This window comes from Paenibacillus aurantiacus (assembly GCF_042431225.1).
Lineage (GTDB): Bacteria > Bacillota > Bacilli > Paenibacillales > Paenibacillaceae > Paenibacillus_Z > Paenibacillus_Z aurantiacus.
Genome location: NZ_JBHMDO010000003.1, coordinates 113758 through 229100, shown reverse-complemented (window position 1 = coordinate 229100; position 115343 = coordinate 113758). Strand labels below are relative to the sequence as shown.

111 protein-coding genes and 2 pseudogenes (2 of these 113 only partly in view) are annotated in these 115343 nt (G+C 52.9%); 81 read left to right on the top strand and 32 right to left on the bottom strand.

Annotated elements, in window-relative coordinates; genetic code table 11:
- From ACFFSY_RS01935 to ACFFSY_RS01880, 12 genes are all read left to right on the top strand, one after another.
- Positions 1-38 carry the 3' end of a hypothetical protein gene (locus ACFFSY_RS01935; protein WP_377489071.1) on the top strand. The gene continues 157 nt to the left of window position 1, outside the view, so 38 of the gene's 195 nt are visible here — the last part of the coding sequence; the start codon falls outside the window, past its left edge; its stop codon occupies positions 36-38.
- Positions 39-169: 131 nt separating this feature from the next.
- Positions 170-523, top strand: coding sequence for a cyclic-phosphate processing receiver domain-containing protein (locus ACFFSY_RS01930; protein WP_377489068.1), 354 nt, complete (start codon positions 170-172; stop codon positions 521-523).
- 55 nt (positions 524-578) lie between these two features.
- Positions 579-992, top strand: a complete 414-nt coding sequence (locus ACFFSY_RS01925) for a contact-dependent growth inhibition system immunity protein (protein WP_377489065.1) — start codon at positions 579-581, stop codon at positions 990-992.
- 423 nt (positions 993-1415) lie between these two features.
- On the top strand, positions 1416-1919 hold the full coding sequence (locus ACFFSY_RS01920; protein WP_377489062.1) for a hypothetical protein: 504 nt from the start codon (positions 1416-1418) through the stop codon (positions 1917-1919).
- Between the two features lie 129 nt (positions 1920-2048).
- Positions 2049-2441 (top strand): DUF1259 domain-containing protein, encoded by a 393-nt coding sequence (locus ACFFSY_RS01915; protein ID WP_377489060.1) that lies wholly within the window; start codon positions 2049-2051, stop codon positions 2439-2441.
- A gap of 233 nt (positions 2442-2674) precedes the next feature.
- Positions 2675-3745 (top strand): serine hydrolase domain-containing protein, encoded by a 1071-nt coding sequence (locus tag ACFFSY_RS01910; protein ID WP_377489057.1) that lies wholly within the window; start codon positions 2675-2677, stop codon positions 3743-3745.
- An 81-nt stretch (positions 3746-3826) separates the two neighbouring features.
- Positions 3827-4402, top strand: a complete 576-nt coding sequence (locus tag ACFFSY_RS01905) for a dihydrofolate reductase family protein (RefSeq protein ID WP_377489054.1) — start codon at positions 3827-3829, stop codon at positions 4400-4402.
- A gap of 322 nt (positions 4403-4724) precedes the next feature.
- Positions 4725-5756 carry a hypothetical protein gene (locus ACFFSY_RS01900; RefSeq protein ID WP_377489051.1) on the top strand — a complete coding sequence of 344 codons (1032 nt, stop codon included), beginning with the start codon at positions 4725-4727 and terminating at the stop codon, positions 5754-5756.
- A gap of 264 nt (positions 5757-6020) precedes the next feature.
- Positions 6021-7574, top strand: coding sequence for a stalk domain-containing protein (locus ACFFSY_RS01895; protein ID WP_377489048.1), 1554 nt, complete (start codon positions 6021-6023; stop codon positions 7572-7574).
- Positions 7575-7902: 328 nt separating this feature from the next.
- Entirely contained in the window at positions 7903-8349 is a 447-nt protein-coding gene (locus tag ACFFSY_RS01890; protein ID WP_377489045.1) for an SDR family NAD(P)-dependent oxidoreductase, read from the top strand.
- The gene (locus tag ACFFSY_RS01885; protein WP_377489042.1) at positions 8346-8813 is read left to right on the top strand and encodes an SDR family NAD(P)-dependent oxidoreductase; all 468 of its coding nucleotides are present in this window, start codon (positions 8346-8348) and stop codon (positions 8811-8813) included. Before ACFFSY_RS01890 ends, ACFFSY_RS01885 begins: the two co-directional genes overlap by 4 nt.
- A gap of 156 nt (positions 8814-8969) precedes the next feature.
- Positions 8970-9653, top strand: a complete 684-nt coding sequence (locus tag ACFFSY_RS01880; protein ID WP_377489039.1) for a helix-turn-helix domain-containing protein — start codon at positions 8970-8972, stop codon at positions 9651-9653.
- A gap of 120 nt (positions 9654-9773) precedes the next feature.
- Here the strand turns inward: ACFFSY_RS01880 and ACFFSY_RS01875 are convergent, their stop codons facing one another.
- The gene (locus ACFFSY_RS01875) at positions 9774-10133 is read right to left on the bottom strand and encodes a MerR family DNA-binding transcriptional regulator (protein WP_377489036.1); all 360 of its coding nucleotides are present in this window, start codon (positions 10131-10133) and stop codon (positions 9774-9776) included.
- A gap of 120 nt (positions 10134-10253) precedes the next feature.
- Here ACFFSY_RS01875 and ACFFSY_RS01870 point away from each other — a divergent pair, with 120 nt between their 5' ends.
- From ACFFSY_RS01870 to ACFFSY_RS01855, 4 genes are all read left to right on the top strand, one after another.
- Complete coding sequence (locus ACFFSY_RS01870; RefSeq protein WP_377489033.1) at positions 10254-10892, top strand: nitroreductase family protein; 639 nt, start codon at positions 10254-10256, stop codon at positions 10890-10892.
- A gap of 203 nt (positions 10893-11095) precedes the next feature.
- Positions 11096-12028, top strand: a complete 933-nt coding sequence (locus ACFFSY_RS01865; protein ID WP_377489030.1) for a VanZ family protein — start codon at positions 11096-11098, stop codon at positions 12026-12028.
- Positions 12029-12105: 77 nt separating this feature from the next.
- Complete coding sequence (locus ACFFSY_RS01860) at positions 12106-12561, top strand: hypothetical protein (RefSeq protein ID WP_377489027.1); 456 nt, start codon at positions 12106-12108, stop codon at positions 12559-12561.
- Between the two features lie 78 nt (positions 12562-12639).
- Positions 12640-13155: a cysteine hydrolase family protein gene (locus ACFFSY_RS01855; protein WP_377489024.1), complete on the top strand. Its 516-nt coding sequence runs from the start codon at positions 12640-12642 to the stop codon at positions 13153-13155.
- Between the two features lie 58 nt (positions 13156-13213).
- On the opposite strand, the gene ACFFSY_RS01850 is transcribed toward ACFFSY_RS01855, so the two are convergent.
- The 3 genes from ACFFSY_RS01850 to ACFFSY_RS01840 all read right to left on the bottom strand — a co-directional run bounded on the left by ACFFSY_RS01850 (position 13214) and on the right by ACFFSY_RS01840 (position 15573).
- Positions 13214-13534 (bottom strand): luciferase domain-containing protein, encoded by a 321-nt coding sequence (locus tag ACFFSY_RS01850; protein ID WP_377489021.1) that lies wholly within the window; start codon positions 13532-13534, stop codon positions 13214-13216.
- A 5-nt stretch (positions 13535-13539) separates the two neighbouring features.
- Positions 13540-14928, bottom strand: coding sequence for an MFS transporter (locus ACFFSY_RS01845; protein ID WP_377489018.1), 1389 nt, complete (start codon positions 14926-14928; stop codon positions 13540-13542).
- A gap of 63 nt (positions 14929-14991) precedes the next feature.
- Complete coding sequence (locus tag ACFFSY_RS01840; RefSeq protein ID WP_377489015.1) at positions 14992-15573, bottom strand: TetR/AcrR family transcriptional regulator; 582 nt, start codon at positions 15571-15573, stop codon at positions 14992-14994.
- 516 nt (positions 15574-16089) lie between these two features.
- Here ACFFSY_RS01840 and ACFFSY_RS01835 point away from each other — a divergent pair.
- From ACFFSY_RS01835 to ACFFSY_RS01820, 4 genes are all read left to right on the top strand, one after another.
- Entirely contained in the window at positions 16090-16584 is a 495-nt protein-coding gene (locus ACFFSY_RS01835) for an SMI1/KNR4 family protein (protein WP_377489675.1), read from the top strand.
- 303 nt (positions 16585-16887) lie between these two features.
- Positions 16888-17583, top strand: a complete 696-nt coding sequence (locus ACFFSY_RS01830; RefSeq protein WP_377489012.1) for a hypothetical protein — start codon at positions 16888-16890, stop codon at positions 17581-17583.
- A gap of 543 nt (positions 17584-18126) precedes the next feature.
- Positions 18127-19812: a methyl-accepting chemotaxis protein gene (locus ACFFSY_RS01825; protein WP_377489009.1), complete on the top strand. Its 1686-nt coding sequence runs from the start codon at positions 18127-18129 to the stop codon at positions 19810-19812.
- A gap of 197 nt (positions 19813-20009) precedes the next feature.
- A complete protein-coding gene (locus tag ACFFSY_RS01820) occupies positions 20010-20324 on the top strand; it encodes an MFS transporter (protein WP_377489006.1) in 315 nt (104 codons plus the stop codon).
- Positions 20325-20700: 376 nt separating this feature from the next.
- Here ACFFSY_RS01820 and ACFFSY_RS01815 read toward each other — a convergent pair whose 3' ends face one another.
- The gene (locus tag ACFFSY_RS01815) at positions 20701-21594 is read right to left on the bottom strand and encodes an AraC family transcriptional regulator (RefSeq protein WP_377489672.1); all 894 of its coding nucleotides are present in this window, start codon (positions 21592-21594) and stop codon (positions 20701-20703) included.
- 264 nt (positions 21595-21858) lie between these two features.
- On the opposite strand from ACFFSY_RS01815, the gene ACFFSY_RS01810 reads away from it, so the two are divergent.
- The 3 genes from ACFFSY_RS01810 to ACFFSY_RS01800 all read left to right on the top strand — a co-directional run bounded on the left by ACFFSY_RS01810 (position 21859) and on the right by ACFFSY_RS01800 (position 24698).
- The gene (locus ACFFSY_RS01810; RefSeq protein WP_377489003.1) at positions 21859-22845 is read left to right on the top strand and encodes an aldo/keto reductase; all 987 of its coding nucleotides are present in this window, start codon (positions 21859-21861) and stop codon (positions 22843-22845) included.
- 315 nt (positions 22846-23160) lie between these two features.
- Positions 23161-23721, top strand: coding sequence for an HAD family hydrolase (locus tag ACFFSY_RS01805; protein WP_377489000.1), 561 nt, complete (start codon positions 23161-23163; stop codon positions 23719-23721).
- 95 nt (positions 23722-23816) lie between these two features.
- Complete coding sequence (locus ACFFSY_RS01800) at positions 23817-24698, top strand: AraC family transcriptional regulator (RefSeq protein ID WP_377488997.1); 882 nt, start codon at positions 23817-23819, stop codon at positions 24696-24698.
- Positions 24699-24873: 175 nt separating this feature from the next.
- Here ACFFSY_RS01800 and ACFFSY_RS01795 read toward each other — a convergent pair whose 3' ends face one another.
- From ACFFSY_RS01795 to ACFFSY_RS01785, 3 genes are all read right to left on the bottom strand, one after another.
- Positions 24874-25611: a stalk domain-containing protein gene (locus ACFFSY_RS01795; protein WP_377488994.1), complete on the bottom strand. Its 738-nt coding sequence runs from the start codon at positions 25609-25611 to the stop codon at positions 24874-24876.
- A gap of 177 nt (positions 25612-25788) precedes the next feature.
- Positions 25789-26709 (bottom strand): helix-turn-helix transcriptional regulator, encoded by a 921-nt coding sequence (locus ACFFSY_RS01790; RefSeq protein ID WP_377488991.1) that lies wholly within the window; start codon positions 26707-26709, stop codon positions 25789-25791.
- Positions 26710-26908: 199 nt separating this feature from the next.
- Positions 26909-28219 (bottom strand): amidohydrolase family protein, encoded by a 1311-nt coding sequence (locus tag ACFFSY_RS01785; protein ID WP_377488988.1) that lies wholly within the window; start codon positions 28217-28219, stop codon positions 26909-26911.
- Between the two features lie 157 nt (positions 28220-28376).
- On the opposite strand from ACFFSY_RS01785, the gene ACFFSY_RS01780 reads away from it, so the two are divergent.
- Positions 28377-28805 carry a MarR family winged helix-turn-helix transcriptional regulator gene (locus ACFFSY_RS01780; protein ID WP_377488985.1) on the top strand — a complete coding sequence of 143 codons (429 nt, stop codon included), beginning with the start codon at positions 28377-28379 and terminating at the stop codon, positions 28803-28805.
- Between the two features lie 92 nt (positions 28806-28897).
- On the opposite strand, the gene ACFFSY_RS01775 is transcribed toward ACFFSY_RS01780, so the two are convergent.
- Complete coding sequence (locus tag ACFFSY_RS01775; RefSeq protein WP_377488982.1) at positions 28898-29785, bottom strand: helix-turn-helix domain-containing protein; 888 nt, start codon at positions 29783-29785, stop codon at positions 28898-28900.
- Positions 29786-29925: 140 nt separating this feature from the next.
- Here ACFFSY_RS01775 and ACFFSY_RS01770 point away from each other — a divergent pair, with 140 nt between their 5' ends.
- The 11 genes from ACFFSY_RS01770 to ACFFSY_RS01720 all read left to right on the top strand — a co-directional run bounded on the left by ACFFSY_RS01770 (position 29926) and on the right by ACFFSY_RS01720 (position 49386).
- Positions 29926-30990 carry a Gfo/Idh/MocA family protein gene (locus tag ACFFSY_RS01770; protein WP_377488979.1) on the top strand — a complete coding sequence of 355 codons (1065 nt, stop codon included), beginning with the start codon at positions 29926-29928 and terminating at the stop codon, positions 30988-30990.
- A complete protein-coding gene (locus ACFFSY_RS01765) occupies positions 30987-31721 on the top strand; it encodes a ThuA domain-containing protein (RefSeq protein ID WP_377488976.1) in 735 nt (244 codons plus the stop codon). The genes ACFFSY_RS01770 and ACFFSY_RS01765 overlap by 4 nt, the downstream gene beginning before the upstream one ends.
- 87 nt (positions 31722-31808) lie before the next feature.
- A complete protein-coding gene (locus tag ACFFSY_RS01760; RefSeq protein WP_377488973.1) occupies positions 31809-32834 on the top strand; it encodes a LacI family DNA-binding transcriptional regulator in 1026 nt (341 codons plus the stop codon).
- A 17-nt stretch (positions 32835-32851) separates the two neighbouring features.
- Complete coding sequence (locus ACFFSY_RS01755; RefSeq protein ID WP_377488970.1) at positions 32852-34528, top strand: glycoside hydrolase family 13 protein; 1677 nt, start codon at positions 32852-32854, stop codon at positions 34526-34528.
- A 79-nt stretch (positions 34529-34607) separates the two neighbouring features.
- Complete coding sequence (locus ACFFSY_RS01750; RefSeq protein WP_377488967.1) at positions 34608-36377, top strand: sensor histidine kinase; 1770 nt, start codon at positions 34608-34610, stop codon at positions 36375-36377.
- The gene (locus ACFFSY_RS01745; protein WP_377488964.1) at positions 36374-37993 is read left to right on the top strand and encodes a response regulator transcription factor; all 1620 of its coding nucleotides are present in this window, start codon (positions 36374-36376) and stop codon (positions 37991-37993) included. Before ACFFSY_RS01750 ends, ACFFSY_RS01745 begins: the two co-directional genes overlap by 4 nt.
- A gap of 83 nt (positions 37994-38076) precedes the next feature.
- Entirely contained in the window at positions 38077-39045 is a 969-nt protein-coding gene (locus ACFFSY_RS01740; RefSeq protein ID WP_377488961.1) for an ABC transporter permease, read from the top strand.
- 14 nt (positions 39046-39059) lie between these two features.
- Positions 39060-39941, top strand: a complete 882-nt coding sequence (locus tag ACFFSY_RS01735) for a carbohydrate ABC transporter permease (protein ID WP_377488958.1) — start codon at positions 39060-39062, stop codon at positions 39939-39941.
- Positions 39942-40013: 72 nt separating this feature from the next.
- Positions 40014-41636 carry an ABC transporter substrate-binding protein gene (locus tag ACFFSY_RS01730; RefSeq protein WP_377488955.1) on the top strand — a complete coding sequence of 541 codons (1623 nt, stop codon included), beginning with the start codon at positions 40014-40016 and terminating at the stop codon, positions 41634-41636.
- Between the two features lie 117 nt (positions 41637-41753).
- Positions 41754-46850 (top strand): glycoside hydrolase family 66 protein, encoded by a 5097-nt coding sequence (locus ACFFSY_RS01725; RefSeq protein ID WP_377488952.1) that lies wholly within the window; start codon positions 41754-41756, stop codon positions 46848-46850.
- 244 nt (positions 46851-47094) lie between these two features.
- Positions 47095-49386: a glycoside hydrolase family 66 protein gene (locus ACFFSY_RS01720; RefSeq protein WP_377488949.1), complete on the top strand. Its 2292-nt coding sequence runs from the start codon at positions 47095-47097 to the stop codon at positions 49384-49386.
- Between the two features lie 1115 nt (positions 49387-50501).
- Here ACFFSY_RS01720 and ACFFSY_RS01715 read toward each other — a convergent pair.
- The gene (locus tag ACFFSY_RS01715; RefSeq protein WP_377488946.1) at positions 50502-51377 is read right to left on the bottom strand and encodes a helix-turn-helix domain-containing protein; all 876 of its coding nucleotides are present in this window, start codon (positions 51375-51377) and stop codon (positions 50502-50504) included.
- Positions 51378-51571: 194 nt separating this feature from the next.
- On the opposite strand from ACFFSY_RS01715, the gene ACFFSY_RS01710 reads away from it, so the two are divergent.
- Together ACFFSY_RS01710 and ACFFSY_RS01705 are read left to right on the top strand one after the other, a co-directional pair.
- A complete protein-coding gene (locus ACFFSY_RS01710; protein ID WP_377488943.1) occupies positions 51572-52732 on the top strand; it encodes a Gfo/Idh/MocA family protein in 1161 nt (386 codons plus the stop codon).
- Between the two features lie 20 nt (positions 52733-52752).
- Positions 52753-53829 carry a Gfo/Idh/MocA family protein gene (locus ACFFSY_RS01705; protein ID WP_377488940.1) on the top strand — a complete coding sequence of 359 codons (1077 nt, stop codon included), beginning with the start codon at positions 52753-52755 and terminating at the stop codon, positions 53827-53829.
- 173 nt (positions 53830-54002) lie between these two features.
- Here ACFFSY_RS01705 and ACFFSY_RS01700 read toward each other — a convergent pair whose 3' ends face one another.
- A complete protein-coding gene (locus ACFFSY_RS01700; RefSeq protein ID WP_377488937.1) occupies positions 54003-54668 on the bottom strand; it encodes a GntR family transcriptional regulator in 666 nt (221 codons plus the stop codon).
- A 182-nt stretch (positions 54669-54850) separates the two neighbouring features.
- On the opposite strand from ACFFSY_RS01700, the gene ACFFSY_RS01695 reads away from it, so the two are divergent.
- Positions 54851-55384 carry a YbhB/YbcL family Raf kinase inhibitor-like protein gene (locus tag ACFFSY_RS01695; RefSeq protein WP_377488934.1) on the top strand — a complete coding sequence of 178 codons (534 nt, stop codon included), beginning with the start codon at positions 54851-54853 and terminating at the stop codon, positions 55382-55384.
- 76 nt (positions 55385-55460) lie between these two features.
- A complete protein-coding gene (locus ACFFSY_RS01690; RefSeq protein ID WP_377488931.1) occupies positions 55461-55925 on the top strand; it encodes a Fur family transcriptional regulator in 465 nt (154 codons plus the stop codon).
- Between the two features lie 157 nt (positions 55926-56082).
- On the opposite strand, the gene ACFFSY_RS01685 is transcribed toward ACFFSY_RS01690, so the two are convergent.
- Positions 56083-57630, bottom strand: a complete 1548-nt coding sequence (locus tag ACFFSY_RS01685) for an MFS transporter (protein ID WP_377488928.1) — start codon at positions 57628-57630, stop codon at positions 56083-56085.
- Positions 57627-58532 (bottom strand): SDR family oxidoreductase, encoded by a 906-nt coding sequence (locus ACFFSY_RS01680; protein ID WP_377488925.1) that lies wholly within the window; start codon positions 58530-58532, stop codon positions 57627-57629. Before ACFFSY_RS01680 ends, ACFFSY_RS01685 begins: the two co-directional genes overlap by 4 nt.
- Before the next feature lie 263 nt (positions 58533-58795).
- Between ACFFSY_RS01680 and ACFFSY_RS01675 the strand changes: the two genes are divergently transcribed.
- The 9 genes from ACFFSY_RS01675 to ACFFSY_RS01635 all read left to right on the top strand — a co-directional run bounded on the left by ACFFSY_RS01675 (position 58796) and on the right by ACFFSY_RS01635 (position 68591).
- A complete protein-coding gene (locus ACFFSY_RS01675) occupies positions 58796-59377 on the top strand; it encodes a TetR/AcrR family transcriptional regulator (protein WP_377488922.1) in 582 nt (193 codons plus the stop codon).
- A 562-nt stretch (positions 59378-59939) separates the two neighbouring features.
- Positions 59940-60614 carry a Crp/Fnr family transcriptional regulator gene (locus ACFFSY_RS01670; protein ID WP_377488919.1) on the top strand — a complete coding sequence of 225 codons (675 nt, stop codon included), beginning with the start codon at positions 59940-59942 and terminating at the stop codon, positions 60612-60614.
- 79 nt (positions 60615-60693) lie between these two features.
- A complete protein-coding gene (locus tag ACFFSY_RS01665; RefSeq protein WP_377488916.1) occupies positions 60694-61095 on the top strand; it encodes a carboxymuconolactone decarboxylase family protein in 402 nt (133 codons plus the stop codon).
- Positions 61096-61448: 353 nt separating this feature from the next.
- Positions 61449-63866, top strand: coding sequence for an RNA polymerase recycling motor HelD (gene helD, locus ACFFSY_RS01660; RefSeq protein WP_377488913.1), 2418 nt, complete (start codon positions 61449-61451; stop codon positions 63864-63866).
- A 53-nt stretch (positions 63867-63919) separates the two neighbouring features.
- Complete coding sequence (locus ACFFSY_RS01655) at positions 63920-65416, top strand: MDR family MFS transporter (RefSeq protein WP_377488910.1); 1497 nt, start codon at positions 63920-63922, stop codon at positions 65414-65416.
- Positions 65417-65429: 13 nt separating this feature from the next.
- Positions 65430-65888 carry an NUDIX domain-containing protein gene (locus ACFFSY_RS01650; protein WP_377488907.1) on the top strand — a complete coding sequence of 153 codons (459 nt, stop codon included), beginning with the start codon at positions 65430-65432 and terminating at the stop codon, positions 65886-65888.
- Between the two features lie 293 nt (positions 65889-66181).
- A complete protein-coding gene (locus ACFFSY_RS01645) occupies positions 66182-66397 on the top strand; it encodes a hypothetical protein (RefSeq protein ID WP_377488905.1) in 216 nt (71 codons plus the stop codon).
- A 294-nt stretch (positions 66398-66691) separates the two neighbouring features.
- Positions 66692-67246, top strand: coding sequence for a hypothetical protein (locus ACFFSY_RS01640; RefSeq protein ID WP_377488902.1), 555 nt, complete (start codon positions 66692-66694; stop codon positions 67244-67246).
- Between the two features lie 331 nt (positions 67247-67577).
- The gene (locus tag ACFFSY_RS01635) at positions 67578-68591 is read left to right on the top strand and encodes a phosphotransferase enzyme family protein (RefSeq protein WP_377488899.1); all 1014 of its coding nucleotides are present in this window, start codon (positions 67578-67580) and stop codon (positions 68589-68591) included.
- Between the two features lie 199 nt (positions 68592-68790).
- Here the strand turns inward: ACFFSY_RS01635 and ACFFSY_RS01630 are convergent, their stop codons facing one another.
- Positions 68791-69216 (bottom strand): VOC family protein, encoded by a 426-nt coding sequence (locus tag ACFFSY_RS01630; RefSeq protein ID WP_377488897.1) that lies wholly within the window; start codon positions 69214-69216, stop codon positions 68791-68793.
- A gap of 188 nt (positions 69217-69404) precedes the next feature.
- On the opposite strand from ACFFSY_RS01630, the gene ACFFSY_RS01625 reads away from it, so the two are divergent.
- Together ACFFSY_RS01625 and ACFFSY_RS01620 are read left to right on the top strand one after the other, a co-directional pair.
- Complete coding sequence (locus tag ACFFSY_RS01625; protein WP_377488894.1) at positions 69405-70295, top strand: sigma-70 family RNA polymerase sigma factor; 891 nt, start codon at positions 69405-69407, stop codon at positions 70293-70295.
- A 209-nt stretch (positions 70296-70504) separates the two neighbouring features.
- Positions 70505-70931, top strand: a pseudogene (locus ACFFSY_RS01620) (IS66 family transposase); the annotation flags it as partial.
- Between the two features lie 134 nt (positions 70932-71065).
- Here ACFFSY_RS01620 and ACFFSY_RS01615 read toward each other — a convergent pair.
- Positions 71066-71461 (bottom strand): hypothetical protein, encoded by a 396-nt coding sequence (locus ACFFSY_RS01615; RefSeq protein ID WP_377488891.1) that lies wholly within the window; start codon positions 71459-71461, stop codon positions 71066-71068.
- Between the two features lie 458 nt (positions 71462-71919).
- Between ACFFSY_RS01615 and ACFFSY_RS01610 the strand changes: the two genes are divergently transcribed.
- The 4 genes from ACFFSY_RS01610 (at position 71920) to ACFFSY_RS01595 (ending at position 75116) form a co-directional block, all read left to right on the top strand.
- Positions 71920-73068, top strand: coding sequence for a copper amine oxidase N-terminal domain-containing protein (locus ACFFSY_RS01610; RefSeq protein ID WP_377488888.1), 1149 nt, complete (start codon positions 71920-71922; stop codon positions 73066-73068).
- Positions 73069-73119: 51 nt separating this feature from the next.
- Positions 73120-73914: a class I SAM-dependent methyltransferase gene (locus ACFFSY_RS01605; protein ID WP_377488885.1), complete on the top strand. Its 795-nt coding sequence runs from the start codon at positions 73120-73122 to the stop codon at positions 73912-73914.
- A gap of 213 nt (positions 73915-74127) precedes the next feature.
- Entirely contained in the window at positions 74128-74565 is a 438-nt protein-coding gene (locus tag ACFFSY_RS01600) for a hypothetical protein (RefSeq protein ID WP_377488882.1), read from the top strand.
- A gap of 227 nt (positions 74566-74792) precedes the next feature.
- Positions 74793-75116 carry a hypothetical protein gene (locus ACFFSY_RS01595; protein WP_377488879.1) on the top strand — a complete coding sequence of 108 codons (324 nt, stop codon included), beginning with the start codon at positions 74793-74795 and terminating at the stop codon, positions 75114-75116.
- Positions 75117-75277: 161 nt separating this feature from the next.
- Here the strand turns inward: ACFFSY_RS01595 and ACFFSY_RS01590 are convergent, their stop codons facing one another.
- Positions 75278-75568, bottom strand: coding sequence for a CPBP family intramembrane glutamic endopeptidase (locus ACFFSY_RS01590; protein WP_377489669.1), 291 nt, complete (start codon positions 75566-75568; stop codon positions 75278-75280).
- Between the two features lie 410 nt (positions 75569-75978).
- Positions 75979-76356, bottom strand: coding sequence for a hypothetical protein (locus ACFFSY_RS01585; RefSeq protein ID WP_377488876.1), 378 nt, complete (start codon positions 76354-76356; stop codon positions 75979-75981).
- 143 nt (positions 76357-76499) lie between these two features.
- Between ACFFSY_RS01585 and ACFFSY_RS01580 the strand changes: the two genes are divergently transcribed.
- A complete protein-coding gene (locus ACFFSY_RS01580; RefSeq protein ID WP_377488873.1) occupies positions 76500-77207 on the top strand; it encodes a MerR family DNA-binding transcriptional regulator in 708 nt (235 codons plus the stop codon).
- A gap of 81 nt (positions 77208-77288) precedes the next feature.
- Here the strand turns inward: ACFFSY_RS01580 and ACFFSY_RS01575 are convergent, their stop codons facing one another.
- The 5 genes from ACFFSY_RS01575 to ACFFSY_RS01555 form a co-directional block, all read right to left on the bottom strand.
- Positions 77289-78437 carry an ABC transporter permease gene (locus ACFFSY_RS01575; RefSeq protein WP_377488870.1) on the bottom strand — a complete coding sequence of 383 codons (1149 nt, stop codon included), beginning with the start codon at positions 78435-78437 and terminating at the stop codon, positions 77289-77291.
- Between the two features lies 1 nt (position 78438).
- Positions 78439-79563, bottom strand: coding sequence for an ABC transporter permease (locus ACFFSY_RS01570; protein WP_377488867.1), 1125 nt, complete (start codon positions 79561-79563; stop codon positions 78439-78441).
- Positions 79564-79577: 14 nt separating this feature from the next.
- A complete protein-coding gene (locus ACFFSY_RS01565; RefSeq protein WP_377488864.1) occupies positions 79578-80513 on the bottom strand; it encodes an ABC transporter ATP-binding protein in 936 nt (311 codons plus the stop codon).
- Positions 80514-80635: 122 nt separating this feature from the next.
- Positions 80636-81751, bottom strand: coding sequence for a sensor histidine kinase (locus tag ACFFSY_RS01560; protein ID WP_377488861.1), 1116 nt, complete (start codon positions 81749-81751; stop codon positions 80636-80638).
- Positions 81752-81762: 11 nt separating this feature from the next.
- Positions 81763-82497: a response regulator gene (locus ACFFSY_RS01555; RefSeq protein ID WP_377488858.1), complete on the bottom strand. Its 735-nt coding sequence runs from the start codon at positions 82495-82497 to the stop codon at positions 81763-81765.
- A gap of 374 nt (positions 82498-82871) precedes the next feature.
- Here ACFFSY_RS01555 and ACFFSY_RS01550 point away from each other — a divergent pair, with 374 nt between their 5' ends.
- On the top strand, positions 82872-83051 hold the full coding sequence (locus ACFFSY_RS01550) for a hypothetical protein (RefSeq protein WP_377488855.1): 180 nt from the start codon (positions 82872-82874) through the stop codon (positions 83049-83051).
- Positions 83052-83377: 326 nt separating this feature from the next.
- On the opposite strand, the gene ACFFSY_RS01545 is transcribed toward ACFFSY_RS01550, so the two are convergent.
- Positions 83378-84004 (bottom strand): YczE/YyaS/YitT family protein, encoded by a 627-nt coding sequence (locus ACFFSY_RS01545; RefSeq protein WP_377488852.1) that lies wholly within the window; start codon positions 84002-84004, stop codon positions 83378-83380.
- Between the two features lie 11 nt (positions 84005-84015).
- Positions 84016-84462, bottom strand: coding sequence for a GNAT family N-acetyltransferase (locus ACFFSY_RS01540; RefSeq protein ID WP_377488850.1), 447 nt, complete (start codon positions 84460-84462; stop codon positions 84016-84018).
- Between the two features lie 158 nt (positions 84463-84620).
- Between ACFFSY_RS01540 and ACFFSY_RS01535 the strand changes: the two genes are divergently transcribed.
- The 3 genes from ACFFSY_RS01535 (at position 84621) to ACFFSY_RS01525 (ending at position 87012) form a co-directional block, all read left to right on the top strand.
- Positions 84621-85073, top strand: a complete 453-nt coding sequence (locus tag ACFFSY_RS01535) for a MarR family winged helix-turn-helix transcriptional regulator (protein WP_377488847.1) — start codon at positions 84621-84623, stop codon at positions 85071-85073.
- A 192-nt stretch (positions 85074-85265) separates the two neighbouring features.
- Entirely contained in the window at positions 85266-85784 is a 519-nt protein-coding gene (paiA, locus tag ACFFSY_RS01530) for a spermidine/spermine N(1)-acetyltransferase (RefSeq protein WP_377488844.1), read from the top strand.
- A gap of 925 nt (positions 85785-86709) precedes the next feature.
- Entirely contained in the window at positions 86710-87012 is a 303-nt protein-coding gene (locus ACFFSY_RS01525) for a hypothetical protein (RefSeq protein WP_377488841.1), read from the top strand.
- A gap of 706 nt (positions 87013-87718) precedes the next feature.
- On the opposite strand, the gene ACFFSY_RS01520 is transcribed toward ACFFSY_RS01525, so the two are convergent.
- Complete coding sequence (locus tag ACFFSY_RS01520) at positions 87719-88930, bottom strand: helix-turn-helix domain-containing protein (protein ID WP_377488838.1); 1212 nt, start codon at positions 88928-88930, stop codon at positions 87719-87721.
- Positions 88931-89217: 287 nt separating this feature from the next.
- Between ACFFSY_RS01520 and ACFFSY_RS01515 the strand changes: the two genes are divergently transcribed.
- From ACFFSY_RS01515 to ACFFSY_RS01455, 13 genes are all read left to right on the top strand, one after another.
- The gene (locus tag ACFFSY_RS01515; protein WP_377488835.1) at positions 89218-90924 is read left to right on the top strand and encodes a fumarate reductase/succinate dehydrogenase flavoprotein subunit; all 1707 of its coding nucleotides are present in this window, start codon (positions 89218-89220) and stop codon (positions 90922-90924) included.
- Positions 90917-91153 carry a 4Fe-4S dicluster domain-containing protein gene (locus ACFFSY_RS01510; protein WP_512699679.1) on the top strand — a complete coding sequence of 79 codons (237 nt, stop codon included), beginning with the start codon at positions 90917-90919 and terminating at the stop codon, positions 91151-91153. Before ACFFSY_RS01515 ends, ACFFSY_RS01510 begins: the two co-directional genes overlap by 8 nt.
- 38 nt (positions 91154-91191) lie before the next feature.
- The gene (locus tag ACFFSY_RS01505) at positions 91192-92322 is read left to right on the top strand and encodes an ABC transporter substrate-binding protein (protein ID WP_377488829.1); all 1131 of its coding nucleotides are present in this window, start codon (positions 91192-91194) and stop codon (positions 92320-92322) included.
- On the top strand, positions 92298-93155 hold the full coding sequence (locus ACFFSY_RS01500) for an ABC transporter permease (protein ID WP_377488827.1): 858 nt from the start codon (positions 92298-92300) through the stop codon (positions 93153-93155). Before ACFFSY_RS01505 ends, ACFFSY_RS01500 begins: the two co-directional genes overlap by 25 nt.
- A gap of 30 nt (positions 93156-93185) precedes the next feature.
- Positions 93186-93953, top strand: coding sequence for an ABC transporter ATP-binding protein (locus ACFFSY_RS01495; protein ID WP_377488824.1), 768 nt, complete (start codon positions 93186-93188; stop codon positions 93951-93953).
- 420 nt (positions 93954-94373) lie between these two features.
- Positions 94374-95234, top strand: a complete 861-nt coding sequence (gene lepB / locus ACFFSY_RS01490) for a signal peptidase I (RefSeq protein ID WP_377488821.1) — start codon at positions 94374-94376, stop codon at positions 95232-95234.
- A gap of 318 nt (positions 95235-95552) precedes the next feature.
- Complete coding sequence (locus tag ACFFSY_RS01485; protein ID WP_377488819.1) at positions 95553-96086, top strand: P-loop nucleotide/nucleoside kinase family protein; 534 nt, start codon at positions 95553-95555, stop codon at positions 96084-96086.
- A gap of 34 nt (positions 96087-96120) precedes the next feature.
- Positions 96121-97386 (top strand): hypothetical protein, encoded by a 1266-nt coding sequence (locus ACFFSY_RS01480; protein ID WP_377488817.1) that lies wholly within the window; start codon positions 96121-96123, stop codon positions 97384-97386.
- A 34-nt stretch (positions 97387-97420) separates the two neighbouring features.
- Positions 97421-97951 carry an SMI1/KNR4 family protein gene (locus tag ACFFSY_RS01475; protein WP_377489666.1) on the top strand — a complete coding sequence of 177 codons (531 nt, stop codon included), beginning with the start codon at positions 97421-97423 and terminating at the stop codon, positions 97949-97951.
- Between the two features lie 4 nt (positions 97952-97955).
- The gene (locus ACFFSY_RS01470; RefSeq protein WP_377488815.1) at positions 97956-98942 is read left to right on the top strand and encodes a sigma-70 family RNA polymerase sigma factor; all 987 of its coding nucleotides are present in this window, start codon (positions 97956-97958) and stop codon (positions 98940-98942) included.
- A 73-nt stretch (positions 98943-99015) separates the two neighbouring features.
- Complete coding sequence (locus ACFFSY_RS01465; RefSeq protein WP_377488813.1) at positions 99016-99444, top strand: VOC family protein; 429 nt, start codon at positions 99016-99018, stop codon at positions 99442-99444.
- A gap of 198 nt (positions 99445-99642) precedes the next feature.
- Positions 99643-101319: a GMC family oxidoreductase gene (locus tag ACFFSY_RS01460; protein WP_377488810.1), complete on the top strand. Its 1677-nt coding sequence runs from the start codon at positions 99643-99645 to the stop codon at positions 101317-101319.
- Positions 101316-102026: a YheC/YheD family protein gene (locus ACFFSY_RS01455; protein ID WP_377488807.1), complete on the top strand. Its 711-nt coding sequence runs from the start codon at positions 101316-101318 to the stop codon at positions 102024-102026. Before ACFFSY_RS01460 ends, ACFFSY_RS01455 begins: the two co-directional genes overlap by 4 nt.
- A 95-nt stretch (positions 102027-102121) precedes the next feature.
- Here the strand turns inward: ACFFSY_RS01455 and ACFFSY_RS01450 are convergent, their stop codons facing one another.
- Complete coding sequence (locus ACFFSY_RS01450) at positions 102122-102439, bottom strand: antibiotic biosynthesis monooxygenase family protein (RefSeq protein ID WP_377488804.1); 318 nt, start codon at positions 102437-102439, stop codon at positions 102122-102124.
- A 164-nt stretch (positions 102440-102603) separates the two neighbouring features.
- Between ACFFSY_RS01450 and ACFFSY_RS01445 the strand changes: the two genes are divergently transcribed.
- A complete protein-coding gene (locus tag ACFFSY_RS01445; protein ID WP_377488801.1) occupies positions 102604-103110 on the top strand; it encodes a hypothetical protein in 507 nt (168 codons plus the stop codon).
- On the opposite strand, the gene ACFFSY_RS01440 is transcribed toward ACFFSY_RS01445, so the two are convergent.
- Both ACFFSY_RS01440 and ACFFSY_RS01435 read right to left on the bottom strand, forming a co-directional pair.
- On the bottom strand, positions 103085-103672 hold the full coding sequence (locus tag ACFFSY_RS01440) for a TetR/AcrR family transcriptional regulator (RefSeq protein ID WP_377488798.1): 588 nt from the start codon (positions 103670-103672) through the stop codon (positions 103085-103087). The genes ACFFSY_RS01445 and ACFFSY_RS01440 overlap by 26 nt on opposite strands.
- On the bottom strand, positions 103647-104432 hold the full coding sequence (locus ACFFSY_RS01435) for an alpha/beta fold hydrolase (protein ID WP_377488795.1): 786 nt from the start codon (positions 104430-104432) through the stop codon (positions 103647-103649). The genes ACFFSY_RS01440 and ACFFSY_RS01435 overlap by 26 nt, the downstream gene beginning before the upstream one ends.
- A 269-nt stretch (positions 104433-104701) precedes the next feature.
- Here ACFFSY_RS01435 and ACFFSY_RS01430 point away from each other — a divergent pair, with 269 nt between their 5' ends.
- The 4 genes from ACFFSY_RS01430 (at position 104702) to ACFFSY_RS01415 (ending at position 107427) form a co-directional block, all read left to right on the top strand.
- Positions 104702-105259, top strand: coding sequence for a YdcF family protein (locus ACFFSY_RS01430; RefSeq protein ID WP_377488792.1), 558 nt, complete (start codon positions 104702-104704; stop codon positions 105257-105259).
- Between the two features lie 213 nt (positions 105260-105472).
- Positions 105473-106036: a sigma-70 family RNA polymerase sigma factor gene (locus ACFFSY_RS01425; protein WP_377488789.1), complete on the top strand. Its 564-nt coding sequence runs from the start codon at positions 105473-105475 to the stop codon at positions 106034-106036.
- The gene (locus ACFFSY_RS01420) at positions 106026-106517 is read left to right on the top strand and encodes a DUF3600 domain-containing protein (protein WP_377488786.1); all 492 of its coding nucleotides are present in this window, start codon (positions 106026-106028) and stop codon (positions 106515-106517) included. The genes ACFFSY_RS01425 and ACFFSY_RS01420 overlap by 11 nt, the downstream gene beginning before the upstream one ends.
- A 229-nt stretch (positions 106518-106746) precedes the next feature.
- Positions 106747-107427: a formylglycine-generating enzyme family protein gene (locus ACFFSY_RS01415; protein WP_512699678.1), complete on the top strand. Its 681-nt coding sequence runs from the start codon at positions 106747-106749 to the stop codon at positions 107425-107427.
- 95 nt (positions 107428-107522) lie between these two features.
- Here ACFFSY_RS01415 and ACFFSY_RS01410 read toward each other — a convergent pair whose 3' ends face one another.
- Positions 107523-108221, bottom strand: coding sequence for an aspartate/glutamate racemase family protein (locus ACFFSY_RS01410; RefSeq protein ID WP_377488783.1), 699 nt, complete (start codon positions 108219-108221; stop codon positions 107523-107525).
- Between the two features lie 321 nt (positions 108222-108542).
- On the opposite strand from ACFFSY_RS01410, the pseudogene ACFFSY_RS01405 reads away from it, so the two are divergent.
- Positions 108543-109040, top strand: a pseudogene (locus ACFFSY_RS01405) (DinB family protein).
- A 112-nt stretch (positions 109041-109152) separates the two neighbouring features.
- Here ACFFSY_RS01405 and ACFFSY_RS01400 read toward each other — a convergent pair.
- The 3 genes from ACFFSY_RS01400 to ACFFSY_RS01390 all read right to left on the bottom strand — a co-directional run bounded on the left by ACFFSY_RS01400 (position 109153) and on the right by ACFFSY_RS01390 (position 112353).
- A complete protein-coding gene (locus tag ACFFSY_RS01400; protein WP_377488780.1) occupies positions 109153-109521 on the bottom strand; it encodes a hypothetical protein in 369 nt (122 codons plus the stop codon).
- 319 nt (positions 109522-109840) lie between these two features.
- The gene (locus ACFFSY_RS01395) at positions 109841-110596 is read right to left on the bottom strand and encodes a response regulator (protein WP_377488777.1); all 756 of its coding nucleotides are present in this window, start codon (positions 110594-110596) and stop codon (positions 109841-109843) included.
- 5 nt (positions 110597-110601) lie between these two features.
- Positions 110602-112353, bottom strand: coding sequence for a sensor histidine kinase (locus ACFFSY_RS01390; RefSeq protein ID WP_377488774.1), 1752 nt, complete (start codon positions 112351-112353; stop codon positions 110602-110604).
- Between the two features lie 379 nt (positions 112354-112732).
- Between ACFFSY_RS01390 and ACFFSY_RS01385 the strand changes: the two genes are divergently transcribed.
- The 3 genes in view from ACFFSY_RS01385 to ACFFSY_RS01375 are tightly spaced (at most 29 nt apart) and all read left to right on the top strand, a layout consistent with a single transcriptional unit that may run on beyond the window.
- A complete protein-coding gene (locus ACFFSY_RS01385; protein ID WP_377488771.1) occupies positions 112733-113860 on the top strand; it encodes a BMP family lipoprotein in 1128 nt (375 codons plus the stop codon).
- Between the two features lie 19 nt (positions 113861-113879).
- On the top strand, positions 113880-114812 hold the full coding sequence (gene rbsK / locus ACFFSY_RS01380) for a ribokinase (protein WP_377488768.1): 933 nt from the start codon (positions 113880-113882) through the stop codon (positions 114810-114812).
- A gap of 29 nt (positions 114813-114841) precedes the next feature.
- On the top strand, positions 114842-115343 hold the start of the coding sequence (locus ACFFSY_RS01375; RefSeq protein WP_377488765.1) for a BMP family lipoprotein. 563 nt of this gene lie beyond the right edge of the window; 502 of the gene's 1065 nt are visible here — the first part of the coding sequence; the start codon lies at positions 114842-114844; the stop codon falls past the right edge of the window.

Here is a 115343-nt window from a genome sequence, read left to right as displayed (position 1 = left end):
AAGTAACAAACGCTAAAAACCCATTCCAGACAGATTAGCCTTTGTCTTAGAAATTATCCCAGACAGCAGCAGTCGGCCACGAAGGTCGGCTGCTTTTTTCGTTACGCTAACGGGCAGATTACTTCCAATGTATGGTAATATGGAGATACTCATAGCAAGAGGTGATCTTATGATTAATCTTTATCTCGATGACTTAAGAGACTGCCCAGAAGGTTTTATTGTGGCTAGAACTTTTGAAGAAGCAGTGCGAGTTTTTCAAGAACATACGATAAATTTACTGTCTCTTGATCATGACTTAGACGAGGACGAGCAAGGAAACGAATTGCCTAATGGATACGATTTCGTTAAGTATTTTTGTGAAAATGGTTTGAGGGCTAGTAAAATATACCTACACACTGACAATCCTGTGGGCCGAAAGAATATGTATGAAACATTACTAGCCGCGCAACGCAGAAATTTTATTGATGGCGATATTGAAATATTCCATAACTCGATTACACCAAACAAGTATTCAGGAGACTGATAAATGTGTTGCGTTAACGGGAGACGTTAAAGCAATACTCCGAGGGAGGCTTTTCATGAATTCATTGATAAGCTTTGATTTGAACAAGAATTTGCAGGAATTAGACGGTAATGATTGGGGAGAACCAAATTATAACTCGGGTTTAGTAGTCACGTGCCATGCTTTACGTACCAAGCCATTGAAAGACTTCACTGCAGCAGATCTAAGAATAATGATTGGACAACAAATAAATTCAGAGTACTTAATTCCCATGGCATTAGAACTCTTGGCAAAAGATCCATTTGTGAAGGGGGATTGCTATAAGGGCGATCTTTTGGCATCTGTTTTACAAACTGCATCAGATTTCTGGGATTTACATCCTGACCTGAATTACGAACTAGACAATATTATGATTGAAGTAGATTGCTTTATAGAGGTACTCTCTCCCTTAGCGGAAAACTATAACAAAGTAAGAGGGAATTGGGCTTAAAATGAAACAAATTCAAGTGATCTAATTTAACCACTGTTCAACTAACTGAGAACAATAGCTCAACTATCAACAACGGCAGCCTATCGGCTGTCGTTTTCGTTGCCATAAGCAGCGGCAGTCTTGGACGATGTAGTCTAAGGTTGCCGCTGTTTCTAATGGCGGGTATCGTTAAGAACTCGTGAAACATCTGCGGCTTCATCTGCGTTTATATTGGCAAAAAAAGGGTTGTTGTGGTACTGGGAGGAGTGCATATCATAGGGAAAAGAATGGCCGCTTGGGTCGTTGTTACATTTGCCGTAGCAACGATCGGCTGTGGACAGCACGAACCGTCACGTGGACAGCCAGTTGTTCGGACCGCTAAGTGTTTGGGAGATTCAAGGGAAAGTGATGGGGTATGCGAGTGGGGAGTAAGGGGGCGATGACATGGCGGGCAACATTCTCTATTTTTTCTATAGTGGTTTTGTGTTAGTTGCTTGGATGGCCATCCTGGTGATATTCGCCATGAAAAAAGACGTTGGTTCGATGAAGAAAGTTGTGCTTGTCACAACACCGCTGGTTGTTCTATGTGGGTTTTACTTCTGGAATGGGGAATTCAACAATGTTGTCAAAAGTTATATGTTCTCCAGCAAGGCTTTTGAATGCGACTACACAGCAGAACTGACGCACCTCTCAATCCCGCTTCCGAATAGAACAGTCTTTATGGGAAAAGAAAATGCCTGCTCGCCTTTTTACTTAACCTACGCGGACGAGAAAACCTTCACGGATTTCTATGAAGAAGAATTGGGGAAAATGAGAATCAACGAGGATATTCAAACCTTTCATCCCGTGGAACAAGGATTCATGATTGAGCTTAGTTCTGGATCTACGATCGATATTTTGCTGGACGAAGACGATCGGCTACTGTCGATTGACTACAAGCAGAAGTAATGAACAGTATTTGACTGCGCTAACGGGAGTGCACTTATCGTAGTTTGAATTTTTCAATAAAAGTAGATATCTGTCGTTTCAAACCTGTTCATAAGCTCATAAATTAACCATGAACAGGAGGTCATATTTATGACGAACAATAATTCGTTACTTTGTCAAAAGTTTGCAAGAGTTATCGGCGGTCAATCTGGTTTTGCCGGCGGGAAATGTGTGGCTACAATTTCACGAAACGAAATAAGAGCAACAATTTTAGGGAAAAAGTTCGGGGTCACATCTTCGTTCTCGTTCGAATCAAGAAACAATAATACAGGCAAAGCGCTGTGCTTAGGAAGAATCGCACTCCTGCAGATAGAAGTCGGGAGGTTCGTCTCCGCCATTCGTAATCAGGGAATAGAAGTTTCGTCTATACACAACGAATGGTTATTTGAAAATCCACGTTTGATTTATGTAAATATTGAAGCTGTTGAAAAACCTTTAATTTTCGCAAGAAAAGTAAGGAGGGCTCTAAATAGAGTCAAATAGCTTGTTTGTGTTAACAGAAACCCAAGCGTGGCGATGGAACAAACCCATCGCTTTTTTTATGCAGATTGCCGCGGCAGCTGCTTCTCTTGTCGGTTATTACACTAAACGAGCAGGAACAGGAAAATCGATAGTTGGTAACGAATACATAATTAATTTCCAGAAATAGGTTGATTGAAAGGATTCCAACATCGAGGATTGAATAAATCAAAAAAATAAAAGGAGCAGCTTCTACAATGGAGGATTTACAAAATTTTGTTTCAGATTATACGAAAGATAAGAAACGTTTAGAACTTGTTATCGGGATTATTAGAGAGGGAAAGATTGAATACTATTCATTTTGCAATGCTAAAAAGAAAAGCATGATCCCTCCTGAAAACAGGTTATTTGAAATCGGCTCCATCACCAAAGTTTTCACCTCCATACTATTACTAGCAATGGAACAGGAAAAACTGGTTTCCTCGGATGACATGGTTGGTCAGTACGTGCAAAACGTTGAAAACGTATATTTGAACAAGATTACCTTGAGAAGTCTTGCTACGCATACCTCAGGATTGCCTATACTGGCATCCAATCACGATTTGTCTAAAAATAGATCAAATCCTTATTCATTTTATACCGAGGAAGATTTAACTGCTTTTTTATCTCGTGCTGACTACACGGATCGCATGGGTTCGTTTGACTATTCCAATATCGGGCTGGGCATACTGGGAAACATTCTATGTAAGGTGTCCGGAAGTACGTATGACGAACTGTTAAAAAAATATATAACGAGTCCGTTAAAGTTGAATGAAACAGCCGTTAGGCTTGATTCCGAACAGAATGGCAGGTTTTTGAATGGACATGCTTCAACCGGGAAAAGAGTCCCTCATTGGGATCTTTCTGTTTATGAAGGAGCGGGGGGAATTAAGTCATCTGTTCGCGATTTGAGTTTATTTGTCCAAGCCAATCTACAGGATGATAATCCGATAGCCTCTACACTACAAAAAAGCCATCTTCCTTTATGGATCGGAAATTCGAACCGTTATTTTGGCTGGCATGAGGATAAACTTCTAGATAAATGCATCCTTTGGCATAACGGGGGCTCAGCTGGTTTTAATAGTTATCTGGCTTTGAATAAGGAACTTCGTGTAGGAATTGTATTACTATCCAATTATTCTTTTTTCTCGAATTCTCTTATGGATTATTATAAGGCTCAATTAATAAAATGGATGACTAAAAAAGAGCCTTCTCAAGGAACGATGATAGACGCTACAGGCATAAAAATATTTGAAGCAATCCTGCGGAGAGAAACGTCGTTGGATTAGCAATTCATAAGAAACGTCTCGAACCTTAACATGGTAATATGTAGTCATTACATTACCTCACATGGACGAAGGAGAACTCAAATGAGAAAGCTTGTGTTATTTTTGCATGCGTCGCTTGACGGTTTTGTAGAAGGGCCTAATGGCGCAATGGACATTGGCTGGGTTGCTTACGATGAGGCTCTAGCGAAACACGCGGCGCAAATTTTGAGTACGGTTGACACTGTGCTCTGGGGTAGGGACACTTATCAAATGATGTTCAACTATTGGCCCACCGTGCCGTCGGACCCCTCCAGTTCGCAGCATGAACTGGAGCATGCCGCATGGATTGAGCAAACCTCCAAAGTCGTTTTTTCCACGACGCTTGATAGCGTGGAATGGAACAATTCCAGACTGGTGAAAGAGAACGTCAAGGAAGAAATCCTGAATTTGAAGGAGCAGCCAGGAAAGGATATTGTCATCCTCGGAAGTCCCCGATTTGCGCACCACGTGATGAGTCTTGGTCTAATCGATGAGTACAAAATCACGGTGTCTCCTGTCCTGATCGGCAGCGGACTGCCGTTGTTTCAAGGGCTTCAAGAGAAGACCAATCTTAAGCTTATCGAAAATAAAACGTTCGATTCCGGCGCCATTGGTCTCCATTACCAGACGGTTAGATGACCTTGCCTCGTAAAGGAGTACCCCTTACCCAACGGGGCTGTACGAACGGGGATCGTTAGTTCAATAAGGTATCGCGGCGGCAGCCCATTCGATCGGCTGCTTCGTATTATTAGGTCAACCAGAGATTTCTGGTTGGCCTATTTTTATCGGCATCCTACGTTGGGTCCCCCCGCATCGCAAGCAAAGCGATGTGTTTGGAAGCCACGTTGGGATTGCGGTGACGACAAGGATATTTCGGTCGTTGCTGGAACTTTATACCATTGGGGTGCGTCTAGACCATAGAACCGTTTGAAGGTTAACCATTACGTTGGAGGTAATCCCTATGAATAATAAGCTTATCCTTGCGATCGTGACGGCATTAACGCTCATTGCACCAGCATCATCCTCCGTGCAAGCCTCTTCGCCCGCAGCGGTAGAAAGCGATTCAAGCCGTACAGAAGCCAGTGCTAACTCCGGAATGGACGCCGATGTAGAAAAACAGGTGATGGCTGCCGTTGAAGCAAATTCCGACCGAGAATCTCAGTCCGACTTCAATGTGGTCATGGACAATGAGAAAGAAATCATCGTGGAAGGGAAATTAAAGGGGCTGTCGGCACAATATAGCGTCACTTACGACAAAGTAAACCAACGCGTCTCCCAGACCACGATTTATTATAAATATGCGGATATGACCCAAGTAATGGATGCCGCATTAGTGGGCAAAATCGCTAAATTCAGTGAAGCGTTCAGCGCGATGAAGCACCCGTTCACATTCGATACGCTGTGGCGGGTTAACTCCCCTTATCAAGATAATAAACCAAGCAATTATTGGGTATTCTTCGGGCATGACCAATCGCTATACGTCGATCTGGACCAACATAACCGCTTGAAAGCCAGTATAACAGTGCCGATCAACCAGCTCGAACCGAAGCTTGTCAATCTGGCGAACAATGCCTTCAAGCAACTAAAAGGGCCGTTCCCGACTGCGGCGACCTACGCTGCATTAACCAAAGAAGAGGCTGCATCGGGACTTACGTGGTATATCTATGACCGCTATGATAACAGCCATGTTACGATCGGCGCAAAGACGAATAAAGTGTTAGAGGTTGTGCAGCCCGGTGCGGATTGGGCGAATGAGGCGGATTTTAACAAATCGTTTGCCAAAGCCAAATATACGTCAAGTAAAGCGATTGCAGTCGCAAAACCGGCTGTCAAATCACTGTTCAACGTAAACCTCTCCGGGTATTCCGTGAAGGTGAAGCAGAACGTGTATACCTTCGCGAAAAAAGGGATGCCGACAATAATCGGCAAGATTAATAAGAAAGGCGAATTCTACAGCATGCGGGCCATCCCGGTCAATGGTTTACTCGAATAGACATCGGCTAGGCAAATCGACGGACGATTGCTGCGTCTTATAGGCGGATCGCGTTCAACCTAACGGGTAACGTTCGATCGGAGATCCAGAAGGGAAGGAGTAATCCCGGTGTCATGGATAGTGCTGTTATTGATAGCCGTAATAATTAGAATACAAATTCGTCTTAACAATTTGGAAAAAGAAGTGAAGCGAATAAAAGGTGAACGGGAAATAGATTAACTTGCGGATGTAAATTTAGTCTGCCTGACGAGAGGTATCGAGGATATGAGAATGAAACGGATGTATATGCTCGGCCTGGCGGCGCTGCTCGCCGTCGGAGTTCCAACCGGGACGGCCGGAACCGCGCAGGCGGCTGAGGCGGCAGCGCCAACGGCAGCCAATATGCCGGCAGCGGCCGAAGATGATACCGTCGACGTGCCGGTGTCATCCGCACGGCCATCGGCCATTCAAGCGTCTGCGGTCCAGTGGGTCCAAATGGGGCAGTCCGATATGGCGTTTGTGCCACTGTTTGGCTCGCGCGCCGCGGATCAAGACGCTATTGCGAAAACGGTGACCATCGTGAACCGTCTGCTTAAGAACGCAAAGCCGACGACGAAGCTATTGGTCGGAGAGAACGTCTATTTCGCCAATAGTCTCGTTATGAAGCTAACCGATGGCACCGATATCAACTTCCAATTCAATGAGTCGCAGGACGTCTACATCCTTATCGGCAAAGATAAATATATCGCCCAGGATACTACGGCCATCAAGGAGTTTTTCGCTTTGCTGGCGGTACCTCCGCAGACAGATATCAGCACACTCAAGCCGGCCATCGGACAGACGGTTGGTGTTACGGGCAGTGTCGTAAGCCATGAAGGAACGATTCGAATCTTCGTGCAGACGTCCGATATATCCGGTGGCTATAGGTCAGCAAAAGGCGTGAGTTATCCGAACAAAAGAGCACTGCTTGTCTTTACTGCACCTTACAGCGAAGCACGTTACAATTTTCAATTCACGATGCCGGCCTACGGCGAAGCGTTCGACGGCACCTTTAAGCCGATCACACCTGGCGCTTATAACCTCTACATCGACACCGGTTGGAGTCAATCCTCCCAGCGCGTTACGGTCGCTCCTCCAGCCGCTCCTACGCTGGCCATCAACGGTGTCGCGGTGAACGATCCCGCGCTTGCGCCGATCGTCTCGAAGGGCGTTATGCTGCTGCCGATGCGCGCGCTTGCGGAATCGTTCGGCTGGTACGTGAGATGGGATGATGCGCATAAAGCCGCATTCGTTTCAACGCAGCCTGATACGCAGCAAATCAACCCGGGAAGCAGCGGAATGCTGTCGCTATGGGTGAACGGCAAGCAGCTTACCGGCGCGAACGCCAAGCCGGTGATCCAGACGGGACGCGTCTATTTGCCGCTTCGCGCGACGTCGGAAGCTTTCGGCTTTCAACTGACGTGGACGCCAAGCGTGCGCGGCACGCTGCTCGTCTTCAAGCCGCAGCTGCTCGATGAAGGCGCGTACGCAGGAGAAGTGGAGAGGTTGGCCGCCGCGAAGCTGCTGAACGGCTATGTAAACGCCATGAACAGTAGCGATGCTGTTGCGCTCGGCCGAATGTTCGTGAAGGACCGCACACCGGCGCAGTCGTTCGAGACGATTGGCCAGCGGCTCATTACGGGCATCCGCTCCGTGACGTTCGAAGAGCGTCCCGGCGGCGCACTGCTGGCGTACGTGACGTTCAGCTACCTGTTCGATCCGTACGGAAATAAGTCAGGCACGCGAGGAATCGTGTTCATGCAGGAAAATGGCGCATGGAAGATCACGGACGTCGACTGAATGGATAACTAACAACCTTGCTAATCATCGGCTATTGGAATGCTGCGGCAGTTGCATGGGCAGAAGTTTGGTTTGGAATTACGAATTGCAGATGATGCTAATATAGCGGTTCGTGCACATAAGGCTCTTTGCGAAAGTCTGGCACGATGGAAGTTACAGTGAAGTTAGCGGTGAACATCAATCAATCAAATAAGGTTGCCGACATATGATCGGCAACCTTTTTAGTTCTAGATATACATTCTAGCTACAACGATCCGGGATTTGGCTATCCTGCCATTCATCAAATTTCCATATACTATTGTTGCACAACAAATGGGGAGGAAATCTGATGAATCGTGGCGGATGGAACGCGGAAAGAATTACAGATCAAGCTGGGAAAATTATTGTCATTACAGGCGCCAGCAGCGGGCTTGGACTTGAAGCATCGACGGTTCTAAGCGCCAAAGGCGCAAAAGTGATCATGGCCGTTCGTAATCTTGAAAAAGGGAAAGTGGCCGTCTCGAAGATCATGAACAACAATAAAAACGCGCATGTGGAATTGATGCAAGTGGACTTGTCCGATTTTAACGCCATTCATGCGTTTTCGAAAGAATTTCACGCGAAATATACCAATTTACATATTTTAATCAATAATGCTGGTATCATGTATCCTAAACGCAGGGAAATAACAAAACAAGGCTATGAATCTCATTGGGGCACGAATCATTTGGGACATTTTTTATTGACGGGCTTAATGCTGGACTCCTTAAGCGAACACCTCGATCCAGAGTGGTGACCCAAAGCAGCGCTCTCCATAAATATGGGGGCGACATCCATTGGGATGATCTGAACGGGGAAAAGACGTACGGCAAAGCCAAGGCGTATGCGCAAAGTAAACTAGCCAATCTGTTGTTCACTTATGAATTAGACCGACGGTTCAAACTTCATCAACAAGATAGCATGGCTACAGCAGCGCATCCTGGTTATACGGCTACCGATCTTCAACGATCACAAGGGTGGCTGGTGGCTCTGGCTAACAAATTTGTCGCGCAAAAAATTGAAATAGGCGCTTTGCCTGTCTTACGAGCAGCAACAGAAGAGAATTTAGTAGGGTCTGAATATTTTGGGCCAACGAAATGGTTGGAGACGCGCGGCTACCCTGAGAAAGTGAAGTCAAGTGACAAATCATACGACGCTCAGCTGGCTAAGCGGCTGTGGGAAGTTTCGGAACAACTAGTGGGGTTTACATACAATTTCTAATTAGGGCTGCTCGAGTTTGGGGATGGAGGAGGAACGATTCCACATATCCGCTATGATTCCGTAAGAATCTCGTTTGATTTTTTTAATATTTCATTCAAGAGAAATGTCAAAAACAAAATTAGATATGGTCAAAACTATTACGATTTCGATGAGGGTATGATGGCCTTGATGTCACCTGGTCAAATCGTTGTTTTCGATCATCTGGATAGTACGGAAGCTGCTGGTTGGTGGCTGTTTTTTCATCCCGATTTTATAAGGAACTATCCGCTAGGTAAGAAGATTAAAGAGTATGGTTTCTTCTCCTACGAAGTAAACGAGGCGTTACATCTATCCGATCATGAGGAGAAAATGATTGCGGATCTGATCGATAATATTCAGCGCGAATACCATTCGCCAATTGATCTGTACAGTCAAGATGTGATGGTTTCCTATCTGGATGTGCTGCTCAATTACACCAATCGATTTTATAACAGACAGTTTATCACTCGTAAGAGCGCAAGCATGGATCTGTTGGTACAAATAGACGACCTGTTAACAGAATATTTCAATGGAGATTCGGTGCAGCAAAGAAGACTGCCGACGGTCCAATATCTCTCCGGCAAACTGAACGTATCTCCTAACTATTTAAGCGATATGCTGCGCAAAACGACGGGACAGAGCGCACAGAAGCATATTCACAATAAGCTAATTGAGCAGGCGAAGGATTACTTGGTCACGTCAACCTTGACGGTTAGTGAAATTGCATATCTGATGGGGTTTGAACATCCGCAATCGTTTAGCAAGCTGTTTAAAAGCAAAACCAATCAATCTCCAATGGATTATAGAAACTCGTTTCATTAAAATTGGCGAACGTGAAATAGCTCACATCCACGCTCAGCTTCTTACTTGGACTCGATGCGGCCTATCGGGATGGAGCTCTCTTCCAGGGCTGTGCGAGCTGCTGGCCAGCCCCGGCAACGTTTAACACTTTGTTTGAAAATTTGCTTTTCCTTCCAAGGTTGCATGCAGCAATTTTTTCGATTTTCTCAATCGCTTCTGGATCTCTTCAATTTCTTTGATTTTCTGTTCGACTATTTTTTTCTTCGCCTCTTCGGATAGATTAAGTTGTTGATTGACAAGTAAACTTAACTCTTCCACAGAAAAGCCTACGGATAAAAGCATCTTCACATCTTCTAGAAATTCAACAATCTCTCCAGCGTAAATCCGATAATTATTTGCATCTCTTTGAACAAATGTGTCCGGAATTAAGTTTTTGCGTTCATAGAATCTCAATGTTGATATAGGTAGTCCCGTTAATCTTGACACATCATTTATTCTCATCCTATGGCCTCGCTTTATTTGTTTGCTATAAACTTCGGTTCATAGTTCATAATGCGAGTATGATAACGAACGACATCCATAATGTCAAAAAAATCTTAAGTTATCAAAAGGAGAGATTCTATGTTTAACCATATTGCAAATAACGATTTCGCCAGTATCGTCCAGGGACGACGTTCTGTGCGTAATTATGACGAGAACGTAAAAATATCGAAGGAAGAGATGAGCGAGATTATTACGGAAGCCAGTTTGGCTCCGTCCTCTGCCAATATGCAGCCTTGGCGGGTCATTGTGGTTGATTCTCCGGAAGGAAAAGAGAAACTAAGACCTCTTGTGCGATTCAACACCTTACAGAACGATACTTCATCTGCCATGTTATTAATTTTTGGCGATACCGAAAGCTATTTACATGTTGAGGAAATTTACAATACAGCCGTGGAACAAGGAAAAATGCCAGCCGAAGTACGAGATCGTCAACTCGAAACGATTCTATCGATGTATCCAACGCTGCCAAAAGAATTGAAGGTTGAAATTGCAAAGGTCGATAGCAGCCTATTTGCCATGCAGCTCATGTTAGTGGCTCGTGCGCATGGGTATGATACGAATCCAATGGCAGGCTTTGAAGTTGATCAGGTAGCCACAGCATTTGGTTTAGATGAAGAACGCTATGCTCCAGTCATGATGATTTCCATAGGAAAAGCCAAGGAGGAAGGGCACGAATCCGTCCGATTAAGTTCGGTCAAGATTACTTTTTGGAGATAACCATTTATCTGACAAACTGACATCCATCCCCAACATCTGGGGATGGATGTTTCTTGTTTATACGTTCGAGTTTACTCGAGAGGAGCAATCCGAATGTACTAGCAGTAGAAATTGTGACTTACTCCTTTAGCATATATACTTTACCAGTATGTCTTCCTAAGGTATTCTGGTCTACAAAGCACTTGCGTATAAAGGAGAATATAATGAATGCCAAGCACCGCAAAGTTATTTTGGTTATAACCCTGTGCTATACAGTCTTGATTTTTTATTTTATGTTTCTTGCTTTCGGCAGAGCAGCAACCGTAGATCGGGTGACAGGGTATAGCTTTCTATTTTTACCGGATGCTTTTTTTAGGCTGCCGGGTCTATCGGATCTTCTACATCCTACGCTGATGGATGTTTGGGCTCTTGGGAACATTGCCGCCTTTATCCCTTTCGGCGTCTTGATCCCGTTGTTGTATCGAACAGGCTTCTTTCGATATATGATCCTTTTTATCCTATGTATCCTTGTACTTGAGACCGTTCAGGCGCTTACGTTGCTCGGCAGCTTCGATATAAACGACGTTATTCAAAACTCATTGGGGGCAGCAGTCGGATTCGGGGCGTTTAGATTCGGATATCGTACAAAAAAAGTCTGGAGAAACATAGCCGCTACGTGCATCGCCGCCATCGTCCTGATGATCGGGATTTGGGGAAGCTTCGGGATCGTCGACAAAGCGTTCACTAAAGAACTAGGCCCCTTCATTGCGTTAAACGAGCTGAAAAACAGCGGTATAAATTCATCGGGAACACAGCGAGACAGCTTCCGAATTGGTGGACAAAACGTAGAGCCCCAATATAATGCATATAGCACCGAAGGCCAACAAACCTTGACTTACACCTATACGTTAGGCAAAAAGGAGCTATTTCTCTACTTGAATTTTGGGATTCCCAATCAGGAGGATGCTAATGGGAGTATAAGCATCTCCGCCGATGGTCAGGAGTATCTGTCTACGTCCGCAGAAGAGCCAAGCGATGAACCGGGGATGTCCTCCATTTATCTTCAAGGGGCCAATGAGCTCACGATCACCCTGGAGGGGAATGTGAGAATATGGGATGTGGGATTTAGGGAGATGAGGTACACCTGGAATTGGTAAAGGGGATCATAGGAGATTAGGCTAACGAGGAACGATAGTTGAACCAAACCAGGGAAATTCCAAACATTTGAATTCCATTGACGAATTCATTACCTCTACTTCCATATAATCCCAAAGATACGGGGAAGCAGTGGAAAGTTCGTCCAGGGATTGGTGGTACTGTAGAAATCGATGGGCCGTGCGGAGTAGATTTTTCTTTCTCGGAGAAGGTTTGCTATTTTCATCATAATATAAGATGGAGAAATTTTCTTCTGGATGAGAAGCTGCAGCATTATTTGAGGAAAGTCACCTTGGATCTAGCCAAGTATTTTTCATCAAGCTATGCTATTTATGCTCCAGATAGCGGCTTTAAAGAATCAGCGATCTTAGACTTTATTTGGGAAGATGAAAATAAAGACATCGATTATATTAAGAACTGGCTTCTTGAACGATGCGGAACGCCAAAGTCAAATATAATTGATATTTATAAAGAATATGATGATTACTGGGATTCTGAGGGTTACTTTGTAGATTACTTTAATGATCTTAAGTAGAAGATTTCATGAAGCTATCGGAGAATGTTAGTTGAAACAACAGCGGCCCGGTATGACCAAATAATAGGGGGATGAGGAATGAGCAATAACCAAATCGGATGTGACCCGGTGAAAATTGCATTATTAGTTGTCGATATGCAGTGTTTCATCCTGCAGAATCACCCTGTGGCTCAGGCTTGTAAGACGATTAATCGGACAGCCCAGACGCTGCGTGCCAATGGCCATGTTGTCATCCATATCCAAGACATGGCGGAGGCAGATACGGTGAAGGAAGAGCTGCTGGGGTTCATACCGGAGATTGAAGTCAAGAACGAGGATCTCGTCGTCCAGAAGAATTTCTTCAACGCATTCTGGAAGACTGAATTAGAACAATTACTGCATGATCATCAGGTCGGTCTTGTCGTAGTAGCCGGCTATGACGCCGGTAATTGTGTCTTATTCACTTACAATGGCGCGATTGAACGCGGATTTCAAACGGCGATCCTGCAGCACGGAATACTGAGTTCTCGTGAGGATCTGGTTACCCTTACGTACCGCGACCGCAATATTGTTTCCTATCCGGTATTGGCAAATATTCGGAGGGTAGGCCAATAATAAAGGACCGCCGTTGGGCGGTCCGTACTATTTCTCAATGTAACACGAACCTTCTCGCTTACACCTCGGAAGAGGCTAGCAGGTCATACTTGAATCGAAGCAGTTCGAGCGCGCGGCGGACGTCCGTCTCGGTGTGCAGATAAACCGAAACCCAGTTCGATTCTGGCAGCACGTGATGCGGTACGGCTTTGCCGAGTTTGATCGCTTCGTCGCGGATTGTCTTCGGCAGCGTCAGATCAACGAGCGACCGGCCGTGCATATGCCCGATTTCCTTCCCGTTCACGACAAATTCCGTCCCGCCGAACCGGTGCGGCCGAAGCGATACGCCGTGCCAGGAGCGAACCGTTTCGAACAGCGCCGTTCCATCCGTTATCGCCATGCTCCTCACCTCCCATCTCCCGACAACTGCCGCTCAGCAAGCCGGCGCCGCCGGAACTGCATCCGGTAATATACCAGCAATCCCGCATGAAGTAGAAGGAAAGCCAAGAATATGTTGGTGAATATTCCGACGTTCGCGCTGGTGGCGGACGAATTCCAACCGGGCACATCCATCTCGAGCAGCAAGCTGTAGACGCTCGCGGCCATGCCGCCGACGATAAAATTTATTAATGAAAAGAGTCCCATGCCCACGCCGGCTTGCTCTTTCGACAGCGTCTTAGAGAGCGAGTTGGAGACGGCGACTTGGATGAACGTCTGGCCGACGTTGCCGAAGATAAGAAACAACGGAATCGTCCAAACGGGCGCCATGCCGGACAACGCGGTAAGCAGCGCGAAACAGAGCATCAGCAGCCCGGATGCGATCGTGTACAAGACGGTGTCCCCCCTCCGGTCTGCCAACTTTCCGCCGACGCGGCTCAGCGCTGACGAAGCGACGGCGCCAGGCACGAGCGCAAAACCGATCCATTCGGAGTCAAGCCCGTAGACGTCGGCGAGCAGCACGGGAGGCAATAACGCCATGCCGGTCGAAATGAAGGATATAAGGGCAACTATTGCCAGACCGCTTGAGTAGTTCCGGTTCCGGAACACTGCCAGCTGCACGAACGGTTCGGAAGCTGTCGCAAGACGCCAAACGAGCAGGGCTAACGTCAGGGCCGCCCCCGCGAATAACCACACTGACAAATAAGTCGCGCCCAGCAGCGCAAACGCAACTGCGGCGGCAAGAAGCGCAGCCCCGGGCCAATCGAGCTTTCCGGGGTTCGGGGCGGGTTCGTCATTTACATATTTTCGGAAGAACGGCACCAACGCCAAGACGAGGACGGGCGGAACGAACAACCAGCGCCAATCCAGGGCAGCGAGCAGCAGTGCGGCCGCGGCTGGTCCGAGGGCAGTTCCGAGTGCCAAGCCGGCGGCGGTCATGCTCATCGCTGCGCCTCGCCGTTCCGGTGGGAAGTAACGGATCGGAATGAGCATCGCCGCCGCCGGGACAACCGACGCGCCGGACGCCTGCAGTAGACGGCCGGCTAGCGCTTGCCAGAACGCCGTCGACGCGAAACCAATCATCGAGCCGATGGCGAACGCGATCAACCCAAACGTGATCAAATTTTTCAGATGGTATCGGTTCGCCAGCTTCCCGTAGACGACACTTCCGATCGCATAAACGAGAAGATAGCCGGAAGATAGCCAGCTCGCCTGTGCCAAGTCGATCTGAAATTCCGCTCTCAGTTCCGGCAGCACGATGTTAAACGTGAGCACGCTCATCGCGCTGAAGACGGCGGTGAACAGCATGGCGCGCATGATGCGGCGGTCTGCAAGTTCTTTGGATGAAATCTGCATGTGAACAACATCCTTTCATCTCATTGTATGCAAGTGCTTGCTTGCATTGTGGAGAAGGAAAAACTAGGGAACCAACGCCCTAGCAAAAAGATCGACGCTCTGTTCGATAAACACGTCGAGCGTAACGTCCGAATTCGAATTCGCCAACAAGTTGCTGCTGAACGCGCCCAAATTCATCCACATAAAGGACATAGCCGTAACTTCCGGATCGATCCGGGCGATTTTCCCTTGTTCGAGTAGTGTCGAGAAATAATTCGTCAGCAGCTTCTTCAGTTGAACCGGATGCTGCGAAGCGTGCTTGCGCACTTCCTCGGGCAGCCGATTGCCGCCCTTTTGAGCGATCTCGAGCAGCTTCCGGTTCTGGTTCATGATCGCATGGTACGTCCGTCCGACCAACAATAAGTCCGTTCGCACGTCCCACGTCATTCGCTCGTTGAACAGCTTTGTCATTTCGCCGGCGTAGTGATGCCGTTCGAACGCGGCGATGAGCAGCGCCTGCTTGCTGCCGAAATGCCGGAACAGCGTCACCTCGTTGACTCCGGCCGCCGAAGCGATCTCCTTCGTCGTCGTGCCATCATACCCTTGCTCCGCGATCAGGTCGATCGCCGCCAATATCAACCTGTCGCCGGTGCTCACTTGCTGCATGAATCATTCCTTCCTTTCTGTAATGCAAGTACTTACTTACATCCAATTATTCTCAAATTAAAGCACGCTGTCAAGCCCGAATTGAATCCTTCTTCACGGCAACTGCTTCATTATTATTAAGCTAGAGGGCGGATTACGCCAATGGATCACTTACTGACAAATAAATGATTTTTTTAGTAAAATGTTACTTATAGTCACGCGAAGACGTTGGATGACAAGCATGAAGAAGAGATCTGTAGGAGGAGCAAATGAGTAAAGCAAAGAGCTTATTGTACGGTATCATCGGGTGCCTCGGGTTGATATTTCTAAGCCAACCTCAAGTAGAGCGTTTTATATTGTTTGGAGGACGAGTAGGGGCCGTAGTCGAAGAAGTCATTAACATCATATCAACCATTGGGTATTACGGAATTCTTTGTTTTAGTTCTATCCTTGTTAAGGATGCCCTACTGAGTCTTAGGAGTAAATGAACTGAACTAATGAGGAACGATAGTGTAATCCAAGAGAGGAATGAATTGACTGAAAGACGTAGAGGAAGTATTACAGCTGATCGCAAGCTTACCTAGCTGCAGAGTTAACCCGCCATCAGGTATTCCAAGAACGGATGGGTACCAGCTTCCTCCAGATATTACACGGTTTTATGAGCTTTGTGGAGGCGTACAGCTATTTGAAAACAAAGAGTATTGCTGCCAAGTTGTCCCGCCTCACGAGTTCGTCTTGTCTAACCCAATCATCGTGGGAGAACTGGTAGAAGAGGACATATCCTCTAATTGGTTTATAGTTGTTCATGACGGAAATGGTGACTACATTTCACTGGACTTGAATCCAAAGCGAATCGGGAAATGTTACGATAGTTTTTGGGATCGACATGGAGTTGTGGGGGAATGCCCTGTAGTAGCAAGATCGTTTACTGAGTTGCTGAATCAATTGGTTCAAAATAACGGTGGACGATGGTATTGGCTTGAAGAAGATTTTGAATCACTAGGAGATGCTTATGATATAAAAGATGATTGATCATTAACTTAACTGGGAACGATAGCAAAACCAAAACAGGGAGCAGAACGCCGCGGCGCTGCTCCCTGTTCCATTGAAGTAACGGGCAGGATAGCGTGGCGGTTCGAACCCCGATTGGTTTATAATGGGATTTAATTGCTGTTAAAAAGGTGCTTGTATGCCTGGAAATTCTCTTATCCAAACATATCTCTAATGTAGTCTGTTGTATTTAATTTTCGCTGAAAATGCACGTGTCTCCCGTCAGCGTTATTAGAAGAACACTGAAGAACATGAATACCTACAATGTTTTTGGAGTTGAAAGTTATGTCTGAAATTAATGTTGCTTATACAAAAGAATATCAGGAGCATAAGAAAAAGTACGATTATATTTTTAATGAAAAGTATATGTCCAGAGATACCAATGAAAGACTGCTGCCGGATGGGAAGCATATACTTAAGACTTATTATTACTCTGACGAAAGCCATCAAATATCACAATACAATGCAAGAGCTTCAAAAACTGACGTGTTGGACCTAAATGGAAATATAGTAACAGAGTTAAAGAATATAGACTACCATGTTGATTTCTTTTCAATGGTTGAACATTCCAATGGTAAGAATTATTTGTTGTTTTCGACTGAACTATATGGCTATAGTGTTTTAGATTTGTCTGATTTTAGTACTTATCATTTCATCCCAGCCGAGAGTTTTAATGAACATAAAGAAACTTTCATTTGGACGAATGTTTTATACTGTGCTCAAAATAATATTCTGGCAGTTGATGGATGCTATTGGGCTTGCCCATCAAGTACATATTTTTTCGACTTTTCCCAACCGACAAAAATACCACTTAAAGAATTATATAATTCCTATGATATGAACGGCGAAGTGAATATAGATACCGATGTAATACCTTTACGCTGGAATAATGATGGAACGATAGTTTTAAAATGTTGTATAGATGAAGAAGGCGAGAGAGAAGTTGAAAAAACAATCGATGTTTTATTACGTAAAAAATAAGCATTTCATGTTTATTTTTACGCATCGGACCGGTCGGCAAAATTCATTACACTAAACGAAGAACGATAGCTCAATCTCGACACAGCGGCGGCCGATACTCGATCGGTCGCCGTTTGTCGTTGAACTAAAGGCAGATTACATTAATGATGTTTTTCCGCACGACACTGCCGATCACTAGAATGGTCATGATTCTCCCCCTTCCTTCGAACACTTAATTCTTTTAGATGAAGGAAGTTGGACAAGTATGGCACCCCAATTATTGCGAACGTCGCTATATTGGCGACAAGCAGCGCGAACAACAAAACTAATATAAAAGCGTCTAGGATCTGGACGCTCGATACTTTAGTTATTTTAATAAATGGGCATCAAAAAGACCTACTGTAAAATTGGTTTGATGAGACTAGGTTCTATTAGAGTGAAAAATAAAGTATTAGACCGTCTGTTTTTGGAAATTATTAGCCGAGACATTGGGTCGCATGTTGCTTTATAATCCAACTGAATGCGTCGAAGGAACTAAAAGCGAATGAGTTTTGCATCAACCCGATGAACCAACGTGGAGGGGAATTCATGTCAGTCAGGAGTATTCGCAAGTTTTACAACGGTAGTCTGCCGCGCAAGATCAGGTTGTTGTTGCTGTTGTTCATGATCATTGTATTATCTGCCTTCATTGGATTCTCGATCTACCACAGTAATAACGTCCTTCGCGAGGGCGGCGAGGAACGTGCCATGACACTCATACAGACGCTAGACGCTAGTGTCAACAAGGATACGAGTGTGGATCAGCTCCAAGGCATCATCAACGAGCTGGTGAAGCAGGATGAGGAAATCATCGACCTGACGGTCTATTCGATCGGAGACGGGGCATCCGGAATTGCTGCGATGGATCCAGGGAAAGTCGGCAAAAAGCTGGACCCTGAGGATATGGAAGCGGCTAACGCGGATAAAATCGTAACGATTTTTGAGGGCGATGTTATTGATGTGACAGCCCCCATGCATGATGTAGACGGCAGTGTAATCGAAGTTATCGGCGTCCACTATGATGTCGGGGATGAGGTTGCGAGCAACCAGCTGTTTATTTATGCGATTGCGCTCAGCGGCTTAGCCGCTCTAGCCATCAGTCAATATGTGTTTTATCTCATTTTCCGCTCCATGATTTCCAAGCCGATCTTGGCTGTCTCTTCAGCAGCGAACGAAATATCAAACGGTAATCTCACATGGAGAAATGGAGATAAGACGCGTCATGACGAAATCGGCGTATTGCTGCAGTCGTTCGAGCATATGGCGGGAACGCTGCTGGATGTGATGAGTGGTGTAAACCGTACCTCAAGCCAAATCCAGCAGGCGATGAAGCAATTGGCCTTCAATGCGTCTCAGACCTCTGCCTCGGCGAAAGACATGTCCGAGATGATGAAAGACATAGCCGTCGGCAGTGAAGTTCAGCTTCGGACATCCGAGGAGAACAAACGGGCGATGGCCGGGATGGTTCAAGGCGTTAGCCGTGTGGCTGCTGCTTCCCAGGAAGTCGCACAATCGTCAGATGATGCACGCAGCGAGGCGCAGAACGGAAGTCATTCGGTTGCCGATTCGGTATTCCAGATGAATACAATCGATCGCTCTGTGCAGGAGCTTGCTGTTCTGATCGACAGCCAGCTTCAGAAGTCGCATGAGATTAAGGAAGCATTGTCGGTCATTACGGAGATTGCCTCACAGACAAGCCTTCTGTCGCTGAACGCAGCGATTGAAGCGGCGCGGGCAGGCGAAGAGGGCAAGGGCTTCGCGGTTGTAGCGAGCGAGGTGAAGAAACTGGCTGAACAATCCTCGCAGTCCGCTAAGGATATTACAGCACTGATTACGACAATTCAGACCGAATCAGAGCAATCGGCAGCTTATATGAATAAAGTGCGCCTCGAAGTGCAGCAAGGCCTTCAATCGGTCCAAATTGCAGGCCAGTCCTTCGAAACCATTATGCAGAAGGTCATGCTTGTATCGAATGAAATTCATGGCGTATCGGCTGCTTCCCAAGAGATATCGTCGGGAACCGAGCAAATGGCAAGCGCCATCGATGAAGTGACGCAGATTGCGAAGCAGTCTAATGAGAAGACGAACGAAGGACGTCTTAGCATCGAGGGACAATTAGATAATATGTCTCAGGTTCATCGGCTTGCGGAGAGCTTGAACCAATACATGAAGGAATTAGAGGAGAAGCTTGTTTATTTTAAGCTTAGCTGATCTTTGAACACCTAACACGGAAATGGGCGCAGCGATGAAGCTGCGTCTTTTTTATAGCGTAACCGTCGAAGCCTTCGTCGGGACAATATGGGAGAAAGCTTGCACTTGGCTACACCGGGGCCAAAGCGCAACTATCATTCATTGTGCTTATCGGTATGTATGTGCTGATATTTTGTCTTGGACGTTACTCCGTTCCGATGATTGCCATCGTACTGGTATGGGGAGCCGTCTTTACCGGCGGTCTCATTATAAGCCAAACATGGTTAACCTCGGAGGCCCGTGAAGCACCTGAGTTTGCTACCAGCTTATTTGTCTCCTTCGGAAATCTGGGTATCACACTCGGCACTGCCCTAGGCGGATGGTTTCTATCCCATATGGGAACACATAACATTACGTGGAGCGGAATATTGTTTCTGCTGATTGCATTGTTATGTATTGGATTGAAAGTTAAGTTGTTTGATCTGAAAGAGGACAAGAATTTAAGCGTTAAGAAATCTCCAAATGTTCAATGATACGTTAAACGAAGAGCGGTTTACATATGAAGCCGCAGGTATCGGGGATCCATATACAGCTCAGATAGTGTACATGCATCGGCTCAAACAACAAAACATTACAGTGAATTAATCAAGGGTATCGAACGCGTTGATTTATTTTGCGCAGATAATAAAGTGATGTTCTACGAAAAATGGGGGTTTCAAAAAGTTCCAGTAACCACCAATTACATGAGTTTAATAAAGTGAGTTCAAAGGATTAAACTGAATTACACAGGCGACCCTTTAACATGCAACGGATCATCTTCAGGGTTTTATAGCTTACAAGGCGGCCAACAAGCGGGTCAAAAGAAAATCACAATTGGGACGGATGATTTGGTCGAGTTAGTACAAGTCCTCAACCAATCTCCTGCGCCGTCTCTTCTCGAAGCCTTTTGATATCACTGATCGGCGGGAGACCGAACAACCTTGCGTATTCGCGGCTGAACTGCGAGGGGCTCTCGTAGCCGACACGGTAAGCGGCATCGGCGGCATCGAGGGATTCGGCCAACAGCAGACGGCGCGCCTCTTGAAGGCGAATCCGCTTCAGGTACTGCAGCGGGCTCAGTGCAGTCACTTCCTTGAAGTGACGGTGCAGCGACGAGGGACCCATATGGGCCATTCTCGCGAGCTCGTCGATATGAAGCGGCTGGGCATAATCCAGCTTGATCCGGGCGATGACTCCGGCGATCCGGCTAATGCCGCTACCGGCGAGGCCAAACTGCTTGAAGGCTGCACCTTGGCATCCCCTCACAATCCGGTAATAGATTTCACGGACGATCAGCGGCGCTAGATGAGGAATGTCGCGAGGCGTATCCAGCAGCCGGACGAGCCGAACCGCCGCATCCAGAAGCTCGGGACTCGTCTGGTCGACGAATGCGCCCCGCTTCGCCTCCCTGCCGTCTTCCGCCTCCGGCTCCGCGTCTTTCATCACTTCCAGCACCAGAGCGGGATCCAGACCAAGCCGCATGCACAAATAAGGCGCTTCGGGAGAAGCCTGAATAAGCCGTGAGGTGACCGGCAGATCGACCGATACTACAAAATGCGAGGAGGGACCATATGTAAAGCTGTCTCCTCCCAGCATAACGACCTTCGTGCCTCTGGCGACGATGACGATTGCTGGCTCATACACCGTATTGACCGGTAGTGTGGTTTTTGAACTGCGGATCAAATGCAGCAATGGCATGGACGTTCCGAACATCCCGTCTCTGCCCGTATGACGCTCAATCAACCAGACCAGCTCGTCGAGCATGTCAACTGACTTAAGCCCACAATAGCACGATTGCCTGTCTTGATCGTCGCCTAACAGCGGCCCTGCAAGTTGCGGTTGCGGCATTTTTCCCCCTCCATCGTTTATCCCTTTGGTAAATTCATTATAACACCGAACTCCTGCACCGTCTGTTCGGTCGGAGGATTAGGCAATAACTTGATACGAATCGGTTACCTAGAAGGGCACCCATCGTTGCATAATAAAGGCGAAGGTCAAACTTACCTGAAAAGAGAGGCGAAACCGAATATGAAAAGAAGAATGTTAGGCAAGAGTGGGCTTGAAGTGTCGGCGCTCGGACTCGGCTGCATGGGAATGTCCGACTTTTACAGCGGCAGGGACGACGAGGAGTCCCTGCGCACGATCGACCGCGCATTGGAGCTAGGCATCAATTTGCTGGATACCGCGGATATGTATGGCGTCGGCAAAAATGAAGAATTGGTCGGCAAAGCGCTCAAAGGACGCCGCGACAAAGTAGTAGTGGCGACCAAGTTTGGCAACGTGCGTAGCGAGGACGGCAAGTACCTAGGTATCAACGGCCGTCCAGAATACGTCAAGGCCGCCTGCGAAGCAAGCCTGCGTCGTCTCGGCGTCGAATACATTGATCTGTACTATCAGCACAGAGTCGATCCGAACACGCCGATCGAAGAGACGATCGGCGCAATGGCAGAGTTGGTACGCGAAGGCAAGGTGCGCTACCTTGGCATGTCCGAGGCGGCTCCGGCTACCATTCGTCGTGCGGTAGCCGTGCATCCGATCGCCGCGCTGCAGACGGAGTATTCGCTGTGGAGTCGCGACGTCGAGGACGGGATCTTGGCTGTGTGTCGTGAACTTGGCGTCGGCTTCGTACCGTACAGCCCGCTTGGACGCGGATTTCTGACCGGACAGATTCGCAAATTCGAGGATCTGGCGGAGGACGATTACCGCCGATTCTCCCCTCGCTTCCAAGGAGAAAACTTCCAGCGCAATCTGGATCTCGTCGAACGGGTCTCCGAGCTGGCCGCCGAAAAGGGCTGTGAGCCGTCACAGCTAGCGCTTGCCTGGTTGCTGGAGCAGGGAGACGATATCGTGCCAATCCCTGGTACAAAGCGAATCAAATACCTGGAGGAGAATGTAGGCTCGCTTGCGGTCGAGTTGACAGAAGCAGACTTGGCGAGCATCGACAAAGCGGCACCGCGAGGAACGGCCTTTGGCTTGCGTTATCCCGAAGCTGCGATGAGTGGCCTCAACCTGTAAGGCTGGTTCTCACCATCTAATCGCATACGATAAAGGCAGCCGATCTTTGTTGAGACACTGCTGATTATTAAAACCTCTCCTTAGAAGCAAACTAGATTTAATAGCTTCTAAAGAGAGGTTTTGTTATGCAATTAAGTGAGCTGTGGAGGTTGTATGAAGCTGACAAGCGCATTCAAGGAGTAGTACGAGAACTTTAAAAGCATACGCCCTTAAGCGCAAAATGTTGGTGCAAGAGCTTGAGTAATCTTGCTATCACAGAGGAGAAAAAGCGATAGATCCAGGTGCAAATTGGAAAATGCCAAGGAGAACGATACAATGAAAAAATACATACTCTTCGACCATGAAGCTCAATACTTCCGCGACATGACCCAGTCATTGGGCACTTGGGCTCAAGCAAAGGCGGCAGGTATTGATGAACCGACCATCAGCAAGCAACGTGAGGTCCGAAACGTCTATTATCAGGAATATCTAAGAACAGAAGCCATAGAGATTGAAGGCGTAGTTGAAACTCTAGCCGAACTTTCAAAGTACGCCCGCATGGCCATCGTGACAACTGCAAAACGTGCGGATTTTCAACTTATTCATGAGAATCGCCAGATTACAAAATTCATGGAATTCGTTCTTGTTCGCGAAGACTACGAGCGAACCAAGCCGCACCCGGAACCATACTTGACCGGTCTAAAGCGTTTTGGAGCTTCCAAAGAAGAGACCCTAGTTGTAGAGGATTCAAACAGAGGGTTGAACTCAGCCGTGGCGGCCGGTATCGACTGCGCTATTGTCCATAACGACTTTACAAAAACACATGACTTCTCACAGGTCAGCTATCGTATCAAGACTTTGATTGAACTAAAGGACATTATCCTGAATGTAACCTGAGAGAACATTCGCCACCACCCTGCAGAAATTGAGCAGGATGTGCCGGATGTTTGCTGAAAATGCTTGCTATTCTATAGATGAAAGGAGGTCGTTGGATGAATATGCTCGAAAATTTGAACGGAGCATTAGACTACATCGAACAGAATCTTCACAATGAGATTGATGAACATGAGGTAGCTAAACGTGCATACTGTTCGATTTTTCATTTCAAAAGGATGTTTTCTTATTTGGCAGGTATTCCTCTTCAAGAATATATTCGTCGCAGACGTCTGACGCTAGCGGCATTTGATTTGCAGGATAGAACCCTCAAAGTGATCGACATCGCCATTAAGTACGGCTACAATTCACCTGATGCATTTACTCGCGCTTTTCACGCCTTACATGGAATTACACCAACAGAAGCGAGAATTACCCGCCGTTCACTAAAAGCATTTCCTCCAATGAACTTTCGGTTATCTATAGGAGGTAGTGAGCCAATGAAGTATAGAATTGAGCAAAAGGACGCTTTTCGAGTGATTGGGGTTAGTAATAGAGTTACACCAATAGATTCTGGTGAACATCCTGGTGTGGAAGAGGTTTGGAAAACGACTGAAAACGAAACGTATACCACACTGAAATCACGTAACAATGTAGAACCGTTCGGCATATTGCATGTAAGTTTCGGTGAAGGCGTACGTGCGAAGCGTGATTATGATTATTACATGGCAGTTGCTTCAACGGACCCCTGTCCAGAAAACCTCTCGGAGTTAATTGTGCCAGCTATGACCTGGGCAGTATTTGAAGTAAAGGTGCCTTGGGAAAAGGAGAAATGGCACCGCATTTATGGAGAATGGTTTCCTTCCTCAGGATACGAGCAAGTTGAGGGTCCAATGATACAAGTAGGCCCAGAAATCGAGGTAGGGTTAGAAAAACGGGTTTATACCGAAGAAATAGAAGTTGAGTTATGGATTCCTGTTGTTAAAGTCCACATGAAATAGTGGGATCTTATAAAAACGACCATACTTACTGGAAGGCGCGTAGAACCGTATTATAAATAACCGATAGGCTAGCGGCGAGCGTTAGTTCAACAACGTTCAGCATCCGATCAGAATGATCGGATGCTTTTCATCTGTCCACCATATATGGATCGCTCTAAGTTTACTTCGCGTTGATCTATTTCTTTAGCGAAAAGCGGATAATCTTATTCTTAGCATCTTGTTCAATAATATAGTTCAGTCCGAATGTGGGTAAGAATTCATCCACAGGTATCCAGGGCATTCCCTTGTGATAGATGGCACCTTGAATGTTACTTGGATTCGCGGAGAGAACATAATGTTTAGTTTTATCTGGACTAGTCAGTGTGATTTCAAAATAGCTAGTATCCTCGTCCATGTACTTCACTTCTGTTGTTGAAAAAGGGTAGGCCTCATTGAATTGAATACTCCCGGAAAATAAAGGGACTTCGCTTGGTGTAATCGTATACCCGTATTGATATCCGTAGTTAAGAAGATCTGCTGCTAAAGTTAATGTGATATAGTACTTTCCATTTAGCATACTGACATGAAATATGGAAGCGTCCATGAAGAACGTGTAATCTTTATTATCGATTTTTAGTACAGGTGTATGATGAATGGGGAATTCTCCTATGGACGTTGTAGGTCTAATTTCGATGCGGGATTCTTTGTTATTCCACTTCACGTCAACACCTAGTGCCTCTGCGACTGCTTTTAAAGGTGCGTAAGTATTTCCTTGATAATTTAGGAAGGGTAGAGTGCTGGAGAGCGCCTTGCCGTTTACAAGTATAGGTAATTCCAATTTAGATAGTGTGTATTCCTTCAATGGTGCTGCTATAATCTGAGCTGAAAACATCAATGCAGCGCCCGCTAAACCGCCAATTAAATACTTTCGCATGAAGAGGTGTCCACCCTTTGTTCTGTTTAGCTATCATGTTAAGTCTATAGGAAAAATAGATTGCAGCCAATACTATGAGACGTCCCCCTAAAAGCTACACTCGCAATCACACAGCTCCAAGCGTAGGAGGGGGCGGCGGGATAAGCAAGATTATCCCGCCCTCATCCTTCATATTTCTCAAGCAGTTCGAACAGCCTTCTGCGGATGGATGCTTTCCGCCGGCTCGATCAGCTCGACTTCGTCTCCCAGCGCAATGAAAAACTCGGTATAAAAGGGGATGTCGCCCCGACTGACGTCCGCATCAATCGTTCCGCTCCCGTCCTCGCGCACATGGATCAAGGGGGAGAGCCAGAGCTCGGCTTCGCAGCGCTGCGTACCGATGGGGGTCAGCTCGGCTCTCAACCTGATGGCATCCGCCGGTGACGCTGCTTCGTGCCGGGACAGGCGGATATTGCTCAGTTGAAGCGGCTCGGTCGGATCGTCCACCGCATCACGGATCCGGTCGCAGCGGAATAATCGGTAGCCCTGGCGCAGAAAGCAATAGGCCGTACAGTACCAGAAGCCGTTGTGCGCATATAGGAACACCGGCTGAATCGGACGGCTGGTCGTGCCTTCTTCCTTCGAGCCATATACAACCTTAAGCACCTTCTGCTTAACGGCGGCATCCAGCAGGACGGCCAGGAAGGGGGCATCGGACCGCCGCGTTGGCGTTATAAAATCAACCCGCTCCTTCATCTCATCGATCCGATCCCGAACGTCGCCCGGCATGTGCAAATAAAATTTGCTCAAGGCCGAGGCAGATTCCGCATCGAACGGCAGCGAGGAATAATGGCGAAGGGCATGCACGGCAAAAAACATGGCACCCGCCTCCCCCTCGGTGAAAGCAATCGGCGGCAGCACGCGTTCTCTCACCACCTGATACCCTCCGTGCGGTCCCACCTCCGAATAGAGCGGCACGCCAAGCTCGCTTAGTTCCTGCAAATCCCGCAGGATCGTCCGAGTGGAGACGCCAAATTCATCCGCCAGTTCTTGAACCTTGAACCTCCGTTTACGGTTCACCGTCATCATGAGCTCCATGAGCCGTTTGGATTTCGTCATCGCTGCTCTCCCTTTAGACTCGCCCAAGTTTCGATCTATTGTACTATTCGCCAAATGAATGAAACGAACCTGCCGACGTAATACAGGCAGCGAACCAAAGCCCGATCTGCTCCGCGGCGGAGATTGATGTCCCGAAAGTAATTTCAAAGACAAACAGGAGGACGCTCTTCGAAGTAGAGCGCCCTGCCACCAAAATGTTCTAGTTTAGTCGCTGTTCACCTTTGAACCATACGGCTTTAATGGACAACGTATCCGAGATGTTGGTTGTCGGATCGCCGTCTACCAGGATAAGGTCAGCGCGCGCGCCCTCGGCAATACGGCCGCGATCGAGAAGACCGAACCGACGGGCTGGTTTCGCGGTAGCCGACTGCAGCGCTTCTATCGGCGTGAACCCGGCCTTCACCAGCAGTTGCATTTCATGATGGACGCTGGCTCCATGAGCAAGGCCGCCAAGATTCGGAACGGGAACCGGGGCGACATCCGTTCCCACCAGAATGTCCACGCCGGCACGGTGAAGATCCATCACATTCTGAAAGCTATTCTCCATATTGCCTTGGGGGAACGTATTGAAGCTGGAGTTCAACATATCGATCCAATCCGGACTTAATTTGGCGTGAACACGCGGGTCATTCGCCAATGCCGACGCCGGATGGCCAATAATAGATGAATTCAACACCAAGCACGGTGTAACAAACGCGCCAGAATCAACGATGGATTGTACGACCTCCGGCGTGTACGCGGGTCTGTCGATAAACAAGTGGCCCAACCCATCGACGCCCAAATCGATGGCTTCTTGCGATGAACGAGCCGTCAAGACGTGGGCGATGACCAGCTTATCGAACTTGTGGGCTTCATCCACGGCAGCTTTGAGAATCTCGTCGCTTAGTACAGGCAGGCCAGGCGCGCCCATGACCGTTCCTTCTTCAATCATGATCTTCATATAGTCGGCGCCATTGTCCACCTGGGTATGCACATGTTTAATCGCTTCTTCCACCGTCGTCACTTGCGGTATTTCTTCGTGATCGTGCGCGTATGCGGCCAACATCGCTTCCCGGTCTTCCTCCGATAGCTTCGCGAGCTCCTTTAATACGAATTCCGGTATTTCATCTCCATCCGGCAGCAATTCATCGGGATGCCCCCCTGGAGCGGTAATCGCTGTGCCGGCAGAACGGACATCGGCGACGTCATTCACATTTTTCAACTGAATCTCGCGTCCTCTTTTCGTAAAATCGCCGTTCATTTCGAGTTCGGTCGTCACGCCGAATTGCAAGGCATCCCGTAATCCGCCGATAGAGGTGTGGACGTGGGCATCTATCAGACCGGGCATTAGAGTCGCATGGTCTCCATTGATTATCGTTGCATCGGCCGGAATGTCTCCGCCCACGGAAATAATGGACTCCCCTTTAATGACAACATGGCTGGGCGTAATCAGTTGATTCCCATCAAAGATTCGTACATTTGTAATCGCCGTAACTTGTTCTACCGCAGCAGGTTGAGTAACCTTCTCCATTTGAATGCCTCCCAAGTGTTTGTTTATGGACAATTCGAAGTATAATTGTTAGATAACTAACTGTCAACAAACTAATGTTTGTTTGACATGCGGCCTGGCTCTCTGTATAGTTTAATTGCTTACAGTTAGTTCTCTAACAATATGGGGAGGTACGATCATGAAGCCTCGCAAAGATACGCCTTATCTGGATTTGTTTCAGATTATTGGCCTTAAGTTAAAGAAAAAAGCGGACGAGAGCATAAAAGAATTAGGACTAAACGCGCAACAAGGAAAAATAATTAACTATATCTACGAGAACCAAGAGACGGAATTAATTCAGCGGGATCTTGCGGATCGGTTTCATCTGCGCGGGGCTAGCATTACAAGCATGCTCCAAGGTCTTGAGCAAAGAGGATTCATCGAGCGGAAAATCCCGGCCAACAATGAACGGCAAAAAAATATATATGTTTTGCCCAAGGCCGTAGCATTGATTGAAGACTTTAACGACTCCTTCCAAAAGGTGGAGGATGAAATCGTTCAAGTTCTATCCGAAGAGGAGAAGCAAACGTTAAAGGAACTGTTGATCAAAATTAATGAACGGCTATAAAGGGAACAACCTCGAATCCGTGGATCACGGCATCGAGGTTGTTTTTTGTCTGGGAGCGCCTGCCTATCCCTCGCGCGAGTCGAGAGCTTCTCTTATTGGTCAGTGGGGGAGGGTTCAATCCGGGAATAAGCGGTTGGAGAGACGCCGGCGTACTTCTTGAACACTTTGCTGAAATGATAAATATCGCCAAATCCGACCAGATCGGCGATTTCCGAGGCCGTCAAACTGGTGGTGAGAAGCAGCTCGCGAGCATGATCGATGCGCACCTTGTTGACGTAATGGGCAATCGAATAGCCGGTCAGCTTATTGAACGTGCGGTTCAGGTAATCGAAGTTGATGTCGAACTCGCGTTCTATGCGTTCGCTTGTCATCTTTTCGGCATACTGCTGATGGATACAATCCAGCAGCGCATACGCCTTGGCGATGGCTTTCGTCGTTCGTTTGCGGTTGTTCTGCAGGATGGCCATCATATGTTCGCGCGAGAGATAGATGAATAGCTCCGACAGCTTTAGCGCGGTCAGGCTGCGGTTATAGTTTTTTCTTCGATGGAGCATATGCATCTCGTTCAACCCGCCCAAGATTTGCGACAAGGCAGATGGATTCGCAAGGGTAAACACCTTCGGAATATAGCAGCTGTTGCGCGTGTCGGCTTCTTGATCTTCCAAGAAAAAGGAGCGCGCAAAGGTCTCGGGATCCTCCACGGCATATGGGGATAGATCCGGATGCTTAAAGTGAATGTAGTAGTAGTCGCAGGCATGCATGTCGAACCCTTGGTGTTCAACGTGCGGCTCGAGCAGCAGCACATCGCCTCTCCTCAAGCTATATGGAGTTCCCCCTTCCAAAATATGGAGTTCGCCGCGTTGGATCACGTAGAGGATATATTCGTCCGTGGTGCGTTTGAAGTGGATCCACGGACTTTGGTAAGACACGAACCCCATCAAGGTGATCTGCGGAATCCAGTCCATGTTGACGGCCAGCAAGCGCAATCCTCCTCCCTTAATTTCGAAGTAAAAGTCGCGATTGTACAAATGAGTCTCGAATCGCCATTTTCATTCATGCTATCACAAACTATGCTGGTGATGAAGCTTCTACTAACCTTACGACGAGGAGGAGAACGAATATGGGCAAGTTAAAAGTCGGCCTTATCGGACTGGGCGGCATTGCGGATTTTCACAGCCAAGGGATTCTGGCCAGCGCGGACGCCGAGATTTGGTCCATCAGCGACTGCAATCCGGAGATGCTGGACCGCAGAAGCAAGGCGTGGAACATCCCGGCTTCAAGGGCCTATTTGGATTACGAGGCCATGCTGCAGGATCCGGAGCTGGATGCGGTGACGATTGGCACGCCCAATTCCAGTCATTTTGAGGTGGCTAAGGCTGCAATCGCCAGCGGCAAGCCGTTCGCGCTGGAGAAACCGGTTGCGCTGGATGCCGGCGAAGCGGCAATACTGAAGGATTTGCTTGCGCAGAATCCGGTTCCGCATCTGATCTGCTTCTCTTATCGGTATAAGAGCGCCGTGCGATATGCAAAGCACTTAATTGCAGAGGGCAAGCTCGGAGAGATCCGCCACGTGTACGGCCAATACCTGCAAGGGTGGGCGATCGACGAGGACATTCCGCTTGTATGGCGGTTCCGCAAGGAGCTGACCGGCTCCGGCGCGATCGGCGATTTGGGCAGTCATATTCTCGATCTGACGCGCTTCCTCGTCGGCGTTACGCAGCGCGTGCTGGCCGATGCGGGCACAATCGTCGCCGAACGGCCGCTGTTGGACGGCTCGGGCAACGGCGAGGTGGACGTCGACGATTACTGCCATGTCTTATCCCGGATTGAAGGCGGCGTATCCTCGACGATGTCGATTTCGCGGTTCGCTTACGGGCGCGGGAATTACCAGCAGATCGAGATTTACGGGACCCGCGGCGCGCTGATTTACAATTTGGAGGAGGAAGATACGCTGCAAGTGAAATTCGCCGAGGAGAAGGACCGGCAGTTCCGCCGGGTGGACATACCGGACACGTTCAAATCAGGGCAGATGCAGGCCTTCTTCGATCTCGTTCAAGGACGCGGAGACGGAAACGACGCGACGATAGAGGACGGGTACATGAACCAATTGGCCGTCGATGCGATCGTGCAATCGTTCACCGAGCAAAGATGGATCGCGATTCCGAAGGAGGCGGCACGGACATGAAGACGATTCGAGTCACGGTATGGAACGAATACCGGCACGAGAAGACGAACCCGCAGGTGGCGGAGATTTATCCGGAAGGCATTCATCGCGCGATCGCCGGGTATTTGAGCGCCGAAGGTCCGTTCGAGGTCGGCACGGCGACGCTTGACGAGCCGGAGCATGGACTGACCGACGAGGTGCTCGGCGCGACGGATGTGCTTATCTGGTGGGGACATATGGCGCATGGCGAGGTGCAAGATGAGATCGCGGACAAAGTGAGAGACCGCGTATTGCAAGGGATGGGGCTCATCGTGCTTCATTCCGGGCACGGCTCCAAGGTATTCGAGCTGCTGCTCGGTACTCGCACCGGGGCGTTGAAGTGGCGGGATGACGGCGAGAAGGAGCGGATCTGGGTCATCGAACACGGTCATCCGATCGCCGACGGGTTAGGAGAATATATCGACATTCCGAAGGAAGAAATGTACGGGGAACGGTTTGAGATTCCGGCTCCGGACGAATTGGTGTTCATCTCCTGGTTCGAAGGCGGCGAAGTGTTCCGCAGCGGCTGCTGCTACCGGAGAGGCAAGGGCAAGCTGTTCTACTTCCGCCCGGGGCACGAGACGTTCCCGGTCTACCATCATCCGCAGGTGATGCAGGTGATCAAGAACGCCGTCCGCTGGGCGGCGCCGGTGCAGGGAGCGGCCGTATCGTACGGCCGCGTGGCGCCAATCGAGCCTATTGCCGGTCGTTGACGGCCGGGCGTATTCGAATCTATACTTTACGTAACCGGTTACGTAACGCGTAACCCCAGGATTCGAATATCCGGCAGGATGTGACCTATGAGCGATATACCGACGATAAGAGATGTGGCCAGAAGGGCTGACGTATCCGTTGCGACCGTCTCCCGCATATTGAACGGCCTGAGCGGCTATTCCGACAAAACGAAGCAGAAGGTGCTCGCGGCGATCGAGGAGATGGGCTATCGTCCCAACGCGATCGCCCGTTCGCTCAACAACCGAAGAACGCACACGATTGGCGTCTTGTTCCCGGCGCTGAATAGCGAATTCTCATCGGCCCTTCTTCACGGCATTGAGGATTACGCGCATCGCCGCCAGTACAGCGTGCTCGTGTGCAACACGGACGTGGACGGCCGTCGCACGATGAATTATTTGAAGGTGCTGCGCGAGAAGCAGGTAGACGGCCTGATCTTCGTCAGCGAGGTGCTGACCGATGCGTATAGAACCGAGCTAGCCGCCATGAACATACCGGTCGTCCTGGTGGCGTCCTCGGACGACGACCCGCGGTATCCGCATGTGAAAGTGGACGATCGGCAGGCCGCCTACGACGCTACCAGCTACTTAATTGGCAAAGGACACCGGCGCATCGCGATGATCAGCGGCACAGCTGACGATCCGATTGCTAGCCGCCCGAGAATCGAGGGCTACGAGCAGGCGCTACTCGACCATGGGGTTGCCGCACTACCTGAATGGATCGCCTACGGCGACTTCTTCTACGAAAGCGGGACGCTTGCCATGGAAGCGCTGTTGAAGCGGGGCCTCGATCTGACGGCGGTATTCGCCGCCAGCGACGAAATGGCGGCAGGGGCGATGCATGCCGCGGCCCGGGCGGGACTGCGCGTACCGGAGGATCTGTCGATCATCGGCTACGACGACATCCGGCTTGCGATGATGGTGCACCCGCCGCTCACGACCGTCCATCAGCCGCTCAGGGAGATGGGGCAAGAGGCGGCCGCCAAATTGCTGCTGATGGCCGAATCGGCCCAAACGGCGCGAAGCCTCATCGTGCCCCACCGGATCATGGAACGGCAGACAGTGAGGGATATTAACGAGATCAACTCGACATGAGAGATTAGGAGATTACGATGGCGAACAAGTGGTGGAAAGAGAGCGTTGTGTATCAAATTTATCCGCGCAGCTTCATGGACAGCAATGGAGACGGCATCGGCGACATTCCGGGCATCATCGCGAGGCTCGACTATCTCAAATTGCTGGGCGTCGACGTCATCTGGCTGTGCCCGGTCTATGAGTCGCCGAACGACGACAACGGCTACGATATTAGCAACTATCAATCGATTATGAAGGAATTCGGCACGATCGGAGACTGGGAGCGGCTGCTAGCGGAGATCCATAGCCGCGGCATGAAGCTCATCATGGATCTGGTCGTCAACCATAGCTCCGACGAGCATGCCTGGTTCGCGGAATCCCGCAAGTCCAAGGACAATCCTTACCGGGACTATTACATCTGGCGCCCTGGCAAGAGCGGGCGCGAACCGAACGACTGGGGCTCTTTCTTCAGCGGTTCGGCTTGGCAGTACGACGAGGGGACGGACGAGTACTTCCTCCATTTGTTCTCCAAGAAGCAGCCGGACCTGAACTGGGACAATCCGAAGCTGCGCCGGGAAGTCTACGAGATGATGACCTGGTGGCTGGACAAAGGGATCGACGGCTTCCGGATGGACGTCATCAACTTGATCTCCAAAGCGCCGCAGATGCCATCGGTCGGCGACGGGAAGGGCTATCACTTTGGAGGCGAGCACTTCATGAACGGCCCTCGCGTACACGAATACCTCCAGGAGATGAACCGGGAGGTGCTGTCCAAGTACGACGTCATGACGGTCGGCGAGACGATCGGCGTGACGCCGGAGGAGGCCGCGCTCTACGTCGGCGAGGATCGGCACGAGCTGAACATGGTGTTCCACTTCGAGCTGATGGACGTGGATTCGGGCCCGCGCGGCAAGTGGGACGTGAAGCCTTGGGAACTGCGGGACATCAAGCGGATCATAGCCAAGTGGCAGACCGGTCTGGAAGGCAAGGGATGGAACAGCCTGTATTTGAACAACCACGATCAGCCCCGCATGCTGTCGCGGTTCGGCGATGATACGATCTACCATAAGGAATCGGCGAAGATGCTCGCCACGCTGCTGCATACGCTTCAAGGCACGCCTTATATTTATCAGGGCGAGGAGCTTGGCATGACCAACGTGAAGTTCGCTTCCATTGACGATTATCGCGATATCGAGACGTTGAATATGTACAACGAATATGTGGCGGCCGGTCAGGATGTCGACGCCGTCATGAATGCCATCTACGTCAAAGGAAGAGACAACGGACGGACGCCGATGCAGTGGGACGGCACCGCGCATGCCGGGTTCACGACGGGGACGCCGTGGATTGCCGTCAATCCGAATTACGCGCACATTAACGCCGAGCAGGCGGTGAGCGATCCGGACTCGATCTTCCACTACTACAGACAGCTGATCGCGATTCGGCGCGCCCATAACGTAACCGGTTACGCTTCTTTCCGGCTATTAATGGAAGAAGACGAGCGCATCTTCGCTTATGTCCGTACGCGGGGCGAGGAGCAGCTGCTCGTGGTGCTGAACTTCTTCGGGGAGCCGGCCTTGTTCCAGCTGCAGGAGGACATTGCGTTCGGCCGCCACGAGCTGCTTATCTGCAACTATGAGGTAAGCGGGAACCCGGACATCCGGACGATCGCGCTGCGTCCTTATGAGGCGCGCGTCTATAAACTACAGCGTTAACGATCACCGTGCGTGACGGGTCTACTCGATAGGCCCGTTTGCGCATTTTTCCACATTTGCCGCAGGAGGCTCTAACGCGATGACCACGAAGAAACCCAAGAGGCTGAGCTCCCGTTTCATCCTGCTCTTCTCGGCGCTTACGCTGCCGCTCCTGCTCATTCTATTCGCGGCCGGCAATTACGCCCAGCGCGTCGTGCTTACGCAGGTGGCCAATTCGTATCAGAACCTGGTCAATTCGAATCTTCATATGCTCGACCGCAGCTTGGACGACATTACGACCAATATGGTCTATATCGTCGATCATGACGAGAACTTTCAGAAATTCGGAAGAAGCGGGCTATCCGAATCCGAGTACTATTTTGCCCAAATGGAGCTGCTTCAGCGAAACACCGCGTACCGTTCCTACTACCATACGGTAGACATGTTCTATATCTACTCGGCGGCCAACGATCAACTCGCGACGACGAACGTCATTCCGGGCTCGGATCATGATGAGGTCAAACAGTGGATCACCGATTCCTTGCGGCATTCGGACGCGCGTCAGCCGCTCATGTATCAATGGTCCGTCGTCCGGATCGGGAAGCAGTATTTCCTGCACCGGGTCGTGAGCGACGACATGAGCAACAACGCCTTCATCGGGGCGTTAATTAACGTCAATACGTTGAAAACCGCGCTGGGCAATCTCGATCTGCGGGAAGGCGGCGACGTCTTATTCGCAGGCGAGGACGGGACGGTATTATCCGACTTATCCCCGGCTTTAGATAACGGCTTCCGGCTGCCTGCCGGCAAGCTGGCGATGAATGCTTCCTTCTCCTACTCGTTCGGCGGGCAAGACCTCTTCATCGTCACCAGCCGTTCTCCCGTCAGCGGCATCAACATGGCCGTCGTGCTTCCGTATGCCGAGCTGCTTCGGGGCCTGCAATCCTTCCAGACGTTCATCAAGCTGCTGCCGTTGTTCGTGCTCGTTATTCTGCTCGTCTACCTGTATGTTCTGCGCCGCATTATTTACCGACCGATTCTGCAGCTGCTCGGGGCGATCCGCAGAACGAAGGACGGGGACATGGAGATGAAGCTGCCGGGCTCCTCCATTACCGAATTCGATATCATCCATCATACGTTCAACAACATGGTGGACGAGATCAAGGATTTGAAGATCGGGGTGTACGAGGAACGGCTGAACGCGCAGAAGGCGGAGATGAAGCATCTGCAAATGCAAATCAATCCGCACTTCTTCCTGAACACGATGAACATTATCTTTCAGCTGGCGGATATGAAGCGCTACGAATTAGTGAAGAAGACGGTCCGCCATATGGTGCAGTATTTCCGGTTCATGCTGCAGGCGAGCCGGGATACGATTACCGTGGGCCAGGAGCTGTCGCATATCCGCAACTACTTGGAAATTCAGAAGATGCGCTATCAGGAGACGTTCGAATTTACGATCGACGTTGCGGAGGAGCTGCTGGAGGCGCAGGTGCCGTCTCTCATCGTCCAGCCGTTCGTGGAGAACGCCATGATTCACGGGATGAGCGTCAGAGGCGAGCCGTTCGTGCTGTCCATCCGGGTAGGACCGGACGACGGTAATGATACGCGGATGTGCGTGGAAGTGAAGGACAGCGGCAAGGGGGCTGCGCCTGAGCTGCTCGAGGCGTTGTCCTCCGACGGCCAAGCGCCGAAATCGGATTCGGAAGGTTCGGAGGGCAGCCATATCGGCATCTGGAACGTGAAGCAGAGGCTGTCGATGCGCTACGGCGGAGCGGCCGAGCTCCGCTTCTTCCACAACCGACCCAAAGGCGTCGGCGTACGGCTGCGCCTGCCTATCGAATATGTAAAGGAGCAAAATGCGCGATGACACAGATGCTGGTCGTGGACGACGAACGTTTCGCGGTGGACGGGATATGCCAATGCGCCGATTGGGGCGCGCTTGGCATCGAGACGCTGCATACCGCCAATCATGCGGACGAGGCGAGACGGATATTGACGGAGAATCGGATCGACATCTTAATCTGCGATATCGAGATGCCGGATGAGGACGGGCTGTCGCTCGTCCGATGGGTAAAGGCGCATTCCCCGCATACGGAATCGCTGTTCCTCACCTGTCATTCGGAGTTCGCCTACGCCAAGCAGGCGATCGCGATCGGCGGTTTCGATTACCTGCTCAAGCCTGTGGACGGAGAGGAATTGGCGCAGGTCGTAACGCGCATGCTGCAGACGATCAGAGAGAAGGAAGAGAGCCTGCAGCATAACGAGCAGTACCGGAAGTACAAGGAGCTGTGGAGCAAGCAGCAGCCGTTGTTGGCCGAGCGGTTCTGGCAAGACCTGCTGTCGCGGCGCATTCTCTCGTTCGGCGATTTCCTGGAGCGGTCGCTTCAAGACGCGCAGATCGGGTTGAACGCGGCAGACAAGGTGATGCCGGTGCTGATAAGCATCGAGGAGTGGAAGAAGCCGCTCTCTGCGCGGGATCAGGAGATTATGGAATACGCGGTGAAGAAGGCGGCCGGCGAAGTGCTGCTGGCCGTCCGTCCCGGTCTTGCCGGCGATGTCGTGACCGACCGGAGCGGCGTCCTGTTCGCCATGATCTATGCCGGGGAGGAGGAGCTGGCCGCGAAGGACTGGATGCAAGCGAGCGCTGACTTCGTGGACGTCTGCCGGACTTATTTCTACTGCCAGGTTACCTGTTATGTCGGAAGGTCGGTGCAGCTTCAGGACGTACCCCGGCTTTGCGAAGCGCTGAAGACGATGGAGCGCGACAATGTGAGTCGAAGAGACGCCGTCATCCTCTATACGCCGCGTGCCACGGCCCCTTCTGCGCAGCTGCCGGTCCCGGATCACCTCGACGTGTCGTTGTGGTCGATCTATATGAGCAGCGGAGATCGAGACAAGGTCATGGCGCTCATTCACCGGAGCGTGGAGCGGGCCGAGGCCGGCAAGGTTCTCAATCAGAAGCAGCTAGAGACGTATGTTCACGATACGCTTCAGGTCGTCTACAATTTCCTTCACGTGAAGGGCATTACCGCCGATAGCGTGCCGCAATTTTCGCTGTGGACATCCGCCCAAATTCGCAGCTTGTCGCAATACAAGCATTGGGCCGAGAGCCTGATTTGGGCCGTCATGGATGCCGTCTTCGCGGACCGGGAAGCGGACGGAGTGGTCCAGCGGGCGATTCATTATATGAAGGAATGCGTGGAGGAGGATATCTCGCGGGATGACGTCGCTCATCACGTGAATCTGAATCCGGCTTATTTGTCCCGCCTCTTCAAGAAGGAGACCGGCGTGAGCCTGATCGATTATTTGATCGAGACGAAGATGAATCGCGCCAAGCAGCTGCTGGAGGCGACGCCGATGACGGTGGGCGCGGTCGCCCAGCAGGTCGGCTACAGCAATTTCTCCCATTTTACGAAAATGTTCAAAAAGCAGTTCGGCGTGAACCCGCAGGAATACCGCCAGGCCAAGTCACAAAACGACTAAGCGCAGGTGACAAAAACGGCGGAGCGGCATCCCCGACCGCCGTATACTAAGGTCATACAAAACCAAACAAGTAGGTGGAGCGTATGGCCGCAGTAGATCTGGCGGTAAGAAGCAACGCCCGGACGCATACTCGCCGGAAGAGCGCGCTTAGCAAGCTGTGGAAGTATCGGGCGCTTCTGATTCTGGCCTTGCCCGGGATCGTCATGCTGTTCATCAACAACTATCTCCCGATGTTCGGCATCTTCCTTGCGTTCAAGGATTTGAACTATACCGAGGGCATCTGGGGAAGCGAATGGGTGGGCTTGCGAAATTTCGAATTTCTGTTCGCCTCCAATGACGCCTGGAACATCATTAAGCACACGCTGCTGTACAATCTGGTCTTCCTCGTCATCAACACGGGGCTTGCCGTGCTGCTGGCGATTCTGCTGAACGAAGTGAAGAACCGCGTGTTATCGAAGTGGTTCCAGAGCACGGCGATCCTGCCTAACTTCGTCTCGATGGTCATCGTCGGCTATGTGGTGTTCGGCTTCCTGAATCCGGAGCTCGGGTTCGTGAACAAATCGATGCTCGAGCCGCTCGGCAAAGAAGCGGTCGCCTGGTATGCGTCGCCGGAGTACTGGCCCTACATTCTCACGATCGTCAACACGTGGAAAACGGTTGGCTATGCGGCCATCGTCTATCTGGCCGCGATCGTCGGCATCGACCAGGAATACTACGAGGCGGCGCTGATCGACGGGGCGGGCAAGTGGAAGCAGATGACGAAGATCACGATTCCGCTCATCACCCCGGTCATTATCATTCTGACGCTGCTGGCGATCGGCCGCATTTTCAACGCGGATTTCGGACTGTTCTATCAAGCGACGATGGCTTCCTCTATGTTGAAGGAGACGACCGAGGTTATCGACACCTATGTCTACAACGCCTTGCTGGTGACGGGCGATACGGGACTAGCCTCCTCCGCCGGCCTGCTGCAGTCCGTCGTCGGTTTCGTGCTTGTCCTGTCGGTCAACTTCATCGTCAAGAAATTCAGCAAAGAGAACGCGCTGTTCTAGGGGGGGCATGAAGCATGATGGCTAAGCAACGCACGAATCCGTTCATTCTGCTGTTCTTGAGTCTGTTCAGTCTGGCCTGCATCCTGCCGTTCTGGCTCGTGCTGACGGTGTCCATATCGAGCGAGAATGAGATCACCCGGGACGGGTACAGCTTCTGGCCCAAAACGGTCGATCTGGTCGCCTATCAATACTTGATGCAAGATTCCGGCAATATTCTAAGAGCTTACGGGGTGACGATCTTCGTCACGGTAGTCGGCGTCATCGTCAGCTTGTTCATCACGTCCGCGATGGCCTACACGCTGTCGCGAAGCGATTTCCCATATCGCAATGCACTCGGCTTCTATGTGTTCTTCACGATGTTGTTCTCGGGCGGCCTGCTTCCCTGGTACCTGGTGTATACCCGGTTCCTGCATGTGCAGGATACACTGCTGGCGCTTATCCTGCCGGGCTTGATCAGCGGCTTCAACGTGTTCATCATGCGGACCTTCTTCACGAACAGCATTCCGCCTTCGTTGATCGATTCCGCGCAGATTGACGGGGCAAGCGAGTACCGGACGTATTTCAGCATCATCCTGCCGCTCTCGCTGCCGGTCATGGCGACCATCGGGTTGTTCACGTTCGTCTCGTATTGGAACGACTGGTTCACGAGCCTGGTGTTCATTAATAACGAGAAGCTCTACTCCTTGCAGTATTTGCTCAACAAAACGTTAATGAACGCGGCATTCCTGCAGTCGATCGCGAACAAAGCCTACAGCAATACGGCTAATGTGACGCAGCCGCTGGAATCGATCCGCATGGCGATGGCCATGGTGGCGATCGGACCGCTCGTGCTCGTGTTCCCGTTCCTGCAGAAGTATTTCGTCAAAGGGTTGACCGTAGGCGCCGTGAAGGGCTAAATCCGAAGCTCGCTTCGGTTTAGTATACAGAAAGCGAACAGGCTTGTTCATTCATAGGGGGAGGTTCACAGGATGAAACGATTCAAAAAAGGGACCGTCGTATTGTCGACGCTGCTCATGTCCGTCGCATTGGCGGCGACCGGCTGTTCGAGCGGCAATAGCGCCGGGGGGAACGGCAATGCGAATGCGGGCACGAATGCTAACGCGAATGCAGGGTCAGGGAATACGCAAGCTGCACCGGGCGGGGAAGGAACGAAGACGTTAGAGCCGTACGAGGTGGTCATGGTGTACCCCGACGCGCCGCAGAACGATCTGGGCACGGTGCAGAGCGCGATGAACGATTACTTAAAGCAGACGTACCCGGAGCTCAATATGACGGTGAAGCTGAATCCGATCGACTGGGGCGCCTGGAGCGACAAGACGAATCTGATGATGGCGTCGAGCGAGAAGTTCGATCTGCTGTTCACGGCGGATTGGCTCGGCTACAATCAGCAAGTATCGAAGGGCGGCCTGCTCCCGCTGGATGATCTGTTGGCGCAATACGGACCGGACATCGAAGCGGTCGAGAAGGATTTCCACGAACCGGCCAAGCGCGGCGGTAAACTGTACGGCATCCATACGCATCAGGAGCTGGGCGGCGCGCAAGGGGTGTATCTCGACAAAGCGTTGGCGGACAAATATAAATTCGATCTGAGCGTGTTCAAGTCCGGCAAGGTGGAAGAGCTCGAATCGATGCTGGCGACGATTAAGGACAAGGAGCCGGGCATCACGCCGCTCGTGGCGCCAAGCTTCCCGCTGGAGGCGTATTATTCTTCGGGAACGACCGATGGCATCGGCAGCTTAGCCGTTCTGAACGTGCTTGGAACGGCGCCGGATGATTACACCGTCGTCAACACCTATACGACGCCGCGCTATATGGAGCTGGCGAAGCTGACTTATAAGTGGTTCAAAGCCGGCTACATCAACAAAGACGCGCTGACGCCAGGTCTAGACGCCTGGAAGAAATTCCAGGCCGGCAAAGCGTTCGCGCTTGTCGGAGACGTTGACATCCTCGCGGATATGACGATCGGCTCCGTAGCCAAATCGCCGAACGGCTCCTTGAAGGCAGGCCGCGAAGTGCTGCAAATCCCGCTCAACGTGGACCGGCTGCAGACCGGCAAAATGACGGCGACGATGCAGGCGATCTCCAAGACGTCCAAGGATCCGGCCCGCGCCATGACGCTCTTGAACCTGTTCTTCAAGGATCAGAAGCTGCTGACGCTGTTCAACTTCGGCGTCGAGGGCAAGCACTATGTCATGAAGGACGGGCAAATCGCGCTGCCGGATGGCAAGACGAACAACGACGTCGGCTTCTACCATGACATTATGTGGCAGCTCGGCAACCAGATGCTGAACTATACCCGCGTCGGCGAAGATCCGAAGAAATACGAGAATTACGAGAAGTTCAACGCGATGGTGTCCGGCAACCCTTCCCGCATCTTCGGATTCATCTTCGATCCGGAGCCGGTGAAGAACGAGATGATCGCGATCGATACGGCGCAGAAAGCATTCGCGGACGGGATCAAATCCGGCCAATTGGATCCGGAGGAGAACGTCCCGAAGATGCTCGACAAGCAGAAGGCGGCCGGCGCGGACAAAGTCATTGCGGAAGCGCAGAAGCAGCTGGATGCCTGGCTGAAGGCGAACGGCAAATAAGAGGCGGCAAACCGCACAGCTAGAGATGTTCACCAAGGGTATGACTACGAGAGGTTCACTCGCGCGGTTATACCCTTTTTTTGGCGCGTGCACGATCTATTCACTAGGGAGGCAGCTATGGGAACCAAGAAGAAAGCGTTATTCAGCGCATTAGCGGCGATGACCGTCGTGCAAGGAGCGCTGCCGTTATCGGTCGAGATCGCCGGTGGCGTACAGGCGGCGCATGCAGAGGGTTCAGGTGATCCGGCTAACGTTCAGCCTGTTATGAAAGCGATTACTTCAATCACGGTAGATAAAGCCCGGTACATGCCTGGCGAAGAAGCGACGTTGACGTTCAAGCTAACGGATCAAGAAACTTGGAGCGGTACATTGAACGTTCGCATCTATCAGCTGAACGAGCTGGTCGCCAGCGGAACGAAGGCCGTGGAGGTCAAGCAGGGACAAGGCGAGCTGCAGGTCAAGTGGGAGACGCCGGAGCGGGATTTCACCGGTTATCTGGTGAAGGCGTGGGTCAACGGATCCGGCGAGCACGATTTTGCAACCGCTGCCATTGATGTGTCGAGCGATTGGAAGCGGTATCCGCGGTACGGGTATGTCAGCGATTTCCCGGACGAATCGGCCGTGCAGAGCGATGCCAAGCTCAAGCAGTTATCGCAGGACTACTACCTGAACGGCTATCAGTTCTACGACTGGATGTGGCGGCACGACGTGTCGGTCTATTCCAAGACCGATGCTAACGGGAAGCCATTGAAGGACGAGAAGGGCGAGTTCATCACGGAAGTCATCGACTCCGATTCACATTATACCGACCTGCTTGGCCGCACGCTCTATCCGTTATCGGTCAAGCAGCAGGTGGAGGCGGCGCAGAAGTACGGATCGGCCGCGATGGCGTACCAGATGAATTATGCGGCCCGGGAGAATTATGCGGACTTCGGCGTCCGTCCAGAGTGGGGGCTGTATAATAAGTCGGCGCAGTTCCCGCTTGACCCCGCGAATCCGCAGAAGGATCAGAACGGGTTTACGTTCGACGTGAACGGCAAGCCGACGTCGTTATATTTGCAAGATCCGGGCAATACGGACTGGCAGGCGTATATCACGAAGCAATTCAATCGTTCGGTGAACGTGTTTGGCTTCGACGGCATCCATCTGGATCAATGGGGCGCGAATGACCACGATTTCCTCTATGACTATACCGGGAACAAGCGGTACTACGCGCTCGATTACGATAAGCTGATCGGCGCGGTCAAGGATTCGCTTGCGGCGAACAATCCGGATAAGAGCGACGTGACCTTCAACATGGTCGGCGGCAATGCGGAATACAGCGCGGTGCCGAATCCGGCGACGAAGACGGATTTCGATTACAGCGAGATTTGGCAGGATCGCAATCAGTACCGCGACGTGCAGAAGGTCGTGGAGGATACCCGCGCGAAGAACGGCGGCAAAGCGATGGTCATCGCCGGCTATATGAACTATAAGCAGGCGACCGGCGTGACGACGCGCGGCACCGAGGCGAAGGACGTGCCGGCAGCAGCCGATTACCAGTCCCGCATCGCGAAGGCTTACGGCTGGGTCGGCAACTTCGGCCGCAAGGATACCGATGCCGTCACGTTCACCGTCCATGCGCCCGTTAAAGGCACGTACGACCTGACGTTGAATTACGGCCACGGCAATGGCTCCGGATATCCGGAAGGGAAATTGACCGTGAATGGCGCGGTTGCCGCGGAAGCGATCCCTTTCGCCGCGAATACGGGCTGGGGGAACCCGGTCTCGAGCTATAAGGCGACGGCCGAGCTTGAGGCGGGCGACAATACGGTGAAGCTGACGCTGAATACGAATGGCCTCTGGCTAAACCTGGCGAGCCTGGATGTGAAGGGGCAAGGGATCGAGGATCGGTACGAAGCGGTAGAGGCCGCGCTTGATACCGTCATCGTCGATCAGTACAGCCATGTCTACAACTTCGATACGAAGGGCGACTATATCGCCTTCCGCGTGAACGTGCCGGCAGAAGGCGATTATCCGCTCGGGTTCAGCTATGCCTCGGAATGGCAGCAGGTGGAGCGGGAATTGATCGTAGACGATGCCGAGCAAGGCAACGTAGCGTTCCCGGCAACGGGAACTTGGGACAAATTCACGCAGCGCGATCAGATGGCGACCGTGCATCTACAGGCAGGCGAGCAGATCGTCAAGCTAAGAGCGCCGAAGGATGACATGGGCGTCAAGCTGCAATCGATGACGGTCGGCGGACGCAAATATGACGCGTTGTACGCGGCAATCCCGCAGACGAACAGCATCAAGCAGAGCGAAAGCAAAACCGACAATTTTGGCCAAGCGGGACAGAGCGTGACGTATACAGTGAATGCTGCTCGAGCGGTGAACGAGATGACGGTGCTCTATCATGGCGACAATGACCCGGTCATGTCGGTGCTGGTCGATGGTCAGCCAGCCCCGCAGGCGCAGAACGTGACATTCACGCGTACGCCGGGCGGCTGGAGCGGAACCATGCAGCCGAAGACGCTGCCGGTGGCCATTCCGTCCGGCAAGCATGAGGTGACGCTGCAGATGGAATCGAGCGGTCAATATACGAATATCGGCGGCATCCTCGTAGACGGCATGGAATACAGCACGGGCAGCGCGCAAGCAGACGGCGGCGTCGTGCCAGTCGTCGGTTACACGTACGATTTCAACAACGAGAACGACCGGATCGTGTTCGACGTGAATGCGGATGAGGCCGGTATGTATGATTTGACTTGGGTGTACCAGAACAATGCCCAGGGTGCGGTAACGGCGATTCGCAGTGTAACGGTTGGCGATGGCGCAAGCGTGCCGGTCAGCTTCGCGTCTACGGCAGGAGAGACGTGGCAGCAAGCCGTCACGAGCGGCGTACAGCTGCAGCAGGGCGCCAATCGGGTCGTCATCAAGATGACCGAAGGAACGGATAGCGGCATCAAGCTGGATCAGCTGAAGGTCGGCAAGAGCGGAGCCGCCGCGGACGAAGCCCGCGCCTACGAACCGGAGAGCATCCGGGAGGCGGAGTCGTTCTCGCTGTACAAGGATACGGTCATGAATTTCGGCGAAGTCGGCCAGCAGGTGACGTATCCGGTGACCATCCCTCAGACGGGCGAGCAAAGCCTTATTTTCACCTACTCGAATCCGGGGGCAAGCACCTCCCGCTCGGTCTATATTGACGGAGTACGGGCAACGGACGGTACGGGAAGCGGCTTGAAAATTTGGTTCTCCGGGACGGAGAGCAAGGACAAATACAGCGGCGATGGCTACGTCATCATTCCGCATATGACCGCTGGCGCGCATACGGTCACGCTGAAGATGGAGGCGGAAGACGCGCCGGGCACGATTCAGCTTCGGGGTGTTGCGGCCGGATACTTCAACGAGCCTTCGGTCCGGCTGATGGATGCGGCCTTGGCCGCGATGGGCGCGACGCATATCGAGCTTGGCACGGCTGAACGGTTCGAGGAAGGCCCGAATATGCTCGCCCACGAGTATTACCCGAACCGCAGCAAGAAGATGACGGCGAGCACGAAAGAAGCGATGAAGGATTATTATCAGTTCTTCGCAGCCTACGAGAACCTGCTGTTCGACAGCAAAGCGGATGCCTCCGCAGCCATAAGCGTCAACGATGCCGGCGGTGATCCCGTGCTGCTGAGCAAGGATGGCGCTGCCAATACGCTGTGGACGACCGTCCGCAAGAATGCGGGCAATGCCGGGTTTGAGTCGTATGATCTCATTCATTTGGTCAATCTGCTGAACAACGATTCGGATTGGCGCAACGCGGCCAACGAACCGGCGCTGCAGCAGCATATGCAGGTGGATTACGCGGTGGGGCTGACGCAGCAGGCGGCGCCGGGATTGAAAGTGTATGCCGCTACCCCGGATAGCCATGAAGGGGCGATGCAGGAGCTGAGCTATAGCTGGAACGGGGATCATATCGTTATCGATGTTCCTTCGGTCGCGTATTGGTCGATGTTGATCGTGGACCGTAACCCGCAGCAGGGCAGCGTGCAGCAGCTGTTTCAAGATGGCGGAAGTTCGAACCCGGGGCCAGTCGCAGCGCTGCCGGTCGTTACGGGTCCGGTCACTGAGTGGCATCGCGTTGTAACGGAGCAAGAGCTGCGGCAGGCCAAGAACGGCAAAGTGACGATTCTGCTTGCGGATGGCGTGAATACGGTACGGCTCCCGGCGGAAGCGGGCGAGCTGCTGGAGAGCAACCGGCTCGAGCTGCAGAACGGGCCGTTATCGATAAGCTGGGGTTCAGATACGCTGCGGAAGCTAGCTTCCGGCGCACCGAAGAACAGCGGGGCTTATGTGGAACTGACGCTTACGCAGACGGCCAACCCGGTCATAGGAGGACAGCCGGCAGAGATGACGCGGAAGGGCGGCGTCTACGCGCTCGGTACGGCGTTGAAGACGAAGGATGGCGTTGCGCTCCATGCCGAGCGTTCGGCCGCGCAAGCGAAGATTGCCATACGCGTGGACGAGGCGAAGCTGAAAGGAAAGCTGCTCGGGCTGTATATTGATGATGCGAAGAGCGGTAGTTGGCAGTATGCCGGCGGTCATTATCGCATGGCGGAAGGCCTATTCTATGCGGAGCTTCAGAACGAGGGTACGTTTGCCTTGTTCGAGTATGAGAAGCCGTTCGCCGATGTGCCGAGCGCGCATTGGGCGTATGAGGCGGTCTCCTCTTTGACGGCCAAGCAGGTCGTCAGCGGCATGTCGGACGGCACGTTCGCCCCGTCGCAAGCAAGTTCGCGCGCCCAGATTGTCGCGATGTTGGCGCGTGCGCTGAACTTGAAGAGCGATGGCAGCGGTATGCCTTTCGCGGATGTGTCCGCAACGGCTTGGTATGCGGAAGCAGCAGCGGCTGCCTACAAGGCGGGGATTGTGGAGGGCAGCGAAGACGGGAAGTTCCATCCGGATGCGCCGCTCACCCGTCAGGAACTGGCGGCTATGCTGGTCCGAGCGTATCGGTTCGCCGGAGGTTCCGCCCTGGCTGGAGAGACGAAGGAATACAAGGATGCGGGCACGATTGCCGCATGGGCGAAGGAAGCCGTTCGGCAAGCGGCGGAATACGGGCTGCTGCAAGGCGATACGGAGGGGAGGTTTGCTCCGGCGCGCACGACCACGCGCGGAGAGGCCGCGCAGGCGCTGGACCATTTGCTCGATCGGATGATGGCCGGGGATGCGTTAATAGGAGCGTAGGCGCCTAAAGCTCACAGCCTTTTTCATCGACAATTACAACTTTTTCATTCGAACGACCTCAAACACCTTCAAGTACGTAACCAAATCGCTATCGTGAGATCTGGCTGCCGGCTTGGAGGTGTTTTTTTGCGCGCATTCCAGAGCCAGGCGCGATGAGCCAAGCCTTTGAAAGGGGGGATGCCGAACCGAGTTGGAAGCTTGAGGTGCGCAATCATGCGAATTCATTAGAGAGGTGTGATGCTACATGAAAATGAAGAAAACGATTCACCGACTGTTAGTCGCGGGGTTCGCGGTGCTGCTCCTGAGCAGTCTGGCGCTGCAGCCCGCCCGGCGGGCGGAGGCGGCAAGTACGGGCAAGGTGATGTATGATGTGACGACGGATAAATCGATGTACAACCCCGGCGCGACGGTCGAAGTCCGCATCGATTTGAAGAACAGACTTGGGCGCGACATTACCGGCGGATCGGTGGAGCTTCGCGCCTTTCATCTGGAGAAGCAGATCGGTACGACGTTGACGAAGCCGCTCTCGCTCGGCCAGAACGCCGACACGATCATGACGATCGGCTGGACGGCGCCGTCCGCCGATTTTCAGGGGTATCTGCTGGAGGCGGTCGTGAGAGACAACGCCGGCGCGCAGCTGGATTCGGATACGGTCGGCGTCGATGTATCCTCGACATGGACCAAATTTCCGCGTTACGGCTACCTATGGGATTTTACGCAGCAGGTGGATACGGCCGCGCGAATCGATGCCTTGAAGAATTATCATATCAATGCGCTTCAGTACTACGACTGGTTCTACCGCCATCAGAAGCCGGTAGCGCCGAATACCGACGTGTGGGACGACTGGTCGGGCCGTCTTATCTACGGCAATAAAGTCAAGTCGTACATCAGTCAGGCGAGAGCGGTCAATATGGTCAACATGGCCTATAACATGGTGTACGCGGCGACGAACGGGTACGACAAGGACAATATCGATTACCGCTGGGGGCTGCAGTGGGCGGAAGGAGACAAGGCCGGGCAGCAATTCAGCTTCAAGATGGCCGATTCGACGCCGACCGGCATTACGACGCTGTACTTCTTCGATCTCCAGAATGCGGGCTGGCGGAATTATATTTTCAATGAAATGAACAAGGCGTTCCTGACGTTCGGCTTCGACGGCTGGCATGGCGACAGTATCGGGGAATGGGGCAAGATGAAGGATGCGGGCGGGAACAGCTTCTATGTCAAAGACACGTTCACGCCGTTCCTCAACGCCGCGAAACAGGCGATCGGGTCCAAATATCTCGCCTTCAACCCGGTCGGCGCGCAGGGGATCGAGAACGTCAACCGCAGCAGCGTGGACGTCCTGTATACGGAAATTTGGCCATGGGATAAAGACAGCGACGGGGTGGCCTACGATACCTACGCTTCGCTGCGCAAAGAAATCGAACAATCGAGGCGGGAGAGCGGCGGCAAATCGCTGATCGTTCCGGCTTACATGGAATACGATTACGCCAATAACAATCCGGGCAAGCCCTTCAATACGTCGGCCGTCCTGCTCACGGATGCGGCGGTATACGCTTCGGGCGGCTCTAGATTCGAGCTCGGGGATAACGGCAATATGCTGAGCAGCGAGTACTTCCCGAAGCAAAATCTGTACATGGATGCAGACTTGAAGCAGCGGGTCTCCAAACTCTACGACTTTATCGTCGCGTACGAGAACTTGCTGCGCGACGGTCAGGAGGAGACGGCCAATCGGATCGAATTCCCGGCTTACGCGAGCAGCGGCGACGGTCAACCGAACCGCATCTGGGCCTTCGGCAAGAAGGATAGCAAGTACGACATTGTACACACGATCAACCTGCTAGGCGTCAGCCGGAACGATTGGCGGGCTGCGGACGGGAGGAAGGAAACGCCGTCGAAGATCAGCAACTTCGAGATGAAATACTACACCGCGAAGGACGTCAACTCCGTATGGCTCGCTTCGCCGGATGCGAATGACGGCCGATCGATTGCGTTGACCTTCTCGAAAGGAAGCGACTCGAACGGCAATTACGTCCGCGTACAAGTGCCGTCGCTTGCGTATTGGAACATGATCTACTTTAGCGGCGATGCGGCGGGAGGCCATCCGGGATCAACGAGCGGCGAACTGATCAACGGCACATTCGAAGACGGCGAGAGCGGCTGGCTATATACCGGGACTGGCGCGCATGGCGTAGACGCGAACGATGCCTATGCCGGAAGTAAATACTGGCTGTGGAGCGATAGCGCCTACACGGGCAAAGTGGAGCAAACGGTTAATAATCTGCCCAACGGCAGCTACACGGTAAGCGCGAGGGTTAAGCAGAACTTGGGTTCTCCTTCGCTTAGCCGGATGGAGTTGTCTGATTACGGCGGCAGCACGGTATACGTCAATATTCCGCACGGCGACAGCTATGTGAGCATATCCGGAACGGCGACCGTTACGAACGGCACCTTAAAAATCGCTTTCTACCAGGCTGCTCCTGGCAGCACGAATTTGCAGATCGATGACGTGAAGCTTAGTAAGCTGCCTTGATTGGGTGGTTAGAAGGAACAAAACTAAATCTTTTGCAAACGACAAGAATTAAGTACACTCGATATTGTAGGTATTTCCGCTGCAAGACAGATAAATAGAGTTCAGAAATCTTGTGGAGGGATCGCAATTAAAGGTGCAAGAATTAAATATTTGTTAATTGGTTATCTCGTTGGTTTTGTTATTAGTCTAACAATCACGGGTGTTCCAAACCTCTTGTATTTACAACCTGTGAAAGCAATGGGCATTATTTTTTCAATTACGGTTGGGAATATTCTGTACTATGCCATTGAAAAGAGAGAATTAATATTTAGGGGGGGATTTCGTTCACTAAAGTATGTAATACTTGTTGTTATCTTAATAATTGTGTTTACTGAGGTCGAACTATACTTTTACGAGAACAAGGGAATTGATCTTCGATTTATGATTGGCTTTATGGAATAATTTTGTTCAACCACATACGGTTGAAGCGCTAAAGCTATTGGTGATTTATACAGAAGGGATGTATCGTGAGCATTATAGGGGAATTGTACCTATCGGGGAGGTTAGGCGGTGGAAAATATGGATTACTACTGCCCATTAATGGATGAATATATTGAACAAGGATTATGTTTAGATATTAACTACGAAAGAGAAAAGGTGTTCAATACAAATACTTTGGAGCGATTAAATATTTCGGCGAACCAAGCAAACGCTGCTTGTAAGACTTGTCCGTTTTGTCCAATTTGCTGATAAGCGTCACATGATTGCTTCAATTCGATTTCTGGGTAACCATAGTTTGATTATTATCTACTAATTTCTTTCTGTTTTGAAATTTTAAGTAGGGTTATCCCGAGCGGAGAGGTCACATGATTCTGGAGAAGCGTTAGCGTTCGCCTTTGGATGAATGCTGCGCTCACGAACAGAGCGCAAACCAATCATCCTTTGTGAACGGATTCCTACCTCCACCCGTAACATTCAGGGAATCCGGGAACAACAGCGATCGGAAGAACATGAGACCGCGCAGTGGAAGCGGTAACCCAAACTTTGTATTAAAAAGGCGGTGTCTCAACGTCATCTTTTTGATGAATTTTGGGACACCGCCGTCTTTTTTCACGCGTGCAAGCGCGGGGAACAGTCTAATGCCGTGTCCATTTCTTGCGGTATTGATGAGGTGTAATCCCCAGCTGCGATTTGAACAATTTGCAGAAATAAGAGCTGTTCGTATACCCGATCTCTTCGGCGATCAGCGAGACGGGCTTGTTCGTGGTGGTTAACAGCCGAACAGCTTGATGGATTCGGCGCGTCGCCATGTATTCCGTGATGGTGATGCCGGTCGCTTCCTTGAAGAGATGGGACGCGTGGAACGGCGAGATATGCAGGGACCGCGCCATATCATCCAGCCGATACGGAATGGCGTAGTTGGCTTCGATCCAGCTCAGAATATGCTCGACTTGATGCGTCTTGCGGCGCGTCTGATAGACGGCCGTATTCTCGTTCAGCCGCTCCCATTCTTGTTTCAGCACCCGGTACAGGTTAACCAGGAACAGCGATATTTCCTCGAGTTGGTCCGCCTCCGGCAGGGCAGGCATGCGCTCGTTCATATTCCGAAACAACTGGTCCAGCAAGGGAAGATCGTGTAACGCGTACAGGCAGGGGAACGGAAGCTGCCCGGAGCAGATAAAGGCATAAAAGTCGTGCAGCCCCGGCCATTGTTCAAAATATTGCTCGTACATGGTCGGTTCGAAAATAGCCATCGAGCGTTCAAAGCTCTGATCGTCGGCGTAGTCGAGCGTCAGATGATGGAGCTGGAACGGTTGGAAGATGCAGAGCATGCCCGGCTTGATCTCATAGCGGCTGTTGTTCACGATCATCGTCCCGCTCCCCTGATGGATCAGCAGCAGCTCGACCCCGAGGTGGGAATGGAACGTTTCTTTATGCTCGTCATTGACGCTCTTGCGCTTGTAGGCGAAATATAACGGCACCTCGCTGTAATGACCCGTCGCAACCGGCATGCAACTCGCTCCCATCCCTATCGTCTTGTAGGCACTCTCCTCTATCCACACTATATCGAAGCGACTTAGCCGCTTCAACCGGTACGCTTCGAAAACCGCAACCTAGCGTTATTTCCTCCACATGACGAATCACAATGCTCTCGTTGGCTCGACTATGATTTCAGTAGCACCTACATTTCCAGGGAGGCACATCCATGTTGAAAGTAGCGATTATCGGTACTGGAGCCATCTCATCCGCGCATATCGAAAGTTATCTGCAATTCAAGGACCGCTGCCGGATTGTGGCTTTATGCGATCTGTATCCCGAGAAAGCGGAAGCGAGGCGCGAGCAATTCGGGTTGAATGCCGCCATTGTCAAGGATTACAAGGAACTGCTCTGCCAGGGGATCGATCTGGTGTCGGTGTGTATGCCGCCGTTCGTCCATGCGCCGGTGACGATCGATTTCCTCCATGCGGGCAGTCATGTCATCGTGGAGAAGCCGATGGCCTCTTCCCTTGAAGAATGCGACGCGATGATCGAAGCCGCGGCGAGCAGCGGGAAGGTGTTGTCCGTCGTCGCGCAGAACCGGTTCCGCAATCCGATCATGAAATTGAAGCGCGTGCTGGACAGCGGGCTCGCCGGCAAAATCCTCCATGCCCAAGTGGATTCGTTCTGGTGGCGGGGGCATTGCTATTACGATTTGTGGTGGCGCGGCACATGGGAGAAGGAGGGCGGCGGCCCTACGCTGAATCATGCGGTTCATCACATCGACGCCTTGCTCTGGATGCTGGGTCAGCCGAGCGAGCTTCAAGCTTATATGAGCAACGTCGCGCATGACAATGCGGAAGTAGAGGACTTGTCCATCGCGATGCTCCGATATCCGAACGGGAGCTTGGGGCAAATCACAAGCTCCGTCGTGCATCATGGCGAAGAGCAGCAGTTCATCTTCCAAGGGCAGCACGCTCGGATCTCGGCGCCATGGCGGGTCACGGCTTCCACGTCATTGCCGAACGGTTTTCCGGATCGGAATCCATCCCTCGAGGCGAATATCCAACAATACTACGACGAGCTGCCGGATCTGCCTTACGAAGGCCATGCCGCGCAGATCGATAATGTACTGCAGGCCATCGAGACCGGGGCGCCGGTGTTGATCGACGGCGTCAGCGGACGCAGCACGTTAGAGCTCATTACGAGTATTTACAAATCCGCGAGCACCGGCGAGAAGGTCGTCCTTCCGCTGCGGAAGGACGATCCGTTCTACACGCGGGAAGGATTGATGAAGCAGGTGCCGCATTTCTACGAGAAAGGCGCCGCAGTGGAGAATTTCGCGGATCTGACCATTACGACAGGCAGCAGCTATAACGGGAAATCATAACCGAGGCGGAGGTCAAGACGATGACGAAGAACGACGGCATGAACTATGCGCCGAAAGGCAAACCGAACCCGGTGGCGGGTCCGGGCGAATTCACGATCGCCGCGGTGGCGCTCGACCATGGGCATATCTATGGCATGGTGAACGGGCTGATCGAAGCGGGCGCTGCGTTGAAGTGGGTGTATGACCGCGATCCGGCAAGAGCGGAAGCGTTCGCGCGAACCTACCCCCAAGTGAAGATCGCGTCTTCCGAGGAGGAGGTTCTGGCCGATCCGCACGTTCATCTGGTGGCCGGGGCGGCCATTACGTCCGAGCGATGCGCGCTGGGCCTTCGCGTGATGGACGCCGGCAAAGATTATTTTACGGACAAAGCCCCCTTCACGACGCTGGAACAATTGGAATCGGCCCGCGCCAAAGTTCGCGAGACCGGCAGGAAATACGCGGTGTACTACAGCGAACGAATTCATGTGGAGGCGGCGGTGTATGCCGGTCAGCTCATCGAGCAAGGGGCGATCGGCCGCGTTATTCAGGTGACCGGATTTGGCCCGCACCGGCTGAACGCGCCGTCCAGACCGGACTGGTTCTTCAAGCGGGAACAATACGGCGGCATTCTGTGCGATATCGGCAGCCACCAGGTCGAGCAGTTCCTGTACTATGCCGGCTGCAAGAAGGCGGAGGTGCTGCATAGCAAAATCGCGAACTATAACAACCCCGACTACCCAGAACTGGAGGACTTCGGCGATGCCACCTTGCTGGGGGACAACGGGGCCACGCAATATTTCCGGGTCGATTGGTTCACGCCGGACGGCTTAGGCACGTGGGGGGATGGACGTACCCTTATACTCGGCACCGAAGGGTACATCGAGCTGCGCAAATATATCGATGTCGCGCGCGAGAAAAGCGGCAATCACGTCTATTTGGTCAATCAAACTGGCGAATACCATTTTAACGTTAGCGGACAGGTCGGCTATCCGTACTTCGGGCAGCTCATTCTGGACTGCCTGAACCGGACCGAGAACGCGATGACGCAGGAGCATGCCTTCATGGCGGCGGAGCTGTGCTTGAGAGCGCAGCGGGAAGCGATTCGAATCGAGCGATAGGGCGCTTGCGTCGAGCGATCTGCAGAACAAGAAGACATCTGCCTCCGATGAGGAGGTAGATGTCTATTTGTCGTTGGCCGGTATACGGGCTAGCTGGCCTCAGACTCCATACTATGCTTGCCTGCTGTTGGCAGCGGGTTGGAGCCAGGTGCCGGTTTGCAGGTCAAGTCCGCTCATCGCTTGTCGAACAGATTGTCCGCGGTGAGCTGGATGTGCGCGCGAAAGATCTCGACGGCCTGGTCGCCGTCGCGGTTAAGAACGGCATCGGCTAACGCCTTATGTTCAGCGCGGCCGTCGCGAGCGGTTTGCTGCGGGGGCGAGTAATGCCGATAAAATTCGCTCAAATCCCACAGGCGCCGGCAGATATCAAGAAGCACCGGATTCGGACAAGCGGCGATAAGCTGGTAATGGAATTGCCGGTGAATGTCGGACCACTCTGCGCTAACGGCAAGCTTGTGATTCACTTCTTGATACTCGGCCGTCTGCGCTAATTGGTGGTGAATGGCGATGACTTGGGACTCCCAGGCGAGATCGCCATGCGCGATGGACAAGCGTAATGCGGCGGATTCATTGATCAATCGCGCCTCAATGATGCTGTTCAGTTCTGCTTCCGATGCCGTCTTCACCGAGAACCCGTGGTTCGGGTTTTGCAAGACGAGGCCATGAGTCGCTAACCGGGTCAGCGCTTCTCGCACGACGGCGACCGAGACCTCGAATCCTTTGGCTAATTCCGCAACAATGAGCGGACGGCCTGGTTCATATAGTCCGGCCAATATATCGGACTGCAGTTTCTTCGTGACATTCTCGCTTAACGTGGACGAACCGTTTCTTTTGGCCATGAAGCCGACAACACCATCCTTTTATGCGCATCGGGATTATACACGTTTTAAATAATGTACACGGTCGTCCATAAAAAAACAACATAAAAATTCGATAATAATAAATATAAACGATTTGTATTTACAGAATCGATTCTTGTTTATATAATCGAGTTGCAATCAACAAAAGGAGGTAATTACCAATGAGCAACAATCCATTTGCTAGAATGCCGGAAGCCGCAGTCTTTCAAGTGACGAGTCATGACATAGCGGAGGGCCTTCCTCTGCCGCCGCAGCACTATTCGGGGATGTCTGGCGTGGAGGGCGGCCAAGATCTTTCGCCTCACTTGAGATGGACCGGTGCGCCCGAAGGGACGCAGAGCTTCGCCGTAACCGCGTATGACCCGGATGCTCCGACCGGATCGGGCCTCTGGCACTGGGCGGTTATCAACATCCCTGCCAGCGTCACCGAACTGCCGACCGGCGCAGGCGACGAGCAGGGCAGCGGCTTGCCGCAAGGGGCGCAGCAGCTGCCGAACGATCTGCGGCTCGAACGGTTCATCGGCGCGGCGCCTCCGGCGGGACACGGTCCTCATCGGTATTATTTTGTCGTGCATGCGCTCGATGTCCCAACGATCGGCGTCGACGCGAAGGCTACGCCGGCTCTCTTAGGGTTCACCATGCAAAGTCACACGCTGGGGAGGGCCGTTCTCGTGGCAACAGGGGAAAGGAAGTAATTCATGCCCGGCAGGCAATAAGAAGTGACAAGAACGGAGCATGCGCCGCTTCGGAATCGAATGGAGGGAACGGTACATGATGGAGATCGCGGAACGGTTGGATCAGATCACCCGCGTTATGGAGACGAGAGGATATCGGTTAACCAAGCAGCGCGCCGTGACAGTGGAGATTTTATTGAGAGAAAAAGGGGCATTGACCGCCGAGGAAGTATTCGACCTGGTCAGACGCCAGTATCCTCCGATCGGAATGGCGACGGTGTATCGAACGCTGGAGCTGCTCGGCGAGCTGGGAATCGTGTACAAAATCGTTGCCTCCGACAGGTCGGTCCGGTTCGCCTGCCAACATGACCGGAGCGGACATGCGAAGCCTTGTTTGATCTGCAGCGAGTGCGGCCAGAGTTCGGAATTGAACGGGCATGCGCTGGGGGAGCTGGAATCTCTTGTACAACGCGTGTTCGGCTGCAATTTGGTGGATGACGCGATTTATTTTACGGGCAAGGCATGCTTGAGAACGGATTGCCATAACCGATCCGTCTCCTAATGCGTCCTCTACTCGAACTGCAAAAGGCGTCACAGGGACTTGCACGCCTGTGACGCCTTTTGTTCGCTTTAGAAGGCAGTGCTTCTCTGACAGCTCCCCTTATCAAAATGATGCTAGCACCTTTGCTGGATAGCTGGGCGCCAGATGGTGGTCCGGCTTATCGACGGGGAGCCGTAGGCGCTATAACGGTTGAACGCTGCTCCCGTCGGCGGCGTCCGGCCCGGTAGGCTGCCGTGACGACGAGGACGCCGGCGATGAGCGTGACGACGCTCGCCACTTGCAGCGCGGATACGGCTCCGGTAGTGAACGAGTCGATGATGGCTGCTTGCTGAGCGGGTGCGGAAGCAAGTGCCTCGGCGACCGTCCTCGGGACCGGGTCTTCCTGCAGCAGGCTTGCGGGCAAATGCCGGGTAAAGCGCTCGGTCAGCACGGTGCCGACGACCGCGACGCCGATGGCGCTGCCGAGTTCCCGGGTTGCCGATTGGAGTCCGCCGGCGACGCCGGCCTGCTCGGCGGGCAGCGCCGCCGTCAGTTCGGCCGTCAAGCAAGGGAGCGCGAGCGCGAAGCCGATCCCGATGAGGACGAGCCAGGCCGCGTAGGCGAGATACGGCTGATGCGCGGCAGAGCATAGGCCGAGCAATCCGATGCCGATGGCAAGAAAGGCGGCGGACAGCGTGGCGGGGATGCCGAAGCGCTTCGCCAGATCGGGAACGAATCGCGCGACAAGCAGCATGGGCACCGTCATCGGAACAATCGCGAACCCGGCTTGCAAGACGGAATACCCGCGGCCGTATTGCAGAAGCGATGCGTTGAGATAGAACAGGCCGAAGCTGCCGAAGAACATGACAAGCATGCCGAGGCTGACGGTACTGAGCATCGGTATTCGGAACAGGCGGGGGTCAAGCAGCGGGTGACGAACCCGCAGTTCGACCAGGACCCAAACTGCCCCGAGCACGACGCTGGTTGCGAAGGCGGCGATGACGGCGAAGCTGGTCCAACCGCGCTCAGGTCCTTCGATGATGCCGATTAAGAGCGCCACGGTTGCCGCGACGAGAAGGACTGTGCCAGCCGGGTCGAGACCGCGAGCGCTGCGGCTGCTGCGCCGCACGGCCAGTGCCACCCAGAGCGCGCAGAGAAGCGCGATGGGCGCAATGGCCCCGAACAACGCTCGCCACGAGCCGGAAGTCAGCAGCGCCGCGCCGGCGATGTTGCCGACGAGCCCTCCCATGCCGGTCATCGCGCCCCAGATGGCGAGAGCCCGGCCGCGTCGTTCGGGTGCGGTCGCGTGAACGAGCGTGCCTACGCAGTTCGGCAGCACCAGCGCTGCCCCGACGCCGGTAATCGCGCGTCCGAGAAGCAGGATCGTCACGTTCGGCGAGGCGGCCGAGATAGCTGCCCCAACCGCGAATGCAATGAGCCCGGCGATCAGTACGCCTTTGCGTCCGAACCGGTCGCCGGCCGCGCCGCCCGGGATGACGAGGCAGGCGAACACGACGACATATGCGTCCACGATCCACAGCAGCTCCGAAGAACTCGGGTGCAGCCGGCTTGCCGCGAGCTGCGGAACCGCCAGATTGATGGCGGCGACAAGACCCACGACCAAGATCGTGCATGCGCATACGCATGCCAGCACGAGCCCGGACTGCCTGGATGGGTTCGCGGCCAAAGCCGCGGCATCGCTTGACAGCGGTTGCGGGTCGCTCATCGTTCGCCACCTTTCTTGTATGCGCCGGCCATGATGTCATCCATTAAGGTGGGCCCGGCAGGCGCCCAAGCGAGCAGCTCGCGAGTGCGTTCGCTGGAACCGGTCATGGATAGGCTGAAGAAGCGGCCGACGAATCCGAAGTGCGCATTGGCTTCTTCCGGCGCGATCGAGACGACCGGGATATGGAGGGCGCGCCCGATCACCTCGGCGATCGCCCGGGTGGAGATGGCCTCCTCACCAATCGCATGCAAGCGCGATCCGGCAGGCGCGGACTCGAGCCCCAGCCGGATGAGCCGGGCCGCGTCGGAACGGTGCACGGCGGACCAAGCGTGGGTGCCGTCTCCAATGTACCCGGACACGCCTTGCTTGCGCGCGGCGGACATGAGGAAATTGACGAAGCCCCAGTCTCCGACCCCGTGGACCGTCGGCGCGAACCGGGCAATAACGGTCCGCACGCCGCGGCCGACGTAGTCGAGCGCGAGATTCTCGGCGCCCCCGCGGTGAGAGTCCGGGCCCACGTCGGGCGACGGGTCTGTCTCCAGCGCTGGCTGTCCCTGAACAAGGCCGGATAAGCCATTGGCCACGACGAGAGGCCGACCGGTACCGGCCAACGCCTCGGCGAGCGTCGCGACTGCGGTCCGCTCGGCGCGATTCGACTCCGCCGGATTCGCCCAGTCGTGCTTGTTCGCCAAGTGGACGACTCCTTCGGCTTCGGCCGCTCCTCGGCGGAGGGAGTCGAGGTCGTCGAGATCCCCGCGCAGAGCCGACGCGCCCTTCGCCTCGAGCGCCGATGCCGAGACGTCCGACCGGGCCAGACCGACGACCTCGTGACCGGCGCTCAGCAGCTCATCTACGGCGGCCGATCCGATCCAACCTGTTGCTCCAGTTACAAATACTTTCATATGGTTGACCTCCTTGCAGCCCTTCTGCGGACTGCAGCTCCTATTTTGCGGTTGCTCGCATCGTCGGGATTTCCATCGTCGGAATTCGCGCCGATGTACTTCTTATACAATAACGAGACACCGTGTAACTTAATATACAAGAATCGATACACTGTGTCCAGTAATTGTTTTTGCCCGTGCCGCCGAGGGTGTAGATCGCGTGCGCCGCCCAGGTCGAATCATAGACAAGGAGCCTTGCAGCCATGTATAGTTGAGACATGAATATGGACATGGACAAAGAACAGAATCATGGCGGTCGACCACGGAGCGAGCAAGCGAGGGCGGCTATTCTTAATGCGGTCGACGACCTCTTAGTCGAGGTCGGCTATGCGGCCGTGACGATGAAGGGCATCGCCGAGCGGGCGGGCGTGTCGAGGCAGACCGTGTATCGTTGGTGGTCGCACAAGGCGGAGATCTTGCTCGAAGCCAGCGCGGCCGATGCGGAGGAAGAGCTTGCGATTCGTCCTACCGGGGATGTGTTGGAGGACCTGACGGCCTACCTGGAAGCGCTCGTTCGCTTCCTCGCGCGCTCGTCGGCAGGGACCGCCTATCGGGCGCTCCTCGGAGAAGCGCAGCATGACGCCGCCGTGGCGGAGATGCTCTCTGCGAAGGATCCGCTCGGCGACAGCGCACGGATCGTGATCGAGCGCGCGCTCGGGAAGGATACGCTGCCAATTGCACTCGATCAAGCCACCGCGCTGCTCATCGGACCGAGCTTCTTCTGGATTCTGAGCGGACGCGATCCTGCTCAATTGAATCCGCGGGAACTGGCCAAGCATTTCATTCAAGACCTTCGGTCGAGATAATCGCGGTGAGCAAGGACGCGCCCTATGCGACGGCCTCTAACAATTTCATGACTGAGCGCAACCTAAGAAAGACGCCTAACGAGGCGTCTTTCGCTTTTTCGATGTGAGACTCACGAATGGAGACGATCGTCACGGTTCTGGCTGCGACCAAGCACGCCTATTAGCATTCAGATCCAGTTCAGTATCCAGCTCCTTCATCGTCTGAAAGAGGAGCTGTTATCCGGTGACGCTGTCGAAGGAATGACTCTGCTGGGGCATAGAAGGGATCGCGCATGGCATCGAACATGCCAATAGCTTGCAGCGCCGCTAGATCGGCGAAGATGGGGGAAGGACAGTCCCGGCTTAGCGGGGCTGTCCTTTTTCAATAACAACGTGAAGTTTTATTCCCATATGAGCTCAGCCGCACGGTCGGGGTCATGAGCGCTCGCAAGCTTTCAGTTGGTGGGCGCCCCCGTCTGAATATCGGCTTGAAACGTATTGGTTGCCCTAGGGACTTGAGCTGCTTTCTTCGCGCAGGCCGACGTGGTAGGATGTAGGAAAATTGATCCAAGGGGGATGTCCCATGCTCTCGCAGCCGCTCGACCTTCGCCGTCTCCATCGGATATTTCCCTGCTTCGGCGCGTTGCCGGATGCGGACTGGCGGGAGGCGGAAGTTGTCCGCCTGAATCCGGACAGCCCGGTATATATCCGGGAAGGGCATGTATTCCGGCATGCCGTCTTCATCTTGAGCGGGTGGGTGCGCGTGTATAAAATCAGTCCGTCCGGCCGCGAAATTACGCTGTACCGCTTAACGGGCGGACAATGCTGCGTCCTCATGCTGGCCAGCATTCTCGGCGAGCTGGAATACGAAGCCTCCATCTCGATCGAGTCCGATACGGAGGCGCTGCTTCTGCCGGTCGAGATGTTCCGGAGCTGGATGAACGCATACCAGCCGGTTCGCCGGTTCGTCTACGGGCAATTCGTCGGGCGGATGGCGAACGTGACGCGCCTGCTCGAGCAGATCGCGTTCGAGCCGGTGCCGCGCCGGCTCGCCGAGCTTCTGCTGGCGACGACGGCGGATCGTGCCTGTGTGCCGGTTACGCACGAGAACCTCGCCATCGAGCTGGGCACCGCCCGGGAGGTCATTAGCCGGTTGCTGAAGGATTTCGCTTCGCAAGGCGCCGTCGCTCTGGGACGGGGGCGCATCACGGTGCTTGACCGGGAGAGGCTGGCCGCCATTTCGGACGGTCAAGCGTGACTTTGTCACGGAAGCATGGCAGTGCGCTCTCCTATACTGGCTTAGGTACCGATAATCCAAGCCGACAGGAGTAGATGACATGTCCTCTTATTACGACCGCTCGAATTTGAACCGCATTCCCGACATGGTGAAGCTGGCGCAGCCTGCCGCGGCCGCTTACCTTGCTTTCGAACAGGAGGCATATGCCGATTCCGAAGTGCTGCCCGTCCGGACGAAAGAGCTGATCGCCGTGACCGTCGCGCATGTCACCGGCTGCCCGTACTGCATCGACGTGCATGTCAAGAAGTTCTGGGCGCTCGGCGGCACGCGGGAAGAAATCGTGCAGGCGCTCTTGGTAGCCGCCTCCACGCGGGCAGGCGCGGTGCTCAGCCACGGCACGCATGCGCTGCTGGCCTACGAGGAGAGCGAGCCAGGCGAGGCAGCGGCCGGAAGACAACAGGCTTCGACCGCGGCTTCCGATGGGCCTGAATGCTTCTGTTAGAGACGCCGAATACCCCCGGAATCGTCATTGGGCATCCATCCGATGACATTCGTGGGGGTCTTTCTTTTGCGGAGCACGGTAGAAGAGGAGACATTCTCAAATTGGCGCCGGAGAAATAAAAAAAGATGACCCCAGTGAATAGGAATGCGGGTCATCTTCGGATATCAAAAGTAACGAAAAAACTAATTGAACGCAAAATAACGCTGTGATATAATCAGTAGCGCCATTGACAAATTAGAGTGAATCAGCCTATGCAGTTTTTCCCCTAATTTAATTGTACAGCTGGAGCTTTAATCTGTCAATGCTCTTTTTTTACCCCAGAGAACGGAAAAAAGGAGTGTGTTCACGTAAATATGGATGCGAAGGATTGGCAGCAGGAACGGGAACGGCTAGAAGAAGTCAGAAACAAGCTGCAATCGAGAATCGCCGAGCTGGAGCCGGAGGTTGCCGGCCTGCATGATCAAGCGGCGGACATCCGCAGGCGATTCTGGGAAGAAGTCACGATTAACACGGCCACCGACGAAGATTTCGAAGAGACCTTCCATACGATTAATCAGCAGTCGGCGGTATTGGCCGAGCGGGAGCGTGGCCACAAGCTGTTGACGCAGCAATGGAAGAGCATGAATCGGCTGCTTCCGTCCCCCTATTTCGGACGCATCGATTATCGGGAGGAAGGCACGGACTTCCGCGAGCAGATCTATATCGGCGTATCTTCCTTCCTCGACGATGACGGCTTGAGCTTCCTGATCTACGACTGGCGCACGCCGATCGCGAGCCTGTACTACGATTATTCCCCGGGCCCTGCATCGTACGACACGCCGGGCGGCCGCATCGATGGAACGATGGAGCTCAAGCGGCAGTTCCAGATTCAGCACGGGCACATCCGCAACATGTTCGACGCAAGCGAGACGATCGGGGACGAATTGCTGCAGCAGGTGCTCGGCAAGGGAGCGGACTCGCAAATGAAGAGCATCGTGGCCACGATCCAGAAGGAACAAAACGCCATTATCCGCGATGACGCAAGCCGGATGCTAATCGTGCAAGGGGCGGCCGGCAGCGGCAAGACGTCCGCGGCGCTGCAGCGGGTGGCGTACCTATTGTACAAACACCGCCAGACGATCAAGGCCGATCAGATCGTGCTGTTCTCGCCGAATCCGATGTTCGCCAGCTACGTCTCCACCGTCCTGCCGGAGCTTGGCGAGGAGAACATGCAGCAGACGACGTTCCAAGAATATCTCGACTACTGGCTGGGCGAATCATTACGGCCGGAAGACCCTTTCGATCAGATGGAGTATGTGCTGACCGCGCAAGGCACGCCGGGGTACGAAGCTCGTCTTCAGGGGATCGCGTACAAAGCATCCGATGCTTACCTGCAAGCGCTGCAGCATTATGGCGCGTGGTTGGGGCAAGATGGGATGCGATTCAAGGGCATTCGGCTTCAGAACCGCGAGTTGATTACGGCGGAACGCATGCATGCGGAATTTTACGGCTACGACCGTTCCCTGCCGCTTCACAATCGCGTCGTGCTCTTGCAGGAATGGCTGCTGAAAAGATTGGCGTCGTTGGAACGTAAGGAACTGGGAGCGGCTTGGGTCGAGGAAGAGCTGAATTATCTCGACGCCGATCAGTACGCGGAAGTGTTCGGCGTGCTGCACAAAGACAGAGAGCTGTTCGACCTTGCGGAACACTATACCTCCGTTCGCGAACGATTGAACAACAAGCGCCGGGAAGAAGAGGGCGACTTCGACTTCGCGATGAAGGAAGAGGCGATGCTGCGCCGCAGCATCGTGAAAGAACGGTTCAGGCCGCTAAGGAAAAGCGTGAAGCGCTTCTTGTTCGTCGATCTCCAGGCGGTCTATGGCCAATTGTTCGAGAGTGAGGCTGCTTATCGGGCGCGAACGAACGGGGCCGACGTCCCTACGCTGTGGTCGGAAATATGCAGGCAGACGAACGAGAAGATGCTCGGCAGCGAGTTGTTCTATGAGGATGCGACGCCGTACTTGTATGTGAAGGAGCTGATCGAAGGCGTCCGCACGAACACCGAGATTCGGCATGTATTCGTGGATGAGGGGCAGGATTACTCGTCGTTTCAGTATGAATATCTCAAGAAGCTGTTCCCCCGTGCCCGCATGACGGTGCTCGGCGATTTCGGGCAGGCGATCTATATGCAGTCGACCCATTTGGCCGCATCCGATTCGACGCTGGTCCGCCTGTACGGCGAGGCCGATACCTGCCTGATCCGCCTTGTGCGCAGCTATCGGTCGACTAGGGAGATTGTCGAGTTTACGCGAGCGATGCTTCCGGGCGGGGAAGAGATCATGCCTTTCGATCGGAGAGGCCCGAAGCCCCTTCTGACGAGACTGGATGGCAGGGAGAAGCGCAATGCGCGGATTATCGCGGATATCGCGGCGCTCAAAGCCGAGGGCTTCGAGTCTATCGCCGTCATTACGAAGAGCGCGGCCGAGTGCCGGGATGCCCATGCAGCGTTAAGGCTTCATGGCGGTGAGGACTTGCAGCTCATCACGCAGGAGACGGTGGAATTCGAGCGAGGGGCTATGGTCATTCCCGTGTATCTCGCCAAGGGCGTCGAGTTCGATGCCGTCTTGGTCTATGAAGCATCGGATGAAGCTTACGGCCCAGAGAACGAACGCAAGCTTCTATACACGGCGTGCACGCGGGCGATGCACCGGCTTCAGCTGTACGCGACGGGCGAATGGTCGCCGTTCGTGCAGGCGCTGCCCGCGGATTTGTTCGAGATAGCGCCATATTGATCGATCGATTATCACCTACATTCAAGCTCTCGATGAGCAGAAAGCTGGAATCTATGTCAGTTCCTAAGCCAAGCGCAACGCCGGCAGCCGCCGGGGACGATTTCTCGCTGAAAGCGATTCTGCCGCCGCTTCTGGCGATTATTGTCGGCATGATCATGGTTATTCTGGACAGCACCGTCGTCAATAACGCCATTCCGAAGCTCGTGGCGTATTTCGATACGGACCTGAAGACGATCCAATGGACGGTCACCGGCTACACGCTGGCGTTATCCGCCGTCATCCCGCTCGCGGGCTGGATGACCGATCGATTCGGCGCCAAGCAAGTGTTTTTGATCACGATCGCCTTGTTCACGATCGGCTCCGTGCTGTGCGGCATCGCCCAGACCCCGGAGCAGCTGATCGTGTTCCGGGTCATTCAAGGCCTGGGCGGCGGCATGATGGCGCCGATCGGAATGGCCATGGTGTTCAAGCTCGCGCCGCCGGAGCGCCGCGGCTCCATCATGGGCATGCTCGGCATCCCGATGCTGATGGCGCCGGCGTTCGGTCCCGTACTGTCCGGCTGGCTGGTCGATTCCGTCAGCTGGCACTGGATTTTCTTCATCAATCTGCCGATCGGCATTATCGCGATGATGCTGGGGGTTAAATATTTGCCGAAATCCGAACGTCATGCAGCGCCGCATCTCGACGTCATCGGCATGTGCCTCGCGCCGATCGCCTTCTCCATGCTGGCGTACGGCGTTAGCGAAGGCGGCTCCAGCTGGTCCCAGACGTCGACGATCACGGGCTTGTCTATCGGGGGCATCGCGCTCATCCTCTTCATCTTCGTGGAACTGGGGCAGAAGCAGCCGCTGCTGGAGCTTAAAGTGTTCAAGTCATCCGACTTCACGCGCGGCATCCTCTTGGCGTGGATCGTGCAGCTCGCGCTGTTCGGCGCCATGTTGATCGTGCCGCTGTACTTGCAGAGCGTCATGCACTACTCGGCGCTTGAGACGGGCTGGATTCTGATGCCGCAGGCGTTATGCTCGGGAATCGGCATGCCGATCAGCGGCCGGCTGTTCGATAAGATCGGCGCGCGTCCGCTCGCCTTCTCCGGTCTTGCCGTTATCTCGATCTCCTTGTTCATCCTATCCGGCATTTCGGTGGATACCTCGCTCTGGGTAATCATCCCGTGCATCTGTCTCATGGGGCTCGGCATGGGCTTCGCTATGATGCCGCTTAATACGCATGTGCTGAATTCCGCGCCGCGCCGTCTGGTGAGCCGGGTCACGCCGCTGACGACCGCCGCTCAGCAAGTCGTCGTCTCGTTCGCGGCCGCGGGCTTGACGGGGTATCTGACGTCGCAAATCGCCTCCCACGCCGCAAGCGCGGGAGCGGACGCGAACCCGCTAAGCGCCGTCGTCGCGGGATACGGCGACACGTTCTTCCTGTCCGCGTGCATCGTGACCGTTGGCGTCGCGCTGTCGCTCATCCTGCGCAAACCGAAGAAGCAGGAAGACGGCGGCACGGCCGGCGGGGACGCGCCGGACCCGGCGATGATGGCGGGTCACTAGGGAGATGCCGGACATGAGAATTGTTGTAACTGGCGGAGCGATTATAAGAGATGGCCAAGGTAGAATCCTATTGCAGCAGAGATCCGATTACGGCGATTGGGGATTGCCGGGCGGAGGCATGGATCCAGGCGAGACGATTCAAGAGACGATGATCCGGGAAGTGATCGAGGAGACCGGACTAACGGTCGAGCGCTGCGAGTTGTACGCCGTCTATACCGGACCGAGAATGCAATACACCTATCCGGATGGCAACCAGGTTGTCTTCGTGATGTTTCTCTTCCACGCTTGGACCAATCACGAAGAGCATGTTGCGGACGACGGCGTTACGATCAACTTCCAGGATGATCGAGGCGAATCGTTGAAGTTACGATTCTGGGATCTCACCGATATCGCGCTGGAGCGAATCAACCAAGTACAGCGGCCGGTTTTTGAAGATTTGCTTCAGGGGAAGACCGAACTGCTTCGTTCTTAAAATGCCGATTCGATGAACGGACGGAATAATTTGTGCTAGCTGCCGGAGAGTGCCGGCAGCTTTTTTATGTTGAGCGATCGCTTACCGGTGCATGGCGATTTCCGATGCACTGTCTGCTATATGCAAATTGCACTGTCCGATCTTCCTTAGCTCGTAGACTCGTTGATTCATTCGTACTTTGACTCTATCTAGAGATGAGAATATAGTCTCCGTACTAACTTGCTTATGGTAGTATATAGAAAAAGTTAGATAGAACCAATGGAATGCTGAATTTTGATTTGAGGGGGACGCATGTGGAAACACAAGAAGTATTCATGAAGGGATACTTGAATCGAGGGATTAAAATAACTTTTCTAGATAATCTATCTGTAACAGGAATGTATGTTAACTATTATTATTTTAACAATGTGATTGTGATTATGCCGACCGAAGCGCGTGACGATACGCGACTACTGATTCCACTTAGCGCGATTAAAACAATAGAGCCTTGGACGGATGAGGATGTTTAGACGATTAGCAAAGCCCCTATTTATAATATAGGAGTCTGAATGAACATGGATAAATAAATAGCACGACTTCATAATCAGCACATTGATTATGAATTATTGAGCATCCGGTACCTACTCATTCTACACAGGAAGGCGCCGATTATATGGGGGTACGGGAGTTCCGCAAACGACATTGAAGATCCGGCTGAAGGATGTCGAGCAACTAAATCGTATCGCGGGATACATCAGATAGCGGTATCGCGAATAAAATTTCTAGAGATATAGGCGTCCCACTATAGCGGAGAGGTCAAACGGATGAGTTATACGCTGACTGTTCAACTAAAGGGGCTGAGCGACAGCGTTATCCCCGACTGGATTTCGGAAATAAACAAATTTAACATGCAGGTGGACGTGTATCCGGAATTCTCATTTCATGGTCACGCTGGTTTTGTGCCTTTCAAAATCGTCTTGCACGATTGCCCGAATAAAGCGCTGAATCATAGGGAGCTTATGAGCGGCTTCGAATTGTATGTGCACCCGATGGATACGAAAAGCAAGAATAGACCATTCCTTAGCAAGTTATTCGGCAGACCACGGCAGTTAAGCCCGATAGAGGCGAAGCTCTCCGAAGCTGATACGGAGCTGATCTTCCATATTCGCGCTGAAGATAGTTTTGAGTTTAGAATGGGCTGGTATGCAGCGGCTTCGATCGCTTTGTTGTGCAATGGCGTCCTGACGGATGTGCAAGAAGAGGTTCAATTGGAGGGGCAGCAACTCCTTCACTATGCCCTCCAAGTTGTTATGGATGATGAACGAACAATGACTGAAGAGGAATGGAGAACGCATCCATTCGAAGGATGGTTGGGGTAGCATTTCGCACGGGAAGCTGCGCGATACGATTTTGAATAAACACTTATGGCAGCTGTCGTCATGATGGCTGCTTTTTGGCTTGGAGAAACTAGAGCCAGTTTAGTTATAGTTGATCTTTCTATTGCGAAATCCAATACGTGATGTTAAATTCTGGATACATTAACATGTTAGGGGTTGAGGTGCTGCGTGTATATGAAGAAAGCGACCTTCATGAGGTCGTGCGAGCTGTGTCCTGTCGTTCTGGTAAATTGCTAACTTTGGAGGAGATCATATAACGCATAACGAGGTTGTAACAATCGCGGAGGCACATGTACTTCCGTTACTGTCGGAGTTGTACGGGTTGGAAGGCTGCGATATCAAGCTTGTTCCGGCACATGCCGGAGGGCGGAATGTCGTGTATACCTGCGAGAGGGAGGGCGCCGATGCCCGGATACTCCGAATCGCTTTCTTAAAGGACAGAAGCCGGGAACAACTACGGGGAGAAGTGGAATATATCCGGTATTTGTTCGAACATGGCGGCAGCGTCTCGGATGTCGTCTGCTCCAGGAAGGGCAATCTGCTGGAAACGATCACTCATCAGGATCACGACTTTGTTGTCTGCCTGTTCGAGAAGGCCCGAGGGAAGAGGCTTGCGGAGCAGCACTATCGGTATCGGGAGGGCGTTCCCATCACCGAATATTATTATAACTGCGGTAAAGTCTTAGGGAAGCTGCACCAACTGTCGAAAGGATACGCGCCTGTGCATCGCCGGTATCATTTTCAGGACAAATACAATGCCGCTTATATCGATCAGCTGCTCCCCGACTCTCTTGCGCTGCTTAAGTGGAAGCTGGCAGAGCTGCTTAATAAGTTGGACGGATTGGACAGAAGCCGTGAATCTTACGGCATGATCCATTGCGATTTCAACGACGGCAATTATTCGATCGACTATGATACCGGAAGCATAACGGTATATGATTTCGACAATTCCTGCTTCGGTTGGTATATGTACGACTTGGCCGATCTCTGGAAGAGCGGAGTGGGCTGGGTCGCAGCGGAGCCAGACGCGGGCAAGCGCCAACAGTTTATGACCGATTATTTCAATACGGTTCTCGAAGGGTACAGTTCGGAGACCTGGATCGAACCGTCGATGTTGGAACAGTTACCTCTATTTATCCAAGCCACTATCATGGAACATCTGGTGGATGAGTTCGAGCAGATGCGGAACCATGGCGAAGAACCGGCGTGTGACGAGGAGCTGTCATATTCAATCAGATGCCTGGAAGACGATATCCCGTACTGGGGATTTTTCCATGACATGTACGCGAGTGAAGCGCCGTTTGAGCTGGAGGCGCGTAAGATGTAGGCTGTTGCGCGGAAGTGTTTGGGTTAAGTAAGTGAGAGGAATGAAGGAAGGGAGCCGCTATCGCAGCCGCTCCCTTTTTGGCATGAATCCGTGGTCGGGTGAATTTGCTCTTCAAAAAGCAAGCGGCCCTGCCGCTGAATATGCGACAGAGCCAAGATCACCTGCTAGTTGTGCTAGAGCGGGGACTTAATGCGATAGATCACTGGCTCCCTTTGGTAAGGATCCGGAACGTGACGCCGAATTTATCCGTCACATTGCCGTAAGCGGGACTGAAGAAACTTGCCTGCAGCGGCTCATTCACTTGACCCCCCTCTTTTAGGGTTTCAAAATATTGGGTAGCCTTGTCTTTGTCATCGGTTTGAACAACGATGGTCAATTGCGTTCCCTTCTGATAGCTGCCGCCGGTAAAATGGTCGGAGAGCTGAAGCTCCGATTCGCCGATTTTCAAGACGGCGTAGTTGATCCAGTCTTTCTTTTCCGGAGGTAGCGGCGATTCCGGATTTTCCGGCATGTCGCCGAATCGCAGCATATAAACAACTTGGGCATCCAGCGCCTTCACATATAAATCGATGGCCTCGTTAGCGCTGCCGTTCATTTCAAGAAAAGGGATCAAACTCGTATTCACAACATTCATCTCCTTCGTTTAAATGTTTTTCCAAGGATACCGGCCGGTTTCCCTTGTCACTAGCTATGTCGTAAGCGGGCGAGGAGACGTGACCGACTAGCGAATAATTATTTCGCAGTGCACCGTCACATCTGCTGCGTTTCGTTCGACATATAAGTAACAAGGAAACGATGGAGGGGATGTGGCGTATGAACGATCGCAACTGGCTTGCGGAACAATTCGAGGCGCATCGGAATCATTTGCAAGCGGTAGCTTACCGGATGCTCGGATCTCTGGGTGAAGCGGATGACGCTGTACAGGAGTCATGGATACGTCTTAGCCGCTCCGATACTAGCGGAGTCGAGAATATGGGAGGATGGCTGACAACGATCGTCTCGAGAGTATGTCTTGATATGCTTCGGTCTCGTAGATCGCGGCGCGAGGAGCTTATTTTGGTTAGCGTACCTGAGCCGGTGAATAACCATCAAGACGGAACCGATCCCGAGCACGAAGCGCTGATGGCCGATTCTGTCGGTCTTGCCATGCTTGTGGTTTTGGGGAAATTAAATCACGCCGAACGAATTGCGTTCGTTTTGCACGATATATTCGCCTTGTCTTTCTCGGAGATCGCTTCAATCCTCGGGCGTAACGAGGCCGCGGCAAGAAAGCTTGCGAGCCGTGCACGTCTCCGGATTAAGGGGGCCGAGTCCAACTCGAGAGCAGATGAGCTCAGGCAAAAACGGGAGCTTGTCGATGCATTTCTTGCAGCATCACGCACCGGAGACTTTGAAAAACTTCTCTCCGTATTAGACCCGAATGTCGTACTCCGAAACGATACTGCATTTGCGCCAGTAGCCAATATACCGGTTGTTCGGGGTTCAGAGGCCGTTGGCAGGCAGGCCAACCAATTCGCCGGTCGTGCTCGGGGCGGCCTGAAGCCGGTGCTCGTGAATGGATCGGTGGGCGTCATCGCGGGTCATTTGGATCAACCGGTCTTCATTCTCGAATTCACGGTCGTGGATGGAAAGATCGCCGAGATCGACATGATTGCCGATCAGGCACGCCTTGGTCAGCTCGACTTGGACGTGTTGAACGATTGATAGGCTAAAGGGCAGTTTACGGAAATGAATTTAGTGACACAAATGTTAGATCGTGGTAATATCTATTGTTAATCTGTAAGGGGGTAAGCGTCAAATCCAGCCCACCTTCAACCGTCACTTCAACAACTGAAATACTGGCTGTACAGAGCCAAACGTCTCTCTTCATCAACTCAATCTTCCACATTGCCCGTTTGGGCACCTCTTTCTGTCGTCCAGTGCTGGAGGCTTATTCAGGTTGGCTGCGTCAACAGCGAGGAAAACTGCTGCCCAAGAGCAAGCTCGGCGAGGCGATCACGTACAGTTTGAACCAGTGGGAGAAACTGACGGCATTCCTAAAGGATGGCCGACTGGAGATCGACAACAACCGAAGCGAACGTTCGATCAAACCGTTTGTGATCGGGCGGAAGACGGAAGAATTGGCTGTTTGCTAACACACCTCGGGGCGCAAAGGCGAGCGCGACGATCTACAGTGTAATTGAAACAGCGAAGGAAAACGGTCTAAATTCGTTCCAATATTTGAAGTATTTGTTCGAACAGCTACCTCAGCTTGAAGATCCAAAGGATCCACAAGCGCTGGACGATCTCATGCCGTGGTCACCGAAGATTCCGCTGACCTGCCGCGTCTTTAAAAGCTAATGTAAGCATAGCAATGCCCACAACCTGATGGCTAGGTGTGGGCTATCTTCGCTTACTAATCAATCACTTCCACATACAAAACGGCAGCCGATAACTTCTCGGCTGCCGTGTGAAATAACATGTGTTATGTCGAGTTATCTACTCGAGAACGAACCAGCAAGGGTAAGATCGCTGCTCTGAATCACTTGCAAAGGTGTCACATAGGCTTCTTTAGTATCGGTGTAGTATCCGATGATATAATCCGTTTTATTATTCCCGTAATAGAAAGCCTGCCAGATGAACTTAGAGCAATAGTTCGGGTCTAATGATCCTAGTTTAAAATCATCCCACGATGCCCAAGGGATATAGTAGCCATCGATGCTAGAATAATTATTCATCGCCCATTCAGCAGCTTTTACACCGTGAGCTGCCCGATAAACTTTGATAGTTTCGCCTGCATTATGTCTATTACGGTAAGTTGTCAGGGTATCCGACTTTCCACCTTCACCCATACCTGGATCATTTACTGGATTGACGTGATAAACTCTCATGTCCGTACCTACAATACCTACATGACCTACACTCTTTTATCGCAATAAAACAATCCAGTTAGTTGCGACTACAGTTATATATCCAGTAATGTTTTTCCTTATATTAAGTAACAGTACATCATGGGCCCTATTTTATCTTTTTGCATTCGCTTTTTGTTTGATTTGGGGAAATACGAAGTACGTTTTGGGGTCAACTCTTGTCTCGTCAATCATAGCAGTACCGGCGTGGTGGTATTTCGTAGAAAAACCTAAAGATGGGCAAGGAGCAGATATATTCATAAACTCTCTACCCTTTATCGTTTTGACCTATTGTCTAATAGTCTTACTACCTCAGATTATTATCGTTTTTCTCAGAAATTATCTTATAAAAAAATGGATCGCTAATAGGTAAGCGTAAAATAGCCCACAACATGACGCTTACATAAGGGGGATTTTATTCCTTATTGGGAGGTGTATTAATGAAAGCGAAAAAGCTCATCACAGTATTTATTTTTACCTTATTCCTGGCATTTGGTTCTGCGGCACATGCGGAAAATCTTCATGACTATTATGCTGACGTAACAGAGTCCGACTTGAAGAATAGTATGATTCTCTCACCTGAAAGCTCCATAGCATTTATTAATGGGCAGAGGGTATCAGCCGTTCAGCCGATTGTTAAAGATGGAAGAACATTAGTACCCCTTCGTTTTATATCCGAAGGATTTGGTGCAAAGGTGGATTTTAATGCGGAAAATCAATCGATTACCATTAAATACGACAATAAGAGCATTCTATTGAAAATAGGAAAGAATACGATTTCTATTAATGGTAAATGGAGCGAAATGGATGCGGCTGCTAGGAGTTACAATAATTCAACGTATATTCCTTTAAGGTATATTGGCGAGGCATTGAATAAGAAAGTCGTGTATTTAAAAAATGCAGAGATTCAAACATTTAGTTTGATTATCATTAGGGATGTTAGCGCCACAGCAATCGAAAACCTTAATCTTATCCAAGCTTTAGAATTACTTTACCAAGGAAAATCCATAGTTTATAGCGACCGTTTTATGGCAGTCATTAAAGAAAACGGTCAATTATTACTTAGCCATGATTTTGATTCTTTCACGCCTTTTGTTTATCAGGAGTTGATTGAGGATAAAAACTTGGTCAAGCTTGGGGATATATGGTTTGATACAGATATGGGCCATTTTTATATGGATTATGCCTGGGACACAACGCAGGAGTTTATTTTGTATCGTGTGGAAGGAGAAGAGATTGCACGGGTAGCGATTGAAAAAGCACCGATACAAGCGGTAAAAACCTATCTAAACGATGTCTATTATTTGACGGCATATGGACGTGGTATACCCGACCCCCATGAAACAACCAATTTAAAATCTGCAACGTTTAACAATGGACAATGGTCGTCTGATTATTTAGGTAAGCCTGGATTTTATTATGTTTTTGACACATTAGGTAAGGCCTATGATTGGCCAATTAGTGCTGACGGTATCTCTACATTTGGCTATCAACGCTATGGCGATCTAAGCTCTGATGAAAGATTAAAAACGTTTGGCTTTTATAGAATCGATCTGAAAGGGCATCACCATGAGTTAAACATGCCATAAAGTATTTGGCTAGTTGAAGTTCTAATTGTAAGAGTGCCAGGGGGGCTGCTGATGATGAACAATGTCGTCCAGTATTACGAGACCATTGAAGAAGATTCGAGATTCTCCAGGAACTCGAGAAAAATTGAATTTCTCACAACGATACATACCCTAAGTAAGAGGATGCCCCCACATGCCAAAATTTTAGACGTAGGTTCGGGAACGGGCGTCTATGCACTTCACTATGCGCAGCAGCATCATGAGGTAGTCGCGATTGATATTACCCCGAAGCATATCGACATCCTAAAGGATAAAGCAAAACGACAAGGACTACCGATAGAAGCGCATGTCGCGAATGCAACGGATCTAAGTGAATATACTTCTGATGCCTTCGATTTCGTTTTGTGTTTTGGTCCCATGTACCATCTAACCGATCCAAGCGACCGAAATCGCTGTATCCAGGAATGTCTGAGCGTGTTGAAGCAAGGCGGTCATCTGGCGATTGCCTATATAAATAAATACTCGATCATGCCCATGCTGGCGACCAGAGACAACACGTTTATACGCGGCAGTGTGATCGATAAAGTACTCGATGAAGGGGTTATTTTTGAAGGGGATGAGGATTGCTTTTGGACCGATGCCTACTTTACAAGTCCGGATGAAATCGAAGCTTTTATGCAGCAGTATCCTGTTACTGTCACAGAACATGTAGGCACGGACGGGATCAGCCATACCATTCAGCATGATGTCGATAGGCTTGACGAAGCGCAATTTGAAGCATGGATGGATTATCACTTGCGAACCTGTAGCGAACGCAGTATTTTAGGCCTCAGCAGTCATGGCTTATTCGTGTGCGAAAAAAATTAGCATATAAAAATTATACAGCTAATGAGGAACAGCAACCGGTACTTGGAGGGATGCAAAGCCCAAGTCCAATTGACGTCAAACAATTCTGGATGGAAATACAGAATCGGTCAGGAATCGTTGACTAGCGGCAGCCCCCCGAATAGTTGTCAACCTGCACATTTCTGATCAATAATGGATTTCGAAGAAGGACTAATAGGTGGGGGTAGGAAGTAAGTGAAAAGGTTTCTATCGAAGCGCACGGGTATCGGAATTGTCGTTGTTATCGCACTGTTAGTCGTATGCTTCATGCTACTGGCAAATGAGAAAGAAGAGGTAAGATTAACTCCGAATTACGAAAGCCCAGGACAAATTGTAGAAAGCTATGCGACGGGAAGACTCTATGGAGTGACAGAGCTAATTATGGAATGCATCGTTCCCGAGAAGCGTACAGAGCCCATGATGCAGACATTTTCGGGTGGAGTTATGAAGGGCTCGCATTTAAAGATTGAAGTGCTCAAGGTCGAGCAGGATGCAAACAAAGGGAGAGTTACATATCACGCAACCTTAAAATTAGGCGAACCGCAAAACCTAACCCAGGAGCTGAATGAAACAGTGCCTGTTAAGCAGATTGACGGTAAGTGGTACATCGACAGAGAAGAAGAATGGTTCTAAAAACAAAGTTACCATCACGGGCGGTCATGGTACAAGAACGCCTGTTAATTAGCTTGCAAGGTGGGGCGGTTTCCCGGTCGGCCAATAGGTTTCCGCTTCATCTCTTCCAGTGTCATTCTAGTTGATTCGAGTCTCGTTAAAAAGACCATGTCGACTAGTTTCCGTGAAGTTCCGTGCAGCGTATACGATGAGGAGGGGGAAAAGTTCTTACACTAATTGGAACGATCATGGGGATCGCAATTGCTATATTTCTAAACCTCGTAGCTGGGCCGGTAGGTGGCATAATTGCATTAGGACTCGCCTTTGGCTTAATCTTTAGTATCTATCAAAAAAGCAAAATGATCTATGATGACTTGCAGCTTATCAAAAGGAAATTAAATATCGATGATCGCGACGAGGCTTTTGAAAAGTATCAAGTAGAAGAAGCCGATGACGACCATAATCAAAATAGTCATACAGGGTTAACGGAAATAAATGAAGAGATCGAACGGGAACTAGAAGAATATGCAAAGCGAGGCAAGACGAAAGCAGACAATCCTAACTCCGATTAGGCCCAGTATGGTTTACTATAACGGGAGACGAATTCGGGATAACGCAAAGGGAGCAGCGCCGCGGCGCTGCTCCCTTTTGATAGATAAACATGGTGTGGATTAAGGTGTAAAGGTGTTACCCTCGGATCGTGCGGTCAATGGTGCCACGTTCACGAATGTATTCATGCTATTCCAGATAGCGTGCATGAACAATACCGGGAGCAGCCTGCCCGACAAATAATAGCAATAGGAGTACGAAAAGTTAATCGTAAAGACGCATCCGGCCTGCACGAGCACGATGAGTGCGGGATGGTCCATGTCGTTAACGCTGGCCAGACAATAGACGACCGGGACGTGAACAGCGCCCAGATGATGCCGACTACGACGGTTGCCCGCAGCTTGCCGAGCTGCTGAGTCAGCTTGGGAAGCAGAAACCCACGCCATCCGTATTCCTCGCCTAATACCAGGATCACACTTACCAGCGTGGACACGATGAGCGTTATGACGGCACGCAGATCCGGGAGGTCCTTGCTATCTAAGTGTCCTGCTCCTGTGAGCAGCGCGAAGATGGCGCATAACAGCACGATGCCGACGGATAGAGAATGCCGAACCACAGCGCCTTCTTCATCGACGTTGTCGTCTCGGAAGGGCAGACGAACGCTTGCCCTGCAGCCATTTAAAGGTCGGAGGTATATGCCACTGCGTCCTCTGTTCTACAACTTGCATATCGTACCACTGCGGGGTATGCCCCGAATTCGCCACTCGCGGTGCCACGTGGAATCGAGGTCTTCCGTCGCTGCCGTAAGAGCCTCCTGTCCCGGCTAAAGCTCGAGCTATTGGTGCCAATCGGGAGGACAGGACAAGCCACCACATGTATCGTTGATTACGCTTCTTCGAGCTTTTCAATCAAATCGTCCATATAGATCATCGCAACGGTTAAAGCCTTCATCCTTCTCGTCATGTAAGTCCACTGACCACTGCCCTCTTTTGTTTTGTTCAGAAATGATGGAAGTGTCAACAGCACGCTCTCCAGCTCCTTCTTGGCTTCAATTAAATCCGTGCGGCAGACCTCCAATTCCAGTCCTTCCCAACGTGCAAGAAGCGTTCCTACGCCAACCCGAGCAGCCTTCATTCGCTTGGCAAGCAGCTTCGTCTGTGGCGCATCTGGTTTCATATGAGAGAGCGCCTTTTCCGATTTGCGAATAATCGAATGGAACGCTTCAACCGACTGCTGCTTTTCTTCTAGTGTCAAATTTTCCATGAACCATTCACCCTCCTACATCGAGCATACAACATTGATGCAAGTTTTCGTTTGACCGAACAAGAAGCCTTGTATGGACGGCCATTGTTTCATATAATATTGCTGCCGTACTTGAGAGTTTGACTTTAAGGAAGGTGCTGCAAGTGAACGCAACTTTTACGCCGAAACAGATTGCTCAACTCCTTCATGTCAGTACCACAACTTTGCGAAGATATGAAGAACTCGACTTGGTGCCTGACGTGCCTCGAACAGCCAGTAATCGAAGAATGTATTCACCGATTCATGTGCAAGCCTTCCTTGCTTTGCGTACCCTATTGAAGGGGTTCGATATTCCGGTCAGCTACGACGTCATGAGTTTGTTGAAGAAAGGTCACGTCGAGCAGGCGCTTTGGACAATCAACTTCCATCAGTACAACATCCAATTGGAGAAACAACGAGTCGAAGAGGTCATGCGCTTAATTCAAAAAACCGACTTCTCCAAGTACAGGAATGTGCCGGTTACCGAAGAGATGAAGATCGGGGAGGTTGCCGCGATCACGGGCGTCAATCCATCCGCGATTCGACATTGGGAGATGGAGGGGCTTATTCGCGCCAAGCGTAATCCGGAGAACGGATATCGAGTCTTCACATCCCGGGAGTTAAAAAAGATTATTGTGCTCAGCAGTTTGAGGAAAACCGTCTATTTCATTGAAAGCATGAAACAGCTGCTTGAAGCGCTGGAGACACAGGATCTAACTACAATTGAAGGCTCCTTCAAAATGGCGCTTCACAAGCTGAATGAGCGATTGGAAATGCAAATGAATGGCATCGCGGAAATGATGAGATATGTACAACTTTGCAAAATGGAGTAAATCGTTCGAAATCCTTCACTGCACCAATATGTACGCGCAAAAGCGCCTTCTCCCGGTCGGGAGAGGGCGCTTTTGACAACCTCAGATAAACTGCCTTACATCGTTGTTGCGGCTGAAACGGTAGATGGCGATCAGCGTGAACACGGCGGCGAAGGCGACGAGAATGGCCAGGTTGAGCCCGAGACTTCCGATCACTTGACCGTCCTGCAGCTTCGTAATCGTGTCGAGCAGCCAGTGCTGCGGGAGGAAGCTCGAGATTTTCTTCACCGTATCCGACATGATCTCCGCTGGGAAGAAACAGCCGGCAAGCAGGCAGGTCGGCGTAATGATCAGCGTCTGCAGGGCGCTTGCGCCTCTGCTGTTCTTCGAGAATGCGGTGAGCAGCAGGGCAAGGCCGATGGCGACGAGCGAGAACAAGATAAGCGCGCCGAGCATAGCGCCGAACGGAACGCCGGAGTCGATGCCGAAGGCGTATTTCAAGACCAGCAGCGTAATGACGATCTGCAGCACCTGGATGAGGAAGGTGACGAGCACGTTCGCGAGCACGAATCCCCGGGCCGACAGCGGCGAGGAGAGCAGACGGAGGAAGGTGCGATCTTCTCTCTCCTTCAGAATAAGTCCGCATAGGTTAACCGCGGAGGTGAGAAGGAACATCAACAGGAAGCCGATCGATTGATACGTCATATCCTTATATTTCGCCGTATCTTCAAGCGACTCGGCGTCGAGCTTGAAGCTGGACTTCTTGTAATCCGCATAGATGGCGTCGAACGCAGCGGCGTCGTTCTTCGTCGCTTGGCCGATCGCGGCCACGTTAACGAGGTAGCCGTCAAGCAGCGCCTTCACGTAAGCGGTCACTTGCGCGCCTTTGGCGGAGACGAGGCGCAGATGGGCCGGCTGACCGTCCCGGACGCTGTCCGCGAATCCTTCCTCGAAGATCAGGCCGCTGTCCAGCTTGCCGGAAGCGATGTCCTTGTTCATGGACGCTTCGTCCGTCATCGTGATCTTCACGTTGTTCAGCCCTTCGACGAAATGAATCGTGTCTTGCGTCAATGGCTTGCCGCCATCCAGGTTGAGGACGCCGACGCGCAGGCTGCCGCCGCTTGCGCTTCCGTAGATCAGCATGGAGAGCAGGATGGCGGCGATCGGCAATCCGAAGTAGACGAGCCAGCTCGATCGCTTGCGGAAGGTCGAGCGGAGCAGCCTGCGAACGATCCAAAGTATGTTGTTCATATCAGAACGCCTCCCTTTTGCGCATCGTAATGGCGACGAATGTGAGGAACGCCGCCGCTATCGCGGTATTCAGCCCGATAACCGGGAACACGGCTTGCAAGTCGTGGTTATAGATCAAGTTCATCAACGCTTCATTCGCCCAGCGCAGCGGCGAGATGTTCGCGATTGCGCCGAAGACGCCGGATGCCTCGTCGACAGGGAAGTAGGCGCCGCCGATCATGGAGGCCACCTGAACGAAGATCATCATGACGGCGTTGACCGCATCGCCTTTGAACAGGAAGGCGACGCCAAGGCCGAAGCTGACCGCCAGCAGAACTTCGGTGAACAACAGGAGGAACACGTAGCCGAGGTGATCGCCCCAGTTGGCGTTGAATACGTATTTGCTGAACAGGACGACCGCGAGAATGCACAGGAAGTTGATGATGGTGCTCGCGATCACCTTACCGGCGAAGATCGCAAGCTTCCCGACGGGGGCGGCAGCCAGCCTAAGCGCAGTCTTCCGCTTTACTTCGCCGCGAATGAGCCAGCTCGCCGACATGCAGGCATAGAAGGCGATCATCGTCGATTCCGCGATCGCGTAATAATCGATGGAGCCCGGTTGACGATCCGGATCGAGCGAGGACTCCTGGACGAACGAACCGGCCGACGTCGATGCCGCGATGATGGCATGCGCCGTCTCGGGATTGTGCTGGACGGCTGCCGCGGCCAAGTTGTACTTGTCGGCGAACGAGGTTAGCATGCCTTGGATAATATTGCTCCCGATCGTCTCGCGGCTGCTTCCGTAGAAGCGAATGCCATTGTCGTCGATCTCCGCGTACGCCGTATATTGATTATCCGCGACGGCTTTCTTGCCGTCGATGTTGTTCGCCGCCGGCGTCAACTCGACGCCTTCTTTGCCGATCGCTTGCGCGAAGGCGTTCCAATTGCTTTTCAGCTGCTCACTCTGGGCGGTATTGCTAACAAGCAGCTTCATATCGCCGACTTCGATTCCGGTATGGAAGGCGTTCGTAAGCGCCGTTCCGAGGATCAGAATAAGCACGATCGGAAAAGCAAGCATAAAGAGTAGCGTGCGCCTATCCCGCAAGTCCTTCTTCATCTCGAATAACGCAATGTTCAGCACGTTCACGTTCTTCGACCTCCTTAGTCGCGCAGGTTCCGGCCGGTTAAGGTCAGGAATACCGTCTCCAGATTGGGCGCTTGCTCTTCGACCGAGCTAATCTCGACTTCATCGCGAATCAACTGTTGGACCACCCAGTTGAGATTGTTGATCTCGCCTCTCGACACGATCTTGACCATCTGTTCTTCCAGCCGGACGGAATTGACGCCGGAGATTCGCTTCAGCGCGTCCAGGTCGAGACGTTCGGCGCTCTTCACGCCGATCCAAGTCTCCTTCGTATCGGTGATGATCGACTTGAGCTGCTCCTTCGTGCCCTCCGCGATGATCTTGCCGTGATCCACGATCGCGATTCGGGTGCAGATCTCTTCGACCTCTTCCATATAGTGGCTCGTATAGATGACCGAGCAGCCCATCTGATTCAGCTTCTTGACCGAGTTCAGAATGTAGTTGCGCGACTGAGGATCGATACCTACGGTCGGTTCGTCCATGATGATCAGCTTCGGGCGGTGGGCGATGGCGCAGGCGATGTTAAGGCGCCGTTTCATGCCCCCGGAGAAACTCTTCGGCAGCGCTTTGTGTTTGTCGCCGAGACCGACGAACTCGAGCGCCTCCGCCGTGCGTTCCTTCAGCAGCGAGCCGCGGAGACCGTACAAACCGGCGAAGAAGCTCACATTCTCGTAGGCGGTCATCTCTTCATAGATTGCCAGATCCTGCGGCACGATGCCGATGTTCATCTTGGCGAATTTGTTCTCCTTCACGATGTCTTTGCCGAGCAGCCGGATCTCTCCCTTCGTGATCCGCAGCAGCGAGGAGATCATGTTGATCGTCGTACTCTTGCCTGCGCCATTCGCGCCGAGGAAGCCGAAGATTTCGCCTTCGCGAACGCTGAGATTCATGTTATCGACAGCGATGAAGTCGCCGAATTTTTTGCTTAGGTTGCGGATTTCCAATACGTTCATCCGTATCACTCCGTTTTCGGTAAGGTTTATGGCTTTATTCTAATAAAAAAGGATGACCTCATGTCAGTGCATAAGTTCATCCTTTGCATATGAGAAAGTTCATGTTCGAAGCGTGAGTTCCTTCATCCGCTCTTCTGGAGGGGCAGGAGCGTGGTCACGCGGAAGCCCTTCGTACCGTCGACGATGACGGTTCCGCCGGCGGACGCGGCTCTCTCCTCCATGCCGACGATGCCCAGCCCTTTGACGATCTTGTCCGCGCCTTTGCCGTTGTCGGTGACGACGGATTGGATCATGCGGTTCAGCACGCGAATCTCGAACTCGATGGCGGTCGCCCCTCCGTACTTCAGCGAATTGGTGACCGCTTCCTTCGCGTTCTCGTGGAGGATCTTCCATTGAAGAGGCGTGATCACATCCAAATCTCCCGCATGCGTGAGCGTCGCGTTCACTGCGTGATTGGCGGATAACTCGTCCGCGAACAGCCGAAGCCGGTGGATGCCAAGCTCTTCCGACCGGGGCTTCATATCTTTGAGCGTGAGGCGGATCCGCTCCAGCCCCTCCTTGGAGATGGCGATCGCGTTGCCGAGCAGCTCGGACGCCTTATCCGGATTCGCGCCGGACAGACGTCTGGACGCTTCCATCTGGATGAGCGCCCCGGCCATCGCGTGGCCGACTTCGTCGTGAATCTGCTGCGACAGCCGATTGCGCTCTTCGAGCTTGACCGTGTACTGAGATTGGCGAATATACTCCTCGTTCATGCTAAGGGATTGCTTCAGACGCTGCAGATCGAGGCGAAGCATCTCCCTCTCCTCGCCGATCTTCTCGAGCTTCTCCGTATGAACCCGCATGCCATAGTAGAGAAGAAGGCTTAAGGAGGTTGCCAGCAGATAGATCAGCTTCTCATCGACCGGGATGAGGAACAGCGGCACGAGTCCAAGCAGCAGGGCGAGGCGGTTCCTGCCTCCCGATAGCAGCACAATCTCATAGAGATTGACGGGCAGCAAGAGGATGAATATCGTATTCAGACGAAAGGCGAACAGCGTGACCAGTACGGCCGAAGCGGCCGCTCCGAGCAGCTGCAGCCGTCTTTGCTTTCGCAAGATCGGAATGGCCATGTTCACGCATAAGTAGGACAGATAGGCGAGTATCTCCGAGGGGGAAGCTCCGTGCACGACCGAATAAGAGACGAAGATGACGTAGACCAGCAAGGCAGCCTTGTTACAAATGATCCATAATTCCATGTCGCGACTCCCTAATCCTCCGATGGCTTGATTTCACCCGTCAAATAATAGATCGCGATCTGCGTCCTATGTTCAAGTCCCGTCTTGTTCAGGATGGACGTGATGTAATTGGCGGTCGTGCCTTCGGAGATGAACAACTTCTTCGAGATTTCCTTGTTCGAGAGCCCTTTGGCGATCTGCGCCATGACGTCGAGCTCCCGCTCCGTGAACAGGCTGCGGTCGATCCGATCCGAGCCGGAGGAAGACGGAGCGGCAGCGGATTGAACCGGCTCGAAATCGCCATGACCGTTATGCGTTCCGCGGCCGGTCTGAGGATTCGATTGCGCGCCCGTCAGCAGATTGGATTTGATCTTGTTCAGGACGACGTCTTGGAGAACGTGATGGTCGTGGTAGACGCTCTTGATGGCGTCCCGTATTCGCTCGGGGTCGTTGTTCTTAAGCAGGTACCCTCTGGCGCCCGAGCGCACCGCTTCGAGAATGTATTCGTCGTCGTCGAAGGTCGTAAGGATCAGCGGCTTGGCTTTCGTCTGCTCGGTCAGGAGGCGGGTGGCCTCGACGCCGTTCATGTTCGGCATTCGCACGTCGAGCAGGGCGACGTCCACTTCATGCGAGCGGCAATAATCGACCGCCTCTGCTCCGTCCCCGACGGTGGCGACGACCTCGAACTCGTCGAACGTGGTAAGTATAATCTTCATTCCTTCGCGGATAAACGAATTATCGTCCGCGATCAGCACTTTTATTTTCAACCGATAAAGCCTCCCCATGAGCTCGCTTGCATCGTGTATACATTGATACAAGGATATACCAATCGTACGCTGTCCGACAATCGAACAAACGATCCTTTAGGATGCAGGCAGCGGCAGGAAACTGATGGGCGGCAACCATGGCCGCGGCGCGAAGCCGGACAGAGCGCCGGCAGCGGGCGGCACGACGACGACGGATATCGCTACGACAACGGATGCGAGTGCGTAATCAGGCGGGAAGCCCTGCTATCATTGTGGATGATAACGGGGCCTTTGTGCGATTTTCTGTATGACGCGCAATAAACTGGAAATGCTAATTGACTGCAGCCAAGAACATGCCGAAGCAACATCACGGTAAGACGGAGGTCGTGAAATCAATGGCGAATAAAAAAAGCTACTATGCATTCGAAGGCCCATCCGGCACGACGATCGAATTCCGAGCCACCAGCTTGCAGCAGGCTATGGTGATCAAGAAGAAGAAAGCCGAGGAGCTGGGCTTTGCGAAGGAAGACTTCGATTTGACAGGCATTCGCAACAAACAAGGCCAGGGCGAATAGCCGGCTGGGGGCTATCCTGCATGGAGAGGACACCCGTCGTTGGTCAACGAAGACGGGAACATCCGGGAATGGGACTTACACGTCTCCATAGACGGATCCAAAGAAGCGCCGCGCAGGCGCTTCTTTGTTTTTCGGTACGTACAGATTAAACAAACGTCTTGCAAACGAGGTTATTTTCGAGCTCGAGACCATAGCTGAACCCAAGCAGTAGGCACAAAAAGGGGTTTACCATGCTAACACGGATTCGGAGACTATGCGCGATTGAAGGGAAACCCGCGTCTGTTCGTAGACGGCCTGGTTTCCTTTTGTTTTCGAGGGGAATCGATTCAAGCAGGAGGATCGGTCGCCTTCGCTTGCCGCTGCAAGCGATCCAAAGCTCTCCCTGTTAGCGGCATCGAGGTATGGAGGATCAATCCGCCGAGGCAAACGGTTAGCAGCGTGCCGAGCCCGATCGGACCCCGGACGACAAAGGCGGCGATCAAGAAAATGAAATATAGGCCGGATCGCGTGACGAACAGATTGAGTCCGGTTAACGTCTGGAGCACCAACGTAAGCCGGTCGAGCGGCATCGGCGCGAACTGGGCGTGCAAATAGAGAGAGATCCCCAGTCCAACGACAATGAGCCCCGCGCCAAAACAAGCAAGTTGACCGATCCATAGTCCGGGATCAATCAGAGGACGTAACAACCAGAGCCATAGATCGATGCCGATGCCGGTAATGAAGGCCGTGAGCAGTCCTTCGAATTCCGGTCGTCGCCGGGATAGAAGCGAATTGCAGCCGATCATCAGGAGCGCGAGCAGCACCTCCCAGCTTCCTACGGTCAGACCGACCTGTTCGGATAGACCGACAAGCAGCGCATCGAAAGGCGAGGCCCCGAGGCCGGACTCGATCGTAAGCGCGATTCCCAGCGTCAGAATGCCAATCCCGCCGCCGAATAGCACGAGCGTGCGCATAAGCCGGCTCCTCATCGCTCCGCAGCCTGAATCGGTTTGATCATAAGCAAATGAGGGATGCCATCTTCCATAAACACATCGGAAGCCGTCTGATATCCAAGCTTCAAATAGAATCCCTCCGCCTGCGTTTGCCCGTGCAGCTTGACCTGCACCAGTCCCTTCTCGGCCGCGATGGCTTCCAGGGCGGCGATGATGGTCCGGCCAATCCCGAACTTGCGGTACGGCGCTAAGATGCAGATCCGCTCCAATTTTCCCGTCCCGTCAACGACGCGCATCCGTCCCGTACCGACCGGATTACCGTCATGATAGGCCAGAACATGATCGCATCGTCCATCCAGCGTATCGAACCCATCGAATTCATCCTCCAGCGGAACGCCCTGTTCGTCGACGAATACGCGTCTTCGAATCGAGAATGCCGCTTCCAGCTCCACGAGCTGTGTTAGGTGTTGGATACTCACGTGTATTCTCCAATCCCTTCGGATTTATTTTTGGTGTGAAAGCCGTCATAATGAAGCATGGAACCAAAGTAAATACATCGATTCATAATGAATACATCCGTAACTATAAACGCATCATTGTTGTAAATGCAATAAAAAGCTGACGGGCAGGTGATCGCATGAGGGAGATCCTTCGAGAAGTAGGCATGATCGCGAGGGCATTGGATTCCATCAGCAATATCGAGTTCAAGGAGATCGAGCTGACCAAAGGGCAGTATTTATACCTGGTTCGCATCTACGAGAATCCGGGCATCATACAAGAGAAGCTGGCGGAGATGATCAAGGTGGACCGCACAACCGCCGCGCGGGCGATTCAGAAGCTGGAGCTCCAAGGTTTTATCGAGAAGCAGGACGATGAGACGAACAAAAAAATTAAGCGGCTCTTCACGACCGAGAAGGGCAATCAAGCGTATCCGTTCCTAAAGCGGGAAGACGAGCATTCCAACGCGGTGGCGTTAGCGGGATTCTCGGCAGACGAGACGGAGACTTTGTACCGCCTGCTGCAGCGAGTCCGGCAGAATGTCGAGGTCGATTGGGATTTCGTGAAGAAGGGGAATAAACGAACGTATTGAAATCGTCTGTCGTGGTGGACGAGCAGTCGATGAACGCAAGGAGGGCAGCTGGTTGAACGGCTGCCTTTCGTGCTGTTTATCGGCGAGCAGTCTCGGGAAAGAGGAACGTCCAGTGATAATTTTGTTGTAAATGCAACAAAAATACAGTACGATTCTCTTACGGCTCATAATTGATTCAAGGGGGACGCGCACATGACGATCACGATCAGACCATGCACGACCGAAGACCTCGGCGCGCTTCAAGCAATCAGCATCGCGACTTTTCGAGCGACGTTCGCCGATCAGAATTCGCCTGAACAGATGCAAGCTTACTTGGAACGCGCCTTAAGCTTGTCCCAATTAGAGAACGAATTAGCCTGCGTCGGTTCGTCCTTTTATTTTATTTGCGCGAACGAGGAGATTGCCGGGTACTTAAAGGTGAATACGGGCGATGCGCAAACCGAACGAATGGGCGACGATGCGCTGGAAGTGGAGCGGATTTATGTCCTTACTACCTTCCATAAACAAGGGCTCGGGAAGCGCCTCGTCCAGAAGGCGATCGACCTCGCGTTAGAGCGGAATAAAGCGCGGATCTGGCTGGGCGTGTGGGAGAAGAACGAAAGAGCCATCGCCTTTTATGAGAAGATGGGGTTTGTTCAGACCGGCACTCACGCGTTCTATATGGGGGATGAGGAGCAACTGGATTATATTATGACGCGGACGCTTCGCTGATTTCGGCGGCTCCGGACATGCAAAACGAGCCCTGGAACTACTCAAGAGGAAACCTCGCGGAAGAACAACTGGACCTAAGGGGAACCCGCGTCCGTTCGCAGACGGCCGATTTTCTTTTTATTATGCGGCACGGCTAGGAGCGGGATGGGGTATACTGGGAATAAGTTATGATCCTTCAGGGATTAAATTAAATAACTTGGGGTGTCGCCATGAACAGAACCAAGCAGTTCGCCTTCACCTTTGCACTCACATTCGGTTCAATCGTTATGATTATTCTTAATACTGCCTTCTATGGTAGCGACATTGCTACGGCAATACTCGCAGCCACTACAGCGCTAAATGCAGCGTTTCTATTTACTACATACAAAGAAGACACAGTGGATGCGCTTAGAAAGATATTTGGGAGAAGGTAGCGAAAGGTCATGTGATGGGGCATGTACCAATGATATGATAGGGATTCAATACCGTCTTCCTGTTCTCGAAAGAAAAAGAATATGCTCACGTCGATCATATGGTTAAAGATCCGCGACAAAGAGAGCTATGCTACAAAATGATCGATTGCCTACTCCCGATAAACGCCCAGAATAGTTTATCCGATGTGCTGTTGGAGCCGTTCGTAACTGCAATGAAAATTTCGGTGATCGTAGTGCAGGCGTACGATTCAACATCTTAACCGCTTTGATGGACAAACCTCACGAAGATGTCGTGCTTCCCTTGCTTACAGCTGCGCTAAGGGATAAAAGTGCCAAGGTTAGAAGTAAAGTTGCGGACATTACATGGATATTGTCGTTGGCTGAAATGATCCCGATGTTAGAGAAGTATCTGGAAAAAGAAGGAATCCGGAAGGTTGTGGAGTCCATACGATTTGCAATCGATAATTTCGGACGTTATCGCTGAGCGAAATTCGATCTGGAGGAGATTCGATGTGAATGATGAACTCATTAAAAGTAAAGTCATTCAACTCCTCAAAGACTTACTGGATGGGAAGAAACCCATAGTTCTCGGTTGCATGGAGCTAAGTGCCTTGTGGCATGAAGGCTATGATTTCATCGATTATGATATTGTTGAGCATTACGACAATATGCTGCACATACCTTTGCCTACTGAGCACCATTTGTGGAATCAGGCGGCATTGAATGATCGACTCAAAGAACTGGAAGCCTATCGACCCAAAGTATTGAGTACCGTAAAATCATTATTGGATGATTTATTACGCGCTGAGGAGTAGAGAAGAAAAACAATCGCCGAAAAACCAATTCTGGTTCTCGGACGAAGATTGAGGTAGGGGTTATGGCACGATTCCAAGTTATTCAAACATCGAAGGCAGACGATTCTTTCGTCATAAAAGGTACCCTGTTGGAGGGGGAAATACGAAAGGGAATGGATATACACGTAATCCTCAACAACTCTCTGCAGGTAACTGGCGGCATAACGGAATATAAGAAGACTCATGATCTCTATGACATCTTGATTGGATGCTCAGATGAAGATGAGATCGAAGAAACCCGGTCAACCGCAACCGGGTTTTTGCTGCACGCTTTGCTCGGAATCCTCCGCTTACTTCTGTTTCTTTTGCACGCCGGTTCTGCCTTGATCGTTCGGGTCGTTCGAACGCGAGGTCGTATGCTTCGGTTCGTTATCGTTGCTCATAGCGGTTCACCTCCTGTCGGTTTCCACCAAGAAGTATGTCACCAAATCCCGGTCCTTATTAGCAGAGGCGCGTTCGCCGTCGCCTAGGACGTTCTGCCCTTCTTCCGGCTGAACAACGACGGATTCGTATACAGCTGGCCAATACGCAACAAACAGGGCCATGCCAGTGCCAGCGTTTCATTCCGCAGAGCCCCATATCTTTGAAGCAAAACCAAAAGACCAAGTGCTCGCCCGCGAGCCTTGGTCTTCTTGGCGTGGGAGCGCGACACATCGATACGATCCCCTCAATAGCAGAATTGTGCAGACCACTCGCTATCCCGCAGCTCGGACCCGAATCGCGGCAGCGCTAACAGCCGCGCGGCTTCGGCCAAATAATCGGTCTCGGCGATCAAGGGGTCCGGCGCGCTAAGCGGATTAGCCGGGCCGATCGACGGGAAGGCGGGCAGCTCGCGCAGCGACATCAAATCTTTGGTGTACACCGCCGCGTCCCATCGGACCCGGTTCAAGACCGACACGGCGACCGGGAAGGGGAAGCCGGTTGCGCGGGCGACGATCTTAGCGGCGGTAAAGGGCTCTTCCCGCATGAACCGGTGCGCGCGCAGATGCGCTTTCAGGTAGGCCAGCACGATAGGTTCGTTCCGACTGGCCCATTGCCGATGACCGATCAAGCCGGTCAGGTAGTCGCCTCCGATGCCGCTTTCGTACAGCACATGACCGGCGCCGGCATATTGCGTAAGACTGATGTACGGCTCCCACATGACGCTCGCTTGAACACGCTTCTCCAGCAAGCTGTTCCAGCTTTCCTTCATCGAGCAATGCTCGACGGTCCAGCCGGATTGGCCGCTCTGGCGAAGCAGCAGCTGCAAGCGGAATTCCGCTGAAGAGTGGGGAACGGTCGCGATGGTGGCGGAGAGGAGATCCTCAAGATGCTTGATCCGGCCGCCATGCGGCATCGCGATCGAGATGCCGCGGCCGCCGGGAGATTTGCCGTCGAAGGCCAGAAGCGCGACGTCGAAGCCGGGCAGAATCCGGCTGAGATGCCGGCTCATCACGATCGGATAATCGCCCAAGGAAGCAAGCTGGACCCGTCCGGCAATCATGCCCTCCACGAGATCGAGGCCGCTCGACGCATCCTCCCAACGCACCTGGATCGCCCGACCGAGCCGAAACTCGGCCAATTCCTGTTCGAATAACCGAAGCTCGCGAATGATGATGGGGCTCCACATATGGGCCGTGCCGCTCTGATAACCGATCGTCACGACATCGTCCTGTTCAGGCTTCGTGCCGGCGGCGGTGAAAGGAGGCTCGGCGATGATGCCATGCTTGCGCACCCAACGCTCCAGCTCGAGCGGGTCGAACAGGACTTCTTTGCCGATCTTGATGAAGGGCAGCCGCCGCTGCCGGCGCCAACGATCGATTGTGGAACGGCTGACGCCGAGCTGGTCCATGGCTTCCTGCAGCGTGAGCAGCCGATGCGGGGGTACTGTCCTCGTCATAGAGACCTCCACTAAATCCTTGTAATTTGGTAGGTATTATATGTATTGTACCGAGTCTCGCAGCTGAGGGCAATCGGTCCATGATCATTTTCGGCTACAATTATCCAAAAATTGGTCGTGCTGTGCATTGCTCTTCATTCATCGCCAATGCTGGTCAACGGATAGATCGCCTGGGCAGCGGATGCTAAAGTGGGATCAAGAATAAGGCGATTAAGTTCATCGGAATAGAGTTGGTATTCCGAAGTTCCGAGCTTGCAACCGTTGAAAGAGAGGGCGATCTCATCGATATGGAAACACGAACGTATACCGCAGACGTGGTGATTGTAGGCGGCGGAACCGCCGGTACGATGGCGGCGATCAAGGCGAAGCAAGCGAATCCATCCCTTCAAGTGCTCGTGCTCGACAAGGCGGATATCCGGCGGAGTGGCGCGATCAGCATGGGCATGGACGGACTGAACAATGCCGTCATCCCCGGCAAAGCGTCTCCCGAGGAATACACCTGGGAGATTACGGAGTCGAACGACGGCATCCTCGATCAGCGCGCGGTCTTCCGGCAGGCCAGCGAATGCTATGAGATCGTGAAGGAGCTGGATTCGTGGGGCGTGGACTTCGAGAAGGATGCGCAAGGCGGCTATGAAGTGTACCGCGTGCATCGCAAAGGCCGTTATGTGCTTCCGATGCCGAAGGCGAGCGACTTGAAGCTCATTCTGGCGAAGAAAGTGAAGCAGATGCGGTGCAAAGTCGTCAACCGCGTCATGGCGACCCGTCTGCTGACGCAAGGTAATCGGGTCGCCGGCGTATTGGGGGTCGACGTTCGGAGCGGCGACTTCATCGTCGTGCACGCCAAAGCCGTCATCCTGACCGCGGGCGCGGCAGGTCGAATGGGGCTGACGGACTCCGGTTACCTCTACAGCACCTACGAGAACCCGACCAACTCGGGCGAAGGCTATGCGATGGCTTACCACGCGGGCGTGGAGCTGACCGGCATCGAGTGCTATCAGATCAATCCGACGATGAAGGATTATAACGGTCCGGCATGCGCGTACGTCGCGGGTCCGTTCGGCGGCTACACGGCCAATGCCAAAGGCGAGCGCGTGACCGGGTGCGATTATTGGAGCGGCGAGCTGATCATGAACATGTGGAAGATGGCGAACAAGGGCGAGTGGCCGCTCTACCTGAAGCTGACCCATCTCGACGAGAAGTCGATCAGCCAGATCGAAGACATTCTGCACAACAACGAGCGTCCGAGCCGGGACCGGTTCCATGCGGGGCGCGGCAAGGATTACCGGAACGACATGGTGGAGCTGCATTTCTCCGAAGTGGGACTGTGCAGCGGACACAGCGCGGCGGGCGTGCTCGTCGATCATGAGGCGCAGACCTCGATGGAGGGGCTGTATGCGGCCGGGGATATGGCCAGCGTGCCGCATCAATATTTGCTCGGGGCGCTGACGTTCGGCAAGATCTCGGGCACGAATGCCGCGCATTACGCGGCGGGCGTGGAGCATCTCGCGCCGGATCCGTCGCAGATCGAGGCCGAGCGGGAGCGGGTATACCGGCCGTTATCCAATCCGAGCGGCGTGCCGCACCAACAGGTGGAGACGAAGATCCGGCGGATCGTCACCCAATACCTCATGCCGCCCAAGACCGTGGTGAAGATGGAGATCGCGCTGGAGAAAATCGCCCACTTCCGCGAGGTGGATATGAAGCTGCTCGGCGCGCGCGATCCGCATGAGCTTGGCCGCGCCCTCGAGGTGACGAGCATCGTCGATTGCGCGGAGATGATGGCCAAAGCCTCGCTGTTCCGCAAGGAAAGCCGCTGGGGATTCTATCATTATTTCCTGGACTACCCGGAGCGCGACGATGCCAATTGGCTGAAGCGGGTCGTGCTGCGCAAGGATGCGGACGGGGAGATGCAGCTCTACACGAGAGAATTGCCGCCATATCTGTTCACTGAGAAGCCGGTCTCCGGGGAGGAAGAGAAAATCCATGTCTAATCTATCGTCCAAACTGATCCCGCAGCAGGTGGAAGCGAGCGTCATTATCGACCGCGACAAATGCATCGGCTGCGATATTTGCGTACAGGTGTGTCCGATGGGCATTCTGGCGCTCGACCAGGACGGCAAAGCCTACATGAAGTACGACGAGTGCTGGTATTGCACGCCATGCCAGACGGATTGCCCCGTCGATGCGGTCACTGTCCATATTCCGTATTTGGTCCGTTAACTCTGGTGCGATTTGGAGCGTGCATAACGATGAATGGCATGAACGTTAGATCGAAATACGCGTTGGGGCTGGCGCTTGCGGTCCTCTTGCTCTTCGTGCAGGGCTGCGGCTCGAATGGAGCGGCACCCGCTGACCAGGGGAGCGCATCTTCCGCGCAAGCGTCTCAGCCGGGCAAGAAGGCTAAGGTGACGGTCGGCTATCAGTCGCCGACCGCCCAGACGTGGGGCGCGCTGATCGTGAAGCACAACAAGCTGTTCGAGAAACATCTGGCGATTACGGCCCCCGATGACGACGTGCAGGTCGAGTGGTTCGACGCGCCCGCCGGATCCGTGCTCAACAATCAGATGAACGGCGGCAAAATCCAAATTTCCTTCCTCGGCGACATGCCCTCGCTGCTCAACGGCGTGCTTGGCGTGACCCAGCCGAATTACGATTCCGTCTTCCTGGCGTTCGACGGGAAGGGGCAGCTCGGCCGCAATCAGGCGATCATGGTTCCGCTGAACAGCGATATCTCGAGCGTGGAAGATTTGGAAGGGAAGACGGTATCGACGCCGATCGGCTCCAGTTCGCATCGGATGCTGCTGGAGACGCTGCGCAAGCATGGCCTGGTCGATAAAGTCACGATCGTGGATCAATCCGTCGCGGTCGGCATGCAGAGCATCGAGCAGGGGAAGGTGGCTGCGCACGCGACCTGGGAGCCCTATCCGAGTCTCATCCAGCAGAAGAAATATGGAAGCGTGCTCGCTGCCGGCGAAGAGACGAGAATCGATTATTTGGCCGGCGTCGTGGCGAATCTCGATTGGGCGAAGGACAATCGGGCCTATGTAGTCGCGTTCCTGCAGGCACTGCATGAAGCGCATCAATATGCCCGCACGAATCCGGAGGAGACGGCAGAGATCTTCGCGGAGGAGAGCCAATTCCCGATTGAAATTTGCCGTAAAATGGTCGAGAACATCCGCTTCGATGCCGCGATCTACGATAAAGATTTGTCCACGCTGCAGGGAAGCATCGATTTCCTGACGCAAATCGGCAAGCTGAAGAGCACGCTGGATCTCGCCCAATTCGTCGATGACGACTATCTTCGGGAAGCGGTCGGCGCAAGCGGCAGCCAGCCGTATCCGACCGACAAGGAGCTGGAAGGCGAATGGATACCGGACAACGTGTATTGAAATGGAACGCCGACGCCCATGAGCATGCCGGCGCTGCCGCACTCGGGCGGAAGGCTGCTGCCGGGCCCGGGAAGCGGTCCCGCATCGGCTTGCTGACCCGACTGCTCTCCATATCGGCCTTCCTGCTGCTCTGGCATACGCTCGTCCTCTTCAACGTGCAGTGGCCGCTCCAATTCGGCAACTTGCCGCAGCCGCTGACGATCTTCGGCGAATGGCTCCGCAATCTGGGCACCTCGTCGTACTACCTCGATATCGCATACAGCACGGTTCGCGTGCTGTCCGGCATCGCGATCGGCTTCATCGCGGCCGTGCCGCTCGGATTATGGATCGGGCTGTCCAAGGTGGGCCGCGGGCTGCTAGGTCCCAATCTGGAGTTATTCCGGCCGATCCCGTTAATTGCGTATTTGCCCGTCGCGATGCTGCTGTTCCATACGATCGAAGGCAGCATCGTGTTCATTACGTTCATCGGCGCTTTCTTCCCGATCCTGGTGAGCACGCGGGATGCGGCGGGCCGCGTCCCCGCCTCCCTTGTTCACGCTGCGCGCGTGCTCGGCTGCGGTCCAGTCCGCTCGGTGTGGCGCATATACTTGCCTTCGGCCGCCCCCGAGATTCTAACCGGACTGTCGGTCGGCATCGGCGCATCTTGGATGGGCGTGATTACCGGCGAGATGATGTCCGGTCAGATCGGGATCGGCTATTCTACGTGGCAAGCTTATCAGCTGCTTGATTACAACCAGTCGATTATCGGGATGTTCACGATCGGGCTGCTGGGCTTCGGTTCGTCGTTGATCGTGCGTACCGCGCAGAAGCGGCTGCTGCGGTGGCGTGCCTAGCGATTCATGAAGGAAAGGAGGCGAAAGCTGATGCTCGTCGAGGTGCAGAGCGTGTCCAAGTCTTACGCGGCCGCGGGCAAGGGGAGGATCGAGACGCTGGAAGGCGTCGACCTGCAGGTGCATGAACGCGAGTTCGTCTGCTTGCTGGGGCCCTCCGGCTGCGGCAAAAGCACGCTGCTCAAGCTAATAGCCGGCATTGAGCAGCCTTCCGCGGGCAGCATCCGATTCGGCGGATCGCCTGTTCGGACGCCGTCTCCGGCGCGAGGGGTCATCTTCCAGGATTACGCGCTCTTCCCGTGGCTGACCGTGCGCGACAATATCCGGTTCGGGCTGCGCATGCAGGGCGGGAGCCGGCAGCAGCAGCGCGCGATGACCGAGGAAGCGCTGGAGCGCTTCGACCTGCAGGGAGCGGGAGAGCTGTACCCGAACCAAATCTCGGGCGGCATGCGCCAGCGGGCCGCCATCGCCCGCGCTTTATGCTTGAAGCCGGCGCTGCTGCTGATGGATGAGCCGTTCGCGGCGCTTGACGCGCTGCTTCGGCTGCGGCTGCAGGAGGAGCTGGTCCGGATCTGGCAGCGGGAGAGCAGCACGTTCGTCTGCGTGACCCATGACGTCGAGGAGGCGTTAATTCTAGCCGATCGGATCGTCATCCTTACTCCGCGGCCGGGGAGCATCAAGACGATCGTGCCCGTCGAGCTCCCTAGGCCCCGGGACCGCGCGTCCGGCGCATTCGTGCAGCTTCGCGAGCGCGTGCTCGCCTGCTTGCAGGAGGAGCGGGCGGAAGCTTGGCAGGCTTAGCGGGATGATAGGAGAACAATAGCGGAATGAGAGCAGGTAAACATGTGTAGACAGCCGATCGGATGATCGGCTGTTTTTTGTTATGGCTGGTGCGCAGGAAAGCTTCACTCGCTTCGCGAATACTCTAGAAAATAGAAAATTCTGGGGGTTGCACAATGGCATTTGTTCTTATCGCATCCCTGATCGCAGGCATCCTAGGTAGGTCGCTCTGGTTCGAATCCGATGGGAACGATCTTTATGGAAAGTAACCAAAGCTGTATGACGGAACGGTGAGTCCCAAGGGGATTCTCGTCTTTTTCAAGAGGATTGGTTATGATGCCTCCGCGGAGTCATCGGAAGTCCGACAAAACTGGAACAATTACCCTTTGTGGCGCGTCTCATATGTAGGTGTAGAAGCTGCCGAACCGGAGGTGATGGCGGGTGAAACGAACCCGTATGCTCGTATGGCTGCTCGTTGCGCTGCTGGCCGGCGGCTGCGATACAGATACGATTGCGGATACCGTCACGAAGGAAGAGCTGGACGTGATCCGGAAGCCTGTCGATTCCTTGATCAAGGTAACCGTTAATTCCGATGCCATGCTCAATTATTCCGCCTATAATGCCATGCCCGCCGGTAATGACGTTTTCCTCGATAAAACGTATTACCGGCATCATCCGATCGCCCGCGGCGATATTGTCCGGTTCCAGACGAGGGATGCGCGCTTGCCGGCCGATTTCGGAAGGATTATCGGGCTGCCGGGGGAAGAGGTGCATTTGAAGGATGGGCATATTTATATCGATGCGAAGCAGCTCGATGCCTTCTATGGCAGTGAGTTCCGCGAGAAGCCGCACCAGGAGAAGGAGCCGACGTCTTTGAAGGAGCCGGTTACCTTAGAGGAAGACGAGTATTTCGTGCTCGGCGATTATTGGAGTCGAAGCTTCAACGATAGCCAAACGGCGGGGCCGCTGGCGAGCTCCAAGATTATAGGCAAGGTCGTAGGTTGGGAAGGTCCCAAGACGGTCTGGGATTATCAACAAGGCATCATCGTCGGCAAGGAGTCGGGGCGCGTTGCGATCGTAAGGGAAGTGAGCGCGAATGCGCTCCGCGTCAGAAGCACGGAAGAGCTGATTAACATGGCGTATCCGGAGGCCTTGTGGGCTAATGTCGATCAGGAGGCGGAGATCGGCGCGCTTCGGATCGGGGATGAAGTCACGTATACGCTTATCGGCGATTTCGAGCTCACCACGCCGCTCCAAGCGAAGGCGACGAATTTTGTACGCGTAGGCAGCGTGTTCGACTAGACGCAAGCGACGGCAGCCGGACAAAACGTAAGGTATGGGGTCGATGGAGGCGTTAATCGAGCTTGCGAGAATTTTAAATTTACCAAGAGGGAGACGATGTTATGGATACGGTTAAGAAGACTTGCAAAGCTTGCGGGGGCCACGCATTCGTTGAGGCAACCGATTTTGTGAATCTCCGCCCGTTGGATAGAAAACTGTCGATTGGATCTGAAAAAATATATACGGTATGTGGCGATTGCGGCGAGGTTGCTTCCATCAAAATAAAGCATCCCGAGAAACTGAAATGAAGGTTAGCTAACGAAAGACGGAGGATCATTCATGGCAGATGACTCGAATATCGAGCGTTTCATTGATCGGGATCGAGATCGCGATTTCGCTGTAGTCGTATTGATGTGCGGAATCGCGGGTTCGGGCAAAACGACATTCTCCCAAAAATTAGAAGCGGATGGTTATGTGCGTCTCTCTATTGATGAGGAGGTCTGGTCTACTCATGGTCGATATGGAGTGGATTATCCGGTTGACGAATATAGAGAGCGCTTGGACGAAGCACATGTAAGATTACGCCATAAGCTAGTCGGGCTCATTCAAGATAAAAAGCAGGTCGTGGTCGACTCTAGTTTTTGGAATCGAGCCGCGAGGGATGAATATAAGCAACTTATTGAAAGCGCCGGAGGGAAATGGAGACTGATTTACTTGAAAGTCCATCCGGATGAATTGCGAGCGCGTCTGAAGATTCGCAGCCAACGTTTTGATGCGAACGCAGCGTTCCCGATAACGGAGGAGATCTTGACCACGTTTCTCCAAGGATTCGAAGCGCCGCGGGATGAAGGGGAAATTGTAATAAACAATTAATCGCACGATATTAATGTTGCAGGAGAGTTGAAGAATGGCGCGATCCACGAAAGCCCGAACACTGCTAATTGTTCCGCTGCTGCTCGTGCTTGCGGCTTGTACCATTAACCAGGTAGAACCAGTTGAGAAGAATAACCAGGCCACAGCGCCTGCTCCTATCCAGCAGGCCGCCGACCCTGGTTACGAGCAGACGCCTAGTCCAGCTGCATACAATGTCTCCAATCTGGCATTGGATCTGCCGCAGGGATGGAGCTTGAGTGCCGAAGACGGCTTATCAGCCGCCCTCACCGATGAGAACGGCGTTTATCTGGGTGGTGTGGATACGTACCCGTATGCGGACGATTTCGATTTCAAATCGTATAAGCCCAACCACAGCGAAATCACCCTTGAAGAGACGATCGAGACGCCCATAGGAAGCGGCAAATTGTATACGCTTGACGCGGACAACGGCACGGCGGCGTCCGGCCTGACCGGCACGCATGACGTCTATTATGCCGTTATCCCGATTCCGGATAACATCATCTATGTACTCGAGTTTTCGAATCGGGACAAAGAGGCGGCGTCCAAAGCCCAATTCGTAAATATGCTTAGCGGGCTGCGGTTAACGTCGGCTCAAGCAGAGGACGTGCCGCAAGCTCAAGAGGCAGCGCCAGCTTCCGCAGCCCACGGTGACCAGCTGCTTCAACCTTTCCTCCAGGCGGTCCGAGCGCAAGACGGCAAGAAGCTGGCCGATTTACTCGTGAGCGTAAATCCGGAGTACTATCGCGATTATTTGCATATCGATGAAGCCTTCATGAATCGGTTCCTGAAGATGCTCAGCGCGGAGATGGATCCGGGAACGATTCAGGCTGAGCTGCAGGAGTCCGGGGAGCGGCAGGAAGCTTATAAGGTGACAGGAGAGAGTAGCGGGGATTCCGTTACGATCGAGGATCTGCTGTACGTCAGCTTGCCGGAAGGCGCCGAGCAGCCGTCGCTGGACTGGTCCTATATTCGGTACTTGCCCTATGCAGAAGCGATGGCGAGCGAATACGTACGGCTCATTCAGGCAGGGGATGCGGAACAATTGGCCCGTTTCTCGGTTGTGGATGATGCCGCTTTGACGACAGCCGATGCTAAGAAGGTCATCTCGATTTATGGCATTTACTTCGACAATTTGAGACAGGCCGAGTTGACCTACACCGGAGGCCTTCAATTCGAGGTGCGCGATGGATCGGACAACATCCATACCTTCCGCATCCAATACGGTGATGGGCTGATGTGGATCGATGACTCGTTCACGCCGGCGAGTACAGCGTTTTAAGTCTTGCTGAGGAGGGAATCTGTTGGACACCAACATGTTAGAACAAGCCGAGTTGTTGTGGAAGCAGATCATTGAAAAAGGATCCAGTCTGGAAGAAGATTTTAAAGAAGCATTAAAGCTGCAGCCAGGGGCCGAAGACGAAGATTTTCAGCTGCTGGAGAATGCCCTTCATACGACAATTCCTGAAGAATTAAAATGCTTCTATCGCATACATAATGGTCAACAGCGGGAGTTAGGAACGAGTTCGTTTCTAAGAAATCTAACGCTTTCCCCAATCTCGCAAATGATCGAGAACTGGACCTTTTTACAGCGCGAATTCGATCCGGACGATGATTGGGAGGCGGATATTGACACTGAAATCAAACCGTTGTTATGGAATCCGAAGTGGATTCCGGTCGCAGAGAACGGCGGTGGGGATTATCTTTGCATCGATACAGACCCGTCCGAATTTGGAGTCGTGGGACAAGTGCTCTATTTCTGGCACGATTGGGGTAGACGTTCTGTGGAAGCAAAGAGTTTATTTGAATTTATCGCCATTTGTTTGAACGAAGCAGAGGAAGGATAGAGGAATGTCGGAGGGAACCATGACAGGCATCCACCAGAACGAGAGTGCCAAGACCCCTGAAACGAATCTAGTTATCGCGGCAGCCGGCGGAGATATGGAAGCTTTCGCGGCGTTGGTTCGAACGTATACGAACGCGGTATGCGCGGTCGCGTATAATCTTCTGCGAGATTACTACCTGGCGCAGGATATCGCGCAAGAAACGTTCTTGAAGGCCTATCGTTCCTTGAATGACCTCCAGCAGCCCGAGAAATTCGGCAGTTGGCTGTATGCCATCGCGCTTCGCCTATCCATCGATTATAAGCGGTCGGCAGCTCGTAAATTCCGGCTGCAAGAGGAGCTTGGGCAGCTTGCGTCCCACGAAGACAAGCGGTACGCGGAGGATTTCACTCGGCATGAAATGAGCCTTGATGTGGAGCAGGCGCTGCAGCAGCTGGATGACACGAGTCGTGCCATTTTGCTGTCCTACTATGTCAGCGAGATCAAGATGCCCGAAATCGCGCGACTGCTTAATATGTCGGTGGCGGCTGTTGAAAGCCGGATGAGGCGGAGCCGCAAACTGCTGAAGGAGAGTCATCTCTCCGAGTGGGCGGACCATTTCCGAAGGGGAGAAGCTACCGACAAGCTGGTGGGCCGTGTCATGGAACGGCTCGTCAAACAAGCGGGACAATACTACATCCCCGTATCGAACCGAGACCGATCGAAGGCTTGGTTCGTCCATGTGCTGGGCCTATCGCTCGACCGCAACGGACACGTTATGCTGCCATCAGGCCACTGCTTATTCTTGATCGAAGTTAGCGAAGCGGTGCTACAAGAACGCGCTGTATCCAGGATTCCCGCGCTGGTCTTCATGATCGAGGACGCGGACCGATTTTGCCGGGCGATGGAAGAGCAAGGCATTCAGACGTTTCGCGAAGCCTTACCCGGGGCGGGGCAGACGCAGATTCTCTTCTTTGATCCGGATGGCAATCGGTATGGCGCGCTTTCTGTATAATTTTTTGGGGGCCGTGACGGAGTTGGAACGCGTGCGACGTCTATATAATGAAACCCAATGAGGAGGGATTATATTGAAACAAGAAGCATTCTCGGATCCGGTGCAGGACGCTCAAGCGGAGAAAGCGCCTTTGGTCAAAGGCGTATTCTGCAACTACCTGCCGGTATCGAACCTGGCGCGAGCAAGAGCGTGGTATATGCAGACACTGGGGTTGAAACCTTTCGAACGGAATGAGAGCATACTGATCATGGGCAGCGGGCAATGGATCTTTCTGCTGGAGTCGAAAGATCGGCCGAATGCGAACTTTATGACGGACAACTGGGAGGGCGACAATTTCGAGATGTTCTCCCTGACCTTCGAGACCGACGATATCGTTACGCTCCATAACTCGCTGCGCGCGCATGGCGCAGCGGTCGAAGCGATCACGGACCATGGCTCATGCGGTCTGCAATTCCGCTTTAAAGATTTGGACGGGAATCGGTTCAACGTTTGGCAGAATTAATTCGATTGCGGGGAGATGTAGCTCTCCGTGGGTGATTATTCAAATCGCTCCATCACGATAGGTAGGCGGCCGGTCAAGCGATCGGCTGCTTTTGTTGCGTTAATAGGCAGCCCCAAACTCCATGCCAGCCTACAAGCAAATGTCTCCTCCGCGAATACAATGAACCGTGCATTGATCCAGATAAAGGGATGTGTATGGATGGGGATTCGTAAGCAGGGGGCCAAGATTTACGATTATATCGTGATCGGTGCCGGTACGGCTGGCGGCGTCATCGCCAAGAAGCTGTCGGACGATAACAAAACGTCCGTACTCGTTCTCGAAGCCGGAACCAATATGCCAAACAGCAGTCCTTTTCTAGAGGAAGCGGATATCAAAGCCAACAATAACCGACTTTCTTACAATATGCTCTCCGGCACGGAGTCATCGCTTGGACGCCAGCTTCGATTACGGAGCGGGCGTGTCATTGGAGGAAGCTCGCAGCATAATTTCATGGCGGCTGTACGCGGAAGTAAACAGCTTTACGATGAATGGGCGAACCTCGTCGGTCCGCAATGGAGTTATAAGGCGATACGCTCTTTATTCAAAGTGAATGAATCCTATACGGGAATGAGCCAGCGCCCGGGGGAACGGGGGAGTCGCGGCCCGATCTATGTCAGACAGCAGCTGATCCCGGAAGACGGGATTATCAACGTTCTAGCTAAAGCGACCTCCGAAACGTTGAACATTCCGATTGTCGAGGATTATAACACCGGCATTAGAGATTGCGCCTCAACCAACGTTCAATTCACCCAGAAAGAAGTCCGCGGCAGGTTCATGCGTTCCTCCACGGCAACCGGGTATTTGAACCGAAAGATAGTCACGCAGGGCAATCAAGCCGAACCGGATGAGATCGGCGTCGGGAACAGGCAGCTGGTCATTCTCGCGAAAACAACCGTGAACAAAATCCGGTTCAGACGAAAACAAGGCACCTACGTTGCCGTCGCCGTCGACTACGTCCGCAACGGTGTATCCCAGCGGGCCTTTGCCCGGCAAGGCATCATTCTCTCCGCGGGTATCTTCTCATCTGCGATCCTCCAGCGCTCCGGGATTGGCAAATCGGAGGATTTGGCTAGAGCAGGTATCAAAACGCTGGTTGAAAGCCCTCATGTCGGGTATCATGTCCAAACGCAATATCATGCAGGCATGGGGGTGGAGGTGGAAACAAGCCGACTGCTGCAGGTGTTCGCGGCCGATCCCGATCAGCCTTATCTATCCTGGGCCTTCAAGAAGCAGAACGGTCCAGGCCGCCGCTTGCAATTAATCGGGCTTCCCGCGCCGGTTGCCATCCCTATTCAAGATGTGCTTGTGAACGGGTGGCAATTGAATCCGAACAAACCGACGAATATTATGAGCTTCGCGATTACCGACTTGAATCCCGCCAGCAGGGGGACCATTCAAATTACGCATAGCGATCCGGAGGCTTATCCTTCGATCGAGCTGATGCCGCTGGAAGACCCTGACGATCTGGAGTATATGATCGATCAATACATCGAGACGTTCAACATGGTGAAGAAGGCCCGCGAGCTGGATCCGGATGGCCTCTATAACGTTGTCTATCCGCCTGAGCATATTTTTAACTTGCCGGATGAAGAAGAGAAACGAGACCTGCTCTCCTATTATGTCTTAGCCTCTTATGCGAATGCCGATCATTATGGAGGGCAATGCCGGATGGGGCGGACGATCCAAGAAGGGGTTGTCGACGGCTATCTGAATGTATTCGGGACAGATAAGCTGAAGGTCGCGGATCTCTCCATCTCCCCGATCTTACCGGATGGCAGCACATCGATCCCGGCTCAAATGATCGGATTGAACGCGGTTCGGTTTATTCGCGGGTGAGCCGCATTCCTCCTAAACGCAGCAGCAGCGCGCGAAGCAAGTGGGCGAAACATCAGATTCTGATCGGGCGGAAAGAGCTAGCCCAGCACCTGCCATCGACGCAAAGATTCGCTATGCGGCGGCTATGGCGTTTCATCGAGAAATTCGAGATCGCGATAATAAAGCCGACCATCGGGCATTCCGGCTACGGTATCCTTCAAGTGTCCCAGCTGGAAAAACGCCGGTATGCCATACAAACGGAAGACCGGATAATCATCGTAGACGGGAAGCGAACCGCAAGCGATCGAATCGCCCGCATGACCCGTAATCGAAGCTGCCTCGTACAGCAATGGATTCCGCTTGCCCGAATCGACGATCGGCCGTTTGATCTAAGAGTCATCGTCAGCAGACCGCACCGAAAGTCAGCCTGGGCCGTTACCGGTATGTACGCCAAGTTAGCCGAAGCCGATTACATGATCACCAACGTTGCCCGTGAAATCATGCCCGCCACGCACGCTATTGAATATGCCAATCTGAGGCCGACGCCGACACGCAAGCTGATCCGAAAGATCAAAGCCGTATGTTTAACGGCTGCTAAGCGGCTTGCTTCGTACTATCCTGATCAGCGCATCATCGGCTTTGACATTGGGGTGGACGTGAATGCCGAAGTGTGGCTGATCGAGGCCAATTTCAAACCGAGCCTAAGGCCGCTTTGGAGGCTGAAATAGAATATGCAGCAGATGCGGGCGAGGGAACGAGGCGGGTGCGATCACGACGCGAAGGCAGCCTGTCGAAAGACGGGCTGCCTTCGTCATCACCATACCTATTCGAAGCTATATTCCCGCTCAACTTTACATATTTTGACCTTGTAGTTGTGGTACCAGGCTTGCTTGCCCTTCTCCTGCGCGACTTGGTGCGATTGATGCTGCTTCCAAATGTGAATGGCCTCCAGGCTTTCCCAGTACGAAATGGTAATGCCCGCGCCTGACGCATCCCTCACGCTCTCGACCCCTATGAAGCCCGGCTGCTTCGAAGCGAGCTGTTCCATTTGCTCCGCCATCGCGCCATAGCCGTTATCGCCATCCGTGCGTTGACTTGAGAAAATAACCGCATAATACGATTCGTTCGTGTTCATTGTCATCCCCATCACGCTCCTGCCCTTAGAAGGTTGGTTTCGATCCTAGATAGACTAAGCGATCTAGCAGGATAACGCAACAACCTCCTCCTTTATAACGTCGTATAGTTATAAAAGGAGGGGGATGCCTATCATATCCTATTCCAATGGCGCTCCTAGAGGGGGATAACATGAAGAAACCATTTCTAATGATGTTGATTTTCACATTGAGTTCGATGTTAACAGGATGTAATTTCATAGAAGAACAGAAAGCGGAAGGCATTATCAATCATTATTATCGAGCTATAAGTGATGGAGATTATGAAAAAGCGTTTGAACAGTTACAGCTGTACGATTATGATGCCAGGACTGGAGAGGGCCATTATACAGAAGGAACTACGTTATCTCACGATGAGGCTAAGGCGCACTACTTAAAGAAAATAACTACCTTGAAGGAACAAAACTATAAATTAATCGGTTACGAAATTATAAAAGTTGAGTATGAAGACGGGCACTCGTTCTGGCATCATATCAAACTTGAAGTCGAGCAGAATGGCCAAAAATTCGAATGGAATGAAGTCGCCGAAATCTATAAGGGGAAATTGGTCATCGGCGAGAAAGATGACCCCTATGCGAAGTATAGAGACGGGAAAATGCATGTTGAAAATGATTTCAACCGCCGCAAAACTGCTGGATGATCTTCTTCTTGATGTCATCGACCGGGAAGCGATCGGGATAGGTTGAGATCATCTGCATGGCGCCATGCAGCGTGGACGAGAAGTAAAGCGATGTCATTCGCTCATCCTTGTCCCCGAGTTTGGCGAACATGTCACACTGTACTTCGAATTGATCCGCCATCGCCTCATTTAGCATCTGGCTGTATCTGGCTAGCACTTTGTCCTCTTCAGGCTGCGTCTGCAAATGTAAGTAAAAGCGATAGACGTTGGGATGTTGCTGAACGTTGTGAAGCGCGCCTTCGATAATGTGTACCAGCTGTTCGGATGGTGTATCGAGCGTGGCAGCCGTCTGCATCACATGGTTAATGTCTTCGATCCGCGTCCTGACCATTTCCGCTAGCAGCTCTTCTTTCCCTTTGTAATAATTATATATCAGCCCCTTGGAAACGCCGGCCCGCTTCGCAATATCATCGATGGAAGCGTCGTGATAGCCCTTCTCGATAAAAATGGCGATGGCTGCCGAACGAATATTGTCCTTGGCGGCTTGGCGAATTCGGTCATTTTCTTCCTGGGTTCGTGGCATCGTCGAGTTCTCCCTTTACGAAATGCCGGATGTGATCGGCGAGTTGTTGCGCGTGAGTCAGAATGAGCATATGATCCGCCCCTTCGATGACGGAGAATTGGATTGCGGGGACGCGAGAGAAGTGCTCGGCAATGTTGTGCATGTCAGGCCAATCTATAGTCCCCTGCATAAATAAGGTTCTCGCGGCAATCTCCTCTAACCGTTCAATCGCGGGCGGCTCTGGCCATTGGACATCGAAGCTCTTCCACTCGGTAAAGACCCTTGTCATATAATTCATATGCATTTCATGCAGGAAATCCCGATGCGGGCTTGCCATCGTGGCGCGATAAATCGGTCCGGCCAAAGACAACTCTGTCAGCTTTGAAATGTCGGGAGCGGCTGCATTTACCGACGCCATGTACGCGGCGAATTCCGGCGAGAATGTGTATCCCGTTAACGAAGGAGCGATGACGACAAGACGCTCTACCATGGAGGGATATGTCAGCGTAAAGTCTGTCGCGACCTGCCCGCCCATGGAGTGGCCGACGAGTGTGACGCGATCCAATTGCAATTGTTCGAGCAGTGTACGCAAATCCTCCACCAGTGAGAAAGGCTGCTGCGGTGCGGGCGAGCGCCCGGTTCCTCGGCCATCGAAGGTGATGACCTGGAAGGATTGCGCTAAGTCCGGAGATATATATCTCCATACCCTTGAATCGACGCCCCCGCTGTGAATCATGACAATCGGCGAGCCATTCCCTTGCACTTCAACATGTAGACGCATCTCGATCTCCTCCTCAATCAAGAATCACCTTATTTTGCCATTATATTTATGACTGAACGTACAGTCAATAGAAAAATGGAGCCATCCGTACATAGCAAATGATGGGGATATCGGAAAGATGGGCGGACTCATAAGGCTAAGGAGCGGGATCAAGCTGCTAACGCATTCTATTCACTGAATCTAAACGGTCATTAACTGTGGTAAAATATGGGTTGGATATGCGGTGCGCGCAGCACTAAGGCAAAGCTGCGATCTTAAGGGGGAGTTTTATGCCTTTTCCATTTGACTGTATCAGTGATTTTATGTTTTTTGAAACGGAACTGGGCCAATCATCTGTTATCTTAATACCAGGTGCGAGTCATCCTCAACTGATGGAGAGAGCCTCCATGTTATTTCATCAAGGGATTGCTCCATTTATATTACCTTCCGGTGGTTCCACTCCGCATGTAGAAACAACAGAGTGGGAATTTTTAAGAAACGTTGGCGTTTCATTAGGAGTACCACCAGAATCCATACTGAAAGAAGATAGAGCAACGAATACCTTTGAAAATGCGCGCTTATCTCTGGAGGTGCTACTACAGCAAGGAGTTAACCCCGATAAGGTTGTTCTCGTCTGTAAAAATTATCATGCTCGAAGAGCGCTTTTAACTTATCAAACGGTTTTTCCGCGAGAGACTATTTTTTATGTGAGCCCAGTGATCGACAGAACGGGGACTTCAAAAGAAAACTGGTATCTAGATGAACAAAAAATAAATTACGTCATGAATGAAGTGGAGAAGGTAGGGAAATATTTCAGATCCGCTATATACCGAATTGGATCCGAGTAGCGTGTTGAGCGTGCTTATAATCCGTTCATGTCATTTAGCTAGTGGGAGACATACATTCCATACAGCCAGCCACTGGGAAACCGGCGGCTGGCTGTTTCGCGATCCATCATAAGAAGTTCCCGGCGAGCATCGTCAATAAGTTTAATCGCGTACTGAACCTTTTTCCTTGCGAGAGCGAATTAAAGGTTGTAACACGTCAGGGAGGGGCCCCCCATGAATGATAAAGAGTTACTTCCGATTCTTGAAAAAGCAACGCTGGGCGACGAATCGGCCTTTCAGCTTGTCTATCAGGCGACTCACCAAGACGTCTATCGGACGGTTGCTTTTCTCATCTACGGCAAACAGGACATTGAGGATATCGTGAATGAAGTTTATATGCGCATGTGGCGGTCGTTTCACGCGTACGACCCGAGCCGGCCGTTCCGGAATTGGCTGCACGGAATCATTGTACGTCAGGTCCAGGATTGGAAAAGAAAGGCCTGGCGGCGAATTCGCCTCTTCGAACGAAACCGCCAGCTGACTTGCGTGCCGTTCGAGTGGACGGACAAAGCTGTCCTGCAGTCCGAAATGCAGCATGACCTGTTCAGCCTCGTCCGCCAGCTATCGTACAAACTACGCGTGGTCGTCATCCTGCGCTATTTTCACGACTATGCGCTGGAAGAAATCGCAGATATGCTGCAGATCCCCGTAGGCACAGCGAAATCCAGGCATCATTTGGCACTGAAAGAACTTAGGAAACGATTCGCAATGACGGGAGGAGACGTGTATGTCCATTGACAAGGAATTACGTGAAGAGCTTCGCCGGGCGGCAGACTCGATGCACTGCCCTCCCGAAATGGTTGGACGTGTCCGTCAGTCCTATCAACACTATGTAAACGAAAAGAGAGGTCGATCTCCAATGAAGAAACGTCTGCTGGCCGGCATTGCCGCAGTCGCAATCCTGATTCCGTCTGCCGTATTTGCTTCTTCCTATCTAGCCGATGATATTTTCGGTTCATCCGCGACCATTAAGCAGCACGGTGGTACACAGGAAGATTATCAAGAGATTGAAGGCGTGCTTCAAGCAGCCAAAGGCAAGCTCACCGAAGACGAATTCAAGACGTACATGGAGCTGAGCAAGCAGCTGATGCAACTAAAGCTGAAGATCACCGATGAAAATGGGGTCAGACATGAAGAGGAGTTGACCCAAGAAGAGCAGCAGCAGTGGGAGCAGCTCGCCGCCGAGCTAGCCCCGTACTTCGAGAAGATAAACCGCTAAACCGGAAGAAAATGACGCAGGACCCCATCCGAGTTGGATGGGGGCTTTTTTCGCCGTTATTTGTGCATATAGCGCTCAACTTATTTTCATCTGCCAGTTACCCCTTAGTCCGCAAACATAGTTCACCAACCCCGATAACATATGTTACTTTTAACATATGTTATCGGGGTTGGTGAAATACATCAAAGCATATTGATAAGGAAGCTAAATATGAAGGAGGTTGCAATCCGTGATTCAAGAAAGATATGACTACAGTAATCTGGCTATGGTGAACATTCCTGCCGGTGTAATTGAAATGCGGGATGATCGTATAAAGAAAACTTGGACAGTCCAGGTGAACGCATTTATGCTTGCGCCAGTACCCGTAACGAGAGGTATATATCATTCAATTATGCAAGAGATAGAGGTTAACATTAGCGAGGCAAATACACCGATCGTTAATGTTTCCTGGTATGATGCGATTCAATTTTGCAACAAGCTTTCTCGGAAGGCTGGTCTAAAGGAATGCTATAATGTCAGCGAGAATGGCGAGCATGTCGAATGTGATTGGGAAGCGAACGGTTATCGTCTTCCAACAGAAGCGCAGTGGCAATATGCATGTAAAGCCGAAACGACCGGCTATCGTTACGGAGAACTTGAGGAGATCGCATGGTATCACGATAACTCGGATGGAATGGTCCATGCTGTGGGTAAGAAGCTGCCTAATTCATGGGGGCTTTTTGATATGCTGGGCAATGTGTGGGAGTGGTGCTGGGATTTATACGATGTCGACGTTTATGGCACGTATCGAATTTTTCGCGGCGGCAGCTGGGCGGAAGAGGCTAGAGGGTGCGGCGCAACATGCCGTCGTCGCAGTCACCCGACATTTCGTATTGATGATCTAGGGTTTCGAATCGCCCGATCGCTATAAAATAAAGGGATTGTAGTTTCGATTGGCGGTACTATAATCGGGGGTGGCAGCTGTTATCTGCCATGATCCCCCCAAGACCGTTGTCTTATGTCCTCCTAGTCTTCGCTTAAAGCGAAGTCAACCGCGGACTCCGCATGAATGCTTGTTGTGTCATACACCTTAATCCTGCAGTTCTCTTGCGCTAAGAGCAGTCCGATCTCCGTGCAGCCGAGTATGACGGCTTCGGCTCCCTGATCGCAAAGTCGGTCTATAACCTCCAGGAATGCCTGCCTAGACGATTCCTTGATAATACCCAGACATAGCTCCTCATATATCGTCGCATGAATCATTGTTCTATCCGCTGCTTCCGGGACGATGACATCAAGACCGAACACTTCGGTCAACCTGCCTTTATAGAAGTCCTGCTCCATCGTGAACGCCGTTCCTAGTAACGCGATCTTCTTGATCCCATCCTTCACAATTTCGGCTGCTGTCGCATCGGCGATATGAAGCAGCGGGATGGACACGGAATCTTCCATTTCTTTTGCCATTTTGTGCATCGTATTCGTACAGATGACGATGAAATCCGCGCCGCCGGCCTCCAGCTTCTTGGCTGCCTCAATCAGAATGCCGGTCGCTTCCTCCCATTTGTTCTCATGCTGCAACGTTTTAATGTCATGGAAATCCATAGAGTACATGAGACTCTTCGCGGAATGGTGTCCGCCCAGCTTCTCTTTCACGCGCTGATTGATGATTTGGTAATAGAGTAGGGAGGATTCCCAGCTCATCCCTCCGATTAGCCCGATGGTTTTCATAGCTTTGCCCCTCTACGGATTATTTTCCCTATTCTCGCACAAATCGCTCCGCTTTGCAGCGGCTCGAACATCAGGCCAACTGCTCAACAATCCGATGCCGCCCGAACGAAGCACCGTAGCGGAAGTGAAGCGGCTCATCCATGGGGGCGGTTCCTATTCGCTTAAGGCGGGCCGCCTCCCGTGACGGATGAACGGAGCTGCTGATGATAAGCCGAGAGTCTTATAAGGCTTTTCGGCCATACTTGTCGACCAATATGGTGGTATGATATGGATGGGCTTGGCAAAATGGTAACGACAACGTTCCATAAAGGAGTGGGAATGATGGTGAAACAACTGATTGTCGGCGACGCTGCACAGGAACTAGCCGCTACGCGCCGTATGCTGGAGCATTTGCCCGAGACTGATCTGTCGTGGAAGCCGCACGACAAATCCATGTCGCTCGGCGGTCTCGCCACGCACTTGGTCAATCTGCTGAATTGGCAGCTCGCGATTTTTCAATACCCGGAGTTCGATATTTCGACGGTGCCGCAGCGGCGCGAGGCGCTGGACAAACGCGCGGACGTGCTGGAGGAGTTCGACGCGAACGTCGGGAAGCTGAAGCAGTTGATTGCCGAATGCGACGAGAGCTCGCTCGGCGAGGAATGGACGCTGCGCCACGGGGACCATATTATTCTCCGCGCGCCGCGGGCTATGGCGCTTCGCACCTTCGGATTAAGCCACATGATCCACCACCGGGCGTAGCTCGGCGTTTATTTGCGGCTTCTTGATATCCCGGTACCGGGCATGTACGGTCCTTCGGCCGACGAGGCCGTCAAGTAAACGAAGGTTCTCGATTCGATCGACGCCGCACCGTCGCAGTATACCGGCATGACCGCCGGTACGCTGCGGCGCTTTTTTTGTTGTCGGCAGCGTAGTCAGTCTCCCGACGAACTTAGGCGGCGTTACGTCCCGCGGCGAGCTCGTCGAATCGTTCGCTTAACGCTTCGAACCATGACGCGGCGCTGCCCCTTATAACGAATGCGTTTGCGAAGGTATCGCTGCCTTTTCGAACTTCAACATGGCCCTCTGAGGTCACGCGATATTCCAAGACTTCGTTCTTCTCCGACACGAGTGAGATGGTGAGCTCGAGACGGTCATTTGGATTCGATCCAACCGGAATCCAGCTAGGTCTATTCATGGTTCGAATTACCGTTCGGTGGCGCAAAGTATCGATGATTGCGTGGATGTGCGGCTGATCGGTGAGGGTAACGGAGCGGCGCGCGGTCGGTTCTAAACCCGCCTTAACTTCCTCTAATGTCATCGTTACGCTAGTGATATCCTGGTCCCCATAATACCGGCTGACGTACAGGGTCCGGTTATAGACCAGGACAGCCAACAGAATGACGATCATTACGGCAAGAACAAGGAGCAGCTTTCTTCTTCGGCGTAGAATGAACGTTCACGTCTCCCTTTTAGTGTAATAACTATACAACGCTTGTAGTTGGTTCCGAGTTGCAAATGTTTCCAATTAATCCATATGCCAAATTCAAGAGGCCCCAACTTAGTTGGAGCCTCTTACGGCTGCGATTATGCGGTCGAACATAGTAACGGTGCGATCAAGGCGGCTTCGCCTCGGAAGCTCACCCTCGCCCGCTCTTCTGCCGATAATCATTCGGCGTCATGCCGGTATGCTTCTGGAATACCTTCCCGAAATATTTCGGGTCGACATAGCCGACTTGCTCGCAAATTTCATAAATCTTGAGGTCGGTCTGCAGAAGCAGACTGCACGCCTTCTCCATTCGCACCTGCGTCAAATACGTGTTGAACAGCAGGCCGCAGCCGTTCTTGAAGATCTGCCCGAAGTAATGCGGGGTGAGATGGACGGTCTCCGCGACGTCCGATAGGGAAAGCGGGGCGTCCAGATGGTCCCGGATATACTGCTGGGCGCGCTGCACGATATCGGCGTGATAGGGGAGCGAGAGCATGGGCGCTTCTTGTTTGGCTTCGGGCGGATCGGCTTTCGGGTTGATCTGTGCCAATAGCCGATCTACCGCTTCGAGCAGCTCGTCCGTATCGATCGGCTTCAAGATATACCCTTTGGCCCCGTATTTCAGCGCCGTCCTGGCATACGCGAAGTCCTCGTAGCCGCTGATCAGAATGACATGCGTGCCCGGCTTCTCTTCATAGATGTACTGGAGCAGCTGCAGTCCGTCCATATCCGGCATGCGGATATCGGAGATGACGATCCGGATCTCGTCGTCGTGCTCGAGCATCCGGATCGCGTCATACCCGTTATGCGCGATTCCCGCCACGTCCAAGTTCCGCTCGCGCCATTCCTCCATGGCGCTCAAGCTATCCGCGATAATCCACTCGTCGTCCACGATGAGCAGCTTCATTTGGGTCAAGGCTCCTCTCTTCTTGGCAGTCTGAATATGACGCTGAACCCTTCTTGGACCTGCTCGACGCGAATGCCGTAAGGGGCGCCGAAGTGAAGCCGGATACGCGACTGTACGTTGAACAGACCGACCTTGCCGTGATGCTTGGTCAGCTCGAGCGCCCGGTGCTCCAGATCGTCGTTCAGCTTCGCCGCCGCTTCCGGGGCCATGCCTGCGCCTTGATCGGTTACGCGGATGTAGACGTCTTCTTCCTCGCACCAGCCTCGGACTTCGATCGCGCCGCCGCGCTGGTCGGGGCCGAGCCCGTGGATGATGGCGTTCTCGATGACCGGCTGCACGATCCATTTGATCGTGTACAGCCGCGAGATGTCGTCGTCCAGGCGGATCTCGTAGCGGAAGCCTTCCTTCATCCGAAGCGTATGGATGTCCAGATAGTTGCGGATGTAGGTCATTTCTTTGTCGATCAGAATCATATCGTCGAACGTGCCGATGCTCGTCCGCAGCAGCCTGCCGAGCAGCACGATCATCCGGCTGATGTCCGTCTGCTTGCTCTTGCGGGCGAGCGAATTGATGGACTCGAGCGTGTTGTACAAAAAATGCGGGTTGATCTGCGATTGCATGGCCGTAATCTCGGCGCGGCGCTTCTGCTCTTGTTCGTCGTACACCTGGCCCATCAAATCCCGAATCCGTCCGACCATCGTGTTAAAGCCGTGGCCCAAGGCGCCGATCTCATCGCCGGATTGGCCCTCATAGTGGACGTCGAAGTCGCCTCGGCCTACCTTCCGCATCAGATGGCGAAGGGCGGTGATCGGCTTGGCGATCAAGTTGGACAGCAGCAGCGAAGCCAGCAGACAGAAAGCGATGCTGATCAAGGCGACCGTCAACGCCGCTTGGCGCATCTTGGTGATCGGCTGGTACAGCTCGCGCTTCAGGAAATACGCGGTGAAATGCCAGTCGGTCGTCCGGTCGTAACGCTGAATGAGATAATAGTGCGCTTGCATGCGCTCGAAATCCCCGGCGACGAACGTGCCCGCCGCGTAGGGGTACAGCATCTGACCCTCTCGGTCGGTGACGATCACGCCGGATGCGTAATCGTTATAAATATCGCCGAGCAGGAAAATGTTCTTGAGCAAATCCCGCAGCACGTCCAGCTTGAAATCGATCACGAGCGTCCCGCCTGCGCCGTCGCTTGCGCCGCCGTCGTTGCCATTGATCCGCTGCACATAAGAGAAGACGAGCTGCTCCGGTTCCGTGCGGCTGTAGGCGCGCTCGTGCATCATCGATATCGCGTATGGCTCCGGTCCGGTTAGATCGCCGGCCGAGGGCAGCCAAGCGAAGGCGGCCGACGATGCTGCCGTCCCGCGAGGCTCGTAGCCATAAGCATGAACGAGCCCGTTATCGCCGAGCAGCGTGATGCCGACGTTCTCCGGGCGAATCGCCTGCGCCGCGGCGAGCATCCGGTCGATCTCAGGCAGGTAGGCTTGTCCTTGCGCCTCGCTCGAAGCGCTCAGATAAGCGGCGATGCCCGGATGGGCCGTGATCGCGCCGCCCATGCGGGAGACGTCGGAGATGAAAAATGTAAGCGTCTTCAATTTCTGGTCGAGCATGTTCATCGTTTCCCGGTTCAGCTTCGCGTTCAGCGTGCTCTCGGAGTTGGTCAGGACGAACCAGCCCGAGAGCATCAGCGGGATGATCGACAGCAGCAGGAAGGACGCGAGCAGCTTGGAGAAGATCGAATTCCGTATGAAAGGGCGCATGCCCGTCTACCTCCGACTCCGCAGGAATGATGTATGTAGCCTACCTTATCAAATCGGGATCATCCGAGGCAAGTCCGAAAATAAATCCACGATTTATCCACCTTAGTTCGACGATCTGTCTCCTGTTGCACCGTGTCGACTCATGTTACATTGATTTATGTAATCGCTTCCACGTTGCAGTGATCCATTTTCCGCACCTGGGGGGTTAGGAAGAGAAGGAGCGCGAACAATAACGATAGGCAATGTTTAACATCGATGATATTTCCACCGGCATCCGACGGTTTGTCTCCTGTTCGGGGAGCGGAAATCCGGTACGATTGGAACTGTCATCGCTGCGGCGGGCTATACCGACGATTCAGGCAGAAGGGGGAGAGCGGCATTGCGGCGCGGACAAAAATGGGGCATCGCGTTCATGGTAGCGGCATTGTGCGGCACGGTCGGCTGTTCCGGCGCGAACGAAACGCAGAAAGCAGCAAACAAGGCGCAAAAGGCCGCGGACGAGACGAAGTCGAAGACGGAGGCGCCGGCGCCGGATACAGCTCAGGCAGCGCGTCTGACGGGCAAGGTGCTTCACTTCGTTAGCGGCAAGCTCGGCGACAAAGGCTTCTATGATTCGGCCGAGCGCGGGCTTCAGAAGGCGGCCTATGTCTACGGCTTCAAGACGGCGACCGTGGAGGGCGGGCTCGATTCCTCCCTATGGGAAGCGAAGCTGAGGGAGCAGATCGCTTCGCAAGCCTACGAGGTAATCGTGGTCGGCACCTCGACGATCAAGGCGGTGTTCATGAAGCTGGCGGCCGAATACCCGAAGCAGCAGTTCGTGTTCTATGACGATAAGATCGAGGGGCTGCCGAATGTGTACGCGATGGTGTACTCGCAGAGCGAAGGCTCCTTCCTGGCGGGGGCGTTCGCCGCGATGGCCACGACGGACAAGACGCTAAGCGGCGCCAATCCGGACAAGGCGATCGGGTTCATCGGCGGCCTCGATACGGCGGTCATCCGTGACTTCCAGTCCGGCTACGAGCAAGGCGCGGCGTACATCGATCCCGATGTTCGCGTGGAGACGGCCTACGTCGGGGATTTCACGAATCAAGCCAAAGCCAAGCAGTTGGCCGAAGCGCAGTACGAATCCGGCGGCGTCGACATTATCTACAATGCGGCGGGAGGAGCGGGCTTGGGGATGCTCGAGGAAGGAAGCGAGCTGCACCGCTACGCGATCGGCGTGGACAGCAATCAGAACGGGCTTTATCCGGGCACCGTGCTGACCTCGATCCTGAAGAACGTGGACGAATCGGTGTTCCGGGCGCTGAGCGAATACCGCGGAGGACGGCTGCCGTTCGGCGAGACGGAGGAGCTTGGCGTCAAGGAGGGCGGCGTCGGCATTGCGCGGGACGAGCTGTACGAGAAGCACGTGCCGGAAGCGGTCAAAGAGAAGATGAAAGAGATCGAAGCGAAAATCGCAAGCGGAGACATCCAGGTGCAATCTTCCTTGACGGAAGAGGCGCCGTGAGGGGAGCGGACAAACGAAGATGAGCGCGGATATTGTTGTCGTGGGCAGCTTGAATATGGACATGGTCATGGGCGTTGCGCGCCGGCCGGCGAAAGGCGAGACGGTGCTCGGTTCGGATTTCTTCCTGAATCCGGGCGGCAAGGGCGCGAATCAGGCGTATGCCGCGTGCAGGCTGGGCGCCAAAGTAGCGATGATCGGCAAAGTAGGAGACGATCTGTTCGGCGGCCAACTGCTCGAGCATCTGCATCTGGCAGGAGTTGACGTCTCGAACGTTGAGCGGGTATCGCATCTGGCGACTGGCGTGGCGGCAATTACCGTCGATCCGGAAGGGGACAACAGCATCGTGGTCGCCCCGGGGGCGAACGGGGAGCTTCGCCCGGCGGACATTCGCCTCCGCGAAGCGGCGATCAGCCAAGCCAAGCTGCTCATGCTCCAGCTGGAAATCCCGATGGAGACGGTTGTCGAAGCGGCGCAGATCGCCAAGCGTCACAATGTGCCCGTGCTGCTCGACCCGGCGCCGGCGCAGCCGCTGCCCGAGGGGCTGCTGCAGCTCGTCGACTACATCGTGCCGAACCAGAGCGAGATCGAAGAGCTGACCGGCATCGCCGCATGGAACGAGGCAAGCGCCGTGCTGGCGGCGGAGCATCTCAGGGCGCGAGGCGTGGACACCGTATTCGCCAAGCTCGGGGACAAGGGCGTCGCGGTGGTCGGTCGAAGCGAGATTTTCTCGGTACGGAACTATCGCGTCGAAGCGGTGGATACGACGGCCGCGGGCGATGCGTTCGCAGGTGCTTTGGCCGCCGCGCTGGTGTCGGGCGAAGATCTAAGAGAGGCCGCCGGCTTCGCCAACGCGGTCGGCGCGATTACGGTCACCCGTAGAGGCGCGCAGTCTTCGATGCCGGACCTGGAGGAGACCAAGCGGTTCATGCAATCCGCCAAGAAGGGCGACTAAACTAACCTACAACGAAAGAGGAATGATCCATGAACACGAGACAACGTTTGCTAGCCGGGGGCGTCGCCCTTTCGATTATGCTGACCGCAACTGCTTGCGGCAATGGCGATTCGTCCTCCGAATCGACGCCGGCTTCGGCGAATGGCGGTGCCGCCAAAGTGAAAGTCGCCTATTACGTGGATGGCATGCTGGGCGATAAAGGCTTCTTCGACTCGGCCCAGCGAGGCGTGGATAAAGCGGCCAAAGAGCTCGGCATGGACGTGAAGACCGTCGAGGGCGGAACGAATCAAGCGGATTGGGCGGCCGGACTGGAATCGCTCGTCGCCAGCAACAAGTACGACGTCATCGTTGTAGGTACGAGCAACATGACGGATATCGTCAGAGAGCTGGCCCCGAGGTATCCGGACGAGAAGTTCATCTACTTCGACGATAACATCGGCGATATCCCGAACATCTACTCCATGCTGTATGCCCAGAGCGAAGGATCGTTCCTGGCGGGCGCTTTCGCGGCGCTGGTGACGGAGAGCACGG

Excerpts from the sequence above, each read along its gene's own strand:
- ACFFSY_RS01930 (WP_377489068.1), top strand. The coding sequence starts at position 170 with ATGATTAATCTTTATCTCGATGACTTAAGAGACTGCCCAGAAGGTTTT.
- ACFFSY_RS01925 (WP_377489065.1), top strand. The coding sequence starts at position 579 with ATGAATTCATTGATAAGCTTTGATTTGAACAAGAATTTGCAGGAATTA.
- ACFFSY_RS01920 (WP_377489062.1), top strand. The coding sequence starts at position 1,416 with ATGGCGGGCAACATTCTCTATTTTTTCTATAGTGGTTTTGTGTTAGTT.
- ACFFSY_RS01915 (WP_377489060.1), top strand. The coding sequence starts at position 2,049 with ATGACGAACAATAATTCGTTACTTTGTCAAAAGTTTGCAAGAGTTATC.
- ACFFSY_RS01910 (WP_377489057.1), top strand. The coding sequence starts at position 2,675 with ATGGAGGATTTACAAAATTTTGTTTCAGATTATACGAAAGATAAGAAA.
- ACFFSY_RS01905 (WP_377489054.1), top strand. The coding sequence starts at position 3,827 with ATGAGAAAGCTTGTGTTATTTTTGCATGCGTCGCTTGACGGTTTTGTA.
- ACFFSY_RS01900 (WP_377489051.1), top strand. The coding sequence starts at position 4,725 with ATGAATAATAAGCTTATCCTTGCGATCGTGACGGCATTAACGCTCATT.
- ACFFSY_RS01895 (WP_377489048.1), top strand. The coding sequence starts at position 6,021 with ATGAGAATGAAACGGATGTATATGCTCGGCCTGGCGGCGCTGCTCGCC.
- ACFFSY_RS01890 (WP_377489045.1), top strand. The coding sequence starts at position 7,903 with ATGAATCGTGGCGGATGGAACGCGGAAAGAATTACAGATCAAGCTGGG.
- ACFFSY_RS01880 (WP_377489039.1), top strand. The coding sequence starts at position 8,970 with ATGATGGCCTTGATGTCACCTGGTCAAATCGTTGTTTTCGATCATCTG.
- ACFFSY_RS01875 (WP_377489036.1), bottom strand. The coding sequence starts at position 10,133 with ATGAGAATAAATGATGTGTCAAGATTAACGGGACTACCTATATCAACA.
- ACFFSY_RS01870 (WP_377489033.1), top strand. The coding sequence starts at position 10,254 with ATGTTTAACCATATTGCAAATAACGATTTCGCCAGTATCGTCCAGGGA.
- ACFFSY_RS01865 (WP_377489030.1), top strand. The coding sequence starts at position 11,096 with ATGAATGCCAAGCACCGCAAAGTTATTTTGGTTATAACCCTGTGCTAT.
- ACFFSY_RS01855 (WP_377489024.1), top strand. The coding sequence starts at position 12,640 with ATGAGCAATAACCAAATCGGATGTGACCCGGTGAAAATTGCATTATTA.
- ACFFSY_RS01850 (WP_377489021.1), bottom strand. The coding sequence starts at position 13,534 with ATGGCGATAACGGATGGAACGGCGCTGTTCGAAACGGTTCGCTCCTGG.
- ACFFSY_RS01845 (WP_377489018.1), bottom strand. The coding sequence starts at position 14,928 with ATGCAGATTTCATCCAAAGAACTTGCAGACCGCCGCATCATGCGCGCC.
- ACFFSY_RS01840 (WP_377489015.1), bottom strand. The coding sequence starts at position 15,573 with ATGCAGCAAGTGAGCACCGGCGACAGGTTGATATTGGCGGCGATCGAC.
- ACFFSY_RS01830 (WP_377489012.1), top strand. The coding sequence starts at position 16,888 with ATGTCTGAAATTAATGTTGCTTATACAAAAGAATATCAGGAGCATAAG.
- ACFFSY_RS01825 (WP_377489009.1), top strand. The coding sequence starts at position 18,127 with ATGAACCAACGTGGAGGGGAATTCATGTCAGTCAGGAGTATTCGCAAG.
- ACFFSY_RS01820 (WP_377489006.1), top strand. The coding sequence starts at position 20,010 with ATGATTGCCATCGTACTGGTATGGGGAGCCGTCTTTACCGGCGGTCTC.
- ACFFSY_RS01815 (WP_377489672.1), bottom strand. The coding sequence starts at position 21,594 with ATGCTCGACGAGCTGGTCTGGTTGATTGAGCGTCATACGGGCAGAGAC.
- ACFFSY_RS01810 (WP_377489003.1), top strand. The coding sequence starts at position 21,859 with ATGAAAAGAAGAATGTTAGGCAAGAGTGGGCTTGAAGTGTCGGCGCTC.
- ACFFSY_RS01805 (WP_377489000.1), top strand. The coding sequence starts at position 23,161 with ATGAAAAAATACATACTCTTCGACCATGAAGCTCAATACTTCCGCGAC.
- ACFFSY_RS01800 (WP_377488997.1), top strand. The coding sequence starts at position 23,817 with ATGAATATGCTCGAAAATTTGAACGGAGCATTAGACTACATCGAACAG.
- ACFFSY_RS01795 (WP_377488994.1), bottom strand. The coding sequence starts at position 25,611 with ATGCGAAAGTATTTAATTGGCGGTTTAGCGGGCGCTGCATTGATGTTT.
- ACFFSY_RS01790 (WP_377488991.1), bottom strand. The coding sequence starts at position 26,709 with ATGACGAAATCCAAACGGCTCATGGAGCTCATGATGACGGTGAACCGT.
- ACFFSY_RS01785 (WP_377488988.1), bottom strand. The coding sequence starts at position 28,219 with ATGGAGAAGGTTACTCAACCTGCTGCGGTAGAACAAGTTACGGCGATT.
- ACFFSY_RS01780 (WP_377488985.1), top strand. The coding sequence starts at position 28,377 with ATGAAGCCTCGCAAAGATACGCCTTATCTGGATTTGTTTCAGATTATT.
- ACFFSY_RS01770 (WP_377488979.1), top strand. The coding sequence starts at position 29,926 with ATGGGCAAGTTAAAAGTCGGCCTTATCGGACTGGGCGGCATTGCGGAT.
- ACFFSY_RS01765 (WP_377488976.1), top strand. The coding sequence starts at position 30,987 with ATGAAGACGATTCGAGTCACGGTATGGAACGAATACCGGCACGAGAAG.
- ACFFSY_RS01760 (WP_377488973.1), top strand. The coding sequence starts at position 31,809 with ATGAGCGATATACCGACGATAAGAGATGTGGCCAGAAGGGCTGACGTA.
- ACFFSY_RS01755 (WP_377488970.1), top strand. The coding sequence starts at position 32,852 with ATGGCGAACAAGTGGTGGAAAGAGAGCGTTGTGTATCAAATTTATCCG.
- ACFFSY_RS01750 (WP_377488967.1), top strand. The coding sequence starts at position 34,608 with ATGACCACGAAGAAACCCAAGAGGCTGAGCTCCCGTTTCATCCTGCTC.
- ACFFSY_RS01745 (WP_377488964.1), top strand. The coding sequence starts at position 36,374 with ATGACACAGATGCTGGTCGTGGACGACGAACGTTTCGCGGTGGACGGG.
- ACFFSY_RS01740 (WP_377488961.1), top strand. The coding sequence starts at position 38,077 with ATGGCCGCAGTAGATCTGGCGGTAAGAAGCAACGCCCGGACGCATACT.
- ACFFSY_RS01735 (WP_377488958.1), top strand. The coding sequence starts at position 39,060 with ATGATGGCTAAGCAACGCACGAATCCGTTCATTCTGCTGTTCTTGAGT.
- ACFFSY_RS01730 (WP_377488955.1), top strand. The coding sequence starts at position 40,014 with ATGAAACGATTCAAAAAAGGGACCGTCGTATTGTCGACGCTGCTCATG.
- ACFFSY_RS01725 (WP_377488952.1), top strand. The coding sequence starts at position 41,754 with ATGGGAACCAAGAAGAAAGCGTTATTCAGCGCATTAGCGGCGATGACC.
- ACFFSY_RS01720 (WP_377488949.1), top strand. The coding sequence starts at position 47,095 with ATGAAAATGAAGAAAACGATTCACCGACTGTTAGTCGCGGGGTTCGCG.
- ACFFSY_RS01715 (WP_377488946.1), bottom strand. The coding sequence starts at position 51,377 with ATGCCGGTTGCGACGGGTCATTACAGCGAGGTGCCGTTATATTTCGCC.
- ACFFSY_RS01710 (WP_377488943.1), top strand. The coding sequence starts at position 51,572 with ATGTTGAAAGTAGCGATTATCGGTACTGGAGCCATCTCATCCGCGCAT.
- ACFFSY_RS01705 (WP_377488940.1), top strand. The coding sequence starts at position 52,753 with ATGACGAAGAACGACGGCATGAACTATGCGCCGAAAGGCAAACCGAAC.
- ACFFSY_RS01700 (WP_377488937.1), bottom strand. The coding sequence starts at position 54,668 with ATGGCCAAAAGAAACGGTTCGTCCACGTTAAGCGAGAATGTCACGAAG.
- ACFFSY_RS01695 (WP_377488934.1), top strand. The coding sequence starts at position 54,851 with ATGAGCAACAATCCATTTGCTAGAATGCCGGAAGCCGCAGTCTTTCAA.
- ACFFSY_RS01690 (WP_377488931.1), top strand. The coding sequence starts at position 55,461 with ATGATGGAGATCGCGGAACGGTTGGATCAGATCACCCGCGTTATGGAG.
- ACFFSY_RS01685 (WP_377488928.1), bottom strand. The coding sequence starts at position 57,630 with ATGAGCGACCCGCAACCGCTGTCAAGCGATGCCGCGGCTTTGGCCGCG.
- ACFFSY_RS01680 (WP_377488925.1), bottom strand. The coding sequence starts at position 58,532 with ATGAAAGTATTTGTAACTGGAGCAACAGGTTGGATCGGATCGGCCGCC.
- ACFFSY_RS01675 (WP_377488922.1), top strand. The coding sequence starts at position 58,796 with ATGGACATGGACAAAGAACAGAATCATGGCGGTCGACCACGGAGCGAG.
- ACFFSY_RS01670 (WP_377488919.1), top strand. The coding sequence starts at position 59,940 with ATGCTCTCGCAGCCGCTCGACCTTCGCCGTCTCCATCGGATATTTCCC.
- ACFFSY_RS01665 (WP_377488916.1), top strand. The coding sequence starts at position 60,694 with ATGTCCTCTTATTACGACCGCTCGAATTTGAACCGCATTCCCGACATG.
- helD (WP_377488913.1), top strand. The coding sequence starts at position 61,449 with ATGGATGCGAAGGATTGGCAGCAGGAACGGGAACGGCTAGAAGAAGTC.
- ACFFSY_RS01655 (WP_377488910.1), top strand. The coding sequence starts at position 63,920 with ATGTCAGTTCCTAAGCCAAGCGCAACGCCGGCAGCCGCCGGGGACGAT.
- ACFFSY_RS01650 (WP_377488907.1), top strand. The coding sequence starts at position 65,430 with ATGAGAATTGTTGTAACTGGCGGAGCGATTATAAGAGATGGCCAAGGT.
- ACFFSY_RS01640 (WP_377488902.1), top strand. The coding sequence starts at position 66,692 with ATGAGTTATACGCTGACTGTTCAACTAAAGGGGCTGAGCGACAGCGTT.
- ACFFSY_RS01625 (WP_377488894.1), top strand. The coding sequence starts at position 69,405 with ATGAACGATCGCAACTGGCTTGCGGAACAATTCGAGGCGCATCGGAAT.
- ACFFSY_RS01615 (WP_377488891.1), bottom strand. The coding sequence starts at position 71,461 with ATGAGAGTTTATCACGTCAATCCAGTAAATGATCCAGGTATGGGTGAA.
- ACFFSY_RS01610 (WP_377488888.1), top strand. The coding sequence starts at position 71,920 with ATGAAAGCGAAAAAGCTCATCACAGTATTTATTTTTACCTTATTCCTG.
- ACFFSY_RS01605 (WP_377488885.1), top strand. The coding sequence starts at position 73,120 with ATGATGAACAATGTCGTCCAGTATTACGAGACCATTGAAGAAGATTCG.
- ACFFSY_RS01595 (WP_377488879.1), top strand. The coding sequence starts at position 74,793 with ATGGGGATCGCAATTGCTATATTTCTAAACCTCGTAGCTGGGCCGGTA.
- ACFFSY_RS01585 (WP_377488876.1), bottom strand. The coding sequence starts at position 76,356 with ATGGAAAATTTGACACTAGAAGAAAAGCAGCAGTCGGTTGAAGCGTTC.
- ACFFSY_RS01575 (WP_377488870.1), bottom strand. The coding sequence starts at position 78,437 with ATGAACAACATACTTTGGATCGTTCGCAGGCTGCTCCGCTCGACCTTC.
- ACFFSY_RS01565 (WP_377488864.1), bottom strand. The coding sequence starts at position 80,513 with ATGAACGTATTGGAAATCCGCAACCTAAGCAAAAAATTCGGCGACTTC.
- ACFFSY_RS01560 (WP_377488861.1), bottom strand. The coding sequence starts at position 81,751 with ATGGAATTATGGATCATTTGTAACAAGGCTGCCTTGCTGGTCTACGTC.
- ACFFSY_RS01550 (WP_377488855.1), top strand. The coding sequence starts at position 82,872 with ATGGCGAATAAAAAAAGCTACTATGCATTCGAAGGCCCATCCGGCACG.
- ACFFSY_RS01545 (WP_377488852.1), bottom strand. The coding sequence starts at position 84,004 with ATGCGCACGCTCGTGCTATTCGGCGGCGGGATTGGCATTCTGACGCTG.
- ACFFSY_RS01535 (WP_377488847.1), top strand. The coding sequence starts at position 84,621 with ATGAGGGAGATCCTTCGAGAAGTAGGCATGATCGCGAGGGCATTGGAT.
- paiA (WP_377488844.1), top strand. The coding sequence starts at position 85,266 with ATGACGATCACGATCAGACCATGCACGACCGAAGACCTCGGCGCGCTT.
- ACFFSY_RS01520 (WP_377488838.1), bottom strand. The coding sequence starts at position 88,930 with ATGACGAGGACAGTACCCCCGCATCGGCTGCTCACGCTGCAGGAAGCC.
- ACFFSY_RS01515 (WP_377488835.1), top strand. The coding sequence starts at position 89,218 with ATGGAAACACGAACGTATACCGCAGACGTGGTGATTGTAGGCGGCGGA.
- ACFFSY_RS01510 (WP_512699679.1), top strand. The coding sequence starts at position 90,917 with ATGTCTAATCTATCGTCCAAACTGATCCCGCAGCAGGTGGAAGCGAGC.
- ACFFSY_RS01505 (WP_377488829.1), top strand. The coding sequence starts at position 91,192 with ATGAACGTTAGATCGAAATACGCGTTGGGGCTGGCGCTTGCGGTCCTC.
- ACFFSY_RS01500 (WP_377488827.1), top strand. The coding sequence starts at position 92,298 with ATGGATACCGGACAACGTGTATTGAAATGGAACGCCGACGCCCATGAG.
- ACFFSY_RS01495 (WP_377488824.1), top strand. The coding sequence starts at position 93,186 with ATGCTCGTCGAGGTGCAGAGCGTGTCCAAGTCTTACGCGGCCGCGGGC.
- ACFFSY_RS01485 (WP_377488819.1), top strand. The coding sequence starts at position 95,553 with ATGGCAGATGACTCGAATATCGAGCGTTTCATTGATCGGGATCGAGAT.
- ACFFSY_RS01480 (WP_377488817.1), top strand. The coding sequence starts at position 96,121 with ATGGCGCGATCCACGAAAGCCCGAACACTGCTAATTGTTCCGCTGCTG.
- ACFFSY_RS01475 (WP_377489666.1), top strand. The coding sequence starts at position 97,421 with ATGTTAGAACAAGCCGAGTTGTTGTGGAAGCAGATCATTGAAAAAGGA.
- ACFFSY_RS01470 (WP_377488815.1), top strand. The coding sequence starts at position 97,956 with ATGTCGGAGGGAACCATGACAGGCATCCACCAGAACGAGAGTGCCAAG.
- ACFFSY_RS01460 (WP_377488810.1), top strand. The coding sequence starts at position 99,643 with ATGGGGATTCGTAAGCAGGGGGCCAAGATTTACGATTATATCGTGATC.
- ACFFSY_RS01450 (WP_377488804.1), bottom strand. The coding sequence starts at position 102,439 with ATGACAATGAACACGAACGAATCGTATTATGCGGTTATTTTCTCAAGT.
- ACFFSY_RS01445 (WP_377488801.1), top strand. The coding sequence starts at position 102,604 with ATGAAGAAACCATTTCTAATGATGTTGATTTTCACATTGAGTTCGATG.
- ACFFSY_RS01440 (WP_377488798.1), bottom strand. The coding sequence starts at position 103,672 with ATGCCACGAACCCAGGAAGAAAATGACCGAATTCGCCAAGCCGCCAAG.
- ACFFSY_RS01435 (WP_377488795.1), bottom strand. The coding sequence starts at position 104,432 with ATGCGTCTACATGTTGAAGTGCAAGGGAATGGCTCGCCGATTGTCATG.
- ACFFSY_RS01430 (WP_377488792.1), top strand. The coding sequence starts at position 104,702 with ATGCCTTTTCCATTTGACTGTATCAGTGATTTTATGTTTTTTGAAACG.
- ACFFSY_RS01425 (WP_377488789.1), top strand. The coding sequence starts at position 105,473 with ATGAATGATAAAGAGTTACTTCCGATTCTTGAAAAAGCAACGCTGGGC.
- ACFFSY_RS01420 (WP_377488786.1), top strand. The coding sequence starts at position 106,026 with ATGTCCATTGACAAGGAATTACGTGAAGAGCTTCGCCGGGCGGCAGAC.
- ACFFSY_RS01410 (WP_377488783.1), bottom strand. The coding sequence starts at position 108,221 with ATGAAAACCATCGGGCTAATCGGAGGGATGAGCTGGGAATCCTCCCTA.
- ACFFSY_RS01400 (WP_377488780.1), bottom strand. The coding sequence starts at position 109,521 with ATGACATTAGAGGAAGTTAAGGCGGGTTTAGAACCGACCGCGCGCCGC.
- ACFFSY_RS01395 (WP_377488777.1), bottom strand. The coding sequence starts at position 110,596 with ATGAAGCTGCTCATCGTGGACGACGAGTGGATTATCGCGGATAGCTTG.
- ACFFSY_RS01390 (WP_377488774.1), bottom strand. The coding sequence starts at position 112,353 with ATGCGCCCTTTCATACGGAATTCGATCTTCTCCAAGCTGCTCGCGTCC.
- rbsK (WP_377488768.1), top strand. The coding sequence starts at position 113,880 with ATGAGCGCGGATATTGTTGTCGTGGGCAGCTTGAATATGGACATGGTC.